Source organism: Rhodococcus sp. NPDC057135, from assembly GCF_042670865.1.
Taxonomy (GTDB): Bacteria; Actinomycetota; Actinomycetes; order Mycobacteriales; family Mycobacteriaceae; genus Rhodococcus_F.
The window spans coordinates 114,546-226,846 of the sequence record NZ_JBHUUU010000007.1 but is presented as its reverse complement, the minus strand read 5'-3'; the positions used below and the strand labels follow the sequence as shown (position 1 = coordinate 226,846).

The window sequence follows — 112,301 nt, the reverse complement described above, 5'->3', positions numbered from 1 at the left end:
CCGGCGGGGGAGTACTCGGTCGACGAACTGGCTGCCCTGGCGCATCTGAGCCCACGGCATTTGACGAGGCTCTTTCGCGAGGAACTCGGTACGACGCCGGCCAAATACGTCGAGTTGATCCGTTTCGATTCCGCGAAAGCGCTCCTCGATGCCGGCCACTCGGTGACCGAAGCCGCGCAATTGGCGGGATTCGGCAGTTCGGAATCCCTACGCCGAGCATTTTCGACGCATCTCGGAATCTCGCCGCAGGTGTACCGTCGTCGTTTTCAAGCTTTCGGCTGAGACTGACTTTCGTGCTTGCCTTGCGGCGGGCTCATGCCCTGCTTGTCGAGCCAGGCAAGGCTGTAATCCGCGATCTCACGCCAGCCGTGGTCGATGGTCAGAGAATGCCCACGATCGCCGAAGACCTTGTATTCGTTGACCGTTGGAGCCTTGGCATACTTCTTGAACGAGCTGTCCGAACTGGCTTTCGGGACTGTGCGATCCTTGCCGCCGCCGATCATCAGGAGTGGCCCGCGGCGGGCGTTGAAATCCACTGCAGCGGGGCTGTGAGGCGCGAAGTTGGCGAGCGCTGCCTCGAACAACGGCCGACCAGGGGCGGGAATCGCATACTGCTCGAACAAGGCGTCGGACTCGTCCTTGGACACGGCGCTGGCAAAGGACTTGTGAAACGACTCCCTGTTGTGTGAGTACGCCTTCCGGTAATTTCCGGGGTTGGACAGGACCGGGAAGACGCTGCCCAGTTGGACGAGGGGAAGTTTCAACACCCCTTTGGGCTGAGCCGGGTCGATGGCAATTGCCGCGGTCGCCAACTTCTGGCCCAGCAGTTTCTGCGCGATCAAACCTCCGAACGAATGCCCCACCACGATCGGTGGTTCGTCGAGATCGGCGATCACCTTGGCGTAGTGATCGGTCACGTCGTCGATGCCGTGTCCCGCGATATCCTCCGGGTGTTCGCGCGTCTCACCCACCGTCGACGCGTCCCCTGGCCACCCCGGCGCCATCGTGGGGTATCCCTGCGCGTTGAAAACCTGCGCCCAGGGGTCCCAGGTGGTTGGGTGCATCCAGAGTCCGTGGATGAACAGAACAGTCGGGTTGGACTTGGGCGACATGCGCGCTCCCCGCTATCGGACCGATGATCGATACGGGATGCCCGCTTTTTACAACCTCATGCACATTTTCGGCGAGCTTTTCCATCGGGCCGTTCCGTTCTGTTGTGCGAAGATGGCACGATCGTGGAATGGCACCAACTGGATCTGCGAAGGCGATGGCACTGTGGACGACTGCTTTTGTTGTCTCACAAGCGAATATTGCTCGCCTACTCGGGCCGGTGGCTCCCAAAGTATTGGAAGTGCAGACGGCGTTCTCCGCTCGCCGGTACGTCGAAATATTGGACTCCATGGATGCGGCGGCCACGGCGCGATTTCGCAGTCACTACTACCCCGACTTCGTACATCCCGCGATCTACGCGATGGCTTTGCGGTCAGCAGGCAAGCGGCTCGGGGAGCGGGTTCCCCTTTCCTCGACAACTCGGCGCGCCCTTGCCGTAGTACCGGTACTGTCGGCGGCCGGCGACTACGTCGAGAACGTGGTCGGACTCCATTTCCTCGATCATCGCGACAGCATCACCGACTCGAGGGTTCGCGCCGCTTCGACCGTCAGTATTGCCAAATGGGTGCTCGCACTCGGAACTCTCGGATATTTGTCGCAGGGTTTTGTCAGAGTATGGGCATCGAGAATGTGAGGAGCACTGATGGCAGTCGAACTCGATACCGAATACTTCGCTGACGGAGAAGAGTTCCGTCGATGGCTGTCCGAGAACCACGAGGTGGTCCCCGGCCTTTGGCTGAAAATGGCCAAGAAGACCTCGTCGCACAGCTCTATCGACTACGACCAAGCGTTGGACGTTGCCCTGTGCTTCGGCTGGATCGACAGCCTCGCACGGCGAATCGACGACGATTTCTTCGTACAGAAGTTTTCGCGACGCACCGCGCGGAGTCCGTGGTCCAAACGCAACGTCGAGATCGTCGCCCGCCTCGACGCCGCGGGACTTCTCGAGCCATCCGGCATCGCCGAGATCGAGAAGGCCAAGGCCGACGGTCGGTGGGATCGCGCGTACGAGGGATCAGCCAAGGCCGAGGTCCCGAAAGACTTTCTCGATGCGCTTGCGGAAAACCCGAAGGCTCGCGAGTTCTACGCGACGCTCAATTCCACCAACCGATTCACCATCGCGTACCGACTGCAGGAGGCAAAGCGTCCGGAGACGCGAGCCAGGCGGATCGAGAAATTCGTCAACCAGCTTGCGGAGGGCAAGAAGTTCTACTGAGCTGCCGCGTCACTGAGCCACAGGCACTTGCGAATCGACACCCAGCGCGGCTGACACAATAGGGCTCGTGATCGAAGCCGAAACCTGTTCCGCACTGTCTGCTGTCGACGAACCGCTGGCAGGCAGCGCTGCCGTCGTGCGGGGTTGGGTGTGTCTCGAATTCAACGCAGCCTGGGGTCGTGACGTGCTGGACGGAACGGCGTTGGGGGAGGAGCTCGCCGCCGAGCTGAGCCGACGAGCCGACGCTGCCGACGTACGAATCATGTTCGTTCGGCGACCCGGGCGCACCGATCCGATGACTGATGGACACACCGTCCTGCTTGCGCGCTCCGATCCGAGCGACTCATGGTGTGAAAGGTTGCACATCGATTCGCCGATGGACTTACTCGACGTCGATTTCTTCCTGTTGGATGGGCCGCCACCAGGATTGGGCGAGCAAGTGACCGAGCCAGTCGTATTGGTCTGCGCTCACGGCAAGCGCGATCAGTGCTGCGCTGTATTCGGCAGGCCGATTGCCGCAGCGCTGACGTCGTCCTTCGGGCCTCAGGTGTGGGAGTGTTCGCATACCGGCGGGCACCGATTTGCGCCGTCGATGATCTTGCTGCCGAGCGGCAATACATACGGCCGTCTGTCCGCAAGTGAGAGTGTCACGGCCGTGGAGGTGGCTTCCCGAGATCAAGTCCATTTGCCAGGCCTGCGTGGACGGAGTTGCTGGTCTCCGGCGGGTCAGGCTTCGGAAATTGCAGTGCGACAACAAATCAGCTGTGGAATCGACCAGTTGGCTGTCGTCGAGCAGGCGAGTGACGGGACATGCGTCGTCGCACATGTGGACGGCCGGCGATGGGCCGTGGAGACTGCAGTCTCCGAACTCGCGCCGCGTCCACCGAGTTGCGGCGCGGCGCCCAAGCCGGTCAGGCCGGTTGTCGTCACGTCGATTCGAGACCTGTGATTCCCTCGTCGGTTTCATGCGATCAGTCTCGATGAACTCGGGTGTGGGTCCGTGCTACCGCAACAGGAACGGAATGACTGCGGGCGGTAATTGACGTTGTCCGAGGAGGTTTACGCGTTGGCATCCGTCGAGTTCGACTGCCATCCGTGTGCCGCCCGATCCGTCGGGACGAAGTACGTCGATCGAAGCGATGTGTTGGGCGACGAGATCGCATGGGCCTGCAGGTGGCGCGGTGGATGCACCCTCCATCAGATCAGTACTCTGCTGGCGTGACAAGCGGATTCGGGACTCGGTCAGCGGCGGTTCGGTGGAATAGCGGCACACCCGTAGTCTGCCGACGTCGGAAATCGGTGTAGCCAAAGCTGTTTCCGTCAGTGGGTGCGCGTGAGTGTCTTCGTGTTCTGCCATGCGATTCATGTCAACTTCAGTGGTCGTCGCGAACGGTTGTCCGATCGAGTCGGGGCAGATTCCCGCATCATCGGCGGACACACCGTCGACCAAGTGTTGTTCGCGGCTGTCCTCTTGCAATCGGTTCAGGGCTGCTTGTGGTTTCTCTTGCAGTCCGCAGGGCGCGGTCGGCCAGGTAGGGCGTATGGCTGCTCCTGCTTCGTCTACCAGCCACAAACCGGCTGGCGGGACGAGACGGTACGCGCAGTCGGCTCGGACGTTGGCAGGAAATCGACGAGACTGTTCGCGGAATGCTTCGTCCACCGCGTGGATGTCCCCCTCGAGGCGTACGGCGTCGATCGATAACCCGCCGTCGGACGTTTCTCCGCGTTCGCATCGAACAACGGCAACGGGGCTGAAATCAGGAGGTGGGTAACCACTTCCCTCAGGGCGAAGAGCGATGCTGCTGTCGCGTGCCTCGGGGGCTACGAGCGCGGCGGCGATATCAGGGGCGAGACAGTCCGCCCGATCGACCGCTGTCGCGACCGGTGGAGTGAAAGATTCATAGTCTCGAACGCCGGTCCAAACCAACGCAACGGCGATGACACTGACGACGACGATAAAGACCCCAGCTGTGAAACGTCCACTCATACATCGACACTATGTGCTTTTGCGATGGATTGAGGCGAAGTCTCGACCATTGCGGGTGCGACGTAGCATCGCTGCTATGACAGTCGATTTGGTTGCGCCTGACGAGGCCTTGTGGGTGTCCTGGTTGGAGTCGCGTGACGAGTGGGGCGGACCGCAGGCGGATCAGCCCGGTTCGGCCTTGGGAGTTGCGCAACGTCTGGATCTCGATCTTGCATCCCGCGATGGGTTCGGGCACTGGGTGCAGGAGTTGTTGGCGCAGCCTGAGGCGTTGCCGGGGCCCGACATTGTCCCGGCAACCAACTGGTGGATCGTGCGAGACGGCAGGTATCTCGGTGCTATCCAGTTGCGACACAGCTTGAATGAGTTCTTGGCTGATCTTGGTGGTCATATCGGCTACGGGATTCGGCCGTCGGAACGCCGGAAAGGGATAGCATCGACTGCTCTGCGGGAGGTGCTCACGTACGCCGGCGACCCAGTGGGGCTCAGTCGCGTCCTGATTACCTGCGACGAAACGAACGAGGGTTCGCGTAAGACAATCGAAGGGTGTGGTGGTCTACTCGACAGTGTGCGCCCAGCTGATCAGTTGTCGCGCAACCTCGGTCATACGGGGGATACGCTTCGCTACTGGGCGGCCACGGGCCAATCAAGCGTCAGTTGACCGTTTTTGGCCGTCAACGGGAAGTCACGGTCGCAGGGTAGGCGACACGGGCCGCGATACTTTCGCTGAGATCTTGGATTTCTGCGGCGAGGACGTCTCGGCTCTTCGTGTCCGACTCGTGAACGAAGGTTGTCGATCCCAGTGTGGCACCGCAATATTCGATGATTCCGCGCTCGATCTGTGTCCGGAAGGCCTCGTACACGCCGTGTCGGTCGAAACTCTCAGCGTCGTCACCTGCGACCGGAATCAGGTGGACGGTGAGTCGGTCCAGTTTCTTCACGAATTCGCTTCCCGGGGTGTATTCGTACGCCCATCCGCTGACGAAGACTCGATCGATCCAACCTTTGAGTAGTGCGGGCATGGACCACCAGTACATCGGAAACACGAGAATCAGATCGTCTGCACGATCGATTCGGTCCTGCTCGGCTACAACATCGGCCGGGGGAGTCCCGTTGCCGCGGAACAGGTTCACATCGGCTTCGGAGAATCGGGGATCGAAATTCTCGGCATGTAGATCCGCGAAGTCGACGTCGCCGCCCAGGTCGCGGATCGCGTCGGCGGTAGAACGGGCGACATGCTGGGTAAGTGACTGTGGATCGGAGTGGGAGACTACGACGAGTGTGGTCATGAGCGTCCTTCGGTAGATGGTGCGCTTATGTACTAAGAGTAGGTTACTATTGGTATATAGCGCAAGGAGGTGTCCGATGGCACGTACGAGACTGTCGCGAGCCGGCAGGTACGAACAGCTCGTCGAGGTGTCGTGGGCATTGGTGCGAGAGGAGGGCGCAGACGCACTGACCCTTGGCCGGTTGGCTGAACGTGCCGGCGTCGCAAAGCCCGTTGTCTACAGTCATTTCGCCTCCCGCGCCGCGTTGTTGGCAGCCCTTTTCAAGGAATTCGACGATCGTCAGACGGTGATGCTCGAGGAGTATCTCGATGCCGCGGATGAGTCTTTGAGCGGACGCGCGAATGCCATCGCCGACTCCTACGTCGGATGTTCGCTGGCGCAGGGGCGTGAGCTGACGGGTGTGCTTGCAGCGCTGGAGGGTTCGCCCGAGCTGGAGCGGGTCAAGCGTGAATCCGAACACGCGTATTCCGAACGATGTCGAGAGGTGCTGGCTCCCTTTGGTGTGGGCGGGGGACTTGCGCAACCTTCGATGACTGCAATATTCGGCGCTGCAGAGGCACTCTCGCATGCGGCTGTAGCGGGAGCGCTCTCGCCCGACGATGCTCGCAGCGAACTTGCCGCACTGATAGTCGCGGTGGTCGGCAGGGCCTGAGGTCACCGGCTATTGCGGGCGGTCGTGATCGGGCCGTTCAGGATAGTCATAGACTGACGTGCCCATCCAGTTCGACGCGCTCACGCATGGATTCGGATATCGCTGTCAGAGTTCTGACGAACGCGTCGATGGCGGGAGCAAGTGGAGGTTTCCCGTAGGTCGCGACAGAGATAGTGCGCCGCTCGCCGGGAATGCGGTGTGCGCGGATATCCGGATTCTGATGTGCCTGGAGAGCGAGGGCTGGAAGGGTGCTGACCCCGCTTCCGGAGGCGACCAGCGCTTGGACGGCGACGTAGTCGTCGGTCTCGAACTCGATCCGCGGAATGAACCCAGCACGATTGCAAGCGGTGAGGAGGTGGGCGCGGCAACTCGGACAGCCGGCAATCCAGGTCTCACTGGAGCAGCCACTGAGCTCGCTGGCGGCATCTGGATCCCGCGCGGAGGTGATCAGGTACAACGGATCTTCCAGCAAAGTCGTCTGCGCGACATGCTTGAGCCCGACTTCAGGGGTGTCCTCGTGCGCGAAGACAACAGCTACGTCCACATCGTTGTTACGAAGCAGTGCAAGTGCTTTGGGTGGTTCTGCATCAACGAGGCTGATGGACACATCGGGGTACTGGGACGTGAACGCCGCCATCGCCTGCGGAATCAAACTCGCCAGGGCTGACGGGAATGCGGCCAGTCGTACCCGCCCGGCCCTCAGTCCTGCGTACGTTTCGACTTCCGCTACTGCTGCATCGACGTGGCCGAGGATCTCGGTGGCTCGCCGAACCAGTACCGCACCGGCATCCGTCAGACGTAGCCCACGACCGGCTCGCTGGAACAGTGGAACCCCGACTTCCGATTCGAGTTGTCGAAGGTGGTGGCTGATGGAGGGCTGTGCGTAACCGAGAGAATCGGCGGCGGCTGTCACCGATCCTTCCTGCGCAACAGCGACCAAGACCCTCAGCCGAATTAGATCGAGCATGCCGAAATCATAGAAGATTTCGATGCTTTTGACGAAAACACGTATTGGACCTATGAATCAGTGTTTGACAGGGTGATCCACATGGCACAGGCACCGGATCTTGCGGCAACAACCGAGCTACAACCACCCACATGGGCAGACATCGAGCGTGCCAGTCAGGTCGTCCGTCGGCATCTACCGGTCACGCCCCTGATATCGCACCCGACCTTGGGTGCGGGTTCATGCAGCCAATTGTTCGTCAAACACGAGAACGTGCACGCCACGGGTGCGTTCAAGGTTCGCGGCGGACTGAATCTGGTGGCAGGACTGGATGAGGCGACGCGGGCGCGGGGGATTGTCGGCTACTCGACCGGAAACCACGCTCAATCCTTGGCGTATGCAGCAGCGGGTGCGGGCGTGCGATGTGTGATCGTCATGCCGGTTGGGGCGAATCCAGTCAAGGCTCACGCTGTCCGCTTGCTCGGAGCCGAACTCGTCGAGCACGGTGTGAATTTCGACGAGGCACGTGCTCACGCCGAGTTCGTCAGCGAACGTGACGGCCTGCGTCTCGTCAGCGCCGCCAATGAGCCGGCCATCCTTGCCGGTGTCGCTACTGCTTACGTCGAACTCGTCGAACAACAACCCGATGTGGACGCGGTGGTAGTCCCAGTCGGTGGCGGCAGCGGCGCCGCGGCGGCGTGTCTCGTCGCCAGTGCGCTCGCACCGCACCTAGAGGTGTTCGCAGTGCAGTCGGAGGCCGCGCGAGCCGCACATGACTCATGGAGTTCCGGCACGTGCGTCGAGCGCCCGAACATCACCCGTGTCGAGGGGCTTGCGACCGGTGCCGGGTTCGCACTGACACAACGTGTTTTGCGTGAACGGCTCGGGGGCTTCCTGCTCGTCACTGACGACGACATCACCCTCGCGCAGCGGGCGTTGCTCTACGACGCTCACACTTTGAGTGAAGGCGCCGGTGCGGCCGCACTTGCTGCGGTCTATGCGCATCCGAACACCTTCGCTGGCAAGCGCGTTGCTGTTGTCTGCACGGGCGCCAATGCCTCCGAGAGCGAGATTCGCAGGGTCGTCGGCTAACCGATGGCATGATCGGAACCATGTGCCAGTTTGGTAGGGCGGCACCAATTTTGCATCGCGTATGTGTGTCTGGAACAAGATTTCGCTTCCACGATTGAGCAGAGTGAGCAGGGTCGCATCTCGCGACAGCAAGGCCACCGTGGAGGAGACGTGATGCTGCCGACAATCGTCGTTCGGGACGGGACTGTGCTCGATGGTAGAGGGAGCCCGCCCAGGAAAGCGGATGTTGCGATCGCCGGTGACACGATCGTGGAAGTCGGAACGATCGGTGCTGTGCCGGGGGCGATCGACATCGATGCTCGCGGTTGCATGGTGGCTCCCGGTTTTGTGAATGTGCTCAGCCATAGTTACCTCACGCTGCAGCAAGACCCACGAGGATTGTCGGACTTGTATCAGGGGGTCACAACCCAGGTCTTCGGTGAAGGCGTGTCTCTCGGACCGGTCACGGGTTCGATGACTCCGGCGATGCTCGGATTGGGTGCGATTCCAACTGGGGTGCAATCACATTGGCCGAGGTTGCATGATTTTCTCGAATCCTTGGAGACGAACGGCGTCGGTTTCAACGTGGCGAGCTTCGTCGGCGCGGCGAATCTGCGCATGGTGGTTGCGGGTGTGGACAATCGCCTGTTGAGTGAACAAGAGCTGGCCGAAGCGTGTGCCCTGCTCGACGAGGAGCTTGAAAATGGAGCTCTCGGAGTGGGTTCGGCTCTGATCTATCCACCCGGAAGCTATGCAGATACCGGCGAGTTGCGAGCATTTTCGCAGGTGCTCGCCAGACACGATGCCGTCCATATCTGCCATCTCCGAAGCGAAGGGCAGAGGTTTCTCGAAAGCATCGAGGAACTGATCGACATCGCTCGAACGACAGGAGCGCGCGGGGAGATCTACCACCTCAAGGTTGCGGGTAAGTCGCACTGGCACAAAATGTCCGAGGCCTTGCAATTGGTTGAGTCGGCTCGCGAGGACGGTGTGCGAATCACCGCGGACGTATATCCGTACGAGGCGGGGAACACGCTGCTCAGTGCCGCGTTGCCGCCGGAGTTTCGGTGTCGTGACACGACGGCCGGGCGCGCGCAACTTAACTCGACCGGTGTCCGAGACCAGATCCGCGGGAGGATCCATCGTGAGGACGAGGACTGGGAGAATCTCTACGCTGCGTCCGGAGGCGCCGATGGGGTGACGATCTTGTCCGAGGTACCGGCACTCGGAATCAGAGCGGGGGAAGCTCTGGGATCTATTGCTCGGAGGATGGGGCATCACGACCCGGTGGACACCATACTGGCTGTTCTCGACGCTCTCCCCACAGCCGAAGCTGCCTATTTCATTGCGTCGGAGGACAACACGCGAATTGCCTTCGAGCGTCCCTGGGTTTCGGTTGGTTCCGATGCCGATGCTCAAAGCACGGAGACCCTTTTCGCGGGGCAACCCGTCCACCCCCGTTCATTCGGAACTTTCGCCCGTATTCTGAGCCGCTACACCCACGGCATTGGCGGGCAATCAGTCGAGGAATGCGTTCGCCGAATGACCAGCCTTCCTGCTGAAAACTTCGGTTTGGCGAAGCGGGGCTACATTGCGCCAGGGGGATACGCCGATCTGGCGATCTTCGACCCCTCGCAGGTAGAGGATCTCGCGACATACGACAACCCAAGAGTGTATGCGACCGGAATGCGGCACGTTGTGGTCAATGGGCAACCGGCACTGTCGGACGGGGTGCCGACGGGGAAGCTTGCAGGGCGCGCACTTCGGCGCTCGCGCAACGGGTTCGATGCAGTGAGGTGACGAGCTGGCACCGGGGTCAGCTCCGGATCGGCGAAGCGGCCACTGCCGGGAACGACCCTTCAGCGGCCACTTCGCCGGACCACGTGAGAGCCCTCAGAATTTCGCCGGGGTCTGTGGAACGATCATGGCCACCAATGCCGCAGCAGCCGTCGCGCCGACCAGGACTCCGAACGCGGCCATGTACGAGAACTGGTCCACCATCCATCCCATCACGAGGGGGGTGATGAAACCGGCAAGCTGTCCACAACCGTTGATCAAACCCATTCCGGAACCGAGGAATTCGGCGGGCAATGCCCGCAACGGGAGGGCGAAGATCGACATCGAGCACAGTCCGCTGACGCCCATCGCGAGGGTTTGATAGAACGTGAACATCGCGACGGTATCGGTGGTAGTCATCAAGAACAGCAGAATGGCGGAGGTGGCCATGCACGGAACGAGCAGAATGCGCGCGCTGTCGTGGAAGTACTTGTCCACCAGACGTCCACCGACGACGATGGCCAATGCCGTGACGATGAACGGGATCGCCGCGAAGATTCCCGTATCGATCAGCGAGAGCCCCTTTTCGTTGAGGAGGTAGCTCGGCACCCAGGTCAACAGCCCATATCCGGCCATGTTGGCCAGGCAGAACAGAAGTGCGAACTTCCAGACCGAAACGGACTTGAATACCGCGGCGCGTGAGTGTTCACTGGCGAGCGGTTGCAGTGCGGCCTCCGGATCTTCCGTGATCTCTGTGTCCAACGGCGCCGGGAGCACCAACCAGACGACTGTGCCGATCACGGCGCCGACTATGGCCACCAGCCAAAATGCGTCCCGCCAACCGACGGCCATGAGAACTGGGGCGATGATCAATGGTGCGATGCCGGGGCCCAGGTTGTTTGCACCGATCATGAAGCCCATGGCCGTGGCGCGAGTTTTCGGACGGGTTCGCTCAGCCAGAGCTTTGAACGACGCTGCTGGGAAGAGACCCTGGCTGAGCCCGAACATCGCACGCATGACCATCAGCGAGACGAGTCCCCAGGCGAATCCTGTCAGTGCGGTGAACACCGACCACAGGATCAGCGCAACGATCAACAGTGGCCGGGGTCCGAATCGGTCGGCCAACATGCCGCCGGGGACCTGCCCGAGCATGTAAAAGATGGCGAAGATCGACACGACTCCGCCCAATTGCGTATTACTGAGGGAAAATTCGTCTCCGATCATCGGCAGTGCAAGCCCGATCATCACGCGATCTATCATGTCGATCATCCAGATCGTACTGAGCAGCCCAACAGTCATGGTCGTTGTTCGACGAATTGACTTGTTGTCCAATATATTTTGTATCGACTTGCCGCCGCTATGCGAGGGTTCCTCAACTGTGGCGCGTTCCGACTTCATCATGCCTCCTGAATTGCGTTGTGCCGCATGGACTGATGAAGTGTGGCAGCGGACACGTTGGCCGCATTGGTCCGTTCGGCCAATAACCAACCGAATGTTTCGTCGGTCGGTACAGCGTCAGTCGGGTGAGATTCCGGGTGACGCTGTCACCAGAGCTTTAACTGCACAAAGCTCTGTCCACGGTGTCTACGACGTGTTGCGTGGCGGATGCAGTCGAGGGAAGAGCAGTCACCGCAAGGTTTACGGCGCGCCCGTTGTCGGTGATGCCGCCGCGGGTCTCGTAACCGACTATGTCGCCGCCATGGCCCCAGTAGACCCCGCCGCACGAGAGAGTCCTGCTGGTGAGGCCGAGGCCGTACTCGAGTCCGGTGGGCCCGCCGACGTGGACGGTGGTACGCATCTGGTCGAGTTCGGCTGCGGGGAGCAGTCGTCCGTCGAGTAGCGCGTAGAGGAACTGGTTGAGGTCCGAGGTGGTGGAGATCAGCTGCCCTGCGGCCCATCCCCACGACGGGTCCATCTCTGTGACGTCACTCAGTGGGCTGTCTGGTGCGGTGCGGTGGTATCCCTTGGGATGGGGACCCCGGATGGTCATGTCGCCCGGGGATGGGAAGTAGGTGTCGCGCAGGCCGATCGGCGCGAAGATACGTCGATTCATCTCCTCGGCGAGGGGGCGGCCGGTAACCTTCTGTACGAGTAGGCCGGCCAGAATGTAGTTGGTGTTGCTGTACCCCCAACTCGTTCCGGGCGGTGCGTCGGCGGGGTGTTGGAAGGCGATGTCGAGCAAATCGTGGGGGTCGGCGTAGCGGTATCTGATCTCTTCGTCATTGACGTGTATTCCGTACTCGGGGAGTCCGCTGGTGTGTTGGAGGAGTTGGCGGATGGTGATGTTGTGGCCGTCGATCCCTTCTCCGCGGACGAGTCCGGGTAGGTAGGTCTCGATGGGGGTGTCGAGTTCGATCTTTCCTTCGGCGACCAGTTGCAGGACCACTACTGCGGTGAAGGTTTTGGTGTTGCTGCCGATCCGTATCTGGCCGTTGTGCGGTACCTCTGATCCGGTGGTCAGGTCACCGACTCCTGCGGTGTAGTTGCGGGAGTTGCCGTTTCGGTCTTGGATGCTTGCGAGGGCGGCGGGTAGTCCGTCCTCGCTCACCAGTGCGTCGAGGGAGCGTTGAACCGCGTCGGACTCGGTGGAGGAAGAACCGACGGTATCGGGACTGAGGGCGGATGACGGCGAGCAGGACGCCAGCGTCATGGCACCGAGGGCCACCGCGGTAACGACCGAAAAGGTCCGGTGCCGTTTGCGGTCCTGCCGGCGATCTGAGGAAGGGAAGCCCTTTCGAATATTGTTACGCATCAGTAGAACTCCTGAGGATTGGTAGGGTTCGGGACATCGTTCGCTCGGGAAGAATTGTTGTTCGATGTTGCGTGCGAAGTCGTGCACGAACATGTTTCCTTCACTCCTCGCACATCGCTGCGTCGACAACTCGCTGTGCTGCTACGAAAGCGTCCTCGCTCATCGGGATGTGATTGAGGGTGAGAGTCACAGCGCGTCCTGTGGTATCGACTCCGCCCGAGGTGCCGAAGCCGGGAATTCCACCGCCGTGACCCCAGATCTCCTTCCCGCAGGAGCTGTTCACGCGGACTAGTCCGAGTCCGTAGCTGTCCTGCGGGCTTCTGTCGAACGGCACGGTGTGTTTCATCTCGGCGAGCCTGTCATTCGAGACGAGATCGCCGCGTAGCAAAGCCGTGAAGAAAGTGTTGAGGTCGGCGCCCGCTGCGACCATCGCACCTGCGGTGTCGGCCCACGACACGTCGCCATCGGTGACATCGACCTGAATGCCGTCAATCGGGTGATAGCCCTGTGCATGAGAACCGCGGATCTGTGTCTCGCGGGAGGCGGGAAAATAGGTGTCCTTCAGTCCGAGCGGATCGATTATGCGGGTGGTGATCTCCTGCGCGGCAGGGCGTCCTGTGACCTTCTCGATGAGCATCCCGAGCAGAATGTAGTTCGTGTTCGAATAGACAGCCTTGTCTTTGGCGGCCGGGCCGGGTGGAAGAGACATCGCGATATCGACCAGTTCAGTGGGGGAGAAGTGCTCCGATGGTTGTGCGCTTGTCCCCACCAGCAGCTGGCCGGGCTTGATGTCTTCCGGCCGTGCGCCGCCGGCGGCGAGGTAGTCCGTCAGTCCACTGGTGTGCTGCAAGAGATCTCGAATGGTGACTCGGTTGCCGTCGTTCCCGTTGCCTACGACCGTTCCGGGCAGGTAGTGCTCGATGCTCATATCGAGGTCGAGCAGTCCGTCGTCGACGAGTTGCATGACGACGGTCGAGACGAAGGCCTTTGTGTTGCTGCCGATTCGGACCCGCGCATCGTCGGGGATAGGCTCGCCGGTGGCGGTGTTTCCCATTCCTGCACGAATGATGCGAGTGCCCCGCGACGGGTCGGAGATCACGAGTTGTGCGCCGGGGATCCCCTGCTCGATGACGCCGTCGAGCGCCTGTTGCACGGCAGCGTCGCTTTGCCGAGTGGAATCAGTGGAGTCAGTGGTGTCACCACATCCGCTCACGCCCAATATGAGGGCTGCAGCGGTGACCGCCGGAAGCACGGTGAGCAGGGGGCGACGTCGAAAGGTGGTCATTGGTTGTGGTCTCCTGTTCGTCGGATCTCGTGGTGAGTTCCACATGCAGAGAACAGTATTGACGTGCGTACGCGTCCTCCATGGTGCGAAGTGCAGTCTCTCGGTGGTGCGTGCCGGAGCGTACGGGGTGTAGCTGGCTGCACCTCGGAGTCCCGCGTCTCGCGGCCGATACTGTCGGTTTGACGAGCTATTTCGGAGTAGGCGGCCTTTGGTGATTGACAGGAGGCCTCAGCGACAAAGGGCGATATCCACCGCGTGTTCGAGTTTTCTCCGGGTGGCGTCGTCGACTACTTGCATGGTGACCGCGATGTTCGCTTCGCGTCCGTCGTCGGTAGCGCCCCCGCGTGTCTCGTATCCAGGGAAACTGCCGCCGTGGCTCCAGGACAGGCCGCCACACGGTAGCGGACGGCTGACCAATCCAAGTCCGTAGCGGGCATCGGGTCCGAAGGTTCCCTCCGCGGGGACGGTAGTGCGCATCTGGTCGAGTTGGGCTGCGGGGAGCAGTCGTCCGTCGAGGAGTGCGTGGAGAAACTGGTTGAGGTCCGAGGTGGTGGAGATCAATTGCCCTGCGGCCCATCCCCACGAGGGGTCTATCTCTGTGATGTCGACGGGGGGCGCGTCCGATGACTCCCGGTAGTAGCCGCGGGGGTGGAGTTCCGAGATCTTCTCGTCGTATGGTTCAGGAAAGTATGTGTGCTGGAGATCGATCGGCGCGAAGATTCGCCGGTTCATCTCCTCGGCGAGTGGTTTTTCAGTGATCTTCTGTACGAGTAGGCCGGCGAGGACGTAATTGGTGTTGCTGTACTTCCAACTCGTTCCGGGGGCGAAGTCGGCGGGATGTTCGAGCGCGATGTCGAGAAGTTCGCGTGGGTCGTAGTATCGGACTTCGTCTTCCAGGTAATTGCTGTAGTTGGGGAGTCCGCTGGTGTGTTGGAGGAGTTGGCGGATGGTGATGTTGTGGCCGTCGATCCCTTCTCCGCGGACGAGTCCGGGTAGGTAGGTCTCGATGGGGGTGTCGAGTTCGATCTTTCCTTCGGCGACCAGTTGCAGGACCACTACTGCGGTGAAGGTTTTGGTGTTGCTGCCGATCCGTATCTGGCCGTTGTGCGGTACCTCTGATCCGGTGGTCAGGTCACCGACTCCTGCGGTGTAGTTGCGGGAGTTGCCGTTTCGGTCTTGGATGCTTGCGAGGGCGGCGGGTAGTCCGTCCTCGCTCACCAGTGCGTCCAGTGAGTGTTGAACCGTATCGTGCCCCGCCGCGGCAGTATCGGCGGTCGACGAGCACGCGCCGAGGGTGACCACGCTGAGAGTCATTGCGACGGAACAGAGGGCGCGGTGCCGTTTCCGGCCTTGTCTTTGGCGTGAGTTAAGTTGGCCCTGTCGACTGTGGCGACGCATCAGTAGAACTCCTTGGAGAGATTGATCGGTCTGGACACGATCCTGTCTGCTGGAGGATCGGTCGCGCATCGCTCCGACGCGGGAAAACCATCTCCCTCGATTGGGGGAGGCCATCGCCGAGCGGCCCAGTCATACTGGTCGAATCATGATCACAGGATTACGACCGCTGATGCGGGGCTCTACATACTCAGCTGTGCTTTTCGCCTTTTGTGGTGTGTTGGCGAGCCTGCCACTTCTGGTGGTTGCGATGTTGCCTGCTCTCGCGTGGCAATCCGCACCCGAGTTCGTCCGGGTGCTTTCGGTCCTGCTCATATGGGTGACTCTGGTAGGAGCACTCGGCCTGGCGCATCCTGTGCGACGCGCGCTCATCGTGTCTGCCCGCCGACTTCTGCAGGTGTCGCTGCCGAGCCCAGCGCTCGGACACCGTACTCCCAACCTCTCGGACATTGATCGTTGGCGTGCCCCGCTCTGGATTGTCCTGCATGTCATGGTGGGCTGGATGGCGGCGCTCGCGACCATCGTCCTTTTCATCATGGGGATTTCGCTCCCGGGGAACTGGCTCGGCGGCACGGCGCGAATCAGTCTGTTCGATACGTCGGTTGACGTGACGGGTGGATGGACCTGGGTCGTGGCGGCCGGCTGCCTCCTGCTTGCGGCAGGAATTTGTGTCCTGGTGGCAACACTGCTGAGGTGGCTGGCGCCACGACTGTTGGGGCCGTCCACGGCCGAACGGCTCGCGCTGGCGGAAGAACGTGAACTGCAACTGGCCGAACGTAATCGGGTCGCTCACGAGTTGCACGACTCGATCGGGCACACGCTCACCGCCGCCACGATCCAGGCGGCGGTGGCGGGCGAGGTGCTTGCCTCCGATCCTGCCGCCGCGAGGGCCGCCATGCGTAGCATCGAGGAGTCGACACGGGCCGCGCTCGAGGACCTGGACTACGTACTGGGTGTACTTCGCGAGGAGAGGCCTGGGGCTGTACCTTCTCGGACGCTGTCGGACTTGCCCGCGTTAATTGATCGGTTGCGGCATGCGGGGGCGGTTGTGGAGGTGAACCTGTCGGGTGACTTTTCACAGATCCAGGGGACACTCTCTCGCGCGGCGTACCGGATCCTGCAAGAGGGGACGACCAATGCTCTGCGGCACGGGGACAGCGGGCCGATCGAAATCACGGTGGCAGTCGGCTCGGAGAGCGTTGAACTCAGAGTGGTCAACAGCATCGGGGCAGTGACCGGGGGAAAGGAAGACGTAGTTCGAAGATCAGGGCGCGGCCTGGGCGGTCTGACCGAGCGCGTGCGACTCTTGAACGGTGAGTTCAAGGCTGGACCGGACGGAGCCCAGGGCTGGCGATTGAGTGTTCAGTTGCCGGTACGGGTGGCACGATGACCGAAGCCAACTGGAGTGAGGACGCCTCCAACCCTGAAAGCATGCCAGTCACCCTGCTGATTGCGGATGACGACGACGTCACCCGCAGCGGCCTGCGTATGCTGCTCGCAGCTCAGCCCGGGATTGTGGTCGTCGGCGAGGCTTCCGACGGTATCGAAGCAGTGGAGCTTTCGCGGCAACTTCGTCCGGATGTGGTGCTGATGGACGTGCGGATGCCGCTGCGCAACGGTATAGAGGCAACCCGGCACCTCCAGGCCGAGTGCACCGAACCGCCGAAAGTCTTGGTAATCACCACTTTCGAGAACGATGGCTACGTCACGGCCGCACTCAGTGCGGGTGCGAGTGGCTTCGTGCTGAAGCGGCTCCCAGTCCCGCAGATCGCAGCGGCAGTACGGGTAGTGGCGGCGGGCGAAGTGATCCTGTTCCCTGCCGCGCTACGCCGGATGGTTACGCCCCGTCCATTGGTTTCCGCCGAGGCGTTCCCGAATGCAGCGCTGACAGCAAAGGAGGAAGAGGTACTGCGGTTGATGGCCACCGGGCTGTCCAACTCGGATGTTGCTCAGGTTCTGGTGGTGAGCCTGGAGACGGTGAAGACGCACGTTGGAAATGTGCTGGCAAAGCTCGGTGCTCAGAATCGAACGCACGCTGTCGTCATCGCCTACGAGTCTGGTCTGGTGGTCCCGGGATCAGGCACCGATACGGAACGCTGTGCAGCTGGCGGTTGAAGGCTTTTGCCAGCCCGACCCCGGTGACGATTCGCCGACTGAACCCGCAGACCCGTTCCTCTTACGAATGCCCTCGGGGGCGAAGTCGCACGACCGGTCACCAGTGCGTCCCGGGCACGAGTCGGGCGGCTCGTCGGCCGAGTTTGCGAATTCGTGAGCGTGAATGGTGCTGTCGCGTCGGTGTTGCCGGAACGTCTGCCGGAGTTTCCTTGTCTACCTGACCCTTTGCCGCCGGAGAATCGGGAAAGGCCTGGTACATCTGGTTGAGAATCCGGTCCTTGGTGTGCGGTGCGAACAGGGTTCCCAGATCGCCCAAGGTTCCCAGCGGCACGTCGATGCGTTTGGGGCGGTCGATCAGCGCGCGGATCACCATTGCCGCAGCTTTTTCCGGGCTGGTGATCGGACCGTTGTTGTATTCGCCGGTCGGAGCGATCATCGGTGTTTCGACCAGCGGCATGTGGATAGTCGTGAAAGTGATTCCATCTGCCAGGGTTTCGGAGGCGGCTACGTCCGAGAAACCGTCGAGGGCAGCTTTGCTCGCCACGTAGGCCGAGAATCGGGGCGTCGCCGCCTGGACTCCCGCGCTGCTGATGTTCACGATGTGGCCGAAGCGACGAGAACGCATGGTCGGCAACAATGCCAGAACCAATCGCACAGCGCCGAAGTAATTCACGGCCATCGTTCGTTCGTAGTCGTGGAAACGATCTGTGGAGTGGTAGATACCGCGTCGGATTGATCGGCCGGCGTTGTTGACCAGCATGTCCACGTGATCATGTTCTGCCAGAATGCTTTTGATCGTGTGCTGGACCGATTCGTCGTCCGTGATGTCGCAGGGATAACCGAATGCCTTGCCCCCGGCTGATCGAATCTCCTGTACCGCGGCATCGAGTTCGTCGGTGCGGCGCGCGATCAGGAGAACGGTGGCGCCTTTCTGAGCGGCGGCAATGGCAGATGCCTTGCCGATTCCGGACGAGCCTCCGGTGATCAGAACTATCCGCCCGACGAGTGGTCCTTCGGGATGCTTGCGACGTGCGCGATTGGGATCGAGGTTTGCGCGCCAGTACTTCCACAACACAGTCGAGTACGACCCGAACTCGGGGACCGCCAGTCCCGATCCGGATAGGGCGGCAACGGTTCTCGCGGAGGTGAATGTCGGCGCCATCGTCATGTTGTCGAGTAATGCTGCAGGCATGCCGATGCGATCGAGGAAGACCTTCCGTGCCGATTCTGCCGAATCCATCGGCAACGGCGATACGAAGGGTTTGGCGATCACGCCCGGCAGGCTGAGTGCGGGCCGCGGCGCTCCGGCGGCCTTGGCGAGTCCGGCATAGATTTCGCGTACCGGTTGAGGTTTCGGATTCACGAGATGGAATGCTTCGCCGTCATGGCCGGGTACATGCATCAATTCGACGAGGGCGGCGGCCACGTAATCGACGGGCACCACGTTGGTCGCGCCGAGGTTGGGGATCGGGACGGGCAGTGCTGCAGGTAGTTTCGCGAGTAGCGCCAGTCCTGGGAACAAGTAATACGGACCGTCGATCTTGTCCATCTCTCCGGTGACGGAGTTACCGACCACGGCAGAGGGTCGATAGACACGCCAGGTGAGGCCTTCTCGTTCCCGAACGATTTTCTCGGCCTCGAACTTGGTTCGGTGGTACGGCGTGGGAAAGCCTTGACCGCAATCGAAATCGGTTTCGCTGAAGGTTCCCGGGTAGTCGCCCGCAACTGCGACTGATGACACGTGATGAAGAGTGGCTCCCAGCTGTGCGGCAAGGTCGACCACGGAGCGTGTGCCCTCGACATTCGTCGAAGCCTGCTCGTCTCCGGCGGTGATGTCGTAGATCGCGCCGAGGTGAAGGACGTTGTCGGCAGGTGGGGAAGAATCGATGCCCAGCCCAGGCTCGGTCAGATCTCCAATGAGCGGATGCACGCGATCGCCGCCGGGAATTGCCGACACCTGTTCTTCGAGTTTGGCGACAGAACCGGCTCTGACCAGCACATGGATCTGAGCAGTTTGATCACGCTCGAGCAGGAGTGGCAGTGCAGCTCGTCCGAGAAATCCGGTACCGCCAGTGACGATGTATGTGGCCATAGTCGGTAACTTACTCCAAAGTAAGATCAGCGGCTAGAGGGAAACGAACATCAATGCGTCATGACCCCGTCCTCGGCGTCGAAGTCGATGCCCGCGGCGATGATTCCGGAGAACAAGAACGCGACGGCAAGCGCAAGAGCGGGGATTGCAAGGATCCATTCGAAAATTGTCATGCTCCAAGTCTGACGAAATCAGCTTCGGAGAACATCGCCCTGCGGAGCGATTTAGACGATCGGGCAGTCATCCTCGAGGACGACTGCCCGATCAGGGAAATCCACTAGTGCGCGATCAGTGGCCAGAAATCAGTGGCCGATGCCGACCTTCGCGTGAACCTTTTTCATCCACGCGGGAGCCCACCAGTTCGCTTCACCCATCAACTTCACGAGCGAGGGCACGAGCAACATGCGGATGATGGTCGCGTCGACGATCAGTGCGACGATCATGCCGACGCCCAGGAACTTCATCACCGACAGCCCGGACATCGCGAAGGCCCCGGTCACCACGATCAGGAGTAAGGCGGCAGCCGTCACGATGCGGCCGGTGCGCTCGGTTCCGAACTTGACCGCTTCCTCTGTCGTCGCTCCCGCGTTCTTGGCCTCGACCATCCGGGACATCAGGAAAACCTCGTAGTCCGTGGACAATCCGAAGACCACCGCCAGGATGAGCACGACGAACGTCGCTTCCAGCGGAGTTTGACTGACCCCGAGGAGTTCGACGCCGTGTCCGTCCTGAAAGACGAAGGTGAGGACGCCGAAGGTGGTCGCGAGGCTCAGGGCTGCCATCAGCACCGCCTTGATGGGCAGGACCACCGACCCGAATGCAAGGAACAACAGAATCAGGGTGGATCCGACCATGATGAGGATCATCACCGGTAGCCAGTGCAGGACGGCGTTGTTGCCGTCGTCGACCATGGCTTGACCGCCGCCGACAAGCAGCACCGTTCCGTCCGGAGCGGAGATCGCTCGTAGATCCGTGACTGCGGCGCTCTGTGATTGGGGTGTAGAGCCCTCGCTGTACAGCGCCTGAACCGCGATGAGTTGATTGGTGCTCGCAACCACGGTTGCCTGACCGATGCCCTCGACCTGACCGGCGGACTCGGCGATCGCTGCACCTTCGGCCGGGGTGAGAGTGTTCCCGTCCTCGGCCTGCAGGATCATCGTCGCGCCGTTTCCGGTCTGCGGGAAGTCGTTGACCAATGTATCCATCGCGACGCGAGCGGGGTCGTTGTCCGGCAAGGCGGTGTACGAGAGCTCTCCCAGACGGGCGCCGAGCAGAGGCGAGGCCATCACGAGCAGCACGGCGACGATCGTCACCGAGACCGCCACCGGACGCTTCATCACCCACGTGACGACGCGGCCCCAGAACTTGCGCGAGCGTTCCTCGCCGCGTTGTGCCGCGTCCTTGCGCCACGTCAGGGCATTGATGCGGTGACCCAGAATGGCAAGCAGCGCAGGCACAGCAGTCAGCGACAGGACGGCCGCGCTCAGTACCGCAGCGATCGCGCCGAAGCCCAGAGACCGGATGACGGCCTGGGGGAAAACGAGCATGCCGCTGAACGCACAGATCAGCAGTAGACCCGAGAACATGACGGTGCGACCCGCCGTCAGAACTGTTCGCTGGGCAGCAGCTCCCGGATCCGAGCCTGAATTCAGTTCTTCACGGAACCGGCCGACCACGAAGAGTCCGTAGTCGATCGCCAGTCCCAACCCGAGAAGAGAAGCGACGTTGATCGAGAATGAGGACACATCGGTGATCAAGGTGACGATCCGGAGAACCGCCAATGCGCTCAGGACGCTGAGTACGCCCACGAACACCGGAACCGCGGCAGCGACGACGCCGCCGAAGATGAAGACCAGCAGCACCAGAGTGATCGGAATGGCGATGGCCTCGGCAACAACCAGGTCTTTCTCGAGTTTGGTGTTGAATGCGACGCCGACGACGGTGTTGCCCGCGAATTGTGCCTCGGCGCCTTCGACTTCGAGCTTCGGCAAGAGATCGGCGAAAGTGGCCGGCGTGACTCCCGAGTCCGGTGCCAACGTGATCGCAACGGCGCCCATGGATCTGTCGTTCGAGAGCAGACTGGCCTTGGCCGCCGCGTCCGTTCCCCAATACGACTTCACCGACGCCGTCGGCACTTCCGTTTTGAACTGGTCGACCGCGGCCGTCACTGCCGGCCCGATGTCGTCCAGGGTCTTACCGCCCGTGGGCGAATAGATCGCGATGATGTCCGGGGTCTGTGGGCCGAGATTGTCTTCGATGATGTCGGCGACCTTCGCGGAGTCGCTGCCCGGATCGATGAATCCGCCCTGGCTGAGCTTGCCGAACACTCCGAGTCCCCACACCCCACTGATGAGAACTATCAGAACCGCGAGGCTCAGCACCCACCATTTCCGGGCAACGACGGTTTGGGCCCAGCGTGTCATGTATCAACTCCGGTGTGTGGGGGCGTCTGGCCAGATCGACTGTAGTGGGCGTTTGGTCTTGAATCGGAAACGTCATGCATACTGCTCGAAGCACTTGCAAGCCACGCGTGTGGGGGAAGCCGGTCCGAATCCGGCGCTGACCCGCAACGGTAGGTCGATTCTCGGTAGTCACCGAGCGTCGGCAAGCCCGATTACCCACCGCGCGGTGTGCGACATCCATTCGTCGTGGTCTACGAAAAGGAAGTCCAGCAGGAGCTCTGGCCGAGGATCAGCGTGCGGGCGGAGTTGTCTGTCGGATTCTCATTCGTGGCTCAGAGCCCTTACGAGGTCCCCGTGTCACTTCAGTTCTCCCCGTCCCGTGCCGCCGCCGTTCTTGTTGCGGTCGCCTTGGTTTCGGCAGGTTGTTCCAAAGGCCAGGAATCAGAGTCAGCGTCTGCTGCGGAATCCTTCGCACAGCCGGTGTCCGTGACCAACTGCGATCGCGAGATGACCTTCGATTCGCCGCCGCAGCGCATCGTGTCCTTGAACGGACACGTCACCGAAGCCCTCATCGAGATCGGCGCGGGTGATCGGATTGTCGGTCGGGCCTACAGCGACAACCCACCAACTGCTGAGACCGCCGATCAATTCAACAACATTCCCAGTCTCTCCGACACCTTCCCCAGCATGGAGCAAGTCCTCGACGTCGATCCCGACTTCGTGGTCGGAGGAATGACCAGTGCCTTCAACGAGAAGCAAGGGCGTTCACGAGACGCCTTCGGCGAGCGAGGAATCAACACCTTCCTCTTCTCCGAATACTGTGGCACCGGTTTTCCCGACATCGGATTGCTCGAGAACGACTACACACAACTCGGTCGACTCCTGGGCGTCGAAGATTCGGCCCGCGAGGTAGCCGAAGAGATCAGCAGTGGTCTCGATTCCGTCCGCGCTTCGGTCGGGGACGCAGCGCCGGTGCCGACTTTCTTCTACGACAGCGGTGACCAGGTCCCGACGACAATCGGCGGAGTCGGCGTCGGTCAATTGGTCGCGGAATACTCCGGTGTCTCGAACATCTTCGCCGAAGGGACAAAGCCCTACATCGACGCATCGTGGGAAGCTGTTGCCGAGCGTGCACCCCAGGCGATCGTGGTCATCGACTACGGCGACAAGACAGCCGAGCAGAAGATCGACTTCCTCCGTGCCCAGCCGTTGATGGCGACCACCCCTGCTGTGCAGCAGAACCGGTTCGTCGTGGTTCCTCTCGCGGACCTGTTCGAGAGTTCGCGGTTGGTGCGTTCGGCACAGACCATCGCGACGGCTTTCCATCCGGGCGCTGACGCGGCGAAGTGACTCGCACGCGTTACGGGTACGGCGCCCTGCTCGTCGGCTTGGCGGGCGCCTTGGCGATCGTACTGGGGTTGGCCGTCTCCTTGGGATCGGTTCGCATTCCCGTCGGTGACGTGTGGGCAATAGTCGGAGCCCGTTTGGCGCCAGGGACTTTCGAGACATGGTGGACCGCGGCGCGGGAGTCGATCGTGATCGATTCTCGCTTACCGCGTGCCCTCACGGCTGCGGTGGTGGGTGCGTCCTTGGCGATGTCGGGTGCTGTTGCTCAGGCTGTCACACGAAATCCCCTTGCCGACCCGTATCTGCTCGGAGTTTCCTCGGGTGCGGGATTCTTGGTGGTGCTTGTGTCGGTGCTGGGTTTCGGCGCCGGTCTCCTCGGGGTTTTCACGATTCCGGTCGCAGCATTCGTCGGGGCGATGATCCCGTTGTTTCTCGCACTGCTGATCGGCGGCCGGTATCCGCAGCCGACCGCGATCATTTTGGTGGGTGTTGCGCTCGCCCAGATATTCTCTGCGCTCATCACCTTTTGCATCCTGGTGTTGGCCGACGATCGGCACGTGACGTCGGTGATGCACTGGATTGCCGGCGGATTCGGAGATGCGCGATGGTCGACGCTGATCTTCCCGACGATGGCGCTGGTCGTCGTCGGTACCGCGCTTCTGCTCAGTTCGCGATGGATGGACGTGTTGCAGACCGGTGACGACGGGGCTGCTGCACTCGGTATGAACGTCAGACGGTTTCGTGTGTTGTCCTTGCTTGCGGTCTCCGTACTGGCCGGCGCAGCTGTCAGCGTTGCCGGTGGAATCGGTTTCATCGGTCTGCTGATCCCGCATCTGGCCGGTTTCATCGTCGGCACCAGAGCAATTCGACTGCTCCCTGCCGCAGCTCTGCTGGGTGCTGTCGCCATGGTTGCCGCAGATACCGCTGCGCGCTCGGTGGCGCAATCCACTGAAGTCCCGGTCGGAGTGATCACCGCCCTCGTCGGTGCGCCGATTTTCGTCTGGATGCTCTACCGGCAGTATCGGAGGCTCGAACAGTGACACAGGCCAGAACAGTGACACAGGCCAGAACAGTGACACAGGCCAGAACAGTGACACTCACGAAGGATGCCGAAGCTGCGCCACTGCTCGAACTCGTCGAGACCCGGGCGCGGCTTGGTAATCGCGAAGTGTTGCGCGGCATCACTTTCGCAGTTACGTCCGGTGAAATATTGGGCTTGGTCGGGCCGAACGGCAGTGGCAAGACGACGGCGCTGCGCTGCTGTTACAACGCCCTGACGCCAACAGGTGGCGCAGTTCTGATCGATCAGGCCGACTCGACGACGCTCTCGCGCAAGGACATCGCCAAAACCATCTCGGCGAGCGTCCAGGAACCTACTGTCTCGGCGGGTCTTTCGGTTCGTGAATCGATCGCACTCGGACGAACTCCGCACCGGAGCTGGTTGGACCGAAGCACGGAGCGGGATACCGCCATCGTGGACCGGTGCATCGAGCAGGTCGGTTTGGTCGAGCTTGCCGGACGAGACGTGTCGACCCTGTCGGGTGGTGAGCGGCAACGTGTCTCGATAGCTCGCGCGTTGGCTCAGGAGCCCAAGGTTCTGCTGTTGGACGAGCCGACCAATCATCTCGATCTTCGGCACCAGCTGATCGTGATGGAATTGCTGGCCGAGCTTGCTTCGGCGGGGCTCGCGGTTGTGGTCACGATGCACGATCTACGGTTGGCAGTCGAGTACTGCGACAACCTTGCTGTGCTCACCGATGGTGAACTCCGCGCGTGTGGGTCTACGGTCGAGGTGTTGGACGAGCCGTTGTTGGCCGAGGTTTTCGGTATCAGGGCGCGAGTCGAACGCGGAGTACGCCCGCGGATGGAGATATTGGGGCTGGCATGACGGAATCTATAGCCGGGGTCTACGCCCGTATGGCAGCAGCTGTGCCGTTCTTCGACGACCTGACCGCGTATCCGGATACGGTACCCGCGGTGTTGATGACCGACCCCCAGTGGTTGGCAGCTCGCGTCGCCGATACGGCCAGGCGATGGGGGAGTGCGGACAGTCGAGTCAACGGCACGTTGTGGTGGTACTCGGCCAGCTCAACGCTGGCAGGCATTCCGATCGGAACCGGAATGGTTACCGGGTTCGCGGCCGATCCGTCGCTGGATGGTGGACGGATCTTCTTGCGTGACAACGGCTATCTGGGTGGGTTTGCTGCCGGTTCGGTCATCCCGATCTCGCAGAGTGTGGCGGAGTTGGGTCGCGCGATGTTCGGCTCGCTCGGTCCCGTGATCGAGGTACTCGCCGACGTGTCCGGCGTTCGGCAGCAGGCGCTGTGGGCGATCGCGACGGACTCCATCGCCAATCGCAGCCTTGACGCGGCCGGTAGCGCGCGGGAGCGTGGAAGTGCATTTGCTGCCGGCCTGATCGATGTTCTCCGCGGTGAGAGCCCGGGAATTCCGCTCCCGCGTTTCGTCGATGTCGACCGCAGTGAGAGTGTTGTGCGCGTTTCAAATCCATTGATGCCGGTGGCATTCGGGCGACGTAGATTCACGCAGCGGGCGTCGTGCTGCCTGATCTACGAGGTGCCCGGTGAAGGCAAGTGCACCAGTTGCCCGAAGCGCGCACCCGAAGATCGGGTGCGCGCCTTGGCAGCTCTGGTGTGACTGGACCCAGGAATTACCGGGTCGGGTGTTTCTCAGGTCAGTGCGCTGCGACCTTGGAACGGTCGAGACCCAGCGCGTCGGTCATGGTGAAGAACAGATCGGTTTGGTCCGTGAGGCCACTGACGTTGGCCGCGTGGGGGCCGAAAGCTGCTACGCGCAACTGAGTTCCGGTATGTCCTTCGGACTCGACGGCCGGATCCTCGGACGTTCCGTAGCTGATCGTCATCTCCGAGCCGTCCTTGGTGGTCAGCTTGCGGGTCAGGCCGGGGTAGACGATTTCCTGGGCGCGCTCGACCGGGATGTTCTGGTCCTTGGCGATGGTGGCGATGTCGTCGGCGCTGACATTGGTGACGATCTGACTGGTGTGAGCGTGGTCGGCCGTGACGATGACCAGGGTTTCTCCGTCGGTCTTCGCGAATTCGAGTGCCTTCTGCACAGCTTCGTCGAGGTCGACGGTTTCACCGATCTGACCGCACGCGTTGGCTGCGTGATCCTGCTTGTCGATCGAGGCACCTTCGACCTGGAGGAAGAAACCGTTGTCGTTGACCTTCAGTAGATCGATGGCCTTCTGAGTCATGTCCGCGAGCTTGGGTATGTCGGAGGTTCGCTTGGGGTTGTCGACGCAGGTTTCGGCGGGCTGCAGGTAACCGTCACGGGTGGCGACGGATCCTTCCCAGCGGACGGGCATGTTGCCCTCGGCGAACAGGCCGAGCACGGGCGCATCCTGATCGGCCTTGCCGACCTCGTTCATCTCGGCGGCGTTCTTCACCAGCTGGTAGCCGCGAGCTGCGGCCTGCTCGTTGAGTGTCTTGCCCTGCCAGTCACCGGCTTTCGCAGTCTCGGCGAAGGACTTGGCGCCACCGGCGAAGGTGACGTCGGCGCGGGTGTCGAGGAGCTGTTCGCTGATCGATCCCTGGCCGCCGTTCTCGAGGGCGTTCTCCGGGCAGGACTTGGACGTCGCCTCCGGTCCGTAGCACTTGCGGCCACTGACGTGCGCGACCTGCACTGCGGGGGTGGCGTCCTGCACCTCGGCGGTGGAGACGTTGCCGGTGGCCTTGCCGTTCGCCTTGGCGATCTCGAGGACGGTCGACTGGGCCTGCCCCTTGATGTCGACGGAAATCGCGCCGTTGTAGGTCTTGGTGCCGGTGGACCACGCCGATCCGCTGGCTGCGGAGTCGGTGACGTAGTCGGGCTTGCCGTCCTTGGTCAGTGCATAGTGCGTGTACTGGCCGGTGATCGGCAGGGCGTCGAGACCGGGGAAGCTGCCGGCAGCGCCCTCGGCGTAGTTGCGCGCGGCTGTGATCTCCGAGTCGCCCATGCCGTCGCCGATCAAGAGAATGACGTTCTTCGCGCCGGAGGCGTTGACGGCGTCGCGCACTGCGGCCGACTGATCACCGTCGATACGACGAGCACCACCGTTTGAGGACAGTTCGCCGGTCGCGGCTCGATCGACGGTCGTTCCGTTCGAGCCTGTTGCCTCGTCGGCACTGCTGCTGCAGCCGGCAGCGGCCAGAACGGCGACGGCGCCGGCGACGGCGGTCAACCTACGTGTGTTGCGCGAGAACGACATACGAGTAGTACTCCTGGAAACAGTGTGGATGGAGATGATGAACGCCGCTAATGATCTGGGTCCAAAGTGAACGGAGTGCAGACATGCGTACATCTGAATGTGACGAGACGGTGAGGGTTGAGGTTCGCTCTGTTGACTGCGAGTGAGTGACCTGTCAGACTGAAACTACATCGAACATCAGTTCGATGTATGTGGTGCGTCTTCCCTTTCGGCATCCTCGAGCAGTCGGTCGTCCGTGACGGCCGGCTCGATCAGGTGCGAGGTCAGTGTGGGTTGGGGAAATGGGCCGCCGACGTGGTCCGAGATGGAACGGGTGCTTTCAGGGCGGCCCGGCCGCGTGGAACACGAGGATTTGTACCCCGGCGATGGAAGCGACAGCCCCGCCTGGTCGCGAAAGCGCGGCGAGTACCACGCAGGCGAGCTCACCCGTGGCACCGGCGTGGTTCCTTACGCAGAGTTGCATGCTCACTCGGCCTTCAGTTTCCTCGACGGCGCATCGCCGCCGGAAGAGCTGGTCGAAGAAGCAGTGCGTCTCGGGCTCGAAGCTATCGCCGTCACCGATCACGACGGGTTCTACGGCGTGGTGAGGTTTGCGGAAGCCGCACGTGAATGGGGAATGCGCACCGTGTTCGGGGCCGAGTTGTCTCTGGATTCGGTACCCAGAACCGGGACGGCTGATCCCGGTGGAACGCACCTCCTGGTACTTGCCCGTGGGCAGGAAGGGTATCGCCGTCTCTCACGGGAGATCGCCGCCGCGCATTTGGCCGGCGGTGAGAAGGGCAAACTGCAGTACAACTACGACGTGCTGACCGAAGCGGCCGGTGGGCACTGGCAGATCCTGACCGGGTGCCGCAAAGGTCATGTGCGGCAGGCCTTGACGTCGGGTGGTCGCAAAGCTGCGGCGGAGGCCTTGCAGGATCTGGTCGAGCGTTTCGGGGCGGAACGAGTGTCGGTGGAGCTCACCCATCACGGGCTGGCGGAGGACGACGAGCGCAATGCAGTTCTGGCCGAACTGGCGAGAGAGCGTGGATTACGCACGGTGGCGACCACCGCCGCACACTTCGCCGCTCCGCCGCGTCGACGCCTCGCCATGGCGATGGCAGCCGTGCGATCGCGTCAAAGTTTGGACGAGGCGGCCGGATGGCTGGCCCCTACCGGCGGAGCGCACCTGCGGTCCGGCGCGGAGATGGCGACACTGTTCTCGCTCTATCCCGAGGCCGTCAGTGGTGCCGCCGATCTGGGACGTGAGTGCGCTTTCGATCTCAAGCTCATCGCACCCAAATTGCCGCCGTTCGACGTTCCCGCCGAGCATACCGAGGCGTCGTGGTTACGTGAGCTCACCATGGTGGGAGCCATGGAACGCTACGGTCCACCGGAAAGTGCACCGAAGGCATACAAACAGCTCGAACACGAGCTTGCCATCATCGCGGGATTGAATTTTCCCGGATACTTCCTGGTGGTGCATGACATCGTCTCGTTCTGCAAGAACAACGACATCCTCTGTCAAGGAAGAGGTTCCGCCGCGAACTCGGCGGTGTGTTATGCGATCGGCATCACCAATGTCGATCCGGTTCGCAACAAATTGCTGTTCGAGAGGTTTCTTGCGCCCGAGCGTGACGGCCCGCCCGACATCGACGTGGACATCGAGTCCGACCGCCGGGAAGAGGCGATCCAGCACGTGTACGCGAAGTACGGGCGTACGTATGCCGCGCAGGTCGCCAATGTCATCACCTATCGAGGAAAATCATCAGTGCGGGACATGGCTCGGGCACTTGGCTTTTCGCAGGGCCAGCAAGATGCGTGGAGTAAGCAGGTCGGCCGGTGGGGTGGTATCGACAAGAACGCGGATACCGATATTCCGCGTCCGGTACTCGAACTGGCGGCGCAGATCGAAGGCTATCCGCGGCACTTGGGCATCCACTCAGGCGGCATGGTCATCTGTGATCGTCCTATCGCCGACGTCTGCCCGGTGGAGTGGGCGCGGATGGCCAATCGCAGTGTCCTGCAATGGGACAAGGACGATTGTGCTGCCGCTGGGCTGGTCAAGTTCGACCTGCTCGGCCTCGGTATGCTCTCCGCTTTGCACTACATGATGGATCTGGTGGCCGAACACAAAGGCATCACAGTCGATCTGGCGCAACTCGATCTGTCGGAAACAGCGGTGTACGAGATGCTGCAGCGGGCAGATTCGGTGGGGGTATTCCAAGTGGAATCACGTGCGCAGATGGCGACACTGCCGCGTCTGAAGCCTCGAAACTTCTACGACCTGGTGGTCGAAGTCGCACTCATCCGTCCGGGGCCGATTCAAGGCGGATCAGTGCATCCGTACATTCGTCGGCGCAACAAACTCGAACCTGTGTCCTACGACCATCCTTCGCTCGAGAAGGCACTCGAACGCACGCTGGGAGTTCCGCTGTTCCAAGAACAGTTGATGCAGATGGCCGTCGACGTTGCGGGTTTCACGCCGTCCGAGGCCGACCAATTGCGTCGGGCAATGGGATCGAAACGCTCGACCGAGAAGATGGAGCAACTGCGGGCGAGGCTGTACCAGGGCATGCGAGACCTACACGGTATCGGCGACGAGGTTGCCGACCGGATCTACGAAAAGCTGTATGCGTTTGCCAATTTCGGTTTCCCGGAAAGCCATTCACAAAGTTTTGCCGCGCTGGTCTTCTACTCCTCGTGGTTCAAACTCCATCACCCCGCTGCGTTCTGCGCTGGGCTTCTGCGCGCGCAGCCCATGGGTTTCTACTCACCGCAGTCCCTGGTTGCCGATGCGCGCAGGCACGGAGTGCAGGTACACGGTGCCGAGATCAACGTCAGCCTCGCGCACGCCACCGTCGAAGCAGGTGGATTCGAGGTTCGGCTGGGACTAGGGGAAGTGCGCAACATCGGCGATGCACTGGCCGAGAAGATCGTCGAACAGCGCGACCTCGGTGGACCGTTCACGTCGTTTCTCGATCTGACCGGGCGGGTGGAACTGACTACCGCACAAGCTGAATCGCTGGCGACCGCCGGGGCGCTGGCCAGCTTCGGTATCTCGCGAAGAGAAGCGCTGTGGGCAGCGGGCGCTGCTGCGGGGGAGCGCCCCGACCGCTTGCCCGGTATCGGTGCATCGGTCACAGCTCCCACTCTGCCCGGCATGAGCGACGTCGAATTGGCGGCAGCGGATGTCTGGGCGACAGGAGTATCTCCCGACACCTACCCGACACAGTTTCTCCGCCCGCAACTCGACGCGCTCGGCGTGGTGCCGGCGTCGAGACTTCTCGACATCCCGGACGGTGACCGTGTGCTGGTGGGGGGAGCGGTCACACACCGGCAGCGTCCGGCAACAGCTGCGGGCGTCACGTTCATCAACCTCGAGGACGAAACCGGCATGGTCAACGTCGTGTGTTCGGTGGGGTTGTGGGCAAAGTACCGAAAACTGGCAAATACGGCGCCGGCGTTGCTTATTCGAGGAAAGGTGCAGAATGCAGAAGGCGCTGTCACTGTCGTGGCAGACCGGATGCAGCTGATGGATCTGCGAGTCACGGCCAAATCGCGAGACTTCCGTTAACGCTTGATTCCGGCCACCGTTTTGTGCCGAGAGGACAAATGTGGAGCTCAACTCTGACCTCCGAGCATATGGCGCGGGTCACATTTACTCCCTAGGGTTGTCGCTTGAGCGCGATCGATTCACCACACGCAGCCACGGTCAGTTGCCTTGCAGGTGAAAATCGTCGCCTTCCAAACACGCTGAACCCAAAGTACTTCGAATCGAACAGGAACTCCATGAGCACAGCGATCCTCGTCGCACACGTACACCCCACCGATCCGTCTTCGGAAGAAGCATTCAACCGCTGGTACGACGACGTGCATATTCCGCAGGTCGTCGAACGAGTGCCTGGGGTTGTCTCCGCTTCCAGATTCTCTCTGGCGGACGTGCAGTTGCTGCCCGAGGAAGCCTTGCCCGCTCGCCGCTACCTGAGCATCTATCAGCTCGACACGGAAGATCTCGCGGGCACCGCCCAGGCATTGGGAAGTGCTTTGGGCGACGGAACTCTCGACATGTCCGAGGCCATCGCGACCGCCGGTGACACCGGACCCGAATTGCTCTTCTACGTCCCGACCGAGAACTGAAGGAAGCACCCGACATGTCAGATCTACTCGAGAACAAAGTTGCGATAGTCACCGGAGCAGGCGCAGGCATCGGTGCGGCCATTGCCCGGGCATTCGGGGCGGAGGGTGCACGCGTCGTAGTCTCCGACATCAACGGTGACGCAGCACAGACCGTGGCGGACTCGATCGAGGGCGCCATCGCGGTCACCACGGACGTCACCGACGAACAGCAGGTCAAAGATCTTGTCGCCAGAGCGGTCGAAGAGTTCGGCGGACTGAACGTCGTAGTACCCAACGCCGGCATCGCCACCACGACTCCACTGATCGAAACCTCGTTCGAGGACTGGCGGAAAGTCATGTCCGTCAACCTCGACGGAGTGTTCTTGACCGTCCGCCATTCGCTACCCGCGCTCGTCGCGTCCGGTGGCGGTTCGATCGTGAACATTTCGTCGATCTCGTCGACCACCGGCTCGCCTTTGATCGGCAGCTATGCCGCCGCCAAGGCTGCGGTTCGCAATCTCACCGAAACCCTCTCGGCCGAACTTCGCTTCCATGGAATCCGCGCAAACGCGTTGCTGCCCGGATTCATCGATACCGACCTGGTCAAGAGTCACCAGCAAGACTTCGAGAACGCCCTCGGCCTCGAGTCCGGGGGATTCGACGACTTAATGGTCACTAAGCAGACACGCTACGGGCGGACCGAGGAAGTGGCCGCCGCAGCAGTGTTCTTTGCGAGCGACCAGTCGTCGTGGTGCAACGGCAGCAGTCTGGTTCTCGACGGAGGGTTTACCGCCTCCCTCCTCTGAGTCGCAGCACCTTTCCGAACATCACCCGATCATCATTCGTGCGAGGATCCACACCATGACCAACCGCGCCGTGTACGTACTTCCGCCTGGAGGATTGAACAACCTCGAATCGAGGACGATCGAGACCCCCGGGCCGGGTGTGGGTGAGGTGACGATCGCGATCCACGCGAATTCGCTCAATCACCATGACTACCTCGTAGCGACCGGCGAGATAGCGACCGACGGTCCGCGGATCTTGTTGTCCGATGCTGCCGGGGAGGTCGTTGCCGTCGGAGACGGCGTAACGCAGTTCGCTGTCGGGGACCGCGTGATGAGCACTTACCTACCGCATTGGCGCAGCGGTGCACCGGATTTCGACGGATTCGGAAATTCACCCGGTGACGGTGTCGACGGGTTCGCCCGTGACACCGTCACCGTGCCGGTATCGGCCGTGACGGCGATGCCGCGAAACTATACCTACGAGGAAGCCGCGACCCTGCCTACCGCGGGATTGTCTGCGTGGCGTGCACTGTTCGCGGGCGTCCCGATCATCCCCGGTTCGTCGGTGTTGATCCCTGGGACCAGCACGGTGGCGCTGTTTGCCGTCCAGCTGGCCAAAGCTGTTGGAGCTCAGGTGATCGCAACGTCGTCGGCCCCCGACAAGATGGCACGATTGGTCGAGCTCGGTGCCGATCACGTGGTCAACTACCGTGAGCGCCCGGACTGGGGTACGGAAGCGATGCGGCTCAGCGGCGGGATCGACCTCGTCCTCGACGTCGGCGGGCCGTCCACCCTCGGTCAATCTCTGGCGGCAGTCCGACCAGGCGGGCGGATCTGCGCGCTTGGCATCATGAACGGCCCCTCGTCGTCGATCGACCTGACTTCGCTACTGACCAAACAGGTCACCATCGAAGGTGTCCTGGTGGGCAGTCGTGCCCACCAGGAGGAGATGGTCGCCGGGTTGGAGAGCCTCGCGCTTCGTCCCGTCATCGATTCTTCCTACAGCCTCGACCGCCTCGCTGACGCATTCGAGCAACAGAAATCAGGGCAGGCCTACGGCAAGATCGTCATCACAAACCCTTGACGGCTTGCCGGTCCCAGTGGGGATCGGTGAGAATTTCCGCCGAGTCGCCGACAAAGGCAGGTGCAGCAGTCTGGTCGCCGCTCAGGGTGAACCTCAGCCACGCGGTGAGGTAGCCACGAAATCCTTCACCGTCTGCGGCCCAATTGTGGCTGACTCCAAGCAGTCTGCCGCGGACCGCCGGCCCAGTGGTTTTGTCGAAGTACTCAGCTTGCGGATCGGCGGTGGAGACCGGGTCGTCGGCGCCGGTCATGAAGAACGTCGGTCCGGTCAACTGGGCCACGTCGATCACGTCGACAGGTCGCGAGGCCCACCACGGGTCAGGCAAATCGAGTACCGCCGTGGCGGTGATCAGATTCGCGGACTGGGTTGCCGCGTTGATCGCGCCACCGGCGCCCTGGGAGTGTCCGACCGAGGCGATGTTGTCGGTGTCGATCCGCTGGTGAAAAATGCTCTCAGCGTTGGTGTTCTGATCGACGACGTACTGGGCAGCCCCCAAGATCTCCGTCCCGTCGCCGGTGACGCTGCTGTCGGCCACCACAACGACAAAACCCCAAGAAGCGAGATGCTGCAGGAGCGCTTCGTACTCTTCGTAGGTCGCGTAGCTGCCGTTGCCGAAGGTGACGACGGGATGCTGTTCCTCGACTGTGGCGATATCGGTGGGATAGAAGAGTTGATACCCCGTCACCGATTCCTCGGTGACCTCGTGGGAACCCGGATTCGCGAATATCTCACTGACCGACTGCTGTACGACGGCCTCGGTCGTGGACACGTCGGAAGTTGTCGGAACCCCCGCGGTGGCATGAGTGACGGCACCCGAGAGCGCCAGTACACACGATGCAGTCACGACGGCGATCGAGTATGTGGTTCGAGAAGGCATGGGCACAAGTATGTCTTGTACGGTCGCGGTCGGTCAGGCCGAGACGGGTGTGTGCCGTTCTTCGCCGATTCGATCTCGGATGAGGAAGACGGCGATCACCCCGAAGACGACCAAGAGGACCGTGAGTAGAGAGGTGATGGCGGCGGCGCCACTCACTTCCGTCGTCACCGAGGTGTCCAGCCCGCCGGTCGAGAGAATGGTGGTGGGGTCGGTGAGGCCGTGTAACACCATTGCGGCCCAGATCGTGCCCGTCACACGCATGGTCAGGTACATGCACATGCCGAATCCGAACGTGTAGACAACGGTGACAAGGACGGTCGACGGCTTCATCCCGGCGATCAGGTTGACCGTGTGCATGAGTGCAAACACCAGTGAAGACACGACGGCGACAAAGCGCTCGCGGTGGCCGGCGTCGCGCAGCATCTTCACTGCGAGACCGCGTGTGGCCAGTTCCTCCGTCAGTCCGACACACGCACCGAGTACCAGCAGGGCGATTATCTCGCCGGTGGTCCACGCGCTCCAGTCAGTTCCCGCGAGATGCGCAACAATGGCGGCGACCACGATAATCGGACCGATCCACATCCAACCCCGCCCACGAATGGGCTGTGGGCCGAAGATATCGCGCAGCCAGCCGACCTTGGTCGCGAAAACCAGCAGGGCGATCCCGCCGATCGCGATGGGCAATGCGACGCCGAAGATGATGCTGGAGGCGCTCGCGACGACGTTGTCCGTGTCGATCTGGTCTGCAAAAACCCGAGAGGTAACCTGCCCGACAGCGAGATAGAAGGCCAGGTAGCCGACGATCAGCAGGAGTACTTTCCACACCGTGGGGCGACTCCAAAACCCGGACTTTTCGGGAATCGTATTGGTCATTGTCAGATCGTAAAGGGAGTCGTAGGAACGCGCGCGGGTACCGTCTATTCGGACAGCAGCGAACATGAAGGCGGGCGCAGAAATAATGTTGGAAGTCGATTTGAATGCACTGGACACGGCTTTGGCAGCGGGTGAGCCGTTGATCGACGTCCGTGAGGCCGACGAGTTCGCTCAGGTTCGAGTCCCGGGTGCGACGCTCATTCCGCTCAGCGAATTCGTCGCTCGTGTAGGCGAGATTCCGGACGCCGAAACCGTTTACGTCATCTGCGCTGTCGGTGGCCGTAGCTTGCAAGCGGCAGAGTATTTGCAGGCTCGCGGCATCAATGCGGTTTCGGTGGCCGGTGGAACGATGGCGTGGTTCCAGTCGGGGCGCCAGGTCGAGACCGGGGCCTAAGGCGTAACCGTTGGGGCAGCTCCAGTTTTCCGGAGCTGCCCCACCAGGTCACTTCCGCCAGAACAAGTGGTGCGTCACGCCGCTCGGGCTCGGCACTGTTTCGAGGTTGAAGCGGTCTCGTAGCTCGTCGGGTGACTCCCACAGCCGTAGACCGGATCCGAATTCGACCGGGCAGACGACCACGTGCATGGCGTCGACAAGGTCGGCGTCGAGGAACTCGCGGATAGTGCTGACTCCGCCGCCGAGCCGAACGTCCTTGCCCTTCGCAGCCTCACGTGCCTGCTCGAGGGCCGTCGCGGGGTCGGCGTCGACGAAGTGGAATGTCGTGTCCGAGAGGGTGAACGAGGGCCGCACGTGGTGGGTCAATACAAAAACCGGGGTGTGGAAGGGTGGCTCGTCGCCCCACCAGCCCTGCCACTCGAGATTCTCCCAAGGACCACGGTGAGGGCCGAACTTGTTGCGGCCCATGATTTCGGCACCGATGTTGTTGGAGAAGTCCCGGGTGAAATAGTCGTCGAGGCCTCGGCTGCCGCCGGGATCGGTGCGATTGGGCCAGCTGGCCGTAGCTCCCGCCCACGCAAACATTTCACCGTGGTCGAGGCCGAACGGGCTCTCGAAGCTTTGGTCCGGACCGCATGCTATTCCGTCTCTGGAAACGCCGAAATTCTGCACTCGCAATAACTGACTCACCGTGTACTCCCGCTCTCGACAATGGTCTACGTGAGTACAGACCGTACGACGAGCCAAAACTCATCGGTGCAAACTCGTCGATACAAATTCATGCTGCTGCGGGGAGAGCGCCACTGCGGATCGAGCGGACGGTCCGTACCGCGACGGTTGCCCAGATGGGGATGAGCACAGTCAACAGTGCAAGCGCGATACCCAGGATTGCTGTGGAACCAGTGGCGACGCCGAAGGCATTCGCGCCGACAGCACACGCTCCGATGGGGAAGGTGAAGCTCCACCACCCGAGTGAGAAGTCCAAGCCGCGGCGCAGTGCGTGGACGGTGACGGTGGTGACTGTGACAAAGGCGATCACGCCGATGATTCCGACGACGGTTCCGTACGCGATTCCGAATTCGTGCAGGGCGTCGGCATGCTCGGTACTGAGTGCATGCCGGGAGGCGGCGGCCAACAAGTTCGATGCAGCGATCGACTGTCCGATCACGCCCAACGGAATCCACAGTGAGGGAATGGCATTGAACGGGATCACATCAACGCCGGCCGAGCGGTTGCGTGCGAACTGCCTGGCGACGGCCACCAGAATGCCGATGGCGGCGGTCAGTGCCAGAGCGAACAGGATGTAACAGAAGACCAGCACCGCGATGCGCAGTGCGCCTTCAGGCATGTGGGTGCTGACCGCTGCGCCGGTGGTGGCCGAGACCATCGGAGGTACGACAGGCATGAGCCAGAACGGCATAGCCGTTGCCATTCCCGCATCTCGAACCAAACGAATCATCATCACGACGTAGGTGATCAGACCGAGTGCCGTGCCGAGTGTCCACAGTGTCAGCGACACGGTGATCGCTACGTCGTGGCCGAGGAAGTCCGGGCCCGTGATGCCGGTTGCGGATCCCACGGTCAGAAGTGCCATTGCGACGGCGCCGTAGAAGGGGAACATCGCGGGGCTGTGCAGGTAGGCGAGGGCCTGACATCGATGTTGTGACCAATGGGTGGCGAATGCTCCGATCAGGGCGCACAGTACGAGAACCGCCAGCACCCAGAAGATCTCCGAGACCAGTTTCAAGCCCTCGATCTCCGGTTCCAGCGAAGCCGCGGCCACCGACACGATTCCCGTTCCCATCGCTGCCGCGAACCAGTTCGGGGTGATGTGGGCGAAGGTGGGACTCGTGGTGGTGGTCATGTATTTCACTGTCGTCTCATCCGGTTCGTACCGGTAGACCGGTTGTCCTTGAATGCCCACAAACTCGCCTTGTGGGTCTAATCTTGGGTTATGTCGTTGTCTCCTCGGGTGCCGGAACTCAGTGCCCTCGACGTCCTGCTTTCCGTGGGGCGTCTGGGCAGCATGGGTGCTGCCGGCCGGGAGCACGGACTCAGTCAGCAGGCAGTCAGTGCGCGCGTGCGTTCGGTCGAGCGTCAGCTCGGAATCAAGGTCTTCGATCGAGCGGCGACGGGTGTACGGCCCACTGCCGAGGGCGGACTGATTCTCGAATGGGCCAGCCATATCCTGGTCAGTGCCGAGGAAATGGCGTCGGGAGTTGCCGCTCTTCGCGGTGAACGCGACGCAGCCGTCACGGTCGCGGCCAGCATGACCATTGCCGAGTATCTGGTCCCCGGGTGGACGGTTGCGATGCGCCACAAGTTCCCCAACGTCGTGGCGTCGGTGAGTTTGCACAATTCCTCGGACGTCTCCGCCCAAGTCCAGGCAGGTAAGGCTGATATCGGATTTGTCGAAGGGCCGGATGTGCCGTCGGCGCTCGCGTCGTGCGAGGTGGCGCGTGATCACCTCGTGGTGGTGGTTCCACCGGGGCATGACTGGGCGAATGGTGCGCCTGTTCCGGTCGCGGACCTCGCACGCACACCGCTCATTCAGCGCGAGTCAGGGTCCGGCACGCGTCTGACACTCGAGAATGCTGTTCCCGATTGTGTGCCGCCGTTGCTCGAGCTCACCTCGTGCACCGCCGTCAAGGCTGCGGTGGTGGCAGGCAACGCCCCGGCCGTTCTGTCGTCGCTGGCTGTTGCCGCCGACCTGACGGACGGCCGACTGGTGGCGGTCAACGTCGACGGCTTGCGGATGCCGCGGCGACTGCAGGCCGTCTGGGATCCCGATCGCGGATTACGCGGTGCAGCAAGAGATTTCCTCGACATCGCGCTCGGTTCCAACACCGCTGTTCATTCACGCTGACGGCTGCGGCGACTATCGGACGGTGTCGATCCCCGCGAGGATGAGGTTGATGCCTGCCAGAAACTGCTCGCGGTCGTCGTGATCGCGCAGTTGTGCAGTCACCTGACTGAGGAACGGGTACTTCGCAGAGTCGAGTTCTTCCCACCGCGTGGCGACGCCCGCGAGGAAAGCGGACCGATCTGTCTCACGGGGGAGCAGACGGGCGCCCGCGGCGTACTGTCCGGCGAGACCGAGCACGTAGTTCAGGAGCGCGGACGCGCAGTCGAACTGTGCCGATTCGGGAACGCCGAGCGCCTGGAGTTGCTCGCCGAGACTTTCGAAGATCTGCATCACCGCTGATTGCCACGGTTCACGTGAGAGTTGGGTGCCGACCCAGGGGTGGGCGTCGATCGCGTCGAACACGCCGAGGGTGATGATCCGGATCGCCTCACGCGGTGTTGCGCTCTCGGTTCCTTCGGTTGTCACGCGGGCGATGACGTCGTCGGTCGCCGCCGCGAGCAGGTCGTTCTTGTTGGCAACGTGCCAGTAAATCGCCCCACTGCCTGTTGTCAGGCGTGCGGAGAGAGCACGGAATGTCAGCGCGCCTTCACCCTCGGAATCGAGGATCTCGATCGCGGTCTCCACTATGCGCTCCTTCGAGAGCGCATCCGTGCGTCGTTCGGTCCGCTGATTTCTGGTCGCCATACGCACCATCTTGACATATCTGGAACGGCGTTCCAAGATAATTGTTGGAACGCCGTTCCAATTCATTGGAAGGAATCAACATGAACACGTCAATCTCGATCATCGGGGCAGGCCTCGGCGGCCTGACCCTCGCGCGCGTACTCCACGTCCACGGAATTCCCGCGAAAATTTACGAGGCGGAACCGTCGGCAGAGGCCCGTACGCAGGGCGGACAACTCGACATCCACGAACACAACGGCCAGGCAGCGCTCGAGGCGGCCGGCCTCACCGACGAATTTCGCGCGATCATCCACGAGGGCGGCGCCGCGTCGCGCGTACTCGATCAACACGGCGCCGTGCTCCTCGACGAACCCGACGACGGCACGGGAACACGTCCCGAAGTGCTCCGCGGAGACCTCCGTCGAATCCTGCTCGATTCCCTTCCCGACGGGACGATCGAATGGGGACGCAAGGTCGAAAGTGTGCGCTTGCTCGGCTCACCCGACACAGCCGACGGCCGCCACGAGTTGACCTTCGCCGACGGTTCGACAGCGACCACCGACCTCCTCGTCGGTGCAGACGGCGCCTGGTCGAAAATCCGGCCGCTGCTCTCCGATGCAAAGCCCGACTACGTCGGAACTACGTTCGTCGAGACCTACCTCTACGACGTCGACGAGAAGCACTCGGCTGCAGCCGAAGCGGTCGGTGATGGGGCGATGTACGCGCCCGCGCCCGGACAAGCGATCGCGGCACATCGAGAGGCGGGGGACATCCTGCACACCTACGTTCAGTTGAACCGTTCGGCGGAATGGTTTGCCGGTATCGATTTCACCGACGCCGCCGCTGCGACAGCGCGGATCGTGGCCGAGTTCGACGGTTGGGCACCGGAACTCACGGCGCTGATCACAGACGGCCAAACCGCTCCGATTCCGCGGGCGATCTACGCCCTTCCCGACGCGCACCGGTGGGATCGCGTGCCTGGGGTGACGCTCCTCGGTGATGCGGCCCACCTGATGGCTCCGTCCGGTGAGGGCGCGAACTTGGCCATGTTGGACGGAGCCGAACTGGGAAAGGCGATCGCCGCGCACCCCGACGACATCGAAGCGGCACTCGCCGAGTACGAAGAAGCGATGTTCGTGCGCAGCGCATCCGAGGCAGCGGACTCGCACGTGATCCTTGATCTCTGCCTCGGTGACCATGCACCGTACTCACTGGTCGACTTCTTCACCGGTGCTGCTTCCGTATCCGGATAATGGGCGAATGCCTGTCGATTCCTCTCCCGCGTCTGCCGCGATTGCACACGTGCACGACCTCTCGAAGGGCGGCCCGCTGGACCGAAATCACCGGGTGACGTTGCACTTTCATCCAGACCTCCCGTTTGAAGGTGACCTGACACTGGCCTCGATCGCACGTCAGGGCACCTACGTGACCCAGTTCGAGACTCGTACGAGCAACGGGGGACTGACGGCACATCGCGGCGGCGACCGTTGGCGCTGGGAGAGTCGGATTTTCGGCCGAGCCTACGACGAGCGAGAGCCGTCGGAACGGCCGAAGTACGGATCATTGAACTTTTCCGCCGATCCGTACGGGGCATCTCCTCGGTTCGGCTCGTCCTACTTCCGGCTTGCCGAGCACACGCTCGACCGCACCACTTTCTGCTTTCCGGACAGCGTCTTCGAGCCCAGCCTCTTCGGAACGGCGGAAGCGATGAGCTTGGTCGACGCCGCAGGAGCCACCGAGTTCGCGGATCCGCTCGACCACTACATCGAGGCGCACGTTCACGGCGTCGTCGACATCGGAACGGACGTCGAGGCACTCGTTCTGGATCCGAGTTACCGGGGCACACGGATCGAAGAGATCGCCCACTCGCTCACGTGCCCGGTGGTGTGGCACGACGGTTACGCGGTCGACGCCGACGAGGTCGCCGAACATCCCGACTATCGGGGAGCGACCATCGTCGACCTTGCCCGAGAGGTTGCGCTCGACGGTCGACTGACGCCTGCCATCCTGGGTCTCGCCCGGCGCGGCTCCTACGATCCGCAGGACGTCAAAAAGGTCTGGCACTACATCGCTCGATTCGGTGGCAGGGCGTAGAACTGGGCATTCGCGTATCTCGCCCGTCGACGACTGCTGGTTCCGGGACCGCACATCAGTCCGAAGGCGGCGGTGAGGAAAGAGTGATTGATACGCAACATCGGGCATGAACTCCCGAAACAACTGCATCCGAAGATGGAAGTCGACCTTGATCCTCGGTCGAAGGGATGCATGAATCGATGGGCGCTCAACTCACTACCACCAGTGTCGACACCCTCTGCGCGTACTGCGGGGTGGGCTGTGGACTTGTCCTCGACATCATCACCGATCCCGAGACAGGGCGTCGGAAGGCGGCGAAGTCGTTCGGTTCGAAGACACATCCCACCAATTTCGGACGTTTGTGCACCAAGGGCACCACGACGGCGGACATGCTCGCCGGCCCGGGGCGCATGGAATCTGCGTATCGGCGTCCGCACCGAGGTGAGGCGATCGAAGCTGCGGACATGAGCGCAGTCATCACCGAGACTGCCCACCGCCTGCGGGCAATCATCGACGAGCACGGCCCCGACGCATTTGCGTTGTACGTGTCCGGGCAGATGTCTCTCGAGGCCCAGTACCTGTCGAACAAACTGGCCAAGGGCTTCATCGGCACCAATCAGATCGAATCGAATTCCCGACTGTGCATGGCCAGTGCCGGCACCGGATACAAGCAATCGCTCGGGGCCGACGGACCGCCCGGTTCTTATCAGGACTTCGAACATGCCGACGTGTTCTTCGTGACCGGCGCGAACATGGCGGACTGCCATCCGATCCTCTTCCTTCGAATGCAGGAGCGGGTCAAGGCGGGCGCGAAGTTGATCGTCGTGGATCCTCGACGCAGCGCCACCGCGGACAAGGCGAACTTGTTCCTGCAGATCGCCCCCGGCACCGATCTCGCACTACTCAATGGACTTCTCCACCTACTCGTCGTGAACGGGCACACCGATCCGGACTTCATCGCCGAATTCACCGAAGGCTGGGAGGTGATGCCCAGCTTCCTCGCGGAGTACACACCGGAGAAGGTCAGCGAGATCACCGGCATCCCCGAAGTCGACATTCGCACCGCAGCGCAATGGATCGGTGAGGCCGACAACTGGATGAGCTGTTGGACAATGGGTCTGAACCAGAGCACCCACGGCACGTGGAACACCAACGCCATCTGCAACCTTCATCTGGCGACCGGCGCGATCTGCACGCCTGGCAGCGGCCCGTTCTCGTTGACCGGTCAGCCGAACGCCATGGGTGGGCGTGAAATGGGCTACATGGGGCCAGGTTTGCCAGGTCAGCGTGCCGTGATGGTCGACGCCGATCGCGACTTCGTCGAGGAGCGATGGGGGATCCCGCAGGGTTCGCTGCGCACCGAAACCGGCGGTGGGACCATCGACCTGTTCTCCCGAATGGCGGCGGGTGAAATCAAGGCGTGCTGGATCATCTGCACCAATCCTGTTGCGACGGTGGCCAACCGCAAGACCGTCATCGACGGATTGGAGAAGGCTGACCTCGTCATCACCCAGGATGCCTTTTTGGGCACCGAGACCAACGAATACGCCGACGTCCTGCTGCCGGCGTCATTGTGGACAGAGTCCGACGGAGTGATGATCAACTCCGAACGCAACCTGACGCTCTTCCAACAGGCACTGGATCCGGTCGGGCAGGCGCTGCCTGATTGGCAGATCATCGCCCGAATCGCCTGCGAGATGGGCTATGCCGAGGCATTCACCTACACCAGCGCCGAAGAGGTGTTCGAGGAGATCAAGCAGTTCTGGAATCCGAAGACCGGCTACGACTTACGCGGAGTCACCTACGAGCGCCTTCGCAAGTCGCCGATCCAGTGGCCGTGCCCGCCCGAGAGTAAGCAAGACCGTCATCCCATCCGATACCTCAATGACGGTGTCAGTCAAAGGCTTCTGGTCCGGGAGGATGGAAGCACTCCGCGTCTCGCATTCCCCACCGCCACGGGCCGTGCGATGTTCTTCGCCCGGCCACACATGCTTCCCGCCGAAATGCCCGACGACGACTACCCGTTCCTGCTCAACACCGGTCGTCTTGCGCACCAATGGCACACCATGACCAAGACCGGCAAGGTGGCCAAGCTGAACAAACTCAACCCCGGGCCATTTGTCGAGATCCATCCCGACGACGCCACACGCCTCGGCGTCGTCGACAAGGACGCGATCGAGGTCGCCTCACGCCGTGGCCGCGCAGTGCTCCCGGCCGTGGTCACCGACCGAGTGCGTCCGGGAAACTGCTTCGCACCGTTTCACTGGAACGACGCCTTCGGCGAGTACCTCTCGATCAACGCCGTCACCAACGACGCCATTGACCCTGCCTCCCAGCAACCGGAGTTCAAAGCCTGTGCCGTCACTATGACGAAGGTCGCCGTGAACACGCCGGAAACGGAGCTCGCCGAATCGCCGCGGGTGGCTCCCGTGGCGGATGATCGGGCTTTGTCGCGAACAGATGTCCTCGCCGATGTCATCGGTCAAACAGGAACACCCGCAGTGGTATTCGATCCGCTACAGCAGAGCTACCTGGCAGGTCTTCTCGCGGCGTTGCGTGCGGATGCCGATCGCACTCCCGGGGTGCCGACCTTGCCTCCGGCTGCACCCTTCGATGCCGAGAAGCGGATGTGGGTAGACGGTGTCTTGGCCGGCCTGTACTCACGGACCTCGCTCCCTGGCACTGACGGGCCCGCGTTGTCATCGGGTACGGACACTGCCTCCGAGCGGGCGCCGATCGTCGTGCTCTGGGCATCGCAAACCGGAAACGCGGAGGAGTTTGCCGCCTCCTGCGCTGCTCGTCTCAGCGAAGTCGGCTTACCCGTGGTGATGCACGCAATGGACGAGTTCCCGGCTGCCGACCTGGCGGCCACCCAAGAGGTTCTGCTGATCACCAGTACCTCCGGTGATGGCGAATCCCCCGACAACGGCAGCGGTTTCTGGGATGCCCTGGCTGCTGACACAGCGCCCCGCATGGTCGAGACACGTTATGCAGTCATCGCTTTCGGTGACTCGAACTACGACGACTTCTGTGGACACGGACGAAAACTCGACACTCGCCTTGCTGAACTGGGAGCCAGTCGTATCGTCGATCGCGCCGACTGCGAGCCCGATTTCGAAGACACTGCTGCTGGATGGCTCGATGCGGTCACGGCCGAACTTCAGAGCACGGAGGCTGGCGAGACGACCGACGTCGTCGTTGCAATGAAGAACTCCGGCACGACTGCTGTGGCCGCGCCGATTTCACCGGCGATGTCGGCGCCGCTGCAGTACAACAAGAAGGCGCCACTGACTACCGCTTTGACGCGCAATGTCCTGCTCAACCGGCCAGGCTCTTCCAAAGACGTGCGGCAGTTGGGTTTTCACCTTCCGGACGACACGGTCAGTTACGAAGCCGGCGACGCTCTCGGAGTCTGGCCGCGAAACAGTTCCCCGTTTGTCGACGAGTGGCTCACCCTTACCGGCCTCGACGGTGAGGAGACCGTCGATCTGGGGCAGTACGGCGCGATGACCTTGCGTACCGCGTTGACCGAACGCCTGGAGATCACGCGAATCTCGAGCGACATGATTCGGTTCGTGCATCAACGAACGCGCGATGCGGACCTGGCCGAGTTGATGAAGCCGGAGAACATCTCCACGCTCAAAGACTGGTCGTGGGGACGACAGTCCGTCGACGTACTCGCGCAGTCGCCGGTTCGTGCTTCGACCGACGAATGGCTCTCGTTACTCAAACCGCTTCAGCCGCGGTTGTATTCGATTTCTTCCAGTCCGAAAGAGAACCCACGCGAAGTGCAGTTGACGGTGTCCGCCGTCCGATACAACGTCGCGGGCGTCCCACGCCGCGGAGTGTGCTCGACGTATCTCGCAGATCACGCTGACGGTGACGACATCGGAATTTACGTGCAGAAGTCGACTCACTTCCGGCCTCCGTCCGATCCCGAGACCCCGATGATCATGGTTGGGCCAGGGACCGGCATCGCGCCGTTCCGCGCTTTCCTGCATGAGCGGCGGGCGTTGGGGCACACGGGTCCGAACTGGCTGTTCTTCGGGGAACAACATGCGGCGACCGACTTCTACTACCGCGAAGAAATCGAAGAATTGCGGAAAGACGGCTTTCTCACCGAACTCGACCTCGCATTTTCCCGGGATCAAGCCGACAAGGTCTACGTGCAGGATCGGATGCGCGAACGAGGCGCGCTGCTGTGGGAGTGGCTGCAGAAGGGCGCACACTTCTACGTCTGCGGCGATGCCAACCGGATGGCCAAGGACGTCGACAACGCCCTCAACGGTGTAGTCGCGCAACACGGAAAACTGGCCCCGCGTAGTGCCGAGGCGTATGTGAAGGCTCTTTCGGCGGAGAAGCGCTACGTCCGAGACGTCTACTGACGTCGATCAGACGGCGCCCTTGAACCCGTGCTGACGCCAGGCCTCGTACGTCACCAGGGCGGCAGCGTTGGAGAGGTTGAGGGACCGGCGTCCGGGAAGCATTGGGATACGCAGACGCTCGGTGATGTGTTCGTCCGCCAGCACTTCCTCGGACAATCCGGTGGGTTCGGGGCCGAACAGCAGGACATCCCCGGGTTGGTAGGCGATATCGGCATACGACGTGGTCGCGTGTGCGGTGAAGGCGAATACGCGAGCGGGCGTGACGGCTTCCCAGGCAGCGGCCAGGTCTTCGTGGACGGTGACAGTCGCCAGATCGTGGTAGTCCAAGCCTGCGCGCTTGAGCTTCGGCTCCGACAAATCGAACCCGAGAGGGCCGACCAGGTGGAGTTCGCAACCGGTGCCTGCGACCATGCGGATCGCGTTTCCGGTGTTGGGTGGGATGCGGGGCTCGTGGAACATCACTCGGAACACTCGAGGAACTGTACCGGGCGGCATATCGGCGCCCGCGTCGGCGAGAAGAGCGGTCGAGAAGTGTGGGCGAATTGGTAACAAACCGGCCAGTCCGTGCGAACCTATTTCCGGCACTCTTCTCAGAACGGACTTTTCATGAACCCTCCCGCCGGTTGGAACCCCGACCCCTTCGACCCCACGATCGACCGTTACTGGGACGGTCAGCAGTGGACCGCACAGACACGGCCCAAGGGCGTCGACGCACCTACTCAAGCATTCGGTACTCCGACGCAGGTCTACGGTGCGCCGGGATCGGCGGCGCCGGACGCAAACGCCGAAGAAGGAAGCAAGCGGCGGAAGTGGCCGTGGATCGCCGGCGCAGCAGTCGTGGGACTGGTGGCCATCGCTGCGGCGACGGGAGCGGGCAAGTCGGAAGAATCGACGACGCCTGCTGCGACCTCTTCGACGACAGCTGCAGCGACGACAACCAATAGCACCGTCCCGTCGACGACAAAGACCACAACGTCGTCCGCCCCGCCGACCACGACTACAGCGACGACGCTGCCGACCACGACAACCACCGTGGCAATCGTGCCGCTGGTGCCGCAGGTCCCGGCGATCACGACAACGCCGTACGTTCCGCCCGCTCCGGCGTACACACCGCCGAAGACAACAGAACCGGCGTACGTTCCACCGAAACCGTCGGGAGGAACGGTGAATCCGGGCTCGTTCTGTTCGACCCCTGGAGCAACAGGCGTGACAAAGAAGGGCACTCCGATGGTGTGTGGGATTGGTAGCGACGGACGAGATCGCTGGGTGTCGGCCGGCTGATTGTCGGCTGCCATCAGGGGCGCTGAACCGGTGTCGGTGCGGCGGGGCAGTATGGACGGCATGCTCCCCGAAGAATCCGACGATGTCGTCGGCGAAGACTATTCAGACGCGCGGCTGGCCGGGCAGAAGTGGCGTCAGCGCACTTTCACCAACTGCAATTTCCGAGACGCCGATCTCACCGGACTCACGACGGAGTCGGTGGTGTTCACGGATTGTGATTTCACCGGCACCGATCTGGGGGAGTCCGTGCACACGGGAACAGCGTTCCGATCCTGCAATTTTGCGCGGACCAGCCTGTGGCACAGCACGTTCCGGAACTGCAGTCTGCTCGGGTCGACGTTCGACGGTTGCCGCATCCGGCCGTTGACGCTCGACGAAGTCGACTTCTCGTTGACCTCACTCGGCGGGGCGGACCTGAGGAAGATCGACTTCACCTCATGCCGCTTCCGTGAAGCGAACCTGGTTCGGGCCGACATGCGGGGCGCGGTGCTGGCGTCCGCGGATCTGTCCGGTGCTCGCACGGGTGGACTCAAACTCGAAGGTGCAGACCTGCGCGGTGCGCGGATCGATCCGAGCCTGTGGACGTCCGCATCCGTCGGAAACGCACAGATCGAGTTGATGCAGGCGGTGGCGTACGCGTCGGCGCACGGTCTTGTCGTCGATATGAAGTAGTGACGCCTAGCTCTGCAAGCGCTCCTCGAGTCGCACGGTCACCCGCTCGCCCGTGTCCTTGCCGATGGCTTTGCGGAGATCGGCTTTGACCGGCAGCTTGTGGTTGCCGTCGCCCAACGCCATAAACGAACTCTGGAACGGATGTCCGTCGATCGTCCCGCGCACCTTGACCAGGCCACGGGTGCCGAAGAACTCGGCGGACTCCGGCCAGATCACATAAGTCCACCCGCCCCTGGCGTCGCTCTTCTGCAGGGTGGCCGTGAATTCCTTGTCCAGCAACATGATGTCGGTCCTTTCGAACTCGTCCCAGTCGATCAGCGGATGAATTCCCGAGCAAGGAGATCCATCAACAGTCCGTCCTTCCACACACCGTGGCGATCTCGCGAGTACTCGCGCATCACCCCGACGTCCTTGAATCCCACAGATCGGTAGCACGCGATGGCGACGGAGTTGTCGACCTCGGGGTCGATGACAAGACGGTGGAATGCGAGATCGTCGATCAGATGGGCGCACAGCACCCGTATCGATTCGCGACCGAACCCTTGGCCGTGGAAGTCGGGATCGAGAAACAAGTCGAGCCCGGCGTGGCGGAAGTCGGGGTTGTCCTCAGCTTCGTACCACTGGATGAAGCCGATCAGTTGGTCACCGTAGAAAATGCTGTAGCGCATGGTGCCGGCCTCCGGCGCCGCAGGCCAGTCGTCATCGGGATTTTGCCACCACTGCACGACGTCCGGGTGCAGGTGAATTGCCCGCAGACGGGCGTGATGATCGGGCGCGAGCGGGGAGAGGACCACTCTCGGGCCGCGTAGTTCCGGAGCCGTTGTCACTCATCGACCCTAACCTGGAACAATGGTCGCCGTGACTGCAACGATCCTCGACGGCAAAGCTACCCGCGACGAAATCTTCGAAGACCTGAAGGTGCGGGTGAGCGCTCTGAAGGCAGAGGGCATCACGCCCGGCTTGGGCACCATCCTGGTAGGCGACGACCCCGGATCCGCTGCTTACGTGCGCGGCAAGCACAACGACTGCGCCAAGGTCGGTATCAATTCTTTGCGACGCGACCTGCCTGCCGACATCACGCAGGAGCAGCTCAACGCGACGATCGACGAGCTCAACGGCAATCCCGAGTGCACCGGCTACATCGTGCAGTTGCCCCTTCCCAAGCACCTCGACGAGAACGCGGCCCTCGAGCGCATCGACCCTGACAAGGATGCCGACGGCTTGCACCCGGTCAACCTCGGTCGACTGGTGTTGGGCAAGGAAGCCCCGCTGCCGTGCACCCCGCGTGGAATCCTGCATCTCCTGCGCCGCTACGAGGTCCCTATTGCAGGCGCACACGTGGTGGTAGTCGGACGAGGCGTCACAGTCGGTCGCCCGATCGGACTGTTGCTGACGCGTCGTAGCGAGAACGCCACGGTCACGCTCTGCCACACCGGTACCCGCGATCTCGCAGCCGAGGTTCGCCGCGCCGACATCATCGTCGCCGCCGCCGGGGTTCCCGGTCTCATCACCGCCGACATGGTCAAGCCCGGAGCAGCGGTCCTCGATGTCGGCGTCAGTCGCACCGACGACGGCCTGCGCGGCGACGTCGCAGCCGACGTCAACGAGGTCGCCGGGTTCGTCTCACCCAACCCCGGTGGTGTCGGGCCGCTGACCCGCGCGTTCCTGATCACCAACGTGGTCGAGCGCGCCGAGCGGGTTCTGGCCGGAGTCTGAGTCCGATGTCCTCACTGGTCGGCCTCGCGAAGAAGAATCTGCCCATGCTCGCGGTCCTTGCCGTGATCGCGGCAGCTGTTGTTCTCGTGTTGGCCGACCGGTGGCGCCGCGGCGCTCTCGTCTTCGGTGTTGCCGTCATCATCGGAGCTGCCGCTCGGTGGTTCGTTCCCGAGAATCGTGTGGGGTTGCTTGCCGTGCGCGGAAGGGTTTTCGACACCGCGGCGATGGGCGTCATGGGAGCGTTGATCGCGACGCTTGCCCTGACCATCGATCCGCTCGGTACCGACTGAGAAGGTCAGTCCCCGTAGAACGAGCGGATGTCGATGTCGCTCAAGGGGATCCACTCCGGTGACTGAGTGGATGCCGACTTCTTTCCGGCCTTGTCCGGTGCACTTCGCAGCGTCACTGCGAGGACCGGTTCCTCGTCGATTCGCCCGGCCAGGGCGTAGATCGCGGCGAGATGGTGAACGCACGGCGAGCGTCGGCCTGAGCAGTTGCAACTGGCAGTGCACTCCGAAAGATCAACGGCTACTGCGATATTTCGAGCCTGCAGTTCGGTGACGACGCTGTCCGGTAGTTCGCCGGTGCAGACGGATCTGTTGGCCTTGCCAGCCGAGCGGAGAAGGCTCTTCACTGCAGCGATTTCGGATTTGGTCCACAGTGGGACACCAATCGTCACCGACGAGGTTTTTGCTTTGGTGCTCACCTCGGCGACGACGGTCCCCGATGAGACCGCGGTGAATTCCACCGACCCGTTGCGTGCGAGGGTTCGAGCTGTCGGCAGGGATGGGTTCGGACCGGATGCCGCGGTCCGTTCCACCGTGCGCAGCCACGCCCGACCCCAAGCGGTGACGCCGAATTCGTTGGCCATCAGATGATCACCGCGCCGTCGAGTTCGAGAAGTTCACGCAATTCGGTGTCGGGAAGATCCGCCAGGGCGGCCTCCACGTTGCCGGAAACAGCATCGGCTACAGCTCGTTTGGACTCGTGCATCGCTGCGATGTGATCCTCCACGGTTCCGCCCGTCACCAAGGTGTGGACGTTGACGGTGCGCTTCTGGCCGATGCGGTGTGCCCGGTCGGTTGCCTGATCTTCGACGGCTGGGTTCCACCACCGGTCGTAGTGCACGACGTGACTTGCGCGGGTGAGGTTGAGGCCGAAGCCGGCGGCGCGCAGGCTCAGGATCAGAACCGGCGGGGAATCCGCGTCGTTCTGGAACGCGTCGACCATCCCGTCGCGCTTGTCGGTGTTCAGGCCGCCGTGGAGGAAAGGCACGGCGCCGATTCCCAATTCGGATCCCAGGTGCCGCGAAAGCATCTCGCCCATCGTCCGGTACTGCGTGAATATCAGCGCGCGATCGCCGTCGTCGACGATCTCGGCGATCATTTCCGTTGCGCGGTCGAGCTTTCCGGATCTTCCGTAGAGGTCGTCCGTATCGCCGGTCACCTGCGCGGGGTGATTGCATACCTGTTTGAGGGTGGTCAGCAGCGCAAGGATGTTGCCGCGTCGGGCAATTCCCGTGCCCAACCCGGTGTCGAAAGCATCGGCGACTGCCGACCGATAGGTCCGCGCCTGTTCCGATGTCAGAGTGCACGAGACAGTGGAGAACTGCTTGGGCGGAAGATCCTTGGCCACTGTGTCTTTGGTTCTGCGCAGAATGAAAGGATCGATGACCGCGGCAAGCCTGGTCGCCGCAGTGGCGGATCGACCGGATTCGATCGGGACGGCGAAGCGTTGACGAAAACGTGCGCGAGTTCCGAGGACGTCGGGATTGGCAACGCGAAAGAGTGACCACAACTCCTCGAGGCGGTTCTCCACCGGCGTGCCGGTCATCGCCACCTTGACGTCGGCCGACAACTGCATTGCCGCTTTCGCAGCGAGGGAAGCGGGGTTCTTGATCTGCTGCGCCTCGTCGAAGATCACCGAACTCCAGTGGATCGGGCTCAATTGGGCCGCATCGGAACGCAAGACGCTGTAGCTGGTCAGAACCGTGGTGCCGGCGGGGATACGAGTGGGAAGCGCGCGAGCAGCCCCGTGATGAACGTGCAGTGGCAGATGCGGAGCGAATCGCTCGATCTCGCGGCGCCAGTTTCCGATCACCGAGGTGGGACACACAACCAGATGCGGGCCGTCGTCGGCGCGGATCGCGATCATCGAAATCGCTTGCAGTGTCTTACCCAAACCCATCTCGTCGGCCAAGATCCCACCACCCGAACCCGACAGCGCCGTCAGCCAGGCAACTCCCTGCATTTGATACGGGCGCAGATTCGCCTGAATCTTTGCTCGGCGAAGGCTGTCCAGGGCTGTACGCGCATCCGTGAACAACCGCACCGTGGACCGGGCGCTTCGGATCTTCGTGTCGTCCCCGTCGATCGCCGCATGCGCCGCGGTCGGAATGTCATGTGCGCCGGTCTCGATGACGCGCTTCCACGCGAGCAACGACGGTCCGAGGTCGCCGCGACCTGCATCGAGGTTGTGGAAGGCGTCGATCGAGGTGGTGAGGTCGAGCAGTTGCGCTTCGACGTCGGTTGCTGTGATCGACTCGTCGACCGGGATCGCAAGCCTGCACACGCCCGGCGACCCGATCGGCATCCCCAGTGCCGACAGTCGCGCTGCCGGGTCTGCGTCACCCCAGAACGCGAAGGACATGTGCTCGGGAATGTACGTAGCCTGCAGGCGCGTCGAGCATGGCTGAGTCACGTTCGCCGATGTTAGCCGCGCCGGCTCACGTTCGCCAATGAAAATGTCGGGAAAACCCGCAGATCAGCTGTGGTTTTCCCGACATTGACGAATCCTGAAAATGTGGCTCTGTCCCGGATCAGCGACCCGTGCGCGCGAACTCCATCGTTCGGCGAAGGAGTCCGGCGACGGCGTCCGCCTCCGTCAGGAAGCCGTCGTGGCCGTCCTTGGACTTGAGAATCTCGAGGCCGCTGCACGTGGAAATTCCGTCGGCGATCTCCTCCTGCAAACGGAGGGGATACAGCCGATCCGAATCCACGCCGCCCACGACGACCGGTGCCGTGATCGACGCCAACGCCGCCGCGACACCGCCGCGTCCACGGCCGATGTCGTGCCGGTTCATGGCCTCGGTCAGGAGGACGTACGTGCTCGGGTCGAAGCGGTCGACCAGCTTGTCCGCCTGATGTTCCAGGTAACTCTGCACAGCGTATCGTCCACCGTTCCACGGGTTTTCGTCGTTCTGAGCGGAGTTCTCGAAGCGCGCATCCAGTTCGGACTCGGTGCGGTACGTCAGGTGCGCGATGCGACGAGCGATGCCGAGCCCGGCGCGAGGTGCCCGCCCCGTTCCGTGGTAGTCACCGCCCTGCCAATCCGGATCGGAGACGATGGCCGCGATCTGCGTCGTCTGGGTGCCGATCTGATCTGCGGTGGCCCGTGAACCGGTTGCGAGAACCAACGCGGAGCGAATGCTGTCCGGGTAGGTAACTGCCCATTCGAGGGTGCGCATGCCGCCCATGGATCCACCGACCACCGAGGCCAACTGGTCGATCCCGAGGAGATCGACGAGCTTCTTCTCCGCCGCGATCTGATCCCGGATGGAAATTTCCGGGAACCGGCTGCCCCACGGCTTGCCGTCGTCGGCCAGTGAACTGGGACCGGTCGTGCCGCGACAACCACCGAGGACATTGGTTGCGACGACGCACCATTCCCCGGTGTCGATCGGTTCGCCGGGGCCGACCATTCCGTTCCACCAGCCGGGGGAGGGCTGATTCGCGGAGATCGGACCGGTGACGTGCGAGTCTCCGGTCAGTGCGTGCTCGACGAGTACGACGTTGTCGCGGTTCGGGGACAGCTCACCCCAGCGCTGAACGGCGAGCGAAACGGATGGGAGCACCGCGCCGCTTTCGAGTTCCAGGGCGCCGATGTCGACGAACCCCACCTGACCGTCGGCCGGGGGTAGGAGGTCGATCCTGGGCTCCAATTCGTTCACGGTCACGAGTTTGCCACCGCAGCCAGGCCGACGGTGAGATCGGCGAGGATGTCGTCGATTCCTTCGATGCCGACCGCGAGGCGGACGAGTCCGGGCGTGACACCGGAGGCGAGCTGCTCTTCGGGGGTGAGCTGCGAGTGCGTCGTCGACGCGGGGTGGATGACGAGTGAGCGAACGTCACCGATGTTGGCGACGTGGCTGTGCAGCGTCAGGGCGTTGACGAATTTCTTGCCCGCATCGATCCCGCCGGGCAGCTCGAAGGTGACGATGGCGCCGGTTCCCTTGGGCGTCAGCTGCTTTCCACGTTCGAACCAGGGTGAGGAGGGGAGTCCCGCGTAGGAGACGGAGGCCACCTCGCCGTGGCCGTCGAGGAATTCGGCGACCTTCTGTGCATTGGATACGTGGCGCTCGATGCGCAGGCTCAAGGTCTCGATGCCCTGCGCGATGAGGAACGCGTTGAACGGCGCCACGGCGGAGCCGAGATCGCGCAGCAGTTGGACGCGAGCCTTGAGTGCAAACGCCGGTGCACCGAGGTCCGCGAAGGTGACGCCGTGGTAGCTGGGATCAGGCGTCGTGAAGTTCGTGTGGCGACCCTGTGTCCAGTCGAAGGTGCCGCCGTCGACGATGACGCCGGCGATCGCGGTGCCGTGTCCACCTAGGTATTTCGTGGCGGAGTGAACGACGATGTCGGCGCCGTGTTCGAGTGGGCGTAGCAGGTACGGCGTCGCCACGGTGTTGTCCACGATCAACGGAAGACCGTTCTCGTGGGCCAGCGACGAGATGCCGGGTAGATCGAGGATGTGGTTCTTGGGATTGGCGATCGTTTCGCCGTAGAACGCCTTCGTGTTCGGGCGAATGGCTTCGCGCCACTGGTCGATATCGTCGGGATCTTCGACGAACGTGACTTCGATGCCCAGCTTACGAAGTGTGTAATGCAGGAGGTTGTACGTGCCGCCGTACAGGTACGGGCTCGAGACGATGTGATCGCCGGCCTCGGCGATGTTGAGGATCGCGATGGTCTCGGCAGCCTGACCCGAGGACAGGAGGAGTGCGGCGACTCCGCCTTCCAGGGCGGCGATCCGCTGCTCGACGGCGTCCTGCGTCGGATTCATGATTCGCGTGTAGATGTTGCCCGGCTCGGCCAGGCCGAACAGTGCGGCAGCGTGATCGGTGCTGTCGAAGACGTAGCTGGTGGTCTGGTAGATCGGTAGAGCGCGCGCATGGGTGGCGGTGTCCGCTGTCTGCCCGGCGTGCACCTGCTTGGTCTCGAACGACCAGTTCGCGGTCGGATCAGAAGTTGCTGCGGCGTCGGCTGTGTTGTCGGTCATGATTTGTTCACTCCAGTGGTCTGACGGATAGATGTCGGACGGGGGCGAATGATCGCCGCCCCGTGCTGGGGTCTATCTGCAAGTGCGACACATACTGAAATACCTCCGTGGGGCTCGGCCCGGTCTGGGGTCCGTCCCTGTCGGACCCGCGCTTGTCACCCGAATTGCGGTGGAACTGCGCGAGCAGATCCACTTCGGGAAACCTGGTCATCACCCGGGGCACCCCACCGCGGTTGGAGGGTTGCCGTCCAGCGAGCCGGGGCTTGACGCTGGCACTCATGACCAAGTCGGATTCTACCGGGAAGTGAGCGCAGTCCTGACACGGGGCGAAATGTGAGCCGCAACCGCACGCGCGGCAGAGCGACGTAGCCCACTAGCAGGCAAAAGTTACTCGTGAGTAGAGACCGGTGAGTGGACCTGCCGGTTGCGGCCTCACGGGTTAGCAGTACGCTTGTCTTGTTTGGGACTCATCTCCCGAGATCAGTCCACACCGTCTAGGTTTGATAATCGAACCGTTCGCGGACCCACTCACAAAGTGTGACCGCAACCGTGTAACCAGGGAAACTTCCTAGGAGGACGCGAAGCACCCATGTCCAAAATCAAGGTTGAGGGCACCGTCGTCGAACTCGACGGCGATGAGATGACGCGCATTATCTGGCAGTTCATCAAAGACAAGTTGATCCATCCGTATCTCGATGTGAACCTCGAGTACTACGACCTCGGTATCGAGTACCGCGACGAGACCGACGACCAGGTCACCATCGACGCAGCGCACGCGATCCAGAAGCACGGCGTCGGCGTCAAATGCGCCACGATCACGCCGGACGAGGCACGTGTCGAGGAATTCGGTCTCAAGAAGATGTGGCGTTCCCCGAACGGAACGATCCGCAACATTCTCGGCGGCACGATCTTCCGCGCACCGATCATCATCTCCAACGTTCCGCGACTCGTTCCGGGCTGGACCAAGCCGATCATCATCGGCCGTCACGCATTCGGCGACCAGTACCGCGCCACAGACTTCAAGGTCCCCGGCCCCGGCAAGGTGATGATCACCTACACGCCCGAGGACGGCAGCGCACCGATCGAGCACGAACTGGTCAACTTCCCCGAGAACGGCGGCATCGTTCAGGGGCAGTACAACTTCAACGATTCCATCCGTGACTTCGCTCGCGCGTCGCTCACCTATGGTCTCCAGCAGAACTACCCGGTGTACCTGTCCACCAAGAACACCATTCTCAAGGCGTACGACGGTGCCTTCAAGGACATCTTCCAGCACATCTACGAGACCGAGTTCAAGGCTGAGTTCGATGCCGCAGGTCTGACCTACGAGCACCGCCTCATCGACGACATGGTCGCTTCCGCACTCAAGTGGGAGGGCGGCTACGTCTGGGCATGCAAGAACTACGACGGTGACGTCCAGTCCGACACCGTGGCCCAGGGCTTCGGCTCGCTCGGCCTCATGACGTCGGTTCTGCTCACACCGGACGGACGGACCTGTGAGGCAGAGGCTGCTCACGGCACCGTGACGCGTCACTACCGTCAGCACCAGCAGGGCAAGCCCACCTCGACCAACCCGATCGCGTCCATCTTCGCGTGGACCCGTGGGCTCGAGCACCGTGGCAAGCTCGACAGCACCCCTGAGGTCATCGGCTTCGCGCAGGCGCTCGAAGACGTTGTCATCAAGACCGTCGAAAGCGGCCAGATGACCAAGGACCTCTCGATGCTGGTCGGCGGCGATCAGGGCTACCTGACCACCGAGGAGTTCCTCGGCGCACTCGACGTGAACCTGCAGAAGGCCATGGCCGCGAAGTAGATTCACCGCTTCACCTCGCGAATGGGACGTCCGGGAAACCGGGCGTCCCATTTGTGTTCGCGGTCTCACGTGAGTGAACTCACCCGCTCTCACTTGGAAGTTCAACCAGGTGTGAGATCACAATTGATCAGTGACTTCGTCTACCCTCTCCCGTTCTGACGCCTCGACACCCGGGGTTCGTTCCACCAGAGGTCCGGCGATGCTCGCTCTCGCCCTCGGCGGTTTCGGTATCGGCACCACCGAGTTCGTCGCCATGGGATTGCTCCCGGAAATGGCATCCGGGCTCGGCGTCTCGGAACCCATCGCAGGTCACGTGATCTCCGCGTACGCGCTCGGGGTTGTCGTCGGCGCTCCGCTGATCGCTGCTCTCACCGCACGGGTACCGCGCCGCACACTGTTGATCGCGCTCATGGTCGCCTTCACCGTCGGCAATGCCGCCTCGGTTTTCGCTCCCTCGTACACGACTCTGATGATGGCTCGCTTCGTCGCCGGATTGCCGCACGGCGCGTACTTCGGAGTCGCCGCGTTGGTCGCAGCTCACCTGGCCGAACCGGGCAAACGCGCCAAGGCCGTGGCGATGGTCATGATGGGTCTTTCCGTGGCCAACGTGATCGGGGTACCGGTCGCCGCCTGGATCGGTCAGGCACTCGGCTGGCGCAGCGCTTTCGCTTTGGTCGCCGTGATCGGGGTGGCAACCGTTGCTTCGCTCTTCGTCTGGATTCCGCGTTTGGACGGCATGCCGGTGACAAATCCGATCACCGAACTCGGGGCACTGGGCCGCGTCCAGGTGTGGATGACGCTGATCGTGGGCATGGTCGGGTTCGGCGGCATGTTTGCCGTCTACACCTACATCAGTACGACGCTCACCGACGTGTCCGGGCTCGGCGCTTCGTTCATTCCCCTGGCACTCATGCTCTACGGACTGGGCATGGTGGCCGGCAACTTCGTCGGCGGATACCTCGCGGATCGCGCATTGATGAAGGGTCTGTTCCTGTCGATGGGATCCCTCGTGGTGATCCTCGCGGTCTTCGTGATCGCTGTGCGCAATCCCTACACGGCACTGATCTTCGTCTTCCTCATCGGTCTCGCGGGGTCCTCGATGGTTCCAGGTCTGCAGACACGGCTGATGGACGTCGCCGAGGACGCTCAGACCCTGGCTGCTTCTCTCAATCACGCCGCGCTGAACATCGCCAACGCCTTCGGAGCGTGGATCGGCGGCGTCGTGATCGCGGCCGGTTACGGGTACACGGCGCCGGCGGCGGTAGGGTCTTTGCTGGCGGTCGCGGGTCTTGCCGTACTGGCGATTGCAGTGATTCTGCAGCGTAGGGCCGTGCGCTGACCTGGGCGCCGATCCACGTCGGTGGAATCGGCTACGGTGCTTGCCGTGCCACAAACTGCTGACTCCCACATTCTTGCTCCCCACACCATCACGTCCGTGAACGTCAACGGCGTTCGAGCAGCGGCCCGCAAGGGCATGCTCGATTGGCTGGAGAAGACGTCGGCGGATTTCATCTGCCTTCAGGAAACGCGTGCGTCGGACGATCAGCTTCGTGAGACCCTCGAGCCAGCGCTCGGCAACGGATGGTTCCTGGTCTCGGCCGAGCCGTCCGCGAAGGGACGCAACGGAGTCGCGGTGCTCTCACGCACCGAACCCGACGCGGTGCGGATCGGTCACGGAGACGACGAATTTCTCGAAGCCGGTCGATACATCGAAGCCGACTTCGCGGATCTGACCGTCGCGAGCCTGTACCTGCCGTCCGGTGAGGCGCTCACACCGAAGCAGGAGGAGAAGGAACGGTTCATGGCGTCCTTCGCAGTTCACCTCGCCTCCACCGCCGCAGCGGCCGAGTCGGCCGATCGCCACGTGGTGGTCAGCGGCGATTGGAACATCGCACACACCGAACTCGACCTCAAGAACTGGAAGACCAACAAGAAGTCTTCGGGATTCCTCCCGGAGGAGCGCGCGTGGATGGACCTTCTGTTCGCCGACGATTCCGCGTGGGTGGACGTCTTCCGCACCCTTCACCCTGGTGTCGATGGTCCTTACTCGTGGTGGTCGTACCGCGGCAAGGCATTCGACAACGACTCGGGGTGGCGTATCGATTACCAGGTTGCCACCCGCGGCTACGCCGAGCGGGCCAAGGTTGCCCTCGTGGAACGCGCTGAGTCCTACGACCTCCGTTGGTCGGACCACGCACCTGTCACCGTCTCGTACCGGTAGGAACGCGCATGCCTGAAGGTTTGAAGATGCCGAGCGCAAAAACGCGCAACGCCATCATCACCGTCGTCGTTGCCGTGGTGGCGCTTGTGCTGGCGGTGACGCTTGCGTCACGCGACTCCGACAGTTCGGCGTCGTCCGGGACGTCGTCGGTCACCAAGTCCTCGAGCGTCCAGTCCTCGGGTGTTCAAGCCAAGCCTGGCGCCACCACCAAGACTGCGCCGTCGAGTTCCGCTGCCAAGACAACGCAGCAGGCAAGCAGCGATGCGCCGGCGCGAGTTCTCGCCACGCTCGTGGAGATCGACGCCGGGAGGTGGCCGGATTCCGCCAACGCGCCGGGCACCAAGGGCGGCATCACCTTCCGCAACAGTGAGGGGCGTCTACCTGCTGTCGGTGCGGGTGGTGGACGTGTCGTCTATCAGGAATGGGACGTCAACGCGAAGAAGAACGGCCAAGGCCGCGACGCCGAGCGAATCGTGACCGGCAACGACGGTTCGGCGTGGTACACCCTCGATCACTACGACACCTTTGTGAGGATTCGCTGATGTCCGACTCGTCTACCGTCAGCGTGGCGCAGTGGCTGGACCCGTCTTCCGACGTGACTTCGGTGGCCCTGCGCGGCGAGCAAGCGGTCGCGGATGATCTTGCGCGTGAACTCCGTGGCGAGAATTTTGTCGTTCGAGTGGTTCGTGGCGAGAAGATGCGGACAACGGCGCAGGTCTTCGACGAGTTCGCGGCGGCCTTCCAGTTTCCGTCCCACTTCGGGCGGAACAAGGATGCTTTCGACGACGTCATGCGAGATCTGGACGATGTACTCGGATTGGGCGCCGGATATGTAGTTGTGGTCCGAGGCACGGGTTCTCTACTGTCCGAGCAACAGGATCAGTTGGAGTGGTTCCGCGGAACCATGGACTTCTACGCCGAAGAATGGGAACCCGTCGTTTTCCGGACCGTCTACCAGTTCGGTGAGGACGACCCCATCGCCACCGGTGAAGACCTCGTCGAACTCGACTACCCGGGCACCACGCCACTGCACTGATTTCCACTCGTGAAAAGATCGGAACCATGTCGACCCCTGCAGAACAGAAGCCCACCGCAAAGCCTCGCGTGCTTTCCGGAATCCAGCCGACGTCGGATTCATTCCACCTCGGCAACTACCTGGGTGCACTGCAGCAGTGGGTTCCGTTGCAGGACGATTTCGACGCTTTCTACTTCATTCCGGATCTTCACGCCATCACGGTGACGCAGGACCCGAAGGAACTGCGTCGTCGCACCAAGGTTGCGGTGGCTCAGCTCCTCGCAGTGGGTATCGATCCCGATCGGGCGACACTGTTCGTGCAGAGTCAGGTACCCGAGCACACGCAGTTGGCGTGGGTCCTCAACTGCATCACCGGTTTCGGTGAAGCCAGCCGCATGACTCAGTTCAAGGACAAGTCCGCCAAGCAAGGCAGCGACAACGCCAGTGTCGGTTTGTTCACGTATCCGGTTCTGATGGCCGCGGACATCCTCCTGTACCGCCCGCAACGAGTCCCGGTGGGCGAGGATCAGCGCCAGCACCTCGAACTCGCACGCGATCTTGCCGGCCGGTTCAACACCCGCTACGGCAAGGCGTTCGTCGTTCCCGAGCCGCAGATCATCAAGGGCACGGCAAAGATCTACGACCTGCAGGATCCGACCGCGAAGATGAGCAAGTCCGCTGCCAGTGCGGCCGGACTGATCAATCTGCTCGACGATCCGAAGGTGTCGGCGAGGAAGATCAAGTCGGCCGTCACCGACAACGAGCGCGAGATTCGCTTCGACCCCCAGGCCAAGCCCGGTGTCAGCAACCTGCTCACCATTCAGTCGGCTCTCTCCGGAGTACCGATCGAGACTCTGGTGGCCGGTTACGAAGGCAAGGGGTACGGCGACCTCAAAACCGATACCGCTGATGTCCTGACCGAGTTCGTCACCCCGCTCAAAGCGAAGGTGGACGGTTACCTCGCAGACGAGGCGGAGCTGGATCGCATCATCGCGGCCGGAGCGCACCGCGCCCGCGAGGTGTCTTCACGCACTCTCGCCGCTGTCTATGACAAGGTCGGATTCCTGGCACCGAAGGGCTGACCGACGCGAATTCGGACTCACGACGCCTGACCGAACATGAGGGGGACGGCAATGGCTGACACGGACGACGACGCACCCAGCTTTCTGGAGAAGCAACGGGCAGCGCGACCCTGGCTCGATCATCTGGTTCGCGCCGCTGGACGGTTCCAAGAGCAAAAGGGCGACTACTACGCTGCGGGAATCACGTACTTCAGCGTTCTGGCACTGATTCCGATCATGATGGTCGCGTTTGCCGTGGCTGGTTTCGTATTGGCCGGGCATCCCGAGTACCTGGAGTCGATTCAGGAGCAGATCACCAAGAGCATTCCTGGCAGCTTGGGTGACACCATCAACACGCTGATCGATTCGGCTATCGATTCGCGCGCCAGCGTCGGAATCTTCGGTCTCCTGGGTGCCGCGTACGCGGGTCTGGGTTGGATGGCAAACGTTCGCGACGCGCTGACGGCCATGTGGGAGAGCAAGCGCGAGCCGAAGGGTTTCGTGCGCACCAAACTCGGTGACGCAGGGGCACTTATCGGTCTGGCCCTCGCCATGGTCGTCTCGCTCGGAATGTCGGCGCTGAGCAGCGGGCCGGTAGCCACTCAGATCGTGAAGTGGCTCAACCTCGAGAACATCACCGGTGTCGGTGTGGGGCTCAGAGTCGTTTCACTGTTGCTGTCACTGCTGGCGACGTGGGCGGTCTTCCTGTGGGTGATCGCCCGGCTACCGCGCGAGCCTGTCACGCTGCGCAGCGCCGCGCAGGCGGCGCTCATCGCCGCGGTTGTGTTCGAGATCTTCAAGCAGGTGGGTGCGATCTACCTCGCTGCCGTCACCGGTGGCCCCGCGGGTGTGGCATTCGGCCCGATCATCGGTTTGCTCGTGTTCGTGTTCACGGCGTCGAGGATGCTGCTTTTCTGCACGGCGTGGGCGGCGACGACAAAGGAAAGTATGGCTTTGGCCTTCGTTCCTCCGCCCGATCCCGCAGTGATCTCGCCGCGCGTGGTTGTCAGCGATGGTGCCTCACCGTCGCGTGCCGTTGCATTGATCGCCACGGGAGCGGTTGCCGGCCTGGGTCTTTCGGGCTTCCTGCGTCGTCGGCCGCGCTAGCGCCGTCGACGGTTGAGGGCGACTGCTCCCGCCACCAACGCGATCACCACCACGCCACCGACCGCGCCGATGAGGATGCGGTCAGTGGTGTCCGACTCGCTGTCGGTGGCGGTGGGTGCTGCCGAGATCGAGCCTGGTGCAGCGGCAGACGGTGTGCGGGTGACGTCGGGCGTGGCATCGTCGGTCGATCGGTCCGTCAACGAGCCGACGGTTGTGCTCGCTGGGAGTGCATATCCGTAGTCGAGTAGACGGGCAGCTTGCTCCCACGGACGGATCGGCTTGGCTTCGCCGCCCATCAATGTCACCAGTAGTTTCCGGCCGTTACGCTCCGCGGCACCCACGTACGTGTGGCGGGCGTCGTCGGTGAAGCCGGTCTTGCCGCCCAACGCACCGTCGTAGTTGTAGAGCAACTGATTGTCGTTCGCGAGAGTGAATCCGGGCCGGTCCTGATCATCGGGAATTGTCGGGTCCTTGGGGAAGCCGGGGAACTCGACGGTCTCGGTATGGATCAGACTGGCGAATGTCGGGTTCTGCAGTGCGGTATGGAATATCACGGCCAGGTCGTACGGTGAGCTGCTCATCCCCGGGCCGTCGAGTCCGGACGGAGTTGCCGTGCGAGTATCGAGGGCGCCGAGGTCGGCGGCGAGGGCATTCATCTTCGACACGGCTGCAGCGTCACCGCCGAGTTGACGGGCAAGAGCATGCGCTGCATCGTTCCCCGACGCCATGACCAGACCTTGCATCAGCTGTCGGTTGGTGTACTTACCGCCCTTGCCGATGCCGACGGCACTACCTTCAGCGTCTGCGTCCTCGGCCGTTGCGGTGATTTCGGTGTCGAGATCGAGTTCGTCGAGCGCGACGAGAGCCAACAGCATCTTGATGGTGCTGGCCGGTCGGTAGCGACCGTGCGGATCTTTGGCGGCGAGGACCTCGCCGGTTTCAGCATCCGCGAGTACCCATCCGGATGCAGCGATGTCGGCCGGGAGCGGGGCAGCGCCGTCTGGGAGCACAACACCACACTCGTCGAGCTTGTCTCCACCGACGGGGCTTTCCGGAATCGGGACAGCAGTCGGGACCGTGGATCCGGGCGCGGGAGCTTCGGAGAGATCGATCGCCGGTGCCGGGCTACTCGTGAAGGGGCAGCTGTCGGTGTTGGGTGTTGTGAACGGCGCCTCGGTGGTGGTCGGCGGCGGGGCCGGTTGGGCGCCGGCGATTCCCGAGCTACCTACGACACCGGAAAACGCAATGCTCCCTGAGAGCACTGTTCCGGCCACTGCCACTGCACACTTTCGACGCCACATCATCGATATACGAGGGTATGCGAACCAGAGTGAACGTCCGAATCGCCACGCAAGCGCGGGTATCGAAAACAGACGATTCGGTTTGTACATCGGTCATAATGGACGGATGGACCTCGCAGGCATACGTGGACGCCGGACGCTCGCGGCAACGACGCTCGTCGGAGCATTGGCTGCTGTCGTCGGATGTTCCGGCGATTCGGAACGGTCGGCCGAGAGCCAAATCTCTGCCGTCGTCGGTCAGAGTTTCGAATTCATGGCCGAACGAGACTGGGAGGCAGTGGACAGCACTCAATGCAGTTCGATGCGCAGCGAGAGTCCGCGGGTCGAAGAGTCGCCGTTCGACGACGCACTTGCCAGTCTGAGACTGGACGGTGTTGAGAACATCGTGGTGAACGGGGATTCGGCGACGGCCAACACCCGCCATTACAGCACCGAGGATCCGTCCGCGATGATGCGCGAGGACATCACATTGATCAAGGAGAACGGCGCCTGGGTTGTGTGCTGACGTCTTCGGATGCTGACGTTGCCGATTGCCGTCGATGAGTTCCCCGGCCACGCAGAGTCTGTAACAGTGGGGTAGTCGACTACTCGAATGGCGCACACGCACTGACGACAGGGGATCGGTATGGGCAAGATCGTGGTGACAGAATTCGTGTCTTTGGACATGGTGATGGAAGCGCCCGGTGGTGAACCGGGTTATGCGCACACTGGATGGGTCTTTCCCTACCAGGAGGGCGATCAGATGAAGTTCAAACTCGACGAAACCCTCGCCGCGGACGTGCTTCTACTCGGTCGGCGGACCTACGAGAGTTTTGCCGGTGCCTGGCCTGAGCGGGAGGACGACCAAGGCTTCGCGGACAAGATGAACGAGATGCCCAAGTACGTCGTCACGAGTTCGACCGAGCCGCTCGAATGGAACAACTCGACGGCGCTCACCGGTCCTATCGAGGAGTCCGTCCCGAAGCTCGAGGAGCAGGTCGACGGCGAGATTCTGGTGGCGGGAAGTCGGACGCTCGTCCACGCGTTGCTGTCGGCGGGTCTGGTCGACGAGCTGCGCCTGATGGTCTTCCCGGTCATTCTCGGGTCCGGCGGGAGGGTCTTCCCCGAATCGGCCGACAAGATCGTCCTCGAGTTGAAGGACGATCGTCGATACGAATCCGGAGTTCAGGTACTGACGTACCACCCCACCGTCGCGTAGCCCTGTCGAAAACATCTGTGGCCGAGCCTCTTCGAGAGTCTCGGCCACAAATGTCTTGCCGGCTAGCTGTTCTCGGGGAAGCCGAGGTTGATACCGCCGTGGCTGGGGTCGAGCCAGCGACTGGTGACGGCCTTGCCGCGCGTGAAGAAATGAACACCTTCGGTCCCGTGGGCGTGGGTGTCGCCGAAGAGGCTGTTCTTCCAGCCGCCGAAGCTGTAGTAGGCCATGGGAACCGGGATGGGGACGTTGATGCCGATCATGCCGACCTCCACCTCGTTCTGGAAGCGTCGGGCAGCGCCGCCGTCGTTGGTGAAGATGGCGGTGCCGTTTCCGTACGGATTGTTGTTGATCAGTTCGAGGGCTTGGTCGTAGGTGTCGACACGCACGACGGACAGGACAGGTCCGAAGATTTCGTCCGTGTAGATCGACATGTCGGTGGTGACGTGGTCGATGAGGGTGGGCCCGAGCCAGAAGCCGTCAGCTCCACCATCGGCCTGAACTGTGCGTCCGTCGACCACGATGGTGGCGCCGTCCTTCTCGCCTGCATCGACGTAGGAGGCGACCTTGTCGCGGTGGGCCTGGGTGACAAGCGGACCCATGTCGGGGTTCTTGGTGCCGTCGCCGGTGACGAGGGGAGTGGTGCGTTCGACGATCTTGGCCACGAGTTCATCTGCAATGTCGCCGACCGCTACGAGGGCGGAGATTGCCATGCAGCGTTCGCCGGCGGAACCGAATCCCGCGTTGACCATTGCGTCGGCGGCGAGGTCGAGGTCTGCGTCCGGTAGAACGATCGCGTGATTCTTGGCGCCGCCGAGTGCTTGGACGCGTTTGCCGTTGGCGGTGCCGGTGGCATAGACGTACTGGGCGATAGGGGTGGAACCGACAAACGAAATCGCTTTGACTGCTTTGTTTTCCAGGAGTTCGTCCACGGCGAGTTTGTCACCTTGGAGGACGTTGAAGACGCCGGGAGGCAGACCGGCTTCGGCCCAGAGTTCGGCGAGCCAGATGGCGGCGGTGGGGTCCTTCTCCGAGGGCTTGAGAATCACGGTGTTCCCGGCGGCGATGGCGACCGGGAAGAACCACATGGGGACCATCGCGGGAAAGTTGAAGGGGGAGATGATGCCGACGGGGCCGAGGGGTTGGCGGATGGAGTAGACGTCGACCTTGGTCGAGGCGTTCTCGGTGTATCCGCCTTTGAGGAGATGCGGTATTCCGCAAGCGAATTCGACCACTTCCTGCCCGCGGCTGATTTCGCCGAGGGCGTCGGAGAGAACCTTGCCGTGCTCGGCTGTGATGATCTCGGCGAGTTCACCTTTGCGAGCATTGAGGAGTTCGCGGAAGCTGAACAGTACCTGCGTGCGCCGGGCCAGTGAGGTGTCACGCCAGGCGGGGAAGGCTGCGGCAGCCGCGTCGATGACGGTGCGGGCGTCCTCGAGGTTCGCCAGGGCCAGTCGGCCGGTGATCTGTCCGGTGGCGGGGTTGGTGACGGGGGCGGTGTCCTCGGACGTTCCGGCGAACGGCTTGCCGTCCAACCAGTGCGCGATGACACGAGTATCAGTGCTGGTCATGGTATTTCCTAGTGGTCTGGTGACTCAGGAGTTCGGGGAGGTGTACTTGGCGACGTAGTCGTTCATCGTCTCGCGCTGGTATCGGGAAACCTCGTGCGCGTTTTCGTTCTCGGCGAAGACGCTCGACACCATCACGGTGTTCTCACGTTCGTAGAAGCCGAGTTTTCCCAGGCCTCCGAAGAATTCGTCCCAGTTGACGTCTCCGTCACCGATCTTGAGATGTTGATGCACTCGAACGGCGTTGCCTGGCGGGTTGGTGATGTAGCGCAGTCCGTGGGAACGGTGATGGTCCATGGTGTCCGCCACATGAACGAGACGGACCATGTCGCCGGCGGCCTCCATGATGGCGGGGAGGTCCCCACCCATGTGGAATTGGTGGCACGCCACGATCACCATGCCGAGGTTCTTGGAGTTCACGCCGCGGATCGTGCGGATCGCGGCAAGTCCGTCTTCGACAAAATCGTCCGGGTGTGGATCGATCAGGACGTCGATTCCCTCGCGCTCGATGATCGGAACCAGTTCCTCCATCGAACGATAGAACGCACGCTCGGACTCTTCGGCTTTTTCGGGGCGGCCGGAGAATTCGGTGTTCATGACGTTGACTCCGAGGTCGACGGTGATCTGGATGGCCCGTTTCCAGTACCGCACTGCTGCTTCGCGGGCGTCCTCGTCCGGGCCGGACCAGCGAAGGACCGGGAGCACCGAAGCGATGCCGACTCCTGCACTCGCGCAAGCCTTCCGGAATTTGGCGACGAGTGCGTCGTCAGCTTTCGGGTGATTGAAGAACGGGATCATGTCGACGTGCGGTGTGAGTTGCAGGTACTCGTACCCGAGATCGGCAACAACCTGAGGAAGCTCGAGCAGTGAGTAATCGTGGTGGAACGGTGTGGGATCGAGTGCGACCTTCATCGTTTACGCTCCGGCTACCGAGGTTCGCGGAACCATGTCGACAACTACGCGCTGACCAGACTCGAGGGACTTCACACCAGCGGCGCAGACCGCGGCCGCGGCGTAGCCGTCCCAGGCGCCGGGGCCGTCGATGTAGTGACCGGTGTCGGCGCCGGTCTTGACGGCCTTGATCCAGCGGGCAAACTCGGTGTCGTACGCCTGCCCGAAGCGTTCGCGGAATCCTGGGGTGATCTGCCCACCCCAGTTGCCGGGCTTGCTCTTTCGGATCAACCCCACGTCGAGTCCGATCATCGCGCTGCCGAGTTCGCCGACAACCTCGGTGCGCACCTCGTAGGCGACGCCGGTGGTGACAAAAACCTCGGCGTCGACGTGCCTGCCTGACTCGGTCTCGAAGATCGCGATCTGCGGGTCCTGAATACCCGCGGGAGCCAGCGAATTCGCGGCCGGTCGGATGATCTGGACGGAGGTGATTTCTTCGTCGAGCAGGAAACGTGTCACGTCGACCTCGTGGACGAGTGAGTCCTTGACGATCATCGCGCTGTCGAAACCCTTCGGAACCGCAGGATTACGATGCGCACAGTGCAGCACGAGCGGGCGACCGAGATCGCCGCTGTCGATCAAATCCTTGAGCTGGGTGTATTCGTGGTCGAACCGCCGCATGAAGCCGACCTGGATCAGCTTCTTGCCCAGCGCTGCTTCGGCTTTCACGATCGCCAGCGAACTGTCCGCGTCGGTGGTCAGCGGCTTTTCGCAGAGAACAGGCTTGCCCGCTTCGAGGCAGGCAAGAACCTGCTTCTCATGAGTCGGGCCCGGGGTTGCGAGAACAACGGCGTCGACGTCTTCGGCTGCGATGGCATCGAACGGGTCGACGACGACGCGCGCCCCTGGCGTCAGTGCTGCGATTTCCTCGGCGCGGGCCAGCGAGTAGTCGTTGACGACGGTGACGCGGGCACCGCCGATCTTGTTGGTGATGCGGTCGACGTGATCGGCCCCCATGATGCCGACGCCGAGCACTGCGATCCGGAGATCCTGGTTGTCAGACATGCGGTGGTACTCCTCGATTGTGTTGCTCAGCTGAAACGGACGGCGGGGACGCCACAGGTGGACAGGTACTTCTGGGTGCGCGCTGCGATGGGCAGCGGTGTGTCGGGATGGCAGGGATACATGTCCTGCTCGACGATCGCGAACACGTCGATGCCGAGCTTCTCGATGGCCTCCAGAAGCGGTGGCATGTCGGGGATTCCGCGCGGCGGTTCGATCATGGCACCGAGTTTGACGGCCTCACCGAACGGCAGGTCCTCCGCCTCAACCTTGGCGACTATCGCCGGATCCACCTGCTTGAGGTGTAGGTACCCGATGCGCTCCGGATGTTTGTCGATAATTGCGAGATTGTCACCGCCGCAGTAGCTGATGTGGCCGGTGTCGAGACACAGATTCACGAAACGCTCGTCGGTCCCTTCGAGGAACTTGTAGACGTTGTCCTCGATGTCGACGTGACTGTCGGCATGAGGATGGTACTGCGCCATGACGCCGTACTCCTCGAGCATCGCCTTCCCGAGAGCGTTCATGCCGTCGGTTTTCTTACGCCACTGCTCAGGCGTCAGATTGCGGTCTTCGAGTACCGCTCCGGTGGAAGGATCGCGCCACATCTCAGGGATGACCACCACGTGCTTGCCGCCGACGGCCGCGGTCAACTTGGCGACGTCCTTGATCTGATTCCAGACGGCATCCCAGGAATTATCCTGGTGCAGGTGTTCGAAAACGGTACCGGCCGACAGCTTCAGGCCGCGGGCGCCGAGTTCGTCCGTCAACTTGGCTGGATCGGTCGGAAGGTATCCGAACGGGCCGAGTTCGATCCATTCGTATCCCGACGCGGATACCTCGTCGAGGAATCGTGTGTAAGGGGTCTGCTGTGGATCGTCCGGAAACCACACGCCCCAGGAGTCGGGGGCTGATCCGACGCGAATCGCGCTCATGTCTAGATTCCTTTCGCGGGCAAGCTTTATGGGGTGTGGTTGTGCGGAATTTTCATTCGGATGGACGGAGGTACGGTCGCTGGATCTTCTTCCAGGACTCGTACGTTGTCCGTGCGTTCTTGGTGGACTCCAGTTCGGAGGTGGCCGATACCGGTACATCCCACCAGGATTCGCTGTCCGGGGCGCCGATCAGCGGATCGGTTTCGACGTGGATGACCGTACTGGTGTCGCTTGCTTTGGCAACCTTGATCGCGTCGGCGAACTCGGCAGCGGTGTTGGCGCGGATGACGTCGACACCGAGGCTGGCGGCGTTCGCGGCCAAATCGACCGGGAGAACCCCTCCGTCGAGACGTCCGTCATTCGAGCGGTAGCGGTACTGCGTGCCGAAGCGCTGGGAACCGAGCGATTCGGACAGCGAACCGATGGAGGCAAATCCGTGATTTTGCACCAAAATGACGATGACCTTGAGGCGTTCCTGCACGGCGGTGACCAATTCTGTGGCCATCATCAGATAGGAACCGTCGCCGACCATGACGAACACGTCGCGATCGGGACAAGCCATCCGGACGCCCAGACCTCCCGCAACTTCGTATCCCATGCAGGAGTATCCGTATTCGACGTGATAGCCCTTCGAATCGCGAGTACGCCACAGCTTGTGGAGGTCACCCGGCATGGACCCGGCAGCGCACACCACGACGTCACGTGGATCGGACAGAGTGTTGACCAGACCGATCACCTGATTCTGATTCAGCGACCCGTCGGCTGCAGGCTCGGCCGGGTTGTATACCGATTCGACGACAGCATCCCAATCGCGAGCGAGTTCACCGATCCTGGACGCGTACTCGTCGTCCACCCGGTAGTCGCTCAGCGCGAGCGCCAGGGCGTCGAGAGCCTCACGCGCGTCGGCCACCACACTGACACCGCCCTGCTTCACGGAATCCAGTGAAGCGACGTTGATGTTGACGAAGCGAACGTCTGGATTGGTGAAGGCGGTGCGGGATGCGCTCGTGAAATCGCTGTACCGCGTACCGATTCCGATGACGACGTCCGCCTCGGTGGCCAGAGCGTTTGCAGCGGTGGTGCCAGTGGACCCCACCGCTCCGACGGATTGTGGATGGTCGTAGACCAAGGAACCCTTGCCGGCCTGGCTCTGCCCCACGGGGATTCCGGTCTGCGCGCAGAACGTTGCCAGAGAGTCCGTGGCCTGGCTGTAGATCACGCCGCCGCCGGCGACGATCAGCGGCTTGCGAGCCGAACGGATGATCGCGGTGGCGCGTTCGATCGCCGATCGCTCGGGGAGCGGACGGGCCACGTGCCAGACTCGTTCGGCGAAGAACGACTCTGGCCAGTCGAAAGCCTCGGCCTGTACGTCCTGCGGGATGGCGATGGTGACTGCGCCGGTCTCGACGGGGTCGGTGAGAACTCGCATGCCGGCCAGCAGAGCGCTCGGCAACTGTTCCGGGCGCCATACCCGATCGAAGTATCGCGAGACCGGTTTGAAAGCGTCGTTGACTGTGACGTCACCGCTCGACGGGAGTTCGAGTTCCTGCAGGACCGGGGCACTGGCTCGGGTCGCGAAAGTATCTGCGGGCAGAAGTAATACAGGTAGACGGTTGATGGTGGCCAGTGCCGCACCGGTGATCATGTTGGTGGCGCCCGGGCCGACGCTGGACGAGACTGCCCACGTCTGCAGGCGGTCCATCATGCGGGCGTGGGCGACCGCCGAGTGCACCATCGCCTGTTCATTGCGGCCGAGCACGTAGGGGAGCGTCGGCTCACGGCCGGCGTCGAGGTCCTGGATCTCGGCCTGCAAGAGTGCCTGCCCCAACCCGGCGACGTTCCCGTGCCCGAAGATTCCGAAGCAGCCGGCAAACAGCTTGGTGCGCTGGCCGTCGCGTTCGGTGTACTGGTTGGCGAGGAAGCGGACGACAGCTTGAGAAACGGTGAGGTGAACGGTCGGCTCGTCGCGAGGTAGACGATTGCCGGTTGCGTTGTTGGTGGGTGCCACAGCTTTCACTTCCGTCAGTTGTGGGACTGCAACGGCAGTCGAGGGTCGATGTCCTGGTGATCCCAGCTTCCGCGCAGCCAGGTGTGTTGCGGATCGTCACAGATGTTCCACGCCCGGATCTCGCCCGAACCTGCCATGACGTTGAGGTAGTACATGTGGTGCCCCGGCGCTGCGATGGACGGGCCGTGATAGCCGTGCGGCACGAGGACGACGTCGCCTGAGCGGACTTCCTCGAGCACCTCGATAGGTCTCTCGGCGGTTCCGTACACGCGGTGGTAGCCGAATCCTTCGGTGCCGGTCGGGCTTCGGTCGATCTCGAAGTAATAGATCTCTTCCAAGGCCGATTCGACGTCGCTGTTCTCGTCGTGTTTGTGGCTGGGATACGACGACCAGTTCCCGCCGGGGGTGATGACCTCACACGCGATGATGGAGTCGGCCTCGAAGGTGTCTGCGGTGGCGAAGTTGTGAACCTGTCGGCTGCAGTTCCCGGCACCGCGGAGCTCGACCGCAACTCCTGAAGCCGGGCCGTATCGATGGGGGAGCTTTGCGCCGGCGCGCGCTCCGCACAGTGCAAAGCGGCCTCCGCCGGTGCTGCTGACCGAGTAGTCGGCGTCGCGTCCTACGTACGCGAAATCGCTCGGACCGTCGAAAACCGATGCGCGGCCAGTGAGGGGAATCTCCGTCCCCTCGGCAACGACGACGGCCGAACCCGCCAGTGGAACGACGATGATCTCGTTCTCGCCGGACTGCAGGTGGACGTTCGCACCCGGGGCGAGTTCGAGTGTCCACAAGCTGGATTCGGTCCACCCGGCAGACTCCGGTGTGACCACTGTCGTGAAATCACCGTCGGCGGAAGAGTCGGCGGGGACATAGTACTTGCTGAACATCTTGCTCCTGCCAGGTCGGTTCTAGTGGACGAGCTTGACTGCGGTGTCGACGGCCGCGGTCACGTCGCCGTCGGGTGGGTAGAGCAGCGCGCGCCCGACTATCAATCCGCGCACGGACGGCAACTGAAGGGCAGCGTCCCACTTTGCGTACGTCTCTTCCGGCGCGATCTGCGGGTCGCCGCCCAACAGGAGCGTCGGGAGAGTCGTCGCATCCATGACCCGTTCCATCTCGTCGACGACTGGCAACTTCATCCACGTATACGCCGAGGTGGAGCCGAGGCCCTGGGAGATATGGATGGACTTGATGACGGCGTCGGGGCTGAGATCGTTGACCACCTTGCCGTTCACGCGGCTGGAGAGAAACGGCTCGAGCATCGCGATCAGTCCGGCCGCGGCCAGTTCGTCCACGGCTTCCGCACATGCCGTCATGGTGGGCAGAGTGCCCGCGTCGTCGAGTGCGATGCGCAGCAGCATCTTTCCGCCGTTCATACCGAACTTTGCGGTACCGGCCGCGGTGTAACCCGTCATGCGGTCGTCGAGTTCGAAGCTGGCACCTGCCAGGCCGCCGCGGTTCATCGACGAGAAGACGACCTTGTCGTCGAGAGCGCCGAGGAGGAGCAGATCGTCGAGAATGTCCGCAGTACCGAGAACGCCGTCGACTCCGGGATTGTCGAGAGCAGTGCGCAACCGGTCCAGCAGATCGGTACGACTGTTCATCGCTGTCGGCTTGCCGCCGACAGACAGCGCCCCACGCGCCGGATGATCGGCCGCGACGATCATGACCCGGCCATTGCCTCGAACAGTGGCGCGAGGAGTTCGTGCAGCCCAAGCCTTTTCGATGATCTGCGGATCGCTCGCACGCAGTTCCGTCACTTCGGCGTAGGTGGTGGCGAGGGGGCGGGCGGCGAGCTTGTCAGACATTGACTGCCTCCGTGGCTGTGGCTTCGGCGAGATCGTGGACTTCTTCGGCGGTCGGCATCGCAGTGGAGCATTCGAGCCGAGATGCGACTATCGCGCCGGCCGCGTTGGCGTAGCGCAGTACCTTCTCCAGCGGCCACCCGGCCAACAGTCCGTGGCACAGTGATCCGCCGAAGCTGTCGCCTGCTCCCAGCCCGTTGACCACGTCGACGGTGTTGGGCGGCACGGTGATCGACTGCTTTCGCGTTTTGCCGAGTACACCCTTCGGGCCCTGCTTCACGATGGCCAGTTCGACTCCGAGGTCGAGAAGCGCGTCCGCGGCCTTGTTCGGGTTGGTCTCACCGACAGCGATTTCGCACTCTTCACGATTTCCCACGGCTACCGTCACGTGTGCGAGGGCGCGCTGTACCTGCGTGGTCGCGTCCTGCGGCGTCGACCAGAACATCGGGCGGTAGTCCAGGTCTAGAACGGTCAGCGGGCGGCGTTCGCGGGCTTCCCAAGCGGCGAAGTGTGCGCTGCGGCTCGGTTCTTCGGACAGCCCCGTCACAGTCGACCAGTACAGCGAGGCTGTTCGAACGGCGTCGAGGTCGATGTCTTGCGGGGTGATCCGAAGATCAGGCGCATGCGGCTTGCGATAGAAGTACAGAGGAAAGTCGTCCGGGGGGAAGATCTCGCAGAACGTCACCGGTGTCGGATGCTCCGAATTGGTGACGACAAACCTGTTGTCGACACCGAGACGTGCCAATTCGCGTGTGACGAACTTCCCGAAGGGATCGTTGCCGACGCCGGAGATTAATGCTGCTCGCCGACCGAGGCGCGCGGCCGCCACCGAGACATTGGCTGCGCTGCCGCCGAGGAACTTGCCGAACGTCTCGACGTCCTCGAGTCCGACACCGGTCTGAAGTGGGTAGATGTCCACACCCGATCGGCCGATGGCAAGCACGTCGAAGGGTGCGTCAGGGATGTGTGACCCGCTCTGGTGAGTGTTGATGCTTGTCAAAACTGACTCCCGAGAGTTCGTGGTGGGTTGCCCACGCAGGGCACCGATGTATGACTGAAACTGTGCGCCGCGACACAGCGATTGTCAATAGTTTGTCTGGACATTATGACTTGCGGTCAAGTGAATGTTAGTGTTCGCATACACTGCCGAGAGAAGTAGCGTCGATACGGCGCCTTCCCAAGTCAGAGATCGGAGTTGACCGTGGTCGCAGCACTCGCCGTCGAGTTGGACCGCTCGAGCCCGGTGCCGCTGTATTTTCAGCTGGCCCAGGCAATCGAGGGCGCTATTCTCGGTGGCGACCTTGCCCCAGGCGATCGGTTCGAGAACGAACTTGCGTTGGCCAAACGGCTCAATCTCTCGCGTCCGACCACACGGCGCGCGATCCAGGAATTGGTGGACAAGGGCTTACTTGTTCGCAAGCGGGGTGTCGGAACTCAGGTGGTGCAGAGTCCCGTGCACCGCCCTGTCGAGCTCACCAGCCTGTTCGACGACCTGGCGAGAGCAGGCCAGGCTCCGACGACCAAGCTCCTCGAGTTCACGGTGGGAGTTCCCGGCGAGGACGTTGCCGCGGAGCTCAACCTCGAACCAGACGCCGAAGTGGCCACCATCAGGCGTCTGCGGAGCACCAACGGCGAACCACTGGCAGTGATGACCAATTACATTCCGGTGGACATCGCACCCGATCCCGAGGAGTTGGAGACGCAGGGGCTCTACCAGACCTTGCGAACTCGCGGCGTTCACATTCGTGTGGCTCGGCAGCGAATCGGCGCCCGGGCGGCGACTCGCGAAGAAGCAGGATTGCTCGACGAGAAAGTGGGTGCTGCCCTCTTGACCATGAGCCGCACTGCATTTGACGATTCAGGTAGCGCCGTCGAGTACGGCAGCCACTGCTACCGAGCGTCGCGTTACTACTTCGACACCACTGTGGTCGACCGCTAGATCTCGATCCCGGTGACACGAGTACCCGCCTGACTGAGTCAGTGGGGGTGATTTGTGACCCCAGAATTTCTGCGATCCTTCGATCATTTGACCCGAACGGAGCCTCATGACAGGCATTTCTGTAGCAGTTGCCGGATTCGGATGGATGGGCCGCGTACACACGCAGGCGTATCTGCGTTTGCGGCAGCACTATCCCCAGCTTCCCGTGATCCGCCTCGCTGCCGTCGCCGACGAAGTGCCGGGCCGAGGGGAGGAAGCCGCGGACCAATTCGGCTTCGACGCTTTCACCCAGGACTGGCGCGATATCGCAGCCGATCCGGCGATCGACGCGGTGAGCATCACGGCCCCGAACTTCTTGCACCGTGAAATCGGCGTCGCAATGGCAGAGGCCGGCAAACACATCTGGATCGAGAAGCCCGTCGGGTTGTCCACGGAAGACGCGAAAGCTGTTGCAGCAGCTGTCTCGAAGGCCGGTGTGCAGTCGAGCGTCGGCTTCAATTATCGAAATGCGCCGGCCGTGGCCCTGGCAAAAAGCCTGATCGAGTCGGGGGAGCTGGGCACGATCACCCATTCGCGTTTTCGCTTCCTGAGTGACTACGCGGCGCACCCCGAAGGCGCTTTGAGTTGGCGGTACGAGCGTGAGCGCGGCGGCGCCGGCGTCTTGGGTGACTTGGCTTCGCACGGTATCGATCTCATCCGTCATCTCCTCGGAGACGTCGACGCCCTCGTTGCGGATACTGCCATCTTCATCCCGGAGCGGGCGCGACCGTCCGCCGCAACCAGTGGACATGCCCGCGCCAGCGGCGGAGAGATGGGGGCTGTCGAGAACGAGGACTTCGTCAGCGCACTGCTGCGCCTCGGTTCGGGTGGCCGCTGCACCCTCGAAGCTTGCCGCGTCGCCGTGGGAGAGCAGAACAATTACGGATTCGAGATTCACGGTACGAAGGGCGCCGTGTTCTGGGACTACCGCCGGATGGGTGAACTGGGCACCAGCCTCGGCTCGAAGTACCAGGACCAATCCGTCACGACGGTGTTGGTCGGCCCCGAGTCGGGTGAGTTCGGCCGCTTCCAGCCCGGCGCGGCCAACGCGATGGGCTACGACGACCTGAAAGTGATCGAGGCTCGCAATTTCATCTCCTCGATCGTGGGCGGAGCGCCGCAGGGCGCGGCCATCGCTGATGCAGTCGCGTCGGCGCAGGCTCTGGACGCGATGGTCGCCTCGGTGTCCTCCGGTGGCTGGATTTCTCTCGGCTGATCGAGAATCGCTCCGAAAGGCTCTGGTGCAGTGACATTTCCCCGCGGACTGGCGTTGCTGGTGGCAGCAGCGCTGTTCATGGAGATGCTCGACGCGACGATTCTCACAACGGCGCTGCCGTCGATCGCCGAATCCTTCGGAGTCGCTGCCGTCGACGTCAATGTCGCCGTTTCTTCGTATCTCTTGGTGTTGGCAGTCTTGATTCCGGCGAGCGGATGGATGGCCGACAGATTCGGAACGCGCCGTGTCTTCATCTCCGCCATAGCCGTTTTCACTGTGGCATCGGTGGGATGTGCACTCAGTACGTCCCTCCCGATGCTGGTGGGAATGCGCGCATTACAAGGGGTAGGCGGCGCCATGATGGTGCCGGTGGGGAGGCTCGCAGTATTGCGGGTGACGTCGAAGGCGGAACTGGTACGGGCAATCGCCTACCTGACGTGGCCGGCGCTCACAGCGCCGGTTCTCGCGCCCGCTCTGGGGGGAGCCATCGTGTCGATCGCGTCGTGGCGCTGGATATTCCTGATCAACGTCCCGATCGGGATCGTCGGGTTTCTCCTTGCATTGCGCATGGTGCCTGAAATTCGGGAAGCGCAAAAACGAAGCCTCGACTGGCTGGGCCTGGTGGTGATCGGAGCAGGCGTCGCCGTGCTCGTTGTGGCACTCGACAGCGTGCACAGTTCCGGGACCGATTGGATTCGAGTGGGCCTCGGGATCGTTGTGTCTCTGATCTTGTTGACCTTGGCCGTCATTCACCTCCTCCGGTCGGATCACCCGCTCATTGCGCTCGGGGTCCTGCGGCTCCGATCGTTTCGGATTGTCGCGTCGAGCGGCTCGCTGTACCGGCTCGTGATCATGGGTGTGCCGTTTGTGCTGCCGCTGTTGTTCCAAGTGGGATTCGGAATGTCGGCGTTCAACGCTGGTCTGCTGGTGATGGCTCTGTTTGTGGGCAACATCGCGATCAAACCGCTCACCACGCCGCTCATGCGCAGGTTCGGGATCAGACGAGTTCTGGTGGGGAACGGCGTTCTGTCGGTGGTGTGCTTCGGTGCGCTGGCACTGATTTCGTCGTCGACACCGGACGGAGTTTGTCGCCGTGGCGCTGTTCGTCAGTGGCGCGCTGCGATCAATCGGGTTCACCGCGTACAACAGCTTGGCATTCGCCGAGGTCGACTCGGGGGAGCTGACCGATGCCAATACCTTGCATGCAACCCTGCAGGAGCTGGCGTCCGGTCTGGGTATTGCGCTGTCCGCGTTGGTGATCACGCTCTTCACGCCGCTGGCGGAGTCCGGTGATCTTGGCGGAGGAGTGCCGTTTTCGCTGACACTGGGTGTTCTCGGGCTCATGCTGGTGCCGACGGTGATCGAGAGTTGGCGGCTCCCGCACGGTACAGGCGCTGCGGTGTTTGCGCGCCGATGAAGAGGGGCCTCCCGCCACTTTCATCATAACGCGGGACCGGGGGCTTGCGGCAAGGCCCGGGTGATGGTGCAGACTCGGCTGCTGCGAGCAAGCAAATGCCTTGCCCGGAGGAGGGGTTTGCATGAGTGACATCATCATCGTCGGTGCCGGACCAACCGGATTGATGCTGGCAGGCGAGCTCCGGCTACACGGCGTCGACGTCGTTGTCATTGACAAGGACGAGGAGCCGACCCGGTTCGTCCGTGCCCTCGGCATTCACGTCCGCAGCATCGAAATCATGGAACAGCGCGGGTTGCTGGACAAGTTCCTCGCGCACGGCCGCAAGTACCCGCTCGGCGGATTCTTCGCGGGGATCAGCAAGCCGGCACCCGCTCACCTCGATACTGCGCACGGATACGTACTGGGCATACCTCAGCCCGAGATCGACCGGATTCTTGCCGAACATGCCACCGAAGTCGGCGCGGACATTCAGCGAGGGAAGCGCGTCGTCGCAATCCGTCAAGACAGTGACAACGTCACAGCGGAATTGTCGGACGGCACAACACTTCACGCGCGGTACCTCGTAGGCTGCGACGGTGGGCGTAGCACCGTTCGGAAGCTGATCGACGTCGGGTTTCCCGGCGAGCCGTCGAGCGCCGACACGCTGATCGGCGAAATGGACGTGACAATGCCGGCTGATGAACTGGCCGCCGTTGTCGCCGAAATCCGGGAAACGCACAAACGATTCGGAGTCGGTCCCGCCGGCAATGGTGCTTTTCGCGTCGTGGTACCCGCGGCCGAAGTTGCCGACGGTCGCGCGGTTCCGACGACGCTCGACGACATCAAGCAACAGCTACTGGCCATTGCCGGCACCGACTTCGGTGTGCACTCGCCGCGGTGGCTCTCGCGCTTCGGTGACGCCACCCGACTGGCGGAGCACTACCGCCGTGACCGGGTTTTCCTCGCCGGCGATGCCGCTCACATCCACCCACCGATGGGCGGACAAGGCCTCAATCTCGGTGTCCAAGATGCCTTCAACCTCGGCTGGAAGCTCGCCGCAGAGATCAACGGTTGGGCGCCGGAGAGCCTGCTCGACACTTACGAATCGGAACGGCGTCCGGTGGCTGCCGACGTTCTCGACAACACGCGCGCGCAGGCGGAGCTGATCTCCACCGCAGCCGGTCCACAAGCTGTGCGACGCTTGATCTCCGAGCTGATGGACTTCGAAGACGTCAAGCGTTATCTGACCGAGAAGATCACTGCGATCTCGATTCGCTACGACTTCGGCGAAGGTGACGACCTACTCGGTCGGAGGCTGCGGAACATCGCGTTGACGCGCGGCAACCTCTACGACCTGATGCGATCCGGCCGCGGACTCCTGCTCGACGGACTTCTGCTCGACCAGGGTGGCCAACTGTCGGTAGATGGTTGGAGTGATCGCGTCGACCACGTGGTCGACACCAGCACCGAATTGGACGCACCGGCCGTACTGCTTCGACCGGATGGTCACGTGGCATGGGTCGGGGATTCGCAGGCGGAGTTGGATACTCAGCTGTCCACGTGGTTCGGCCGGCCGGCGAGGGGCCCCGTGTGACTCTTCGGATTCGGCAACCGAGCACCGTGGCGACTCGGACGCACTACCGTTGACGACTATGAGGCGAAGGTCAGCACAGGTTGCGGTTGCGGCAGCGGGCTCTGTGGGAGCGCTGATGCTGACAAGCTGCACGACCAATGTCGATGTGCCGAAAACCTTTGCCGCCACGATAACGGTGACCGGTCAGGCAGAGCAAGCCGAGACGGTCTCTGGAGAGTGCGTGATCGATATGATCCGTGTTGCTCCGAACGACCAGATTCAGATTTTCGGGGGCAGCGGCGCTGCATCCGCAAGGTCGACACTCGAGGTCGAGGCAATCGATCAACTTCCCGACGGAATGAGCACCTGCTCCTACACCGCACATTTTGATGCCGTCCCCGCAAACCAGAGAAACTATGAGGTGAGCTTGGGCCACTTCTCTTCGGAGTCCTTCAGCTCAGATGAGTTGGAGAACGGTATCACCTATCAACTTCGCCGGCCCTGACCGAACCAGTTCTCCCTCGCGTTGTATCCGGTCCGACTTTCACTCAGCTCGCTTGGTGGTCCCGTCGCCTCCGCGCTGCCGAGCCTTGCCGGGGTTGATGTGGAGCCGAACACCCTCATAGGCGACTGTGTACGGCACATCGTCGTCGTTGTCCGGGTCGCCGGAGTCCGCAGGATCCGGAAGTTCCGCGATCTGTTCGATGACAGTCTGTGCTCGCGCCGCACCGGGATCGAACATCTCCTGAAACGGCCCGACGAACGACCCCCCAAGCCCGCGGCGCCTTGCCCGAACAGCCGCCCACCCGAACACCGCCAACGGGCCGATCATGGCGAACAGCACTAATAAGTCCCACCCCATGCCACGAGCGTACCGACTGACCGGCATTAAGCGGCTCGAGTGCTCTTCAGCGCCGCCGTCCGTCAGCTCATTCGCCTCTCGGACTGCGCCTTCAGCAGATCGGCCAGTCGATCAGGTGAGATCCGCTCGCGAACCGCCTCCATCACGAGTTCGGCTTGCGTCTGAGGCGCGAGGCCGTCGATCGGTTGGTCTCGGTCCAGATTGGTCGGGAAGGCGTAGCCCTCAGCGGAAGCGGCGACGGCGTACCGAACTGCCTCGTCTGACCCCGCCTCGCTGAGGGCGAGCAGTGCCGGATAGATCGCGTTGACGAGCGCCTCCCGGTCAATGGTTCCGAGGGCGCGACCGAAGGCTGACGACACCTGAAGAAGATTTGCCATACGCAAGACGTCGGCGGACTTATTGTGGCCGGCGGCGTGGAACAGTGCAGGGTTGAAGAAGACGGCATCTCCCTTCTCCAAAGGTAATTGGACGTAATTGGCCTCGAAGAACTCCTTGAACTCGGGACGCTCGAACGCGAGGTATCCGGATTCGAATTGTTGGGAGTACGGCAGATATTTTGTCGGGCCCGTCTCGACCGGCATGTCCACATGGGCGACTGCACCTTGCAAGGTGAGGGCGGGGGTCAAGCGATGAACGTGCGCCCGGAACTTCGCAGCGACGTCGCTCGACATGAAACCGAGGTGGTAGTCGCGATGTGGATTCTGTGCGGCGCCACCGGGATTGACGACGTTGACGTCCGACGTCACCTGATACATGGGGCCGAGCCAGGCTTCCGAAGCTAAAGCGACAATGCTGTTTGCGTAGTAGTCGACGTAAGCCTTGGGATCTTCGAGCGCCAACTTCAGTTGTGCTCCCCAGATCCGGTCATTGGCTCCGGGTTTGGCGAAGTGATCCCCGGACGTCGCGCCGGATTCGTGTTGGCGCGCAATGAGTTCACGGAAGACCGCACTGGCGCGATCCAATACCTCCGCGTCGAACGCGCCTTGGAAGACCGTGATGCCTGGACCGGTGAGTAACGCGCGGGCGATCTCGTCCTGAATCTCCGCCCGGATTTCAGGATTCGACAATTGGTCGACCAGTGCATCCGAGCGGTAGAGAAGAACGCCGTCGGCCACCGAATGGGCGTACGGGTAGTCGGCGGGGTCTGTCTCGTGGGCGACCAGAGCGGCGAAGTCTTCGATGTTGCAATCTTCTCGGTGCAACCTACCCGCGGACGGCACGGTGTGGTCGGTCAGTGCTGGAGTCATTCGGGGACCTTTCCTGCAGTGTTCAAGATGCGCTCTACCTCAAAGACTGCCAAGGAGAAGCCATCGAAACTACCCCCGAAATCCATCAAATAGACCTCAGAATTCTTCGCTCAATAGCTTCACCCAGTTTTCCAATTTAGCTGGACAACATAATGTCCTTACATATTTCGAGATTCGACTCTACAGTTCGAGGCATGACTTCTTCTACAGTTCTGGAACTCCCTCGCACCCGGGTCCCCGATCCGATCGACGCCCCGACTTTGCGCTGGGGGATCCTCGGTCCTGGCTGGATTGCGCAGCGCTTCGTGGAATCCCTGCAGACCAATACAGCTCAGGAGGTAACGGCAGTTGCTTCGCGCGGACTGGCCCGAGCTCAGGCCTTCGCGGACCAGTGGGGGATCCGTTGCGCTCACGGTAGCTACGACGCTTTGCTTGCGTCCGAGGCGGTGGACGTCGTCTATGTAGCAACGCCGCACACAGCCCATTTCGATTGCGCGATGGCGGCATTGGATCACGGCAAGCATGTCGTGATCGAAAAACCGCTTGCCTTGAACGGTGCACAGGGGCGTGCCATTCGAGAGAGGGCAACGGCGCTCGGACTGTTCTGTATGGAAGCGATGTGGACGTCGTTCCTGCCCAAGTTCGACGTGATCGACCAGATCATCGAGGCTGGATTTCTGGGAACCATACGTACGGTTCTGGCAGATCACGGTGAACGGTTCGAGACCGATCACCGTATTTACGATCCGACGCTCGCGGGCGGGCCGCTTCTCGACCTCGGGACCTATCCGGTCAGTCTTGCGCATCGCGTACTAGGTGTTCCGAGTTCGGTTTTCGCTCTCGGTCAACCGGCCAACCACCAAGTGAACGGCCAGATTTCCGCGGTGCTCTCGTGGTCCGGTGTAGCTCAGGCCAGTCTGAGCACCACCATCCTCGCAGACACACCCAACACCGCCTCGATCTGCGGCGACAAGGGGATGATCGTTCTGGACTCGACGTTCTACCGCCCCGGGTCCTTTACTGTCCTGCTCGGAGACGGAAGATCTGCGCGCTACGACGACGCGGTCGACGGATACGTCGGCGGTCTCGCGTTCGAGGCGGCCGAGGCGGCGCGGCGGATCACCGCCGGGGATGTCGAGTCTCCGGTCCATCCGCTCGCCGCGGCCATTGCGACGCTCGACATCCTCGACGAGATCCGCCGTCAGGTAGGGATCACGTTCCCGGGTGAGGGCTAGAGAGTAAAGGCCTTCCGGAAAGCAGTGAGCGCGGCGTCACTGTCTCCCGACGCCCAACCCTCCAAACCGATTGTGCCGGTGTATCCCTGGTCGGCGAGAACGCGTGCGATGGCGGGGTAGTTGATCTCGCCAGTTCCAGGTTCGCAGCGCCCAGGTACGTCGGCCACCTGAATCTCTCCGATGTTGTCACCGCAACGCCGCACGAGTTCGATGAGGTTCCCCTCGCCGATCTGCGCGTGGTAGAGGTCGAGCATCATCTTGAGGTTCGGGTGTGAGACGGATTCCACCAGTGCCAGAGTGTCTTTGGCTCGGGCCATCGGAACTCCGGGGTGATCGACAATCGTATTGAGATTCTCGAGGCAGAAGACAACTCCGGCGTCTTCGCCGAGGCGCGCGATCTTCTCGAGAGCGCGTTGGGCCGTCAGCCACATCGCTCCCGTAGTTCGATACTGCGGGCGCGCAGCCTGTCCGTCGATCAGCTCACCGGTATGGAAGTTCAGCCGGGGAACGCCGAGTTTCGCTGCCGGAGCGAGGCACAGCTGCGCCGTGCGTACCAGTTCGGCGCTGCCCGCCTCGTCGAACAAATCGCCGTGCAGGTAGCCGGTCATCGAGGAGAACCGAGCTCCGGTAGCGACAAGAGCGTCGAGGTCCTTGTCCTGCCAACTCCAGATTTCTGCCGCAAAGCCCGCATCCGAGATCCGCCGAACACGTTCTTCGAAGGGCAATTCGGTGAACGTCATCTCGGCGGAGACTGCCAAGTCGAAGGGGTTCATCGCGGCACCGACAGTAGCGACACCGGCAGTCCGGTTTCCACGGATTCTTTTGCAGCCAAGGCAATTTCCAGCGCATTGCGGGCATCGAGACCGTCAACTGACGGCGCAGTGCCGGAGCGGACGCAATCGGCGAAGTGTGCCAGCTGAGCGACATAGGCGTCATGGAAGAGTTCGATGTTCACCCGAGGTGTGTCGGCCAGAACACCCGGCGAGCTGTAATGACGCATCGCGGTCCGAGTGACCTCTCCTGCACTCACCATTCCTCCGGAACCGAAAACTTCACCGCGCACGTCATAGCCGTAAGTGGCCTGGAAGTTGGCCTCGGCCGACGCGAGGGCGCCGTTGTCGAAGCGCAACTGAACCATCGACGTATCGAGGTACCCCTGCTCCTTGTACTGCGGATGGACGAGAGCATCGGCCTGCGCGAACACCTCGACGACGCGTGCCCCCGGGTTGAGCCAGAGCAGAGCGTCGAAGTCGTGAATCAGCGTCTCGTTGAAGATGGTCCACGGCTTGACCCGAGCAGCGACGTCGGCGGTGATGCCCGGATCGCGGGTCAGGGAACGCAGTAGCTGTGGGGTCCCGATCCCGCCGGTGGTGATCACGTCGTGGGCTGCCGCGAAATCAGCGGCGAAGCGCCGATTGAAACCGACTTGCAGCGCAACGTTGTTCGCAGCGCACGCGCCGATTGCGCGATCGGCGTCTTCGAGCGTCAAGGCCATCGGCTTTTCACAGAAGACATGTTTGCCGGCCTCCGCTGCTGCTACCACGAGATCGGTGTGAGTTGATGCGGGCGTACTGATGAGCACCGCTTCGACGGTCGGATCGGCGATCAGTTCGAGTGCATCGGTATACGGGCGAGTGTCGGGACTGACACGCTCTGTCAACGACGCCGCAGCGCCGGGCGCGGGGTCGGCGACGGCGACCAGACGGGTGCCGGGGATGCGCAGCGCGACGGACTCGCCGTGGAAACGGCCGATCCATCCGGCGCCGATGAGACCGACTGCAACAGAGGCAGACATGGGGGCTCCGTTCGGAGTGAGAATGAGGAACTAGATCGTTCTAGTGATGCCAGTAAAGCGCCGGTTGCGGCGCGCGTCAACGTTTGCGTGCGTACTTGCTGGAACGATCTAGTCTGTTGAGGTGAACAGTCGACGCCCCACCTTGCAGGATGTTGCCGATCTGGCCGGAGTGTCACGCGCACTGGTGTCCATCGTCATTCGTGATGTCCCGGGTGCCAGCGATGCGACGCGTGTACGGGTCAAGGCGGCCGCGGACCGACTCGGCTATCGACCCGACAACGCGGCGCGACTGCTACGGCAACATCGCAGCCGCTTGATCGGTGTCAGTTACGTTGCGGCGCAGACATTTCACGCGGAGCTGCTCGACGAGATCTACGACGCAGCAGAACGCTTGCGCTACGACGTCGTCCTCAGTGCCGTCTCGGATCGCAGGCCTGGCTCGCGCGCCGTGCGTACCCTTCTCGATGACCGATGCGAGGCGATCTTGCTGTTGGGTTCGCAGGCGCCGGAATCGGAGATCGTCGACCTGGCGGCCAAGGTTCCCGTCGTCGTGCTCGCGCGGAAGATGCCCTCAGCGCATGTGGACGTTGTCCGCACGGACGACGAGGCGGGCGCCATGATGGCCGTGAATCATCTCGTTGAACTCGGGCACCGCTCGATCGTCCACGTCGACGGCGGACGCGGTCCGGGTGCCCAGGAGAGGCGTCAGGGCTACCGGAAGGCCATGCGGGCGGCCGGCCTGGAATCGCGGCTCCTTCCTGGTGGTCTCACGGAGGAGTTCGGGGCAGACGCCGCGCGGTCGATGGTCGAAGAAGGGCTTCCCAGTGCGGTCTTCGCTTTCAACGATCGTTGCGCGCTCGGAGTCCTGGACGTCTTCTTGCGTTCCGGAGTCTCGGTGCCCGGCGACGTCTCCGTGATCGGATTCGACAACAGTGCATTGGCAGGTTTGACGCACATCGATCTGACCAGTGTCGGGCAGGACACGGCGTTTCTGGGCGGCGCCGCGGTGGAGCGGATCTCCGAACGCCTCGACGGCGGAAGTGGACTCTTGGGCAAGGACATAGTCGCGCAGCCACAACTAGTAGTTCGAGGTTCAACTGGACCTGCAGCGCGTTGACCTGGCGTTTCCACGGGATCCGGTTTGTCCCGTCTTTGATAAGCAGTCCTAATGTCAGAACAAACTATTGACATTCGACTGTGACGGGTATTACATCTTTCTCATACAACCGAGCACCATCCGTTCGCGGGCCGTTGGTTGATGTCGAGAGGGAGTTCACATGTCGTTTCTCACGGGGCGCAAGAGCGTTGCCGTACTGGCCGGAGCCTCAGTCGTGGTCTTGGGTCTGGCCGCCTGTTCAAGCACCGGCGGTAAGCCGGATTCTTCCGGATCCGGAATGGGCGCGGGTACGGCGGACACGCCCCGCGCCACCATTGCGATGATCACCCACGAAGTTCCCGGTGACACGTTCTGGGATCTGGTGCGCAAGGGCGCCGAAACCGCAGCGGCGAAGGACAACATCGAACTTCGGTACTCCGCCGATCCCGAGGCACCGAATCAGGCCAACCTGGTTCAGAGCGCGATCGACAGCAAGGTCGACGGGATTGCAGTCACCCTCGCGAAGCCTGACGCCATGGTTGCCGCGGTCCAAAGTGCCACCGCCGCGGGCATTCCGGTGGTCGCCCTCAACTCGGGCCTCGAAACCTGGAAGGACATGGGCGTCAAGGAGTACTTCGGTCAGGACGAGTCGATTGCCGGTGAAGCTGCGGGCGAGCGACTCAACACCGAAGGAGCGACCAAGGTGTTGTGCGTCATTCAGGAGCAGGGCAACGTGAGCCTCGAATCACGGTGTGCCGGTGTGAAGAAGTCGTTCAAGGGAGCGACGGAGATTCTCAACGTCAACGGCAAGGACATGCCGTCGGTGGAGTCGACCATCACCGCGAAGCTTCAGCAGGACCCGGCCATCGATCGAGTCCTCGCTCTCGGTGCGCCGTTTGCATTGACGTCCGTGACGTCGGTCGGCAACGCAGGCAGCAAGGCGAAGGTGGTCACCTTCGACACCAACGCGGCTCTCGTCGACGCCATCAAATCCGGTGACGTGCAGTGGGCAGTGGACCAGCAACCCTTCCTGCAGGGCTACCTCGCCATCGATTCGCTGTGGCTCTACCTCAACAACGGCAACGTGATCGGCGGCGGCCTGCCGACGCTGACCGGACCCGCGTTCATCGACAACACCAACATCGACTCGGTCGCCGAGTACGCCAAGAACGGAACTCGCTGATCCGGGCGCACGGAGGGCTGAGAATCCGCCCACCGTGCGCCTGTCCAGCACGGAAGGGAAATCATGTCCACTCAGGCAGATCTCGACCTTGCCGCCCACAAAGTCGTGACCGATGAACGGGTGAAGGAGCAGAAGCGCATTCAGCGTCTGCTGCTCCGCCCCGAGATGGGTTCACTTGTCGGCGCCATCGCTATTTTCATCTTCTTCTGTATCGTCGCGGCGCCGTTCCGTACGCCGGAAGCGCTTGCGACAGTGCTCTACTCCAGCTCCACGATCGGCATCATGGCTTGCGCGGTCGCCCTGCTCATGATCGGCGGCGAGTTCGACCTCTCCGCCGGCGTCGCGGTCACCACGTCCTCGCTGGCAGCGTCCATGATCGCCTACAACCTGCACCTCAATCTGTGGGTGGGCGCAATTCTGGCGCTCGTCGTTTCGCTCGCGGTCGGATTCTTCAACGGTTACCTCGTCATGAAGACGAAGATCCCCAGCTTCCTCATCACCTTGAGTTCGTTCCTGATGTTGACCGGCATCAACCTGGCCGTCACCAAGCTCGTGAGTGGTCAAGTGGCCACACCCAGCGTCTCCGACATGGCCGGATTCGATTCCGCCAAAAAGGTATTCGCGTCGTCCTTCTCGGTCTTCGGCGTGTCCGTCAAGATCACCGTCGTGTGGTGGCTGCTGTTCACCGCGATTGCCACGTTCATCTTGTTCAAGACCAAGATCGGCAACTGGATCTTCGCGGTCGGTGGTAATCAGGACAGCGCACGCGCGATCGGTGTGCCGGTGACGGCAGTCAAGATCGGTTTGTTCATGACCGTCGGCTTTGCGGCCTGGTTCGTGGGCATGCATCTGCTGTTCTCGTTCAACACCGTTCAGTCCGGTCAGGGAGTCGGTAACGAGTTCCTGTACATCATCGCCGCAGTCATCGGCGGTTGCTTGCTCACCGGTGGTTACGGAACCGCGATCGGCGCTGCGATCGGCGCATTCATCTTCGGTATGACCAACCAGGGCATCGTCTACGCAGGCTGGAACCCGGACTGGTTCAAGTTCTTCCTCGGCGCCATGCTGCTCTTCGCGGTCATCGCCAACAACGCATTCCGCAACTACGCTGCGAAAAGGTGACACATGAGTACCACAGCTGAAGTTCCCGCTCTCTCGAACTCGGGCGGCAACGTGCCACTGATCGAGCTCAAGGACGTCGGTAAGCAATACGGAAACATCATCGCGCTCAAGGGAATCAACCTCCGCGTCGGCGCGGGTGAGGTGACCGGCGTGCTCGGTGACAACGGCGCAGGCAAGTCCACATTGATCAAGATCATCGCCGGCCTGCACCAGCAGAGCGAAGGTGAACTGCTCGTCGACGGCGAACCGACGACGTTCCATTCTCCGAAAGAAGCCCTCGGCAAAGGCATCGCGACGGTCTACCAGGACCTCGCCGTCGTTGCACTGATGCCGGTGTGGCGCAACTTCTTCCTCGGGCAGGAACTTCGCAAGGGCGGACTCATCAAGTCGCTCGACGCCAACGCCATGCGCGCGACGACGCTCTCGGAACTGTCGAAGATGGGCATCGAACTGCCTGACGTCGACGCACCGATCGGCAGCCTCTCCGGCGGTCAGCGTCAGTGTGTTGCCATCGCACGCGCCATCTTCTTCGGCGCGCGCGTGCTGATTCTCGACGAGCCGACAGCAGCGCTCGGCGTCAAGCAATCGGGAATGGTGTTGCGCTACATCACCGCAGCCAAGGAGCAGGGTTTCGGCGTCATCTTCATCACGCACAACCCGCACCACGCGTACATGGTCGGCGATCACTTCGTTCTCCTCAACCGAGGACGTCAGAAGCTCGACGCCAAGTACGACGACATCTCGCTCGAAGAACTGACCAAGGAGATGGCAGGCGGTGACGAGCTCGAGACACTGACCCACGAGCTTCGCCGCTAGATCAGAACGTCACGACTACTGCCTCGGTTCGAATCGAACCGAGGCAGTAGTCGTTTCGTCAGAGGGTGGTAGTCGGCCGAACCCCGAGGCCGGAATGCGTGTACGCCTCGTCGATCATCGTCATGTTGGCGAGCGCGTCGGCCGGGCCGATGGGAAGTGTCGAGTCCCCGGCCAGATGATCGGCCAGGGCCTCGAGTTGGTAGGTGTACGACGACTTGGTGCCCAGATGCTCGACGATCGTGCGCCCACCGGCCGTGACGGAGACGCGGTCGTCGACGTCCGGCTGCAGGAAGTTGTGCACCAGGACGTCACCTTCCGTGCCGAAGACTCGGAAGGTGAAGTGATAACGCTCGTCCAACATCGTGGTCACCACGGATGCCGTGGCGCCGCTGGGGTATTCGAGTTCGATGTCGAACCACGAATCAACTCCCGGAACGTATTCCTCGTGACGGGTCGCAGTCACCACCGGCGCCCCACCACACACGTCACTCAGCATCCGGGAAGCGTGTAATCCGTAGCAGCCCAGGTCCATCAGAGACCCTCCCGCCAACGCGAGTTCCCACCGCGGATCGTTCTCGGCGGGGGTCGGCATCTGCAGTACCGTCTCCACCCGAGCTATTTCGCCGACGGCGCCGTTCCGAACCAGATCCAGCAGGCGCCGATTCACCGGATGAAAGAGGTAGTGGAAACCCTCGAGTAACGTCACTCCGCTCACGCGTGCTGCCTCGACTACCGCCTGTGCTTCCGCCGCGTTGCTCGAAAACGGTTTCTCCGTCAGCACGTGCTTGCCCGCCTGAACGGCGGCGAGATTCCACGGGCCGTGCAGGCTGTTGGGCAGCGCGTTGTAGACGACGTCCACCTCCGGATCCGAAATCAGCTCCGCGTACGAACCGACCACCCGTTCGATCCCATGCTGTGCCGCATAGGCTCTGACACGCTCGGGGTTGCGTGCGGCAACGGCCACCAGGCGGTGCCCGGTGGCCGTTGCAGGTTTGATCATCGCGTTCTCGGCGATTCGTGAGGCTCCCAGAATGCCTATTCGCAACGGGGTAGGTGTCACAGAACCGACCGCAGGTACTCGACGCTGGCTCGCACGTCGCGTACCGGCCCCTCGTCCGATGGCGCCTCGGTCAGAATTGTGTCCTGCTCGAGGACGTACCACCCGTCGAAACCGTGTCGCTGCAAGATGGCCGTGACACCGGCGATGTCGACGTCGCCACCACCGAGCGGACGGTACATTCCTGCCTTGACGCCGTCGGTGTAGGTGAGCTCGCCGCTGCGAACGCGTGATGCGAGGGCATCGTCGACGTCCTTGAGATGTACGTGGGTAATGCGCTCGGGAGCTTGACGCGCCAGGTCGACCGGATCGGTGCCGCCGATCAACAGGTGGCCGGTGTCCAGGCACAGTGGGATGGCCGAGCCGTCGAGCACGCGCAGGACCTCGTCGCGCTGCTCGATCATCGTTCCGACGTGAGGGTGGACGACTGCTCGAATGCCGCGCTCGGCCGCAGCGTCGGTGAGCCGATCGAGATTGTGCAGCAGGGTTTTCCAACTCTGCTCGTCCAATTCCGGACGTGAATCGTAGCCGTCGGAACCCGTCGCGGCAGCGAGAACCAAAACCTCGGCACCCGAGGCGACAAAACCGTCGAGGATCGGGGAGATGCCTGGCACCGGATCGTGATCGTGATCGTGCAGCAGAACCGGTGCGAACCCGCCGACTGCGCTCAGGTCGTGATCCGCGAGCACCTTGGCCATCTCGGCGGGTGCTGTCGGCAGAAAGCCCTCCGGACCGATTTCCGTTGCTGCAAGACCGACTTCGCGCATTTCACGGAGAACCTGCGCGGGGTCGAGCTGGTAGCCCCAACCCGGGACTTCACACACACCCCAGGAGATCGGTGCGCCGGCGATGCGGGGAGTGCTCATGTGTGTGCCTCATTCTTGTTGTGAAGGAACAGATCTTTGACTTCGGTGATCGCCACGGGCCTACCCTGGTGCAGCGAGTACGTTGCAGCTTCGGAAATCCAGGCCGACTCGACTGCATCCGCGGGAGTACAGGGTGATTCCCGACGCCCGGCGACAACGCCGAGGAATGCTTCGAGTTCGGCACGGTAGGCGGAAGTGAAACGGTCCATGAAAAACGTGTACGGCTCCTTCGAGGGAAACGAGATTCCGGGGTCGAGCGAGCGGAGCGGCAAACGGTCGTCGAGTCCTGCAGCGACGGAGTCTCTCGAGCCGAGGACTTCGAGCCGGCAGTCGTGGCCACGGCCGTTGTAGCGAGTATTCGACACGACCGCGATGGTCCCGCCTTCGAACGTGAGAACCGTTGCAGCGGTGTCGACGTCACCGGCATCGGCGATCGCGCGATCACCCTGATTCGAGCCGGTGGCAAAGACCGTGGTGACTTCGCGGCCGCTGACCCACCTGACGATGTCGAAATCGTGGATCGAGCAGTCGCGGAGGATGCCGCCGGAGTGTTCGATGTACGAGATCGGTGGGGGAGCAGGATCGAGGGTGGTCGACCGGAGAGTGTGGATCCAACCGAGCTGTCCGGATCGAACTGCGTCGTATGCCGCCACAAATGACGGATCGAAGCGGCGCTGAAATCCGATCTGGACCGGTACCGAGGTCTGCTCGACAGCCTCGAGTACACGAACGGAGGATTCGATGGAGTCGGCGACCGGCTTTTCGCAGAACGTCGGGATACCCCGGCGGACAGCGGCTTCGATCAAGTCGGCGTGCGAACTCGACGACGCGGCGATCAGAACGCCGTCGACTCCCGAGGCGAAAAGGGACTCCGGGTCGGCGGCGGACTCCACGTCGAGTTCGGTTGCCACGTCGGAGGTGCGAGGTGCGTCGGCGTCGGTGACCACCAGCGAGTCGACGCCGTCCATCGTGAGCAGGTTTCGGGCGTGGTAGCTGCCGATTCTTCCGAGCCCGATGACTCCGATGCGAGCGCCCATCAGTCCAGCCCTCCGAAGACGTTCTGGTCCCAGTCGATGATCGAACCCGTCACGACTCCGCTGCGATCGGAGAGCAGGAAGACGACGAAGTCGGCGATTTCGTCGACCTGTCCGAGCTTGCCCATGGGGAGGGTGCTGCCTGCACGTTCCTGCCAATCGTCACCGGCGTCGTGAAAAGCTCTCTGCGTGAGGTCTTCTCCCTCGGTCTGTGTCCACCCGATGTCGAGACCGTTGATCCGGATACGATCCCAGCGATGCGCATGGGCGGCGTTGCGGGTCAGCCCCGCCAGCCCGGCCTTCGCTGCCACGTACGGCGCGAGATACGGCTGCCCGCCGAGTTCGGACGTGGAGATGATGTTGACGATGGACCCGGAGACCGCACGCTCGCGCATGTCTTTGACTGCTGCCTGCATCGTGAAGAACGGACCGCGAAGGTTCACCGCGATGTGCTGGTCGAAGAGCTCTTCGGTGGTGTCGAGCAGCGTGCCGCGCGAGGTGAGCCCGGCAGAATTGACGAGGGCATCCACGCGGCCGAAATGTGAGATCGTCTCGGCCACGCTGGCGAGCGCGGAATCCGTTTGAGCCACATCGGCTTCGATGAAGTGGGTTCCCGGAAGTTCTGCCTCGAGAGCCTTTCCGACGTCAGGGCGTCGGCCGGTGAAAGCCACCTGCGCGCCCTCACGGACAGCGGCACGTACGACGCCGGCGCCGACGCCTTGCGAGCCACCACTGACCAGTACGACAGTGTCGGCTAGGAGTGCGGGCCTGATTACGCCCGGCGGAGAGGTCATGGGTTTAGTCTGGCTGTGACGAAGACCTCGAGCAACAGCGAAAAACCATCAAATATCCATCATTGTGAGGTAGTTGTGGCGCATCGATTCAAAGTGCGGGAGATCGCCCAGCAGTCGGGCCTGAGTGAGGCCACCGTCGACCGGGTGCTCAACGACCGTCCTGGAGTTCGCGACGGCACACGATCGGAAGTTCGGCAGGCGATCACGGACCTGGAACGTCAACGCTCGCAACTGAAACTGGTCGGTCGAACATTCATCGTCGACGTCGTGTTGCAAACTCCCGCACGGTTTTCCGACGCCGTCCGCGACGCGCTCGAGGCCGAACTGCCGACCCTTGCGCCCGCTGTGGTGCGGTCCCGGTTCCACTTTCGTGAGACCGGTTCGGTAGAAGCGATGACATCGACGCTCGACAAGATTCGCCGACGCGGGTCCCACGGTGTCATCGTCAAGGCTCCCGACACTCCGGAAGTCGTGGCGGCGATCGATCGGCTCGTGGCGGCAAAGATTCCGGTCGTCACGTTGGTGACCGACGTTGCCGGCAGCAGGCGAGCCGCTTACATCGGCATCGACAACCGAGCAGCCGGAGCCACCGCCGCGTATTTGATCGATCAGTGGCTGGGGGATCGGGACGGCAACGTGCTGGTCAGCATGAGCAGCGGATTCTTTCGCGGAGAGGAAGAACGGGAGATGGGATTTCGCTCCGCCATGCGCGTTTCGGCTCCGCATCGACGTTTGATCGACATTCCGAACAGTGACGGTTTGGACCAGACGAGTAGGAAACTGGTGCGGGCAGCGCTCGAATCCGATCCGCAGATCCGTGCTGTGTATTCGATCGGTGGCGGCAACCTGGCCACGGTCGACGCGTTCGAAGAACTGAATCGAGAGTGCTCCGTCTTCGTCGCCCACGATCTCGACGGAGACAATCGAAAGTTGCTGGGGGAGAGGCGAATATCGGCGGTGCTACACCACGATCTGCGGGCGGATCTTCGCACTGCCGCTCAGGTGGTCATGAAAGAGCACGGCGCCATGGGCGCCCACTTCGGTTTTACGACGTCACCGGTTCAGGTCGTGACTCCGCTCAACATGCCCCCGACATAGCTGTGCGCGGTCAAGGAGTCCGGAGACTCCCTAACCGCGCACAGGCGAAGGCCTAACGAGCGAAGAGCAGCGCTCGCTTGACTTCCTGAATAGCCTTTGTCACCTGGATGCCGCGGGGGCACGCGTCGGTGCAGTTGAACGTGGTGCGGCAACGCCACACGCCGTCCTTGTCGTTCAGGATGTCGAGACGCTCGGAAGCGGCCTCGTCACGGCTGTCGAAGATGAACCGGTGTGCGTTCACGATGGCAGCGGGACCGAAGTAGCTGCCGTCGCTCCAGTACACGGGGCACGACGTGGTGCAGCATGCGCAGAGGATGCACTTGGTGGTGTCGTCGAAACGAGCACGGTCGTGCTGGCTCTGGATGCGCTCACGAGTGGGCTCGTTGCCACTGGTGATGAGGAACGGCTTCACGGCGCGGAATGCGTCGAAGAAGGGCTCCATGTCGACAACCAGGTCCTTCTCGACGGGCAGGCCCTTGATGGGCTCGACCGTGATGGTGACAGGCTTGCCGTCCTTGGGGAGCATGTCCTTCATCAGCAGCTTGCAGGCCAGACGGTTCACACCGTTGATCCGCATGGCGTCCGATCCACAGACTCCGTGTGCGCAGCTGCGACGGAACGTGAGGGTGCCGTCGAGGTAGCCCTTCACGTACAGCAGCAGGTTGAGCAGACGGTCGGTGGGCAGTGCCGGAACCTGGAAACTGTCCCAGTGCTGGCCCTCGCCCGATTCGGGGTTCATCCGCGCGATCTTGAGGGTGACCATGACGGCCCCCTCGGGAACAGCGGGGAGTTTTGGTGCATCTACAGCAGGCGCAGACATCAGTACTTACGCTCCATCGGCTCGTAGCGGGTCTGGATCACCGGCTTGTAGTCCAGACGGATGTCGGAGAGCAGGCCGTCACCCTCCTTGTACGCCATCGTGTGCTTCATGTACTCGGCGTCGTTGCGATCCGGGAAGTCCTCGCGAGCGTGGCCGCCGCGCGATTCCTTGCGGTTGAGGGCACCGACGACGGTGACCTCTGCCATTTCGAGGAGGAAGCCCAGCTCGATGGCCTCGAGCAGGTCGCTGTTGTAGCGCTTGCCCTTGTCCTGGACCGTGATGTGGTTGTAGCGCTCCTTGAGAGCACGCACATCCTTGAGTGCCTGGGTGAGGCGCTCTTCGGTGCGGAAGACGGAGGCGTTGTTGTCCATCGACTGCTGCAGCTCGGTGCGGATGTCCGCAACGCGCTCGTGGCCGTGATCGGACAGGATGACGCCGACCCAGTCTTCGACCATCGCGGCCGGGGTTTCCGGCAGGTCGACGAACTCGGTGGAGTTCGCGTACTCGGCTGCAGCGATGCCGGCGCGGCGGCCGAACACGTTGATGTCGAGGAGCGAGTTGGTGCCGAGGCGGTTTGCGCCGTGCACGGAGACGCAGGCACATTCGCCGGCGGCGTACAGGCCCTTGACGACCTCGTCGTTGTTGCGCAGAACCTCACCGTTGATCTTGGTGGGGATACCGCCCATGACGTAGTGGCACGTCGGGTAGACGGGCACGGGCTCCTTGACGGGGTCCACGCCGAGGTAGGTGCGCGAGAACTCCATGATGTCGGGGAGCTTCTCGTCGAGAACTTCCTCGGGGATGTGCGTCACGTCGATGTAGACGTAGTCCTTGTTCGGGCCGGCGCCGCGGCCTTCGAGAACTTCGAGGACCATCGAACGAGCCACGATGTCACGCGGAGCGAGGTCCTTGATGGTGGGGGCGTAGCGCTCCATGAAGCGCTCACCGTCGGCATTTCGGAGAATGCCACCTTCACCACGGACAGCTTCCGAGATCAGGATGCCGAGACCGGCGAGTCCTGTCGGGTGGAACTGGTGGAACTCCATGTCCTCGAGGGGCAGGCCCTTGCGGAAGATGATGCCCATGCCGTCACCGGTGAGGGTGTGCGCGTTGGACGTCGTCTTGTACATGCGTCCCGAGCCGCCGGTCGCGAAGATGATCGACTTGGCGTGGAAGATGTGCAGCTCGCCGGTCGACAGCTCGTAGCAGATGACACCGGTGGCAACCGGGCCGTCTTCGGTCTCGGTGATGGCGATGTCGAGCGCGTAGAACTCGTTGAAGAACTCGACATCGTGCTTGACGCAGTTCTGGTAGAGCGTCTGCAGGATCATGTGACCGGTGCGGTCGGCTGCGTAACACGCACGGCGGACGGGTGCCTTGCCGTGGTCACGGGTGTGTCCACCGAATCGACGCTGGTCGATCTTGCCTTCGGGCGTGCGGTTGAACGGCAGGCCCATCTTCTCGAGGTCGAGCACCGCGTCGATGGCCTCTTTGGCCATGATCTCGACGGCGTCCTGGTCGGCGAGGTAGTCGCCGCCCTTGACGGTGTCGAAGGTGTGCCACTCCCAGTTGTCTTCCTCCACGTTCGCCAGTGCGGCACACATGCCGCCCTGGGCCGCGCCGGTGTGGCTGCGGGTGGGGTAGAGCTTGGTCAGTACGGCCGTGCGGGCACGGGGGCCAGCTTCGATTGCCGCACGCATGCCTGCGCCGCCGGCGCCGACGATGACCACGTCATAACGATGTTCCTGCATGAAGTCTGTGCTCCCCTAGCTCGCCGAGATATTGGGGTCGAAGGTGAAGATGACGTACGTGCCCAGGCCCATGATCAGGATCATCGAGAGAACGAGGATCGTGGTCAGCCAGAAGCGCGTGGAGTCCTTGCGGGAGTAGTCCGCGATGACCGTGCGCAGGCCGTTGCCGCCGTGCAGCTGTGCCAGCCACAGCATCGTCAGGTCCCAGAACTGCCAGAACGGGCTGGACCAGCGACCTGCGACGAATGCGAAGTTCAGACGGTGAACGCCACCGTCGAGCATCAGCATGATGAACATGTGGCCCAGGACCAGAACGATCAGGGCGACGCCGGAGAAGCGCATGAACAGCCATGCGTACAACTCGAAGTTGTTCCGAGCCTTCGCACGCGGGGACCGCGGGTTGTCCAGGCTTGCGGGACGGTCGTATGAGGTGCCCAGGCTCTTGGCTTCGGGTCCGTGAGTAGTCGCCATGTCAGTGCTCCGCAAACATGTTGATGAGGATGCGTCCGGCGCCTGGGATCATCACCAGGAACCAGATCGTCAGAATGGTCCAGAGCATGACGCGCTGGTACTTCGGGCCCTTCGACCAGAAGTCCACCAACATCACGCGCACGCCGTTGAGGGCGTGGTAGAGGACTACGCCGACGAGGCCGATCTCCATGAGGCCGACGAGGGGGTTCTTGTACGTGTCGATGACGGCGTCGTACGTATCGGGATTGACCCGAACGAGTGCCGTATCGAGAACGTGTACGAATAGGAAGAAGAAAGTAGCGACGCCTGTGATCCGGTGTAGAACCCAGGACCACATTCCGGGGTCGCCCCGGTAAAGCGACCTCGTGCGCTCCTTCTGAGGAGCGGCTTCAGTCGTAGTACTCATCGAGTGCTGTGCCTCCAACGTCATTGGTGGACGCGTCGAGCCTGCAGAGAGCTTCGATGTACCTCAGCCCGGGCTCGACGGGATCCTGAACCGACTTGACTCAGACTCTAAACCTATGTGAAACCGGGAACTAATCAGATGCGGGATTCGTACGCGTACCAAACTCTTTGTAAGGTTTGCCTTTCCAATCTCCGGGAGACGGTTACGGCGTGGTTTCTGCATCCATTCAGTCAACGTGATTGGATAACGAACCATGGGTGACATCGACTGGAAGTTGTTGCGGCACAACGCGCAAGTGGTCATGCGGCAGGCCTATGCGCCGTACTCGGGGTATGCGGTGGGTGCAGCGGCCCTGGTAGACGATGGTCGAATCGTCTCAGGATGCAATGTGGAAAATGTCTCATACGGTTTGAGCCTGTGTGCCGAATGTGGACTCGTCGGTAACTTGGCCGCCACCGGGGGTGGGCGGCTGGTGGCCTTCACATGCTGCGACGCGAAGGGCTCGATTCTGATGCCCTGCGGCAGGTGTAGACAGCTTCTTCTCGAGCATGGCGGGGGTGAGATGCTTGTCGACACCAGCAGTGGCTTCAGGCCGCTGAGCGAGCTGTTGCCCGATGCTTTCGGGCCGGAACAAGCAGAGGGGCTCCGCCATGTTTGACGCAGTTTCCATCATCGGCGCCAAGCGTGACGGCCGCGAATTGTCGGGGACCGAGATCGACTGGGTAGTTCAGGCGTTCACGCAGGGTGTCGTCGGCGACGAACAGATGTCGGCGCTCGCGATGGCGATCTATTTCCGCGGAATGTCGCGGGCGGAGACCGGTCGATGGACCGAGGCGATGATCGAATCCGGCGGGAGGATGGACTTTTCGGACTTGCCGCTGCCCACCGTCGACAAGCATTCGACCGGTGGAGTGGGGGACAAGATCACCCTTCCGCTCGCGCCCCTCGTCGCTGCGTGCGGTCTTGCAGTCCCGCAGTTGTCGGGACGCGGACTGGGCCACACCGGTGGAACACTCGACAAGCTCGAGGCCATTCCGGGTTGGCGCGCCGAGCTCACAGCGGCGGAGATGGTCGACATTCTTTCGGACCCGAAAATCGGTGCCGTGATCTGCGCTGCCGGAGCGAACCTGGCCCCGGCCGACAAGAAGCTCTACGCGCTGCGCGACGTGACCGGAACGGTGGAATCCATTCCGCTGATCGCAAGTTCGATCATGAGCAAGAAGATCGCCGAGGGGACCGGCGCCCTGGTGCTCGACGTCAAAGTCGGTTCCGGAGCGTTCATGAAGGACCTCGGCGACGCACGCGAGCTGGCTCGCACGATGGTCGAATTGGGCAACGACGCCGGTGTGCGCACTAGCGCCCTCATCACCGGGATGGACACTCCACTGGGACTGACGGCCGGCAACGCTCTCGAAGTACGAGAATCCGTCGAGGTGCTGGCCGGCGGGGGTCCGTCGGACGTCGTCGAGCTGACCCTTGTCCTGGCTCGGGAAATGCTGTCCGCGGCCGGGATCGACGGTATCGACCCGGCAGACAAACTTGCCGACGGCACGGCCATGGACCGGTGGCGCGCGATGATCGGCGCACAAGGTGGGGACCCGCACGCAGCACTGCCGGTGGCCCGGCACAGCGACGTCGTCACCGCGGACCGAGACGGCGTGCTGACTCGACTCGACGCCATGGCGGTGGGCGTCGCAGCCTGGAAACTCGGAGCCGGACGCGAACGGCAGGGTGAAGCCGTGCAGGCCGGTGCCGGCATCGAGATGCACGCAAAGCCGGGCGAAGTGGTCCGCGCCGGGCAGAAGCTGATGACTTTGCACACGGACACTCCCGAGAGATTTGACGCAGCGCGTCGAAGCCTCGGTGGTGGCTGGTCCATCGGGACCGAATCCGACACCGTTTCGCGGCCGCTGCTCATCGAGCGAATTGTGGGTGATTCGCGTTAGCGTTGGCGAATGAACGCACCGGAGTTGACCACGATCCGCAGCGCACCCAAAGTTCTTCTCCACGACCATCTCGACGGAGGACTCCGACCCGAGACCGTTCTCGAACTGGCCGAGCAGTGTGGCTACGACGAGCTACCGGCGAATTCGGCATCCGAACTGGCACAATGGTTCCGAACTGCCGCTGACAGCGGTTCACTCGAGCTCTACCTCGAAACGTTCGCGCACACAGTCGCCGTGATGCAGACCCCGGAAGGGCTTGCGCGGGTGGCACGTGAGTGCGCCGAGGATCTGGCCGACGACAACGTCGTCTATGCCGAAATCCGTTTTGCGCCCGAGCAGCACCTGGAACAGGGCCTGAGTTTGGACGAGGTCGTCGAGCACGTTCTCGAGGGCTTCCGGGCCGGCGAATCCGCTGCCAGGGTCGCGGGACGGGAGATCCGAATCGGGTGTCTCCTGACAGCGATGAGGCATGCCGCCCGGTCGCGGGAGATCGCCGAACTCGCGGTGCGATTCCGGGATCGCGGAGTGGTCGGGTTCGACATCGCCGGCGCCGAGGCCGGGAACCCGCCGAGCCGGCATCTCGACGCTTTCGAATACATGCGTGATGCGAACGCTCACTTCACGATCCACGCGGGTGAGGCCTTCGGATTGCCGTCGATCCACGAAGCGATCGCGTTCTGCGGAGCGGACCGGTTGGGACATGGCGTGCGGATCGTCGACGACATCGAGGTAGGCGGCCACGGTGGGGCAGAGTTGGGTCGGCTCGCAAACTACGTCCGTGACATGCGCATTCCCCTGGAACTGTGCCCGAGTTCGAACGTACAGACCGGAGCCGTAGCCGCCCTGGCGGACCATCCGTTCGGACTGTTGGCGGACTTGCGCTTCCGCGTGACCGTCAACACCGACAACAGGCTGATGAGCGACACCAGCATGAGCCGGGAAATGGCGGCGTTGGTCGAGACCTTCGGTTACGGCTGGACCGATCTGGAACGCTTCACCATCAATGCGATGAAGTCGGCCTTCATCCCGTTCGACGAGCGCCTCGCGTTGATCGACGACGTCATCAAGCCGGGTTACGCCGTGCTCATCGGCTAGGTGACGCGCACCGACTACTCAGGTCGCAACCGGGCCTCGAACTCACGCTCGAGTTCACGCCAGGCCTCGGATTCCTTGGTGAACGGCGCACTCGGGGCCATCCGGGACGGATCGGGATTGAGCAGGTAGGAGACGTACCAACCCAGCTCGTTCGACGCGGAGAGAACTTCCTCGGTGGAGTCGTCGTCGGCGAAATCCGCTGCATCGGTGAACAATTCGACGGCAAGCTCCAATTGCTCGGCGTCGACCACGTCCGGGCCCTGCGCGAGGTCGTCGGCGATGCCGGGCAGGACGTAGACGTTCTCGTCTGTGACTTCGATTTCGAGTGAACCGTCGACGGCAGCATTCTGAATTTCGCCGTACGTGCTGACCTGCGAGAGATCGTGTTCGTGGTTGTCCGCGAGATAGCGAGCGAGTGCGCGCTCGCTACGGAAGACGGTGATCAGTCCGTCCTTGCCGAGGAAGATCGCCTGATCTCCCATGTAGCAGCGCAGAGTGTAGAACGTCTCGGCCGAGGTGATGATGCGGATCGGGTCGACGCCGACCTCGCCCCAGAAGGTCTCGACTTCGTCTTCATCCTCGTCGAGGTCGTCCTCGTCGAATTCCTCGTCCTCGCCCTCCTCGGCGACATCGTCGGCGTCGACGGTGTTCTCGGCGGCAGCGAGCAGTTCAGCTTCGGCGACCGCGACGGCGGCAGCGTCGACCTTCGGGGAGGTGACCACCTTGTCGATGGCGTCGAGAACGGCGTCCCAGTCCTTGACGATTGCGGCACCGACCTGATCCCACAGCTCCAGTCCTTCGCGACCTTCGAAGGTGCCGGCGCCGGTGGCCAGCGCGCCGAGTACCGGATGGCCGCTGAAGAAGCGGATGACCGCGTCGAGTTCGCACACCTCACCGATGTTGCGAGCCATGTTCAGGGTGTCTTCGAGTTCCGAGACCACCAGTGCCTCAGGGTCACCTGCGGCCAGCTCGGGCACGCCGACGAAGTCGAAGGTGAAGTTCTCTTCCGGCTCGAGCTCGGCTGCCGACAGTCCGGAGACGACGGCCCACGCCGGATGCTCGACCAGGTCGTTGTCCGAGTCGGTGCGGATGAATGCCGCGAGTTCCGCGACGGAGGAGAACCCGTAGAGGTCTTCCTCATGGCCGAGAAACGCTTCCCACTCGTCGTCGCCCTCGCGCCAGCGGGGTGCCCACAAAGTGACGAGGTCTCCGTCGGTGAGTCCGATTTCGATAGGGACGATGTCTCCAGCCATGGGCGGAAGCCTATCCACCGCAGAGCGAAAGGCATAGCGGGGGTTGGTCACGTTTGTTTCAGCGACACGCGGAGCTCACCCACCAGCCGTTCTCGTTCATCATTGGACTGCTGAACTGCCTGGTGAATGGTTGCCACCGTCAGTGCGGCTACCGCGGGCGAATCCATGGCGGTGATCGCATCGGTGATCCGCAAGTCGACCAGAGCGCCCAGCCCGTCGACAGTCGCTGTGACTATCCCACCTTCACTCGCGACGACTGCCCGCAGAGCGGTGACCCCGTCGACGGCGTCCTGCAAAAGTCCGGTCCGGTGTTTCGCCAGCTCCATGATTCGATCCATCTCGTTCATATCGAACGCATCCAGCTCGACGGCAGGCTCTGGTCCTCTGTGGCGTCGACATCAGCGAGTTCGTCTCGCGTCGCGAGACCGAGTCGATCGAGGATCGCCGCCGGCACGCCGGTCTGCTCGAGCTCTACACGATGGCGGACACCGGCTTCGATTGCAGCTTTCGAGGACAGAGCGAGTATCTGCTGCGCCAACCGTGCGCCGCCGTACCGCAGTTCGCCCTGGCTGATCCGCAGGTCCACGGGGACAGCATGCTCCGTGGCACGGACCGCGATGGTTCCGGCGCGGTTGACGGCGACGGCTGTGATGATCGGCGGCGATTCCGGCAGGTTCTCGGACATGTTTCGTGTCATTCTGTCGGGCGGTAGAAGCCGTGAAAGCCCATGCCGCTGTTCGTGGTTCGGATGGAACTGACTTCGACTGGGTCACCGGCTTCCACCATCTGACCGTTGCCGATCACCATGGCGACGTGTCCGTCCCAGACCGCGAGGTCGCCCGGCATCAGATTGTTCTGATCGACCTGGTTCCCGATTCCTTGTTCCTGGGCCAACCGCGGAATATCGACTCCGGCTTGGCCGTACGCCCACTGCGTCAACCCGCTGCAGTCCAGACCGACTCCGGGTGTCGTGCCTCCCCAGGCGTACGGGACTCCCTGTTGAGTGAGCGCGTTGCGTACGGCGGCAGCGGCCTCGGCGTTCGGTGCGGTGGCGATCGAGCCGTCAGGGAGTTCAACCTCTACACCGCCTGCGGAACCGGAACCACCAGCGGAACCCGAACCACCTGCGGAACCGGAGGGGCCCGCCGAACCCGAGGCGCCTGGCGCGGGTTCCGGTATCGGGACGGGTGGGATCAGCGCGGACATCTTGTCGGTCGACCCGGCCAGTTCACCGCGTGCCCGCTCGACTACCGAGACCGCCCGCCCGAGGTGCTCCAACGCGGCCGACAGCAACATCAATTGCCCCATCGGCGTCGCGAGCGTCGGCCCGGCCTTGACGGCGAGCGCCAGAAAGGACTGAAGAATCTCACCGAGTTCGGTCATGCCCGCGGACACGGACGTTGTGGCTTCGTCCACGACGCCGGCGATGTTGCTCCCACGATCGGCGAGGTTTCGCGTCGACGTCTGCGTCTGCTCGGTTTTGGTCACCGCGGCGGTGAGGGCATTCGACGAACTCTGGGTGGACGCCAGTTCGCTCAGTGCGGCGCTTCCCAATCGGTACGCGATCTCGAGGGCGTCCGAAGCGATGCGGATTCCGACGTCGAGTCCGCCCGGGTCGGCGACACCGGTCCCCACGACGTCGACCAGATCGATGATCGGCCGAGCGAGAGCGTCGACGTCGATCATGAGCGTGCGGCTTCGACGAGAGCCGTTCGGACGGACTCCTCGGAGTCGAGATAGGCGGCGTGGGCGTCAAGCGTCGCGGACTGGACGCCCACGATCACGGCGGACAGTCGATCGATGTCGTCGACATGCGCTTGTTGTGCTCGGCCCGCGACGCGAACGAAGTCTCCGCCGATCAGCCCCAGCACAGCGGACAGAGCGGTGTGATCGCCGCCGGCCGCGTCCTGTCGAGCTTGCGCGACGTTGTCTGCCACCGTGCCCAACCGCGCGGCGAACTCCGCGACGCTTTCGGTGTGTAGATCCAGATTTGTCAACTTGTCTTCCCCCCGTTGCGCTTACTCCTTCTTGGACGCCGCGCGGGGTGCTTCGGTTCCAGAGGAACTATTCTGATGGTCATGCAAACGCACGTAGTCGACCATCCGCTCGCGGCGGCCCTCTTGACGACAATGCGTGATGCACGCAGTGAGAACGCGACGTTTCGATCCGCACTTCGCAGGCTCACGCACATGCTGGTCTACGAGGCCATGCGTGACGCGGAAGTAGAGGAGTTCCCGGTCGACACCCCGGTAGCAGCGACGACGGGCATCCGGCTCGCGAAGCCGCCTTTGCTGGTACCGGTGCTGCGCGCGGGTCTGGGCATGGTCGAACAAGCCAGTGCACTGATCCCGTCGGCCGGCGTTGGCTTTGTCGGAATGGCCCGTGACGAAGAGACACATCAGCCGGTTCCGTACCTCGAATCCCTGCCCGCGGATCTGTCCGGTATCCCGGTATTCGTGCTCGATCCGATGCTCGCGACCGGTGGTTCGATGGTGCACACCATCGACTTGCTGGTTGCGCGTGGCGCGACCGATGTCACGGCAGTGTGCGTCGTAGCTGCTCCGGCCGGCGTCGACGCGCTGGCAGCCTCCGGACACCCGGTACGTCTGGTCATCGCGAGCATCGACGACGGACTCGACGAGAACGCTTTCATCGTCCCCGGACTCGGTGACGCCGGCGATCGGCAGTTCGGACCCCGCTAGAGCGAGAGGGCGAAGGCTCGGAGTTCGGCCAGCCGAGCCTTCGCCTGCTCGCGCGCGTTCGGGAGATCGCCGCGGTCGGCCACCGGGACCACGACTTCGAGATAGCACTTGAGCTTGGGCTCTGTGCCGGACGGTCGCGCAACCACGCGGATCGACGGTCCATCGAATATCACTGCGTCGGTGCGCATACCGCCGCGAACCAGGGACAAGTCTTCGACGCTCACCGACTCACCCGCGAGCTGGCCGGGCGGATCGGCGCGTAACCGTTCCATCATTTCGGTGATGTCGCTCGAGTCCTCGACGCGGCGGGAAACTTGGTCCCCGCGATGCAGTCCGAACTCGACGGCATAGTCGTCGAGAACATCCAAGAGGGTTCTGTTGCTGCCCGCGAGGGTGGCAGCCAAGTCGGCCACCAGTACGGCAGCCGAGATGCCGTCCTTGTCTCGCACCACATCCGGATCGACGCAGTGCCCGATCGCCTCCTCGTAGGCATAGACCAGACCGTCGCCGGCGCGCGTGAGCCACTTGAACCCGGTGAGTGTCTGCGCAAACCTGGCTCCGCGAGCTTTCGCCAACTTCGAGAGCAGAGTCGAGGAGACGATCGTCGTCGCCACCAACGAATCTTCGGGCGCCGTGTGCAGCACGTGGTCGGCCAGAAGCACCCCGGTTTCGTCGCCGCGCAGCATGCGCCACTGATCACCGTCGCGAACTCCGACGGCGCAGCGGTCGGCATCCGGGTCGAGTGCGATCGCCAGATCCGCGTCGACACGTCGGGCGAGTGCGAGAAGCCGGTCTGCGGCGCCGGGCTCTTCGGGATTGGGAAACTCGACGGTCGGAAACGTGGGGTCGGGATCGAACTGCTCCGCCACGACGTGCAGGTCCTCGAATCCCGCTGCTCGCAGAGCAGCGGTCGCAGTCTCGCCGCCGACGCCGTGCATTGCCGTGAGCGCAATCCGGATCGAGCGGGCGTCGCCGTGCGGGAGGGTCGCGATGCGCGCGATGTACTCCTCGACCAGGGAATCGTCGACGGGAAACACCGGCATTCGAGGGACGTCGGCGGCGCCACCGATGCGGGCGATCTCGCTCTCGATTTCACGATCGGCGGGGGAGACGAGTTGCGCCCCACCCGAGAGGTACACCTTGTAGCCGTTGTCGGCAGCAGGATTGTGGGAGGCGGTGATCTGGATACCCGCCGCTGCCCCGAGCCTGCGCACCGCAAACGCCACCAGCGGTGTCGGCAACGGACGGGGGAGCAGGGTCACCTCGAACCCGGCCGCCGCCATGACTTCAGCGGCGGCGAGAGCAAATTCCTCGGAACCGCGCCGAGCGTCGCGGCCGACGACAACGCGGGAGCCGCCCTGGCAGCGAGCTGTCAGCCAGGCCGCCAGACCGGCCGTGGTCCGGATGACGACCGCGAGGTTCATGCCGTTGGGGCCGCCGCGCACCGGCCCGCGAAGCCCAGCGGTGCCGAACGCCAGTGGCGAGGAAAAACGTTCGGCCAGTTCATGTTCCGAAAGGGCTGTCAGTTCTGCGCGGGTGACTGGGTCCGGATCGGCGTCGATCCACTCGGTGACGTGGGTAGGTGTCACAGCTGCTCGACCAGTTGCCGCAACAGCACTCCCATCCGGGCCGCCGACGCTTTGCCTGCCGCCAGCACCTCCTGATGATCCAGCGGGGCACCAGTGATTCCGGCGGCCAGATTGGTGACCATGGAGATGCCGAGAACGCGGGCGCCGAGCGCGCGGGCTGCAATGGTCTCGTGAACCGTCGACATGCCGACCAGATCGGCGCCGAGTGTACGAAGCATTCGAATCTCGGCCGGAGTCTCGTAGTGTGGACCGGGAAGCCCGGCGTAAACACCCTCGGCAAGGTCCGGGTCGATCGAGCGAGCCAGCGCACGCAGTTCCGGCGAATAGGCGTCGACCAGGTCGACGAACTCTGCGCCGACGAGGGGAGACCGGGCCGTCAGGTTCAGGTGGTCACTGATCAGCACCGGTTGGCCGACGGCGTAGTTTTCAGCAATACCGCCGGCCGCGTTGGTGAGGATGACCGTGTCGGCGCCGGCAGCGATGGCCGTCCGGACCGGGTGGACGACGGTGGCGAGATCGTGGCCCTCGTACGCATGCGCGCGCCCGAGCAGCAGCAGGACTTCGGTATTCCCGACGCGCACCGAACGAATGGTGCCCGCGTGCCCGAGCGCCGACGGTGGGGCGAAGCCAGGCAGATCGGCCATCGAGACTTCAGCCGTCACGTCCGCACCGGCGTCGCCGAACACGTCTGCGGCGTCGGTCCACCCCGACCCGAGCACGATGGCGACTGACGGTGACGAAGAACCCGTCATGGCGGACAGAGCAGCGGCGGCGGCCTCGGCGATCGTTCCCATGTGAGCAACCCTACTGAGGAGTCGGGTCGGTTCGCCGGGTGAGTTGGCGGGCGTTACTCTCCCATCCATGCCTTATCTCGAACGCGACGGCGACGTATTCATCCTGTACCTCGGCAACGAGGGCGAAACGGACAACGAGAACCGCTTCGGCCCCGAGTGGATCGACGCTGTTCACAGCAAGCTGGACGAAGTCGAAGCGCACGAGGGGCCGGCAGCCCTGGTGACCACGGCGACGGGCAAGTTCTACACGAACGGCCTGGACACGACGTGGATCTTCGGCAATCTCGACGGTCTTCCCGGCTACCTGGACAAGGTCCACACCGTCTACAGCCGGCTGCTGACCTTCCCGATGGCCACGGTCGCGGCCGTGCAGGGGCACGCATTCGGCGCCGGCGCCATGCTCGCGTCCTCGCACGATTTCCAGATCATGCGCGCGGACCGCGGCTTCTACTGCCTTCCCGAGGTCGGACTGAACATGCCGTTCACAGTCGGGATGTCTGCATTGCTGAACAGTCGTCTGCCCAAGCAGACGGCGGTCGACGCGATGACGACGGGGCGTCGATTCGGCGGCGCCGACGCGCTTGCTGCCGGCATCGTGCAGGAAACGGTCGACGGCGACGGAGTGCTCGCGGCAGCAGTGGCCAAGGCGTCGGCATTGACGTCGACTCACGGTAAGAACTTGGCGGGAATCAAGGCAGGCATCCACCGCGATGCACTTGCGGACCTCGCTCAGGTGACTGACAAGAGCAACTTCTCCTTCGGGTGAGACAATGATCGCGTGAATCAGAATGTCGACAGTGCAGTCAGGTCTGTAGAGGCCGATCTGATTGCGCTGTCGCATTCGATTCACAGCGATCCGGAACTCGCCTTCGAGGAGTTCCGCAGCGCTGCCAAAGTGTCGGACCTGCTGGCGCAGCACGGTTTCGCGGTCACTCGCGGGATCGTCGATCTGCCGACGGCTTTCGATGCCACCTACGGCAGCGGGGAGTTGGTCATCGCGATCTGCGCCGAGTACGACGCGCTGCCCGAGATCGGTCATGCCTGTGGGCACAACATCATTGCCGCAGCCGCGGCCGGAGCCGGCATCGCGTTGGCTACCGTGGCCGATGAACTGGGGATCACCGTCCGAGTGATCGGTACTCCGGCGGAGGAAACCGGTGGCGGCAAAGTTCTGATGCTCGAGCGTGGTGCATTCGACGGTGTCGGAGCGGCCATGATGGTTCATCCGGGACCGATCGACATCATCGGTGCCACCTCGCTGGCCCTGGCGGACATCGCGGTCAGCTATCACGGTCGCGAGGCGCATGCGTCTGCTGCGCCTGAATTCGGTCGTAATGCCGCCGATGCGGCGACGCTCGCTCAGGTGGCGGTCGGGCTGTTGCGTCAGCACCTGCAGCCAGGCCAGCAGATTCACGGAATCGTCAGTGACGGCGGCACGGCTCCCAACATCGTTCCGGCCCGGTCCGAACTGCTCTACTACCTGCGTGCCGAGACGGCCGCGTCGTTGGCCAATCTGTCCGAGCGTGCCGACGCCTGCTTCGCCTCGGGCGCACTCGGCACCGGATGCACCCACGAAATCCGCACGGTATCGCCCACTTACACCGAGTTGACCCCCGATCCGTGGCTGGCGGCGGCGTACCGTGAACAGATCGTCGATCTCGGACGGGTGCCACTGGCGGTGGAATGGGAGCGCTCCCGTCCGCTGGGTAGTACGGATATGGGTAATGTGACCAATGTGATTCCGGGAATTCACCCGGTCATAGGCTTGGATTCATCGGGGGCAGTGACACATCAGCCGGAGTTCGCGGCGGCGTGTATCACCACCTCCGCAGATCGAGCGGTAGTCGACGGTGCAATTGCGTTGGCCCGCACTGCTGTCCGGGTAGCGTCCGATCCAGAACAACGCGCCCGTCTGTTGGAAGGGGTAGATCGCCGGTGAACGCGGCAATCGATACGTGGATTCACGCGCACACCGACGACCTCGTCGCGTGGCGCCGACACATCCATGCCAACCCGGAGTTGGCTCGCCGCGAATACGCGACCACCGAATTCGTCGCGACCCGCCTCACTGCCGCTGGGCTGTCGCCGAAGATCCTTCCCGGTGGCACCGGACTCACGTGCGACATCGGACCGGAAGGTCCACGAATCGCACTCCGCGCCGACATGGACGCTTTGCCGATGCAGGAAGCGACGGGGGCAACGTATTCGTCCACGGTCCCCGGTGTATCCCATGCATGCGGACACGACGCCCACACCACCATCCTGCTCGGCGCCGGACTGGCTCTGGCAACGCTGCCCGAACTTCCCGTCGGGGTTCGGCTGATCTTCCAGCCCGCCGAGGAAGTCATGCCTGGCGGAGCACTCGACGTCATCGCGGCCGGTGCGCTCGACGGTGTGTCCAGAATCTTTGCTCTGCACTGCGATCCGCGACTCGAGGCAGGCCAGGTGGGCATGCGTCTGGGCGCGATCACCTCTGCTGCAGACACCATCGAGGTCGTCCTCGATTCTCCGGGTGGGCACACGTCGAGGCCGCATTTGACCACGGATCTGATCTACGCACTCGGCACAGTCGTGACCGGGCTGCCTGGAATGCTCAGCCGTCGTATCGATCCGCGTACCGGCACCGTCATGGTGTGGGGCGCGGTCAGTGCAGGTCAGGCGCCCAACGCGATTCCGCAGACCGGCATGATGACGGGCACGGTACGTACCGGCGATCACGACACGTGGGAGTTGCTCGAACCGCTCGTGGAAGAAATCGTCCACGGACTGCTCGCACCCACCGGCGTTCGCTACCAACTCAACTATCGTCGCGGAGTGCCACCGGTCGTCAACGACGAGGTTTCCACCCGGATGTTCGAGGACGCCATCGCGACCGTCGGACAAGATGCTCTGGCGGACACCCCGCAATCCGGTGGTGGCGAAGACTTTTCGTGGTATCTCGAAACCGTGCCGGGTGCCATGGCGCGGCTCGGTGTGTGGTCGGGTGAAGGCGATCAGCTCGACATCCACCAACCCACTTTCGATCTCGACGAGCGTGCACTCGGCGTCGGTGTGAAGGTTCTCACGAGCCTGGTTCTGGGATAGTTCCGGTTCCCGTCGGGGGTACCGTTTTTCGTTCGTTCGAGTGAAGGTACGGGCATGTCCATAGGTGTGGGAGTGCGAATCGGCACATTGGTGTCGACGGCTGTCGTTGCGTCGAACGATCCGGGTTCGGCCGATCCGGTGGTGTTGGTTCGGGACACGATCCTCAATCAACGCAAGGACGGAACGACGGTGCTCGGTGGCACCGAGCAACTGGGTGCCGGTCGTGAGTTCGCCGAGAGCTGGTCGGGTTTTGTCGGTCGCGTCGGGGACCCGAGTGGCGTCGCAGGAACGGCCGATACTCGTTACCGCGCCGAGGATTTGGTGGCGACCTCGATTCGCTGTCTGTTGCAGGAATGTGAGCCGCTGCCCGATCGCGGTGGCCGGAGCGGGGGAGCCCCCGACATCGTCGCCACGTACCCGTCGCGTTGGGACTCGTCCACAGCCGCCCTCATGCAGGATTCTCTGGTCTACGCGGGCCTCGAACGAGTCACACTCGTCTCGGATGCCGAGGCGGTTTCGGCGTGGTTCGAGTCGGAAATCGCGGCACTCGCCGGCACGCTCATCGGCATCTATCACGTGGACGACACCGGAGCAGCGGTCACGCTGGTGCGTTCGGGTGTCGCCGCGGGCCGCGCATTCGGCTTTGCCGGCGACGGGAGTTCGCCGAGTTCACGCCTCGCGACGGCACTGGGTGCGTTCGGTTGGATGCCGGAGAACCTGGACGCCGTGGTCGTCACCGGTGACGGAGAACCGGCGACGGACAAAGCAGCAATGATGTCCATAGCTGCCGGGATTGCCGAAAAGCTCGGTGTCAGATGTGAACTCGGCCCCGGACCCGAGCAGTCGGCCGCGCTGGGAGCTGCGATCCTCGCTGCCGGATTCACCTCGACGTCGCACACGATCGTGCCGATCGGGTTGCCGCCTTCACACGACGTGACCGAGGTGTTTGACACCTTGGGACGCGAGAAGGTGGCGGCTGAAACCGCAGCCGGGGTGGCAACAGCCGAGCCGGAAACTGCAGTTGTCGCAGGCGAATCGGCGTCGCGCGGTTCGAAGCGCATTCTCGTCGGAGTCGCGATTGTGGTCGTGCTCGCGGCACTCGCGGTGCTCGCGTATTTCCTGCTGCTTTGAGCAGGACGGCGATCTAGTCCGTCACTGCGTTACAGCGTTAATCGGTAACTCCGTTACAGCGCTTAATCGGTAACTCCGTTACCCGGACCCACATTGCGGCTGTTTCGCGTCCGCAGTTCGCGAACGTACTCGGCCGGCGCTCCGGCAATCTCGGCAGCGTCGGCCATCACGCCGATGTAGCGGGCGGACGGCAGTCCACCTTCGTACGCATCCATGACATAGAGCCACGCGAGGACTGCATCGCCGGCCGTGTCGACCCGCACTCGGATCTTGCGATGCAGACCCAGTTCGGCGCCTTCCCAGCGGTCCAGGCTTACTTCGTCCTCTTCCGGGACGTCGTAGAGAACCACGAAAACACTGGAGTCGGGATCTTCGACCACGGTGGCGAGAGCGCCCTCCCAGCCGATGTCCTCGCCGCTGAAGGTCAGGCGCCAGCCTCGCAGCCACCCTGTCCCGGACATGGGCGAGTGTGGGCAGCGCAACAACATCTGCTCGGGATGCATGTTGGAACCGTAAGCGGCATAAATCGACACGGGCGCAAGCCTAAACCGTGGTCCGAGGGTGTGGCGAAGCGGACCACCGGACGCAAGTAATCTGGTACAAGCACTGCGCGACACGTAGTGCTCGAATAGCGTGACACTGGTCGACGGGAGACCCCCGCCGGCCACGCGAGGACTTGGAGGACACATGACCCGGATCGTGATCATCGGTGGCGGACCCGCCGGCTACGAGGCGGCACTGGTAGCCGCGCAGCACGGGGCCACGGTCACCCTGGTCGATTCGGACGGCGTCGGCGGTGCGTGTGTGCTGTTCGACTGTGTTCCGTCGAAGACATTCATCGCGTCCACCGGAATCCGCACCGACATGCGTCGTGCATCCGATCTCGGCATCACCTTGGATCCGGAGCAGGCTTCGGTTTCACTGCCGAAGATCCACTCCCGAGTCAAGAGTCTCGCGTTGTCCCAGTCCTCGGACATTCGCGCACGGTTGCAGACGGTTGGTGTCGAGGTTCTCTCCGGTACCGCCGAACTGACCGATCCGCTCCTCGGAATGGCTGCGCACCAGGTTCGCGCGACGCTCGGAAGCGGCGAGCAGAAGACCATCGACGCAGACGTCGTGTTGATCGCCACCGGCGCCAGCCCCCGCATCATCCCGGGAGCCGAGCCCGACGGTGAGCGAATCATGACGTGGCGTCAGCTCTACGACTTGGACGAGCTGCCCGAGCACCTGGTCGTGGTCGGTTCCGGTGTCACCGGTGCCGAGTTCGTCTCCGCGTACACCGAGATGGGCGTCAAGGTCACTCTCGTGTCCAGTCGTGACCGTGTTCTGCCCGGCGAGGATGCCGATGCGGCACTCGTGCTCGAGGACGCCCTCGCCGAGCGCGGGGTCTCCCTCGTCAAGCACGCCCGCGCGGACGCCGTCGAGCGCACCGAGAAGGGCATCGTCGTCAAGCTCTCCGACGGCCGCACGGTCGAAGGAAGCCACGCCTTGATGACCGTCGGTTCCGTCCCCAACACCAACGGTCTCGGCCTGGAACGGGTCGGCATCGAGTTGGACAAGGGTGGATATCTGCGTGTCGACCGCGTTTCGCGCACCACGGTTTCCGGTATCTACGCAGCCGGTGACTGCACCGGGCTGCTTCCGCTCGCCTCGGTGGCTGCGATGCAGGGACGTATCGCGATGTACCACGCGCTCGGTGAAGGCGTCAGCCCGATCAAGCTGAAGACTGTCGCGTCGGCCGTCTTCACGCGCCCCGAAATTGCAACGGTGGGTGTCTCGCAGGCAGCGATCGACAACGGAGAGGTGCCTGCTCGCACCGTCATGTTGCCGCTCAACACCAACCCGCGTGCCAAGATGTCCGGTTTGCGTCGCGGTTTCGTGAAAATCTTCTGCCGCCCGGCTACCGGCGTGGTCATCGGCGGTGTTGTGGTCGCACCCACTGCTTCGGAACTGATCCTGCCGATCGCGATCGCCGTGCAGAACAACTTGACGGTCAACGACCTGGCTCAGACGTTCTCGGTGTACCCGTCGTTGACAGGGTCGATCACCGAAGCTGCTCGTCAGCTCATGCGTCACGACGACCTGGACTGACAACGGACCAGAATGTTCTTACAATGTGAGAACTCTGTTTCATATACTGGAGTATTGGTGAGATAGTCGAGATGCCGACCGAATCAAGGGTCGGTATCTCGGCGCTCTCCCGCCCCG

Annotated in this window: 108 protein-coding genes, 2 pseudogenes and 2 riboswitches (1 of these 112 only partly in view); of the genes and pseudogenes, 56 read left to right on the top strand and 54 right to left on the bottom strand. The window is 62.7% G+C overall.

All coding sequences use genetic code 11. The features are described 5' to 3' along the window. On the top strand, positions 1–282 hold the 3' portion of the coding sequence (locus tag ACFT1A_RS15775) for a GlxA family transcriptional regulator (RefSeq protein ID WP_378447768.1). It extends 675 nt beyond the left edge of the window; 282 of the gene's 957 nt are visible here — the last part of the coding sequence; the start codon falls outside the window, past its left edge; its stop codon occupies positions 280–282. On the opposite strand, the gene ACFT1A_RS15770 is transcribed toward ACFT1A_RS15775, so the two are convergent. Next, positions 267–1,112, bottom strand: a complete 846-nt coding sequence (locus ACFT1A_RS15770) for an alpha/beta hydrolase (protein WP_378447767.1) — start codon at positions 1,110–1,112, stop codon at positions 267–269. The genes ACFT1A_RS15775 and ACFT1A_RS15770 overlap by 16 nt on opposite strands. 128 nt (positions 1,113–1,240) lie before the next feature. Between ACFT1A_RS15770 and ACFT1A_RS15765 the strand changes: the two genes are divergently transcribed. The 3 genes from ACFT1A_RS15765 to ACFT1A_RS15755 are packed head-to-tail and all read left to right on the top strand — an operon-like array spanning position 1,241 to position 3,275. After that, positions 1,241–1,744 carry a hypothetical protein gene (locus ACFT1A_RS15765; protein WP_378447766.1) on the top strand — a complete coding sequence of 168 codons (504 nt, stop codon included), beginning with the start codon at positions 1,241–1,243 and terminating at the stop codon, positions 1,742–1,744. A 9-nt stretch (positions 1,745–1,753) separates the two neighbouring features. Beyond that, on the top strand, positions 1,754–2,326 hold the full coding sequence (locus tag ACFT1A_RS15760; RefSeq protein ID WP_378447765.1) for a YdeI family protein: 573 nt from the start codon (positions 1,754–1,756) through the stop codon (positions 2,324–2,326). 58 nt (positions 2,327–2,384) lie between these two features. Continuing rightward, complete coding sequence (locus ACFT1A_RS15755; protein ID WP_378447837.1) at positions 2,385–3,275, top strand: sucrase ferredoxin; 891 nt, start codon at positions 2,385–2,387, stop codon at positions 3,273–3,275. Positions 3,276–3,329: 54 nt separating this feature from the next. On the opposite strand, the gene ACFT1A_RS15750 is transcribed toward ACFT1A_RS15755, so the two are convergent. Beyond that, positions 3,330–4,313 carry a hypothetical protein gene (locus tag ACFT1A_RS15750; RefSeq protein ID WP_378447764.1) on the bottom strand — a complete coding sequence of 328 codons (984 nt, stop codon included), beginning with the start codon at positions 4,311–4,313 and terminating at the stop codon, positions 3,330–3,332. Positions 4,314–4,389: 76 nt separating this feature from the next. Between ACFT1A_RS15750 and ACFT1A_RS15745 the strand changes: the two genes are divergently transcribed. Beyond that, positions 4,390–4,971, top strand: a complete 582-nt coding sequence (locus ACFT1A_RS15745) for a GNAT family N-acetyltransferase (RefSeq protein WP_378447763.1) — start codon at positions 4,390–4,392, stop codon at positions 4,969–4,971. A 13-nt stretch (positions 4,972–4,984) separates the two neighbouring features. Here the strand turns inward: ACFT1A_RS15745 and ACFT1A_RS15740 are convergent, their stop codons facing one another. Continuing rightward, positions 4,985–5,599, bottom strand: a complete 615-nt coding sequence (locus ACFT1A_RS15740) for an NAD(P)H-dependent oxidoreductase (RefSeq protein WP_378447762.1) — start codon at positions 5,597–5,599, stop codon at positions 4,985–4,987. Positions 5,600–5,675: 76 nt separating this feature from the next. Between ACFT1A_RS15740 and ACFT1A_RS15735 the strand changes: the two genes are divergently transcribed. Further along, positions 5,676–6,251: a TetR/AcrR family transcriptional regulator gene (locus tag ACFT1A_RS15735; RefSeq protein WP_378447761.1), complete on the top strand. Its 576-nt coding sequence runs from the start codon at positions 5,676–5,678 to the stop codon at positions 6,249–6,251. Between the two features lie 46 nt (positions 6,252–6,297). Here ACFT1A_RS15735 and ACFT1A_RS15730 read toward each other — a convergent pair whose 3' ends face one another. Next, positions 6,298–7,218 carry a LysR family transcriptional regulator gene (locus ACFT1A_RS15730; protein WP_378447760.1) on the bottom strand — a complete coding sequence of 307 codons (921 nt, stop codon included), beginning with the start codon at positions 7,216–7,218 and terminating at the stop codon, positions 6,298–6,300. 81 nt (positions 7,219–7,299) lie between these two features. On the opposite strand from ACFT1A_RS15730, the gene ACFT1A_RS15725 reads away from it, so the two are divergent. Both ACFT1A_RS15725 and ACFT1A_RS15720 read left to right on the top strand, forming a co-directional pair. Beyond that, a complete protein-coding gene (locus tag ACFT1A_RS15725) occupies positions 7,300–8,289 on the top strand; it encodes a threonine/serine dehydratase (protein WP_378447759.1) in 990 nt (329 codons plus the stop codon). Positions 8,290–8,442: 153 nt separating this feature from the next. Further along, a complete protein-coding gene (locus ACFT1A_RS15720) occupies positions 8,443–10,068 on the top strand; it encodes an amidohydrolase family protein (protein ID WP_378447758.1) in 1,626 nt (541 codons plus the stop codon). A gap of 93 nt (positions 10,069–10,161) precedes the next feature. On the opposite strand, the gene ACFT1A_RS15715 is transcribed toward ACFT1A_RS15720, so the two are convergent. The 4 genes from ACFT1A_RS15715 to ACFT1A_RS15700 form a co-directional block, all read right to left on the bottom strand. Next, positions 10,162–11,313 (bottom strand): MFS transporter, encoded by a 1,152-nt coding sequence (locus ACFT1A_RS15715; RefSeq protein ID WP_223304655.1) that lies wholly within the window; start codon positions 11,311–11,313, stop codon positions 10,162–10,164. A 286-nt stretch (positions 11,314–11,599) separates the two neighbouring features. Beyond that, complete coding sequence (locus tag ACFT1A_RS15710) at positions 11,600–12,796, bottom strand: serine hydrolase domain-containing protein (protein ID WP_378447757.1); 1,197 nt, start codon at positions 12,794–12,796, stop codon at positions 11,600–11,602. Between the two features lie 100 nt (positions 12,797–12,896). Next, the gene (locus ACFT1A_RS15705) at positions 12,897–14,081 is read right to left on the bottom strand and encodes a serine hydrolase domain-containing protein (protein ID WP_378447756.1); all 1,185 of its coding nucleotides are present in this window, start codon (positions 14,079–14,081) and stop codon (positions 12,897–12,899) included. A gap of 228 nt (positions 14,082–14,309) precedes the next feature. Beyond that, complete coding sequence (locus ACFT1A_RS15700) at positions 14,310–15,395, bottom strand: serine hydrolase domain-containing protein (RefSeq protein ID WP_378447755.1); 1,086 nt, start codon at positions 15,393–15,395, stop codon at positions 14,310–14,312. A 277-nt stretch (positions 15,396–15,672) separates the two neighbouring features. On the opposite strand from ACFT1A_RS15700, the gene ACFT1A_RS15695 reads away from it, so the two are divergent. After that, positions 15,673–16,866 carry a sensor histidine kinase gene (locus tag ACFT1A_RS15695; protein WP_378447754.1) on the top strand — a complete coding sequence of 398 codons (1,194 nt, stop codon included), beginning with the start codon at positions 15,673–15,675 and terminating at the stop codon, positions 16,864–16,866. Further along, positions 16,863–17,591 (top strand): response regulator, encoded by a 729-nt coding sequence (locus tag ACFT1A_RS15690; protein ID WP_378447753.1) that lies wholly within the window; start codon positions 16,863–16,865, stop codon positions 17,589–17,591. Before ACFT1A_RS15695 ends, ACFT1A_RS15690 begins: the two co-directional genes overlap by 4 nt. A gap of 97 nt (positions 17,592–17,688) precedes the next feature. Here ACFT1A_RS15690 and ACFT1A_RS15685 read toward each other — a convergent pair whose 3' ends face one another. The 3 genes from ACFT1A_RS15685 to ACFT1A_RS15675 all read right to left on the bottom strand — a co-directional run bounded on the left by ACFT1A_RS15685 (position 17,689) and on the right by ACFT1A_RS15675 (position 22,106). After that, complete coding sequence (locus tag ACFT1A_RS15685; RefSeq protein WP_378447752.1) at positions 17,689–19,683, bottom strand: SDR family oxidoreductase; 1,995 nt, start codon at positions 19,681–19,683, stop codon at positions 17,689–17,691. 50 nt (positions 19,684–19,733) lie between these two features. Then, a complete protein-coding gene (locus ACFT1A_RS15680) occupies positions 19,734–19,856 on the bottom strand; it encodes a hypothetical protein (RefSeq protein WP_378447751.1) in 123 nt (40 codons plus the stop codon). A gap of 129 nt (positions 19,857–19,985) precedes the next feature. After that, a complete protein-coding gene (locus tag ACFT1A_RS15675) occupies positions 19,986–22,106 on the bottom strand; it encodes an MMPL family transporter (RefSeq protein WP_378447750.1) in 2,121 nt (706 codons plus the stop codon). 71 nt (positions 22,107–22,177) lie between these two features. Beyond that, a riboswitch (cobalamin riboswitch) is annotated at positions 22,178–22,324 on the top strand. 115 nt (positions 22,325–22,439) lie between these two features. Here ACFT1A_RS15675 and ACFT1A_RS15670 point away from each other — a divergent pair. The 4 genes from ACFT1A_RS15670 to ACFT1A_RS15655 are packed head-to-tail and all read left to right on the top strand — an operon-like array spanning position 22,440 to position 26,087. Continuing rightward, positions 22,440–23,435, top strand: coding sequence for an ABC transporter substrate-binding protein (locus ACFT1A_RS15670; RefSeq protein WP_378447836.1), 996 nt, complete (start codon positions 22,440–22,442; stop codon positions 23,433–23,435). After that, positions 23,432–24,472, top strand: a complete 1,041-nt coding sequence (locus ACFT1A_RS15665; RefSeq protein WP_378447749.1) for a FecCD family ABC transporter permease — start codon at positions 23,432–23,434, stop codon at positions 24,470–24,472. Before ACFT1A_RS15670 ends, ACFT1A_RS15665 begins: the two co-directional genes overlap by 4 nt. Positions 24,473–24,522: 50 nt before the next feature. Next, positions 24,523–25,320, top strand: a complete 798-nt coding sequence (locus ACFT1A_RS15660; protein WP_378447748.1) for an ABC transporter ATP-binding protein — start codon at positions 24,523–24,525, stop codon at positions 25,318–25,320. Continuing rightward, entirely contained in the window at positions 25,317–26,087 is a 771-nt protein-coding gene (locus ACFT1A_RS15655; protein WP_378447747.1) for a (2Fe-2S)-binding protein, read from the top strand. Before ACFT1A_RS15660 ends, ACFT1A_RS15655 begins: the two co-directional genes overlap by 4 nt. Positions 26,088–26,124: 37 nt before the next feature. On the opposite strand, the gene phoA is transcribed toward ACFT1A_RS15655, so the two are convergent. Further along, the gene (phoA, locus tag ACFT1A_RS15650) at positions 26,125–27,657 is read right to left on the bottom strand and encodes an alkaline phosphatase (RefSeq protein ID WP_378447746.1); all 1,533 of its coding nucleotides are present in this window, start codon (positions 27,655–27,657) and stop codon (positions 26,125–26,127) included. A 268-nt stretch (positions 27,658–27,925) separates the two neighbouring features. On the opposite strand from phoA, the gene ACFT1A_RS15645 reads away from it, so the two are divergent. The 4 genes from ACFT1A_RS15645 (at position 27,926) to ACFT1A_RS15630 (ending at position 33,624) form a co-directional block, all read left to right on the top strand. Beyond that, on the top strand, positions 27,926–31,213 hold the full coding sequence (locus tag ACFT1A_RS15645) for an error-prone DNA polymerase (RefSeq protein WP_378447745.1): 3,288 nt from the start codon (positions 27,926–27,928) through the stop codon (positions 31,211–31,213). 215 nt (positions 31,214–31,428) lie between these two features. After that, positions 31,429–31,776 carry a hypothetical protein gene (locus ACFT1A_RS15640; protein ID WP_378447744.1) on the top strand — a complete coding sequence of 116 codons (348 nt, stop codon included), beginning with the start codon at positions 31,429–31,431 and terminating at the stop codon, positions 31,774–31,776. A 14-nt stretch (positions 31,777–31,790) separates the two neighbouring features. Next, on the top strand, positions 31,791–32,561 hold the full coding sequence (locus ACFT1A_RS15635) for an SDR family oxidoreductase (RefSeq protein WP_378447743.1): 771 nt from the start codon (positions 31,791–31,793) through the stop codon (positions 32,559–32,561). 55 nt (positions 32,562–32,616) lie between these two features. Beyond that, positions 32,617–33,624, top strand: a complete 1,008-nt coding sequence (locus ACFT1A_RS15630) for an NAD(P)-dependent alcohol dehydrogenase (RefSeq protein WP_378447742.1) — start codon at positions 32,617–32,619, stop codon at positions 33,622–33,624. Here the strand turns inward: ACFT1A_RS15630 and ACFT1A_RS15625 are convergent. Next, positions 33,611–34,501 (bottom strand): alpha/beta hydrolase, encoded by an 891-nt coding sequence (locus tag ACFT1A_RS15625; protein ID WP_378447741.1) that lies wholly within the window; start codon positions 34,499–34,501, stop codon positions 33,611–33,613. The two genes, ACFT1A_RS15630 and ACFT1A_RS15625, sit on opposite strands and share 14 nt — an antisense overlap. 33 nt (positions 34,502–34,534) lie before the next feature. Further along, positions 34,535–35,374: a CPBP family intramembrane glutamic endopeptidase gene (locus tag ACFT1A_RS15620; RefSeq protein ID WP_378447740.1), complete on the bottom strand. Its 840-nt coding sequence runs from the start codon at positions 35,372–35,374 to the stop codon at positions 34,535–34,537. 85 nt (positions 35,375–35,459) lie between these two features. On the opposite strand from ACFT1A_RS15620, the gene ACFT1A_RS15615 reads away from it, so the two are divergent. Next, the gene (locus ACFT1A_RS15615; RefSeq protein WP_378447739.1) at positions 35,460–35,768 is read left to right on the top strand and encodes a rhodanese-like domain-containing protein; all 309 of its coding nucleotides are present in this window, start codon (positions 35,460–35,462) and stop codon (positions 35,766–35,768) included. A 48-nt stretch (positions 35,769–35,816) separates the two neighbouring features. Here ACFT1A_RS15615 and ACFT1A_RS15610 read toward each other — a convergent pair whose 3' ends face one another. Continuing rightward, positions 35,817–36,458 (bottom strand): dihydrofolate reductase family protein, encoded by a 642-nt coding sequence (locus ACFT1A_RS15610; RefSeq protein ID WP_378447738.1) that lies wholly within the window; start codon positions 36,456–36,458, stop codon positions 35,817–35,819. A gap of 88 nt (positions 36,459–36,546) precedes the next feature. Beyond that, positions 36,547–37,632, bottom strand: coding sequence for a TDT family transporter (locus ACFT1A_RS15605; RefSeq protein WP_378447737.1), 1,086 nt, complete (start codon positions 37,630–37,632; stop codon positions 36,547–36,549). 90 nt (positions 37,633–37,722) lie between these two features. Between ACFT1A_RS15605 and ACFT1A_RS15600 the strand changes: the two genes are divergently transcribed. After that, complete coding sequence (locus ACFT1A_RS15600) at positions 37,723–38,634, top strand: LysR family transcriptional regulator (protein WP_230812341.1); 912 nt, start codon at positions 37,723–37,725, stop codon at positions 38,632–38,634. Positions 38,635–38,646: 12 nt separating this feature from the next. On the opposite strand, the gene ACFT1A_RS15595 is transcribed toward ACFT1A_RS15600, so the two are convergent. Beyond that, on the bottom strand, positions 38,647–39,327 hold the full coding sequence (locus ACFT1A_RS15595; protein ID WP_378447736.1) for a TetR/AcrR family transcriptional regulator: 681 nt from the start codon (positions 39,325–39,327) through the stop codon (positions 38,647–38,649). A 71-nt stretch (positions 39,328–39,398) separates the two neighbouring features. Between ACFT1A_RS15595 and ACFT1A_RS15590 the strand changes: the two genes are divergently transcribed. From ACFT1A_RS15590 to ACFT1A_RS15580, 3 genes are all read left to right on the top strand, one after another. Next, a complete protein-coding gene (locus ACFT1A_RS15590) occupies positions 39,399–40,550 on the top strand; it encodes an FAD-dependent oxidoreductase (protein WP_378447735.1) in 1,152 nt (383 codons plus the stop codon). Between the two features lie 7 nt (positions 40,551–40,557). Continuing rightward, entirely contained in the window at positions 40,558–41,391 is an 834-nt protein-coding gene (locus ACFT1A_RS15585) for a DUF3626 domain-containing protein (RefSeq protein ID WP_378447734.1), read from the top strand. Positions 41,392–41,570: 179 nt separating this feature from the next. Then, positions 41,571–45,755: a molybdopterin-dependent oxidoreductase gene (locus ACFT1A_RS15580; protein ID WP_378447733.1), complete on the top strand. Its 4,185-nt coding sequence runs from the start codon at positions 41,571–41,573 to the stop codon at positions 45,753–45,755. A 6-nt stretch (positions 45,756–45,761) separates the two neighbouring features. On the opposite strand, the gene ACFT1A_RS15575 is transcribed toward ACFT1A_RS15580, so the two are convergent. Next, positions 45,762–46,226, bottom strand: coding sequence for a tRNA (cytidine(34)-2'-O)-methyltransferase (locus ACFT1A_RS15575; RefSeq protein WP_378447732.1), 465 nt, complete (start codon positions 46,224–46,226; stop codon positions 45,762–45,764). A gap of 135 nt (positions 46,227–46,361) precedes the next feature. Between ACFT1A_RS15575 and ACFT1A_RS15570 the strand changes: the two are divergent. Beyond that, positions 46,362–46,457 (top strand): annotated as a pseudogene (locus ACFT1A_RS15570) (DUF2510 domain-containing protein); the annotation flags it as partial. 44 nt (positions 46,458–46,501) lie between these two features. Here the strand turns inward: ACFT1A_RS15570 and ACFT1A_RS15565 are convergent. Continuing rightward, entirely contained in the window at positions 46,502–47,098 is a 597-nt protein-coding gene (locus tag ACFT1A_RS15565; protein ID WP_378447840.1) for a hypothetical protein, read from the bottom strand. Here ACFT1A_RS15565 and ACFT1A_RS15560 point away from each other — a divergent pair. Continuing rightward, positions 47,088–47,708 (top strand): pentapeptide repeat-containing protein, encoded by a 621-nt coding sequence (locus ACFT1A_RS15560; RefSeq protein WP_003940770.1) that lies wholly within the window; start codon positions 47,088–47,090, stop codon positions 47,706–47,708. The genes ACFT1A_RS15565 and ACFT1A_RS15560 overlap by 11 nt on opposite strands. Positions 47,709–47,714: 6 nt before the next feature. Here ACFT1A_RS15560 and ACFT1A_RS15555 read toward each other — a convergent pair whose 3' ends face one another. Both ACFT1A_RS15555 and ACFT1A_RS15550 read right to left on the bottom strand, forming a co-directional pair. Next, entirely contained in the window at positions 47,715–47,990 is a 276-nt protein-coding gene (locus tag ACFT1A_RS15555; protein WP_378447731.1) for a DUF1905 domain-containing protein, read from the bottom strand. 32 nt (positions 47,991–48,022) lie between these two features. Next, positions 48,023–48,535 (bottom strand): GNAT family N-acetyltransferase, encoded by a 513-nt coding sequence (locus ACFT1A_RS15550; RefSeq protein WP_378447730.1) that lies wholly within the window; start codon positions 48,533–48,535, stop codon positions 48,023–48,025. Positions 48,536–48,566: 31 nt separating this feature from the next. Between ACFT1A_RS15550 and ACFT1A_RS15545 the strand changes: the two genes are divergently transcribed. Then, positions 48,567–49,424, top strand: a complete 858-nt coding sequence (locus ACFT1A_RS15545) for a bifunctional methylenetetrahydrofolate dehydrogenase/methenyltetrahydrofolate cyclohydrolase (protein WP_378447729.1) — start codon at positions 48,567–48,569, stop codon at positions 49,422–49,424. Positions 49,425–49,429: 5 nt separating this feature from the next. Beyond that, a complete protein-coding gene (locus ACFT1A_RS15540) occupies positions 49,430–49,714 on the top strand; it encodes a DUF3017 domain-containing protein (protein ID WP_230812347.1) in 285 nt (94 codons plus the stop codon). 5 nt (positions 49,715–49,719) lie between these two features. Here ACFT1A_RS15540 and ACFT1A_RS15535 read toward each other — a convergent pair whose 3' ends face one another. The 4 genes from ACFT1A_RS15535 to ACFT1A_RS15520 form a co-directional block, all read right to left on the bottom strand. Further along, the gene (locus ACFT1A_RS15535; protein WP_378447728.1) at positions 49,720–50,295 is read right to left on the bottom strand and encodes a hypothetical protein; all 576 of its coding nucleotides are present in this window, start codon (positions 50,293–50,295) and stop codon (positions 49,720–49,722) included. Then, complete coding sequence (locus tag ACFT1A_RS15530; protein ID WP_378447835.1) at positions 50,295–52,073, bottom strand: DEAD/DEAH box helicase; 1,779 nt, start codon at positions 52,071–52,073, stop codon at positions 50,295–50,297. Before ACFT1A_RS15530 ends, ACFT1A_RS15535 begins: the two co-directional genes overlap by 1 nt. 169 nt (positions 52,074–52,242) lie before the next feature. Then, positions 52,243–53,379: a homoserine O-acetyltransferase gene (locus ACFT1A_RS15525; protein WP_378447727.1), complete on the bottom strand. Its 1,137-nt coding sequence runs from the start codon at positions 53,377–53,379 to the stop codon at positions 52,243–52,245. Beyond that, positions 53,376–54,701: a bifunctional o-acetylhomoserine/o-acetylserine sulfhydrylase gene (locus tag ACFT1A_RS15520; RefSeq protein WP_378447726.1), complete on the bottom strand. Its 1,326-nt coding sequence runs from the start codon at positions 54,699–54,701 to the stop codon at positions 53,376–53,378. Before ACFT1A_RS15520 ends, ACFT1A_RS15525 begins: the two co-directional genes overlap by 4 nt. A 143-nt stretch (positions 54,702–54,844) precedes the next feature. Further along, positions 54,845–54,985, bottom strand: a riboswitch (SAM riboswitch). 305 nt (positions 54,986–55,290) lie between these two features. Between ACFT1A_RS15520 and ACFT1A_RS15515 the strand changes: the two genes are divergently transcribed. The 7 genes from ACFT1A_RS15515 to yhjD all read left to right on the top strand — a co-directional run bounded on the left by ACFT1A_RS15515 (position 55,291) and on the right by yhjD (position 61,918). Next, positions 55,291–56,514 (top strand): NADP-dependent isocitrate dehydrogenase, encoded by a 1,224-nt coding sequence (locus ACFT1A_RS15515; protein WP_378447725.1) that lies wholly within the window; start codon positions 55,291–55,293, stop codon positions 56,512–56,514. 130 nt (positions 56,515–56,644) lie between these two features. Continuing rightward, the gene (locus ACFT1A_RS15510) at positions 56,645–57,853 is read left to right on the top strand and encodes an MFS transporter (RefSeq protein WP_378447724.1); all 1,209 of its coding nucleotides are present in this window, start codon (positions 56,645–56,647) and stop codon (positions 57,851–57,853) included. 36 nt (positions 57,854–57,889) lie between these two features. Beyond that, positions 57,890–58,735, top strand: a complete 846-nt coding sequence (locus ACFT1A_RS15505) for an exodeoxyribonuclease III (RefSeq protein ID WP_378447723.1) — start codon at positions 57,890–57,892, stop codon at positions 58,733–58,735. 8 nt (positions 58,736–58,743) lie between these two features. Further along, entirely contained in the window at positions 58,744–59,277 is a 534-nt protein-coding gene (locus ACFT1A_RS15500; protein WP_378447722.1) for a ribonuclease domain-containing protein, read from the top strand. Continuing rightward, positions 59,277–59,771 carry a barstar family protein gene (locus ACFT1A_RS15495; protein WP_378447721.1) on the top strand — a complete coding sequence of 165 codons (495 nt, stop codon included), beginning with the start codon at positions 59,277–59,279 and terminating at the stop codon, positions 59,769–59,771. Before ACFT1A_RS15500 ends, ACFT1A_RS15495 begins: the two co-directional genes overlap by 1 nt. Positions 59,772–59,797: 26 nt before the next feature. After that, positions 59,798–60,832 carry a tryptophan--tRNA ligase gene (gene trpS, locus ACFT1A_RS15490; RefSeq protein ID WP_378447720.1) on the top strand — a complete coding sequence of 345 codons (1,035 nt, stop codon included), beginning with the start codon at positions 59,798–59,800 and terminating at the stop codon, positions 60,830–60,832. A 51-nt stretch (positions 60,833–60,883) separates the two neighbouring features. Next, entirely contained in the window at positions 60,884–61,918 is a 1,035-nt protein-coding gene (yhjD, locus tag ACFT1A_RS15485) for an inner membrane protein YhjD (RefSeq protein WP_378447719.1), read from the top strand. On the opposite strand, the gene ACFT1A_RS15480 is transcribed toward yhjD, so the two are convergent. Next, a complete protein-coding gene (locus tag ACFT1A_RS15480; protein ID WP_378447718.1) occupies positions 61,915–63,222 on the bottom strand; it encodes a serine hydrolase in 1,308 nt (435 codons plus the stop codon). The two genes, yhjD and ACFT1A_RS15480, sit on opposite strands and share 4 nt — an antisense overlap. A 103-nt stretch (positions 63,223–63,325) precedes the next feature. Here ACFT1A_RS15480 and ACFT1A_RS15475 point away from each other — a divergent pair, with 103 nt between their 5' ends. Next, positions 63,326–63,724 (top strand): hypothetical protein, encoded by a 399-nt coding sequence (locus ACFT1A_RS15475; protein ID WP_378447717.1) that lies wholly within the window; start codon positions 63,326–63,328, stop codon positions 63,722–63,724. A 120-nt stretch (positions 63,725–63,844) separates the two neighbouring features. Then, entirely contained in the window at positions 63,845–64,417 is a 573-nt protein-coding gene (locus tag ACFT1A_RS15470; protein ID WP_378447716.1) for a dihydrofolate reductase family protein, read from the top strand. A 62-nt stretch (positions 64,418–64,479) separates the two neighbouring features. Here ACFT1A_RS15470 and ACFT1A_RS15465 read toward each other — a convergent pair whose 3' ends face one another. From ACFT1A_RS15465 to iolC, 8 genes are read right to left on the bottom strand one after another with little or no spacing between them, the layout of a single operon-like run. Continuing rightward, positions 64,480–65,985, bottom strand: a complete 1,506-nt coding sequence (locus ACFT1A_RS15465; RefSeq protein WP_378447715.1) for a CoA-acylating methylmalonate-semialdehyde dehydrogenase — start codon at positions 65,983–65,985, stop codon at positions 64,480–64,482. 24 nt (positions 65,986–66,009) lie between these two features. Beyond that, a complete protein-coding gene (locus ACFT1A_RS15460) occupies positions 66,010–66,894 on the bottom strand; it encodes a sugar phosphate isomerase/epimerase family protein (protein ID WP_063316670.1) in 885 nt (294 codons plus the stop codon). A 3-nt stretch (positions 66,895–66,897) separates the two neighbouring features. After that, the gene (locus tag ACFT1A_RS15455; RefSeq protein ID WP_378447714.1) at positions 66,898–67,938 is read right to left on the bottom strand and encodes a Gfo/Idh/MocA family protein; all 1,041 of its coding nucleotides are present in this window, start codon (positions 67,936–67,938) and stop codon (positions 66,898–66,900) included. Positions 67,939–67,964: 26 nt separating this feature from the next. Beyond that, positions 67,965–68,870 carry a sugar phosphate isomerase/epimerase family protein gene (locus ACFT1A_RS15450; RefSeq protein WP_378447713.1) on the bottom strand — a complete coding sequence of 302 codons (906 nt, stop codon included), beginning with the start codon at positions 68,868–68,870 and terminating at the stop codon, positions 67,965–67,967. Between the two features lie 52 nt (positions 68,871–68,922). Further along, positions 68,923–70,878, bottom strand: a complete 1,956-nt coding sequence (iolD, locus tag ACFT1A_RS15445; RefSeq protein WP_378447712.1) for a 3D-(3,5/4)-trihydroxycyclohexane-1,2-dione acylhydrolase (decyclizing) — start codon at positions 70,876–70,878, stop codon at positions 68,923–68,925. A gap of 14 nt (positions 70,879–70,892) precedes the next feature. Then, positions 70,893–71,765: a 5-deoxy-glucuronate isomerase gene (gene iolB, locus ACFT1A_RS15440; protein ID WP_378447711.1), complete on the bottom strand. Its 873-nt coding sequence runs from the start codon at positions 71,763–71,765 to the stop codon at positions 70,893–70,895. A gap of 21 nt (positions 71,766–71,786) precedes the next feature. Then, complete coding sequence (locus tag ACFT1A_RS15435) at positions 71,787–72,686, bottom strand: aldolase (RefSeq protein WP_378447710.1); 900 nt, start codon at positions 72,684–72,686, stop codon at positions 71,787–71,789. Continuing rightward, entirely contained in the window at positions 72,679–73,683 is a 1,005-nt protein-coding gene (iolC, locus tag ACFT1A_RS15430) for a 5-dehydro-2-deoxygluconokinase (RefSeq protein ID WP_378447709.1), read from the bottom strand. The genes ACFT1A_RS15435 and iolC overlap by 8 nt, the downstream gene beginning before the upstream one ends. Before the next feature lie 201 nt (positions 73,684–73,884). Here iolC and ACFT1A_RS15425 point away from each other — a divergent pair, with 201 nt between their 5' ends. The 5 genes and pseudogenes from ACFT1A_RS15425 (at position 73,885) to ACFT1A_RS15405 (ending at position 79,351) form a co-directional block, all read left to right on the top strand. Continuing rightward, positions 73,885–74,622, top strand: coding sequence for a GntR family transcriptional regulator (locus ACFT1A_RS15425; RefSeq protein WP_283303395.1), 738 nt, complete (start codon positions 73,885–73,887; stop codon positions 74,620–74,622). A gap of 106 nt (positions 74,623–74,728) precedes the next feature. After that, positions 74,729–75,877 carry a Gfo/Idh/MocA family protein gene (locus ACFT1A_RS15420; protein WP_378447708.1) on the top strand — a complete coding sequence of 383 codons (1,149 nt, stop codon included), beginning with the start codon at positions 74,729–74,731 and terminating at the stop codon, positions 75,875–75,877. A gap of 78 nt (positions 75,878–75,955) precedes the next feature. Continuing rightward, positions 75,956–77,294 (top strand): annotated as a pseudogene (locus ACFT1A_RS15415) (MFS transporter). A 121-nt stretch (positions 77,295–77,415) separates the two neighbouring features. Continuing rightward, positions 77,416–78,867 (top strand): rifampin monooxygenase Iri, encoded by a 1,452-nt coding sequence (gene iri / locus ACFT1A_RS15410; protein ID WP_378447707.1) that lies wholly within the window; start codon positions 77,416–77,418, stop codon positions 78,865–78,867. A 115-nt stretch (positions 78,868–78,982) separates the two neighbouring features. Beyond that, positions 78,983–79,351 (top strand): hypothetical protein, encoded by a 369-nt coding sequence (locus tag ACFT1A_RS15405; RefSeq protein WP_378447706.1) that lies wholly within the window; start codon positions 78,983–78,985, stop codon positions 79,349–79,351. A 39-nt stretch (positions 79,352–79,390) separates the two neighbouring features. Here the strand turns inward: ACFT1A_RS15405 and ACFT1A_RS15400 are convergent, their stop codons facing one another. Both ACFT1A_RS15400 and ACFT1A_RS15395 read right to left on the bottom strand, forming a co-directional pair. Then, positions 79,391–79,708, bottom strand: coding sequence for a hypothetical protein (locus tag ACFT1A_RS15400; protein ID WP_241199139.1), 318 nt, complete (start codon positions 79,706–79,708; stop codon positions 79,391–79,393). Between the two features lie 62 nt (positions 79,709–79,770). Then, the gene (locus ACFT1A_RS15395) at positions 79,771–80,955 is read right to left on the bottom strand and encodes a phytanoyl-CoA dioxygenase family protein (RefSeq protein WP_378447705.1); all 1,185 of its coding nucleotides are present in this window, start codon (positions 80,953–80,955) and stop codon (positions 79,771–79,773) included. A 194-nt stretch (positions 80,956–81,149) separates the two neighbouring features. On the opposite strand from ACFT1A_RS15395, the gene ACFT1A_RS15390 reads away from it, so the two are divergent. Continuing rightward, complete coding sequence (locus ACFT1A_RS15390; RefSeq protein ID WP_378447704.1) at positions 81,150–82,190, top strand: Gfo/Idh/MocA family protein; 1,041 nt, start codon at positions 81,150–81,152, stop codon at positions 82,188–82,190. Here the strand turns inward: ACFT1A_RS15390 and ACFT1A_RS15385 are convergent. Continuing rightward, positions 82,187–82,963, bottom strand: coding sequence for a TIM barrel protein (locus ACFT1A_RS15385; protein WP_378447703.1), 777 nt, complete (start codon positions 82,961–82,963; stop codon positions 82,187–82,189). The two genes, ACFT1A_RS15390 and ACFT1A_RS15385, sit on opposite strands and share 4 nt — an antisense overlap. Next, complete coding sequence (locus tag ACFT1A_RS15380; protein WP_378447702.1) at positions 82,960–83,985, bottom strand: Gfo/Idh/MocA family oxidoreductase; 1,026 nt, start codon at positions 83,983–83,985, stop codon at positions 82,960–82,962. Before ACFT1A_RS15380 ends, ACFT1A_RS15385 begins: the two co-directional genes overlap by 4 nt. A gap of 121 nt (positions 83,986–84,106) precedes the next feature. Between ACFT1A_RS15380 and ACFT1A_RS15375 the strand changes: the two genes are divergently transcribed. From ACFT1A_RS15375 to ACFT1A_RS15360, 4 genes are all read left to right on the top strand, one after another. Beyond that, on the top strand, positions 84,107–85,102 hold the full coding sequence (locus tag ACFT1A_RS15375) for a LacI family DNA-binding transcriptional regulator (RefSeq protein WP_378447701.1): 996 nt from the start codon (positions 84,107–84,109) through the stop codon (positions 85,100–85,102). 160 nt (positions 85,103–85,262) lie between these two features. Continuing rightward, positions 85,263–86,264, top strand: coding sequence for a substrate-binding domain-containing protein (locus ACFT1A_RS15370; protein ID WP_003941029.1), 1,002 nt, complete (start codon positions 85,263–85,265; stop codon positions 86,262–86,264). A gap of 63 nt (positions 86,265–86,327) precedes the next feature. Further along, the gene (locus tag ACFT1A_RS15365; RefSeq protein ID WP_069145865.1) at positions 86,328–87,386 is read left to right on the top strand and encodes an ABC transporter permease; all 1,059 of its coding nucleotides are present in this window, start codon (positions 86,328–86,330) and stop codon (positions 87,384–87,386) included. A 3-nt stretch (positions 87,387–87,389) separates the two neighbouring features. Beyond that, positions 87,390–88,202 carry an ATP-binding cassette domain-containing protein gene (locus ACFT1A_RS15360; protein ID WP_007727336.1) on the top strand — a complete coding sequence of 271 codons (813 nt, stop codon included), beginning with the start codon at positions 87,390–87,392 and terminating at the stop codon, positions 88,200–88,202. A 58-nt stretch (positions 88,203–88,260) separates the two neighbouring features. Here ACFT1A_RS15360 and ACFT1A_RS15355 read toward each other — a convergent pair whose 3' ends face one another. Genes ACFT1A_RS15355 through ACFT1A_RS15340 form a run of 4 tightly spaced genes read right to left on the bottom strand, consistent with a single transcriptional unit; the run spans position 88,261 to position 91,953 of the window. Next, positions 88,261–89,262 carry a Gfo/Idh/MocA family protein gene (locus tag ACFT1A_RS15355; RefSeq protein WP_378447700.1) on the bottom strand — a complete coding sequence of 334 codons (1,002 nt, stop codon included), beginning with the start codon at positions 89,260–89,262 and terminating at the stop codon, positions 88,261–88,263. Next, complete coding sequence (locus ACFT1A_RS15350) at positions 89,259–90,125, bottom strand: TIM barrel protein (protein WP_378447699.1); 867 nt, start codon at positions 90,123–90,125, stop codon at positions 89,259–89,261. The genes ACFT1A_RS15355 and ACFT1A_RS15350 overlap by 4 nt, the downstream gene beginning before the upstream one ends. Beyond that, a complete protein-coding gene (locus tag ACFT1A_RS15345; RefSeq protein ID WP_378447698.1) occupies positions 90,122–91,162 on the bottom strand; it encodes a Gfo/Idh/MocA family oxidoreductase in 1,041 nt (346 codons plus the stop codon). Before ACFT1A_RS15345 ends, ACFT1A_RS15350 begins: the two co-directional genes overlap by 4 nt. After that, a complete protein-coding gene (locus tag ACFT1A_RS15340) occupies positions 91,162–91,953 on the bottom strand; it encodes an SDR family oxidoreductase (protein WP_378447697.1) in 792 nt (263 codons plus the stop codon). The genes ACFT1A_RS15345 and ACFT1A_RS15340 overlap by 1 nt, the downstream gene beginning before the upstream one ends. Positions 91,954–92,028: 75 nt before the next feature. Between ACFT1A_RS15340 and ACFT1A_RS15335 the strand changes: the two genes are divergently transcribed. After that, positions 92,029–93,051: a LacI family DNA-binding transcriptional regulator gene (locus tag ACFT1A_RS15335; RefSeq protein ID WP_378447834.1), complete on the top strand. Its 1,023-nt coding sequence runs from the start codon at positions 92,029–92,031 to the stop codon at positions 93,049–93,051. A 52-nt stretch (positions 93,052–93,103) separates the two neighbouring features. Here ACFT1A_RS15335 and ACFT1A_RS15330 read toward each other — a convergent pair whose 3' ends face one another. Genes ACFT1A_RS15330 through sdhC form a run of 4 tightly spaced genes read right to left on the bottom strand, consistent with a single transcriptional unit; the run spans position 93,104 to position 96,499 of the window. Beyond that, positions 93,104–93,871, bottom strand: a complete 768-nt coding sequence (locus ACFT1A_RS15330) for a succinate dehydrogenase iron-sulfur subunit (protein ID WP_003940925.1) — start codon at positions 93,869–93,871, stop codon at positions 93,104–93,106. Further along, on the bottom strand, positions 93,871–95,622 hold the full coding sequence (gene sdhA, locus ACFT1A_RS15325; protein WP_019747692.1) for a succinate dehydrogenase flavoprotein subunit: 1,752 nt from the start codon (positions 95,620–95,622) through the stop codon (positions 93,871–93,873). The genes ACFT1A_RS15330 and sdhA overlap by 1 nt, the downstream gene beginning before the upstream one ends. A gap of 15 nt (positions 95,623–95,637) precedes the next feature. Next, entirely contained in the window at positions 95,638–96,093 is a 456-nt protein-coding gene (locus ACFT1A_RS15320) for a succinate dehydrogenase hydrophobic membrane anchor subunit (protein WP_003940699.1), read from the bottom strand. Between the two features lies 1 nt (position 96,094). After that, on the bottom strand, positions 96,095–96,499 hold the full coding sequence (gene sdhC / locus ACFT1A_RS15315) for a succinate dehydrogenase, cytochrome b556 subunit (RefSeq protein ID WP_020969155.1): 405 nt from the start codon (positions 96,497–96,499) through the stop codon (positions 96,095–96,097). A gap of 253 nt (positions 96,500–96,752) precedes the next feature. On the opposite strand from sdhC, the gene ACFT1A_RS15310 reads away from it, so the two are divergent. The 3 genes from ACFT1A_RS15310 to ACFT1A_RS15300 are packed head-to-tail and all read left to right on the top strand — an operon-like array spanning position 96,753 to position 99,540. Beyond that, positions 96,753–97,157 carry a cytidine deaminase gene (locus ACFT1A_RS15310; protein ID WP_378447696.1) on the top strand — a complete coding sequence of 135 codons (405 nt, stop codon included), beginning with the start codon at positions 96,753–96,755 and terminating at the stop codon, positions 97,155–97,157. After that, positions 97,150–98,445, top strand: coding sequence for a thymidine phosphorylase (locus ACFT1A_RS15305; RefSeq protein WP_378447695.1), 1,296 nt, complete (start codon positions 97,150–97,152; stop codon positions 98,443–98,445). The genes ACFT1A_RS15310 and ACFT1A_RS15305 overlap by 8 nt, the downstream gene beginning before the upstream one ends. 9 nt (positions 98,446–98,454) lie before the next feature. Continuing rightward, a complete protein-coding gene (locus ACFT1A_RS15300; RefSeq protein ID WP_378447694.1) occupies positions 98,455–99,540 on the top strand; it encodes an adenosine deaminase in 1,086 nt (361 codons plus the stop codon). Positions 99,541–99,554: 14 nt separating this feature from the next. Here the strand turns inward: ACFT1A_RS15300 and ACFT1A_RS15295 are convergent, their stop codons facing one another. Genes ACFT1A_RS15295 through ACFT1A_RS15275 form a run of 5 tightly spaced genes read right to left on the bottom strand, consistent with a single transcriptional unit; the run spans position 99,555 to position 102,790 of the window. After that, on the bottom strand, positions 99,555–100,793 hold the full coding sequence (locus ACFT1A_RS15295) for a primosomal protein (protein ID WP_378447693.1): 1,239 nt from the start codon (positions 100,791–100,793) through the stop codon (positions 99,555–99,557). A 47-nt stretch (positions 100,794–100,840) separates the two neighbouring features. Next, positions 100,841–101,119, bottom strand: a complete 279-nt coding sequence (locus ACFT1A_RS15290; RefSeq protein WP_378447692.1) for a YbaB/EbfC family nucleoid-associated protein — start codon at positions 101,117–101,119, stop codon at positions 100,841–100,843. A gap of 17 nt (positions 101,120–101,136) precedes the next feature. Then, the gene (locus ACFT1A_RS15285; RefSeq protein ID WP_378447691.1) at positions 101,137–101,478 is read right to left on the bottom strand and encodes a hypothetical protein; all 342 of its coding nucleotides are present in this window, start codon (positions 101,476–101,478) and stop codon (positions 101,137–101,139) included. Between the two features lie 8 nt (positions 101,479–101,486). Beyond that, a complete protein-coding gene (locus ACFT1A_RS15280) occupies positions 101,487–102,479 on the bottom strand; it encodes a C40 family peptidase (RefSeq protein WP_378447690.1) in 993 nt (330 codons plus the stop codon). Continuing rightward, positions 102,476–102,790: a type VII secretion target gene (locus ACFT1A_RS15275; RefSeq protein ID WP_378447689.1), complete on the bottom strand. Its 315-nt coding sequence runs from the start codon at positions 102,788–102,790 to the stop codon at positions 102,476–102,478. Before ACFT1A_RS15275 ends, ACFT1A_RS15280 begins: the two co-directional genes overlap by 4 nt. Positions 102,791–102,871: 81 nt before the next feature. Here ACFT1A_RS15275 and upp point away from each other — a divergent pair, with 81 nt between their 5' ends. Continuing rightward, complete coding sequence (gene upp, locus ACFT1A_RS15270; protein ID WP_007727319.1) at positions 102,872–103,495, top strand: uracil phosphoribosyltransferase; 624 nt, start codon at positions 102,872–102,874, stop codon at positions 103,493–103,495. Here upp and ACFT1A_RS15265 read toward each other — a convergent pair. Next, positions 103,492–105,084, bottom strand: a complete 1,593-nt coding sequence (locus ACFT1A_RS15265) for a phospho-sugar mutase (RefSeq protein ID WP_378447688.1) — start codon at positions 105,082–105,084, stop codon at positions 103,492–103,494. The genes upp and ACFT1A_RS15265 overlap by 4 nt on opposite strands. Continuing rightward, on the bottom strand, positions 105,081–105,878 hold the full coding sequence (locus tag ACFT1A_RS15260) for a purine-nucleoside phosphorylase (RefSeq protein ID WP_378447687.1): 798 nt from the start codon (positions 105,876–105,878) through the stop codon (positions 105,081–105,083). Before ACFT1A_RS15260 ends, ACFT1A_RS15265 begins: the two co-directional genes overlap by 4 nt. Before the next feature lie 67 nt (positions 105,879–105,945). Between ACFT1A_RS15260 and ACFT1A_RS15255 the strand changes: the two genes are divergently transcribed. The 4 genes from ACFT1A_RS15255 to ACFT1A_RS15240 are packed head-to-tail and all read left to right on the top strand — an operon-like array spanning position 105,946 to position 110,093. Next, positions 105,946–106,644: an enoyl-CoA hydratase-related protein gene (locus ACFT1A_RS15255; RefSeq protein WP_378447686.1), complete on the top strand. Its 699-nt coding sequence runs from the start codon at positions 105,946–105,948 to the stop codon at positions 106,642–106,644. Between the two features lie 12 nt (positions 106,645–106,656). Continuing rightward, a complete protein-coding gene (locus tag ACFT1A_RS15250; RefSeq protein WP_378447685.1) occupies positions 106,657–107,817 on the top strand; it encodes a M20 family metallopeptidase in 1,161 nt (386 codons plus the stop codon). Further along, positions 107,814–108,962 (top strand): M20 family metallopeptidase, encoded by a 1,149-nt coding sequence (locus tag ACFT1A_RS15245; protein WP_003940741.1) that lies wholly within the window; start codon positions 107,814–107,816, stop codon positions 108,960–108,962. Before ACFT1A_RS15250 ends, ACFT1A_RS15245 begins: the two co-directional genes overlap by 4 nt. A 54-nt stretch (positions 108,963–109,016) precedes the next feature. After that, positions 109,017–110,093: a hypothetical protein gene (locus ACFT1A_RS15240; protein ID WP_378447684.1), complete on the top strand. Its 1,077-nt coding sequence runs from the start codon at positions 109,017–109,019 to the stop codon at positions 110,091–110,093. Positions 110,094–110,155: 62 nt separating this feature from the next. On the opposite strand, the gene ACFT1A_RS15235 is transcribed toward ACFT1A_RS15240, so the two are convergent. Further along, positions 110,156–110,626 (bottom strand): gamma-glutamylcyclotransferase, encoded by a 471-nt coding sequence (locus ACFT1A_RS15235; RefSeq protein WP_230812432.1) that lies wholly within the window; start codon positions 110,624–110,626, stop codon positions 110,156–110,158. A gap of 154 nt (positions 110,627–110,780) precedes the next feature. Between ACFT1A_RS15235 and ACFT1A_RS15230 the strand changes: the two genes are divergently transcribed. Further along, positions 110,781–112,184, top strand: coding sequence for an NAD(P)H-quinone dehydrogenase (locus ACFT1A_RS15230; RefSeq protein ID WP_230812434.1), 1,404 nt, complete (start codon positions 110,781–110,783; stop codon positions 112,182–112,184). The last annotated feature ends 117 nt before the right edge of the window (positions 112,185–112,301 follow it).

Coding starts and splice junctions, on each gene's coding strand:
- ACFT1A_RS15770 (WP_378447767.1), bottom strand. CDS start 1,112: ATGTCGCCCAAGTCCAACCCGACTGTTCTGTTCATCCACGGACTCTGG.
- ACFT1A_RS15765 (WP_378447766.1), top strand. CDS start 1,241: ATGGCACCAACTGGATCTGCGAAGGCGATGGCACTGTGGACGACTGCT.
- ACFT1A_RS15760 (WP_378447765.1), top strand. CDS start 1,754: ATGGCAGTCGAACTCGATACCGAATACTTCGCTGACGGAGAAGAGTTC.
- ACFT1A_RS15750 (WP_378447764.1), bottom strand. CDS start 4,313: ATGAGTGGACGTTTCACAGCTGGGGTCTTTATCGTCGTCGTCAGTGTC.
- ACFT1A_RS15745 (WP_378447763.1), top strand. CDS start 4,390: ATGACAGTCGATTTGGTTGCGCCTGACGAGGCCTTGTGGGTGTCCTGG.
- ACFT1A_RS15740 (WP_378447762.1), bottom strand. CDS start 5,599: ATGACCACACTCGTCGTAGTCTCCCACTCCGATCCACAGTCACTTACC.
- ACFT1A_RS15735 (WP_378447761.1), top strand. CDS start 5,676: ATGGCACGTACGAGACTGTCGCGAGCCGGCAGGTACGAACAGCTCGTC.
- ACFT1A_RS15730 (WP_378447760.1), bottom strand. CDS start 7,218: ATGCTCGATCTAATTCGGCTGAGGGTCTTGGTCGCTGTTGCGCAGGAA.
- ACFT1A_RS15725 (WP_378447759.1), top strand. CDS start 7,300: ATGGCACAGGCACCGGATCTTGCGGCAACAACCGAGCTACAACCACCC.
- ACFT1A_RS15720 (WP_378447758.1), top strand. CDS start 8,443: ATGCTGCCGACAATCGTCGTTCGGGACGGGACTGTGCTCGATGGTAGA.
- ACFT1A_RS15715 (WP_223304655.1), bottom strand. CDS start 11,313: ATGATCGACATGATAGATCGCGTGATGATCGGGCTTGCACTGCCGATG.
- ACFT1A_RS15710 (WP_378447757.1), bottom strand. CDS start 12,796: ATGCGTAACAATATTCGAAAGGGCTTCCCTTCCTCAGATCGCCGGCAG.
- ACFT1A_RS15705 (WP_378447756.1), bottom strand. CDS start 14,081: ATGACCACCTTTCGACGTCGCCCCCTGCTCACCGTGCTTCCGGCGGTC.
- ACFT1A_RS15700 (WP_378447755.1), bottom strand. CDS start 15,395: ATGACTCTCAGCGTGGTCACCCTCGGCGCGTGCTCGTCGACCGCCGAT.
- ACFT1A_RS15690 (WP_378447753.1), top strand. CDS start 16,863: ATGACCGAAGCCAACTGGAGTGAGGACGCCTCCAACCCTGAAAGCATG.
- ACFT1A_RS15685 (WP_378447752.1), bottom strand. CDS start 19,683: ATGGCCACATACATCGTCACTGGCGGTACCGGATTTCTCGGACGAGCT.
- ACFT1A_RS15680 (WP_378447751.1), bottom strand. CDS start 19,856: ATGACAATTTTCGAATGGATCCTTGCAATCCCCGCTCTTGCGCTTGCC.
- ACFT1A_RS15675 (WP_378447750.1), bottom strand. CDS start 22,106: ATGACACGCTGGGCCCAAACCGTCGTTGCCCGGAAATGGTGGGTGCTG.
- ACFT1A_RS15655 (WP_378447747.1), top strand. CDS start 25,317: ATGACGGAATCTATAGCCGGGGTCTACGCCCGTATGGCAGCAGCTGTG.
- phoA (WP_378447746.1), bottom strand. CDS start 27,657: ATGTCGTTCTCGCGCAACACACGTAGGTTGACCGCCGTCGCCGGCGCC.
- ACFT1A_RS15640 (WP_378447744.1), top strand. CDS start 31,429: ATGAGCACAGCGATCCTCGTCGCACACGTACACCCCACCGATCCGTCT.
- ACFT1A_RS15635 (WP_378447743.1), top strand. CDS start 31,791: ATGTCAGATCTACTCGAGAACAAAGTTGCGATAGTCACCGGAGCAGGC.
- ACFT1A_RS15630 (WP_378447742.1), top strand. CDS start 32,617: ATGACCAACCGCGCCGTGTACGTACTTCCGCCTGGAGGATTGAACAAC.
- ACFT1A_RS15625 (WP_378447741.1), bottom strand. CDS start 34,501: ATGCCTTCTCGAACCACATACTCGATCGCCGTCGTGACTGCATCGTGT.
- ACFT1A_RS15620 (WP_378447740.1), bottom strand. CDS start 35,374: ATGACCAATACGATTCCCGAAAAGTCCGGGTTTTGGAGTCGCCCCACG.
- ACFT1A_RS15615 (WP_378447739.1), top strand. CDS start 35,460: ATGTTGGAAGTCGATTTGAATGCACTGGACACGGCTTTGGCAGCGGGT.
- ACFT1A_RS15605 (WP_378447737.1), bottom strand. CDS start 37,632: ATGACCACCACCACGAGTCCCACCTTCGCCCACATCACCCCGAACTGG.
- ACFT1A_RS15600 (WP_230812341.1), top strand. CDS start 37,723: ATGTCGTTGTCTCCTCGGGTGCCGGAACTCAGTGCCCTCGACGTCCTG.
- ACFT1A_RS15595 (WP_378447736.1), bottom strand. CDS start 39,327: ATGGTGCGTATGGCGACCAGAAATCAGCGGACCGAACGACGCACGGAT.
- ACFT1A_RS15590 (WP_378447735.1), top strand. CDS start 39,399: ATGAACACGTCAATCTCGATCATCGGGGCAGGCCTCGGCGGCCTGACC.
- ACFT1A_RS15585 (WP_378447734.1), top strand. CDS start 40,558: ATGCCTGTCGATTCCTCTCCCGCGTCTGCCGCGATTGCACACGTGCAC.
- ACFT1A_RS15580 (WP_378447733.1), top strand. CDS start 41,571: ATGGGCGCTCAACTCACTACCACCAGTGTCGACACCCTCTGCGCGTAC.
- ACFT1A_RS15560 (WP_003940770.1), top strand. CDS start 47,088: ATGGACGGCATGCTCCCCGAAGAATCCGACGATGTCGTCGGCGAAGAC.
- ACFT1A_RS15565 (WP_378447840.1), bottom strand. CDS start 47,098: ATGCCGTCCATACTGCCCCGCCGCACCGACACCGGTTCAGCGCCCCTG.
- ACFT1A_RS15555 (WP_378447731.1), bottom strand. CDS start 47,990: ATGTTGCTGGACAAGGAATTCACGGCCACCCTGCAGAAGAGCGACGCC.
- ACFT1A_RS15540 (WP_230812347.1), top strand. CDS start 49,430: ATGTCCTCACTGGTCGGCCTCGCGAAGAAGAATCTGCCCATGCTCGCG.
- ACFT1A_RS15535 (WP_378447728.1), bottom strand. CDS start 50,295: ATGGCCAACGAATTCGGCGTCACCGCTTGGGGTCGGGCGTGGCTGCGC.
- ACFT1A_RS15530 (WP_378447835.1), bottom strand. CDS start 52,073: ATGTCCTTCGCGTTCTGGGGTGACGCAGACCCGGCAGCGCGACTGTCG.
- ACFT1A_RS15520 (WP_378447726.1), bottom strand. CDS start 54,701: ATGACCGACAACACAGCCGACGCCGCAGCAACTTCTGATCCGACCGCG.
- ACFT1A_RS15515 (WP_378447725.1), top strand. CDS start 55,291: ATGTCCAAAATCAAGGTTGAGGGCACCGTCGTCGAACTCGACGGCGAT.
- ACFT1A_RS15500 (WP_378447722.1), top strand. CDS start 58,744: ATGCCTGAAGGTTTGAAGATGCCGAGCGCAAAAACGCGCAACGCCATC.
- ACFT1A_RS15495 (WP_378447721.1), top strand. CDS start 59,277: ATGTCCGACTCGTCTACCGTCAGCGTGGCGCAGTGGCTGGACCCGTCT.
- trpS (WP_378447720.1), top strand. CDS start 59,798: ATGTCGACCCCTGCAGAACAGAAGCCCACCGCAAAGCCTCGCGTGCTT.
- yhjD (WP_378447719.1), top strand. CDS start 60,884: ATGGCTGACACGGACGACGACGCACCCAGCTTTCTGGAGAAGCAACGG.
- ACFT1A_RS15480 (WP_378447718.1), bottom strand. CDS start 63,222: ATGATGTGGCGTCGAAAGTGTGCAGTGGCAGTGGCCGGAACAGTGCTC.
- ACFT1A_RS15475 (WP_378447717.1), top strand. CDS start 63,326: ATGGACCTCGCAGGCATACGTGGACGCCGGACGCTCGCGGCAACGACG.
- ACFT1A_RS15470 (WP_378447716.1), top strand. CDS start 63,845: ATGGGCAAGATCGTGGTGACAGAATTCGTGTCTTTGGACATGGTGATG.
- ACFT1A_RS15465 (WP_378447715.1), bottom strand. CDS start 65,985: ATGACCAGCACTGATACTCGTGTCATCGCGCACTGGTTGGACGGCAAG.
- ACFT1A_RS15460 (WP_063316670.1), bottom strand. CDS start 66,894: ATGAAGGTCGCACTCGATCCCACACCGTTCCACCACGATTACTCACTG.
- ACFT1A_RS15455 (WP_378447714.1), bottom strand. CDS start 67,938: ATGTCTGACAACCAGGATCTCCGGATCGCAGTGCTCGGCGTCGGCATC.
- ACFT1A_RS15450 (WP_378447713.1), bottom strand. CDS start 68,870: ATGAGCGCGATTCGCGTCGGATCAGCCCCCGACTCCTGGGGCGTGTGG.
- iolB (WP_378447711.1), bottom strand. CDS start 71,765: ATGTTCAGCAAGTACTATGTCCCCGCCGACTCTTCCGCCGACGGTGAT.
- ACFT1A_RS15435 (WP_378447710.1), bottom strand. CDS start 72,686: ATGTCTGACAAGCTCGCCGCCCGCCCCCTCGCCACCACCTACGCCGAA.
- ACFT1A_RS15420 (WP_378447708.1), top strand. CDS start 74,729: ATGACAGGCATTTCTGTAGCAGTTGCCGGATTCGGATGGATGGGCCGC.
- iri (WP_378447707.1), top strand. CDS start 77,416: ATGAGTGACATCATCATCGTCGGTGCCGGACCAACCGGATTGATGCTG.
- ACFT1A_RS15405 (WP_378447706.1), top strand. CDS start 78,983: ATGCTGACAAGCTGCACGACCAATGTCGATGTGCCGAAAACCTTTGCC.
- ACFT1A_RS15400 (WP_241199139.1), bottom strand. CDS start 79,708: ATGGGGTGGGACTTATTAGTGCTGTTCGCCATGATCGGCCCGTTGGCG.
- ACFT1A_RS15395 (WP_378447705.1), bottom strand. CDS start 80,955: ATGACTCCAGCACTGACCGACCACACCGTGCCGTCCGCGGGTAGGTTG.
- ACFT1A_RS15390 (WP_378447704.1), top strand. CDS start 81,150: ATGACTTCTTCTACAGTTCTGGAACTCCCTCGCACCCGGGTCCCCGAT.
- ACFT1A_RS15385 (WP_378447703.1), bottom strand. CDS start 82,963: ATGAACCCCTTCGACTTGGCAGTCTCCGCCGAGATGACGTTCACCGAA.
- ACFT1A_RS15380 (WP_378447702.1), bottom strand. CDS start 83,985: ATGTCTGCCTCTGTTGCAGTCGGTCTCATCGGCGCCGGATGGATCGGC.
- ACFT1A_RS15370 (WP_003941029.1), top strand. CDS start 85,263: ATGTCGTTTCTCACGGGGCGCAAGAGCGTTGCCGTACTGGCCGGAGCC.
- ACFT1A_RS15365 (WP_069145865.1), top strand. CDS start 86,328: ATGTCCACTCAGGCAGATCTCGACCTTGCCGCCCACAAAGTCGTGACC.
- ACFT1A_RS15360 (WP_007727336.1), top strand. CDS start 87,390: ATGAGTACCACAGCTGAAGTTCCCGCTCTCTCGAACTCGGGCGGCAAC.
- ACFT1A_RS15350 (WP_378447699.1), bottom strand. CDS start 90,125: ATGAGCACTCCCCGCATCGCCGGCGCACCGATCTCCTGGGGTGTGTGT.
- ACFT1A_RS15345 (WP_378447698.1), bottom strand. CDS start 91,162: ATGGGCGCTCGCATCGGAGTCATCGGGCTCGGAAGAATCGGCAGCTAC.
- ACFT1A_RS15340 (WP_378447697.1), bottom strand. CDS start 91,953: ATGACCTCTCCGCCGGGCGTAATCAGGCCCGCACTCCTAGCCGACACT.
- ACFT1A_RS15330 (WP_003940925.1), bottom strand. CDS start 93,871: ATGTCTGCGCCTGCTGTAGATGCACCAAAACTCCCCGCTGTTCCCGAG.
- sdhA (WP_019747692.1), bottom strand. CDS start 95,622: ATGCAGGAACATCGTTATGACGTGGTCATCGTCGGCGCCGGCGGCGCA.
- ACFT1A_RS15320 (WP_003940699.1), bottom strand. CDS start 96,093: ATGGCGACTACTCACGGACCCGAAGCCAAGAGCCTGGGCACCTCATAC.
- sdhC (WP_020969155.1), bottom strand. CDS start 96,499: ATGAGTACTACGACTGAAGCCGCTCCTCAGAAGGAGCGCACGAGGTCG.
- ACFT1A_RS15310 (WP_378447696.1), top strand. CDS start 96,753: ATGGGTGACATCGACTGGAAGTTGTTGCGGCACAACGCGCAAGTGGTC.
- ACFT1A_RS15305 (WP_378447695.1), top strand. CDS start 97,150: ATGTTTGACGCAGTTTCCATCATCGGCGCCAAGCGTGACGGCCGCGAA.
- ACFT1A_RS15300 (WP_378447694.1), top strand. CDS start 98,455: ATGAACGCACCGGAGTTGACCACGATCCGCAGCGCACCCAAAGTTCTT.
- ACFT1A_RS15295 (WP_378447693.1), bottom strand. CDS start 100,793: ATGGCTGGAGACATCGTCCCTATCGAAATCGGACTCACCGACGGAGAC.
- ACFT1A_RS15290 (WP_378447692.1), bottom strand. CDS start 101,119: ATGGAGCTGGCGAAACACCGGACCGGACTTTTGCAGGACGCCGTCGAC.
- ACFT1A_RS15285 (WP_378447691.1), bottom strand. CDS start 101,478: ATGTCCGAGAACCTGCCGGAATCGCCGCCGATCATCACAGCCGTCGCC.
- ACFT1A_RS15280 (WP_378447690.1), bottom strand. CDS start 102,479: ATGATCGACGTCGACGCTCTCGCTCGGCCGATCATCGATCTGGTCGAC.
- upp (WP_007727319.1), top strand. CDS start 102,872: ATGCAAACGCACGTAGTCGACCATCCGCTCGCGGCGGCCCTCTTGACG.
- ACFT1A_RS15260 (WP_378447687.1), bottom strand. CDS start 105,878: ATGGGAACGATCGCCGAGGCCGCCGCCGCTGCTCTGTCCGCCATGACG.
- ACFT1A_RS15255 (WP_378447686.1), top strand. CDS start 105,946: ATGCCTTATCTCGAACGCGACGGCGACGTATTCATCCTGTACCTCGGC.
- ACFT1A_RS15240 (WP_378447684.1), top strand. CDS start 109,017: ATGTCCATAGGTGTGGGAGTGCGAATCGGCACATTGGTGTCGACGGCT.
- ACFT1A_RS15230 (WP_230812434.1), top strand. CDS start 110,781: ATGACCCGGATCGTGATCATCGGTGGCGGACCCGCCGGCTACGAGGCG.